Source organism: Pseudomonas sp. TE21394 (genome assembly GCF_054057835.1).
The window spans coordinates 4,161,769-4,273,668 of sequence record NZ_JBSRZR010000001.1 but is presented as its reverse complement, the minus strand read 5'-3'; the positions used below and the strand labels follow the sequence as shown (position 1 = coordinate 4,273,668).

General features: G+C 61.3%; 105 protein-coding genes, 1 tRNA gene and 1 pseudogene (2 of these 107 cut by a window edge). 52 read left to right on the top strand and 55 right to left on the bottom strand.

Annotated elements, in window-relative coordinates; all coding sequences use genetic code 11:
• On the bottom strand, positions 1–3,073 hold the 5' end (the start) of the coding sequence (locus tag ACVWZT_RS19585; RefSeq protein ID WP_457470870.1) for a peroxidase family protein. The gene continues 8,021 nt to the left of window position 1, outside the view; the window shows 3,073 of its 11,094 coding nt (coding positions 1–3,073); it begins with the start codon at positions 3,071–3,073; its stop codon lies beyond the left edge, outside the window.
• Positions 3,074–3,624: 551 nt separating this feature from the next.
• Between ACVWZT_RS19585 and ACVWZT_RS19580 the strand changes: the two genes are divergently transcribed.
• The 4 genes and pseudogenes from ACVWZT_RS19580 to ACVWZT_RS19565 all read left to right on the top strand — a co-directional run.
• A complete protein-coding gene (locus ACVWZT_RS19580; RefSeq protein WP_296233124.1) occupies positions 3,625–5,361 on the top strand; it encodes a type I secretion system permease/ATPase in 1,737 nt (578 codons plus the stop codon).
• 6 nt (positions 5,362–5,367) lie between these two features.
• On the top strand, positions 5,368–6,708 hold the full coding sequence (locus tag ACVWZT_RS19575; protein ID WP_457470868.1) for an HlyD family type I secretion periplasmic adaptor subunit: 1,341 nt from the start codon (positions 5,368–5,370) through the stop codon (positions 6,706–6,708).
• A 1-nt stretch (position 6,709) separates the two neighbouring features.
• Complete coding sequence (locus ACVWZT_RS19570) at positions 6,710–8,038, top strand: TolC family outer membrane protein (protein WP_296233127.1); 1,329 nt, start codon at positions 6,710–6,712, stop codon at positions 8,036–8,038.
• A gap of 62 nt (positions 8,039–8,100) precedes the next feature.
• Positions 8,101–8,273, top strand: a pseudogene (locus tag ACVWZT_RS19565) (class I SAM-dependent methyltransferase); the annotation flags it as partial.
• On the opposite strand, the gene quiC reads toward ACVWZT_RS19565, so the two are convergent.
• Entirely contained in the window at positions 8,273–10,180 is a 1,908-nt protein-coding gene (quiC, locus tag ACVWZT_RS19560) for a 3-dehydroshikimate dehydratase QuiC (protein WP_457470867.1), read from the bottom strand. The pseudogene ACVWZT_RS19565 and the gene quiC overlap by 1 nt on opposite strands.
• 288 nt (positions 10,181–10,468) lie before the next feature.
• Between quiC and ACVWZT_RS19555 the strand changes: the two genes are divergently transcribed.
• Positions 10,469–11,842, top strand: a complete 1,374-nt coding sequence (locus tag ACVWZT_RS19555; RefSeq protein WP_457470865.1) for an MFS transporter — start codon at positions 10,469–10,471, stop codon at positions 11,840–11,842.
• A gap of 37 nt (positions 11,843–11,879) precedes the next feature.
• Here ACVWZT_RS19555 and ACVWZT_RS19550 read toward each other — a convergent pair whose 3' ends face one another.
• The 5 genes from ACVWZT_RS19550 to ACVWZT_RS19530 all read right to left on the bottom strand — a co-directional run bounded on the left by ACVWZT_RS19550 (position 11,880) and on the right by ACVWZT_RS19530 (position 18,103).
• Positions 11,880–13,292, bottom strand: a complete 1,413-nt coding sequence (locus tag ACVWZT_RS19550) for a DOPA decarboxylase (RefSeq protein ID WP_457470863.1) — start codon at positions 13,290–13,292, stop codon at positions 11,880–11,882.
• 181 nt (positions 13,293–13,473) lie between these two features.
• Positions 13,474–14,418, bottom strand: a complete 945-nt coding sequence (locus ACVWZT_RS19545) for a LysR family transcriptional regulator (RefSeq protein ID WP_457472120.1) — start codon at positions 14,416–14,418, stop codon at positions 13,474–13,476.
• Positions 14,419–14,571: 153 nt separating this feature from the next.
• Positions 14,572–15,282, bottom strand: a complete 711-nt coding sequence (locus tag ACVWZT_RS19540) for a YebC/PmpR family DNA-binding transcriptional regulator (RefSeq protein WP_170029433.1) — start codon at positions 15,280–15,282, stop codon at positions 14,572–14,574.
• A 97-nt stretch (positions 15,283–15,379) separates the two neighbouring features.
• A complete protein-coding gene (locus tag ACVWZT_RS19535) occupies positions 15,380–16,771 on the bottom strand; it encodes an FAD-dependent oxidoreductase (protein ID WP_296233131.1) in 1,392 nt (463 codons plus the stop codon).
• A gap of 15 nt (positions 16,772–16,786) precedes the next feature.
• Positions 16,787–18,103 carry an MFS transporter gene (locus tag ACVWZT_RS19530; protein WP_296233133.1) on the bottom strand — a complete coding sequence of 439 codons (1,317 nt, stop codon included), beginning with the start codon at positions 18,101–18,103 and terminating at the stop codon, positions 16,787–16,789.
• Between the two features lie 243 nt (positions 18,104–18,346).
• Between ACVWZT_RS19530 and ACVWZT_RS19525 the strand changes: the two genes are divergently transcribed.
• Both ACVWZT_RS19525 and ACVWZT_RS19520 read left to right on the top strand, forming a co-directional pair.
• Entirely contained in the window at positions 18,347–19,216 is an 870-nt protein-coding gene (locus ACVWZT_RS19525; protein WP_296233135.1) for a LysR substrate-binding domain-containing protein, read from the top strand.
• A gap of 57 nt (positions 19,217–19,273) precedes the next feature.
• Entirely contained in the window at positions 19,274–19,645 is a 372-nt protein-coding gene (locus tag ACVWZT_RS19520) for a DUF2784 domain-containing protein (protein ID WP_296233137.1), read from the top strand.
• On the opposite strand, the gene tam is transcribed toward ACVWZT_RS19520, so the two are convergent.
• Complete coding sequence (gene tam / locus ACVWZT_RS19515; RefSeq protein WP_296233138.1) at positions 19,635–20,411, bottom strand: trans-aconitate 2-methyltransferase; 777 nt, start codon at positions 20,409–20,411, stop codon at positions 19,635–19,637. The genes ACVWZT_RS19520 and tam overlap by 11 nt on opposite strands.
• A gap of 90 nt (positions 20,412–20,501) precedes the next feature.
• Here tam and ACVWZT_RS19510 point away from each other — a divergent pair, with 90 nt between their 5' ends.
• The gene (locus ACVWZT_RS19510; protein ID WP_296233140.1) at positions 20,502–20,675 is read left to right on the top strand and encodes a hypothetical protein; all 174 of its coding nucleotides are present in this window, start codon (positions 20,502–20,504) and stop codon (positions 20,673–20,675) included.
• 3 nt (positions 20,676–20,678) lie between these two features.
• On the opposite strand, the gene ACVWZT_RS19505 is transcribed toward ACVWZT_RS19510, so the two are convergent.
• Positions 20,679–22,088: an amino acid permease gene (locus ACVWZT_RS19505; protein WP_296233142.1), complete on the bottom strand. Its 1,410-nt coding sequence runs from the start codon at positions 22,086–22,088 to the stop codon at positions 20,679–20,681.
• Between the two features lie 326 nt (positions 22,089–22,414).
• On the opposite strand from ACVWZT_RS19505, the gene ACVWZT_RS19500 reads away from it, so the two are divergent.
• Together ACVWZT_RS19500 and ACVWZT_RS19495 are read left to right on the top strand one after the other, a co-directional pair.
• On the top strand, positions 22,415–23,839 hold the full coding sequence (locus ACVWZT_RS19500; RefSeq protein WP_296233143.1) for an aminotransferase-like domain-containing protein: 1,425 nt from the start codon (positions 22,415–22,417) through the stop codon (positions 23,837–23,839).
• A gap of 181 nt (positions 23,840–24,020) precedes the next feature.
• A complete protein-coding gene (locus ACVWZT_RS19495) occupies positions 24,021–24,563 on the top strand; it encodes a WYL domain-containing protein (protein ID WP_457470862.1) in 543 nt (180 codons plus the stop codon).
• A gap of 33 nt (positions 24,564–24,596) precedes the next feature.
• On the opposite strand, the gene ACVWZT_RS19490 is transcribed toward ACVWZT_RS19495, so the two are convergent.
• Complete coding sequence (locus ACVWZT_RS19490; protein WP_457470860.1) at positions 24,597–25,334, bottom strand: hypothetical protein; 738 nt, start codon at positions 25,332–25,334, stop codon at positions 24,597–24,599.
• Positions 25,335–25,492: 158 nt separating this feature from the next.
• On the opposite strand from ACVWZT_RS19490, the gene ACVWZT_RS19485 reads away from it, so the two are divergent.
• Complete coding sequence (locus tag ACVWZT_RS19485) at positions 25,493–26,116, top strand: glutathione S-transferase family protein (RefSeq protein WP_296233150.1); 624 nt, start codon at positions 25,493–25,495, stop codon at positions 26,114–26,116.
• Between the two features lie 108 nt (positions 26,117–26,224).
• On the opposite strand, the gene ACVWZT_RS19480 is transcribed toward ACVWZT_RS19485, so the two are convergent.
• On the bottom strand, positions 26,225–27,400 hold the full coding sequence (locus ACVWZT_RS19480; RefSeq protein ID WP_457470858.1) for an MFS transporter: 1,176 nt from the start codon (positions 27,398–27,400) through the stop codon (positions 26,225–26,227).
• Between the two features lie 94 nt (positions 27,401–27,494).
• On the opposite strand from ACVWZT_RS19480, the gene ACVWZT_RS19475 reads away from it, so the two are divergent.
• The 6 genes from ACVWZT_RS19475 (at position 27,495) to ACVWZT_RS19450 (ending at position 33,904) form a co-directional block, all read left to right on the top strand.
• The gene (locus ACVWZT_RS19475) at positions 27,495–28,418 is read left to right on the top strand and encodes a LysR family transcriptional regulator (protein WP_296233152.1); all 924 of its coding nucleotides are present in this window, start codon (positions 27,495–27,497) and stop codon (positions 28,416–28,418) included.
• Between the two features lie 95 nt (positions 28,419–28,513).
• Positions 28,514–29,476: a 5'-nucleotidase gene (locus tag ACVWZT_RS19470; protein WP_296233153.1), complete on the top strand. Its 963-nt coding sequence runs from the start codon at positions 28,514–28,516 to the stop codon at positions 29,474–29,476.
• On the top strand, positions 29,473–30,243 hold the full coding sequence (locus ACVWZT_RS19465) for an SDR family NAD(P)-dependent oxidoreductase (RefSeq protein ID WP_457470857.1): 771 nt from the start codon (positions 29,473–29,475) through the stop codon (positions 30,241–30,243). The genes ACVWZT_RS19470 and ACVWZT_RS19465 overlap by 4 nt, the downstream gene beginning before the upstream one ends.
• 102 nt (positions 30,244–30,345) lie before the next feature.
• A complete protein-coding gene (locus tag ACVWZT_RS19460; RefSeq protein ID WP_457470855.1) occupies positions 30,346–32,103 on the top strand; it encodes an OPT family oligopeptide transporter in 1,758 nt (585 codons plus the stop codon).
• Positions 32,104–32,204: 101 nt separating this feature from the next.
• The gene (locus ACVWZT_RS19455) at positions 32,205–32,585 is read left to right on the top strand and encodes an NUDIX domain-containing protein (RefSeq protein WP_457470854.1); all 381 of its coding nucleotides are present in this window, start codon (positions 32,205–32,207) and stop codon (positions 32,583–32,585) included.
• Positions 32,586–32,689: 104 nt separating this feature from the next.
• Entirely contained in the window at positions 32,690–33,904 is a 1,215-nt protein-coding gene (locus ACVWZT_RS19450; RefSeq protein WP_457470852.1) for an aldose 1-epimerase family protein, read from the top strand.
• A gap of 46 nt (positions 33,905–33,950) precedes the next feature.
• Here the strand turns inward: ACVWZT_RS19450 and ACVWZT_RS19445 are convergent, their stop codons facing one another.
• Together ACVWZT_RS19445 and ACVWZT_RS19440 are read right to left on the bottom strand one after the other, a co-directional pair.
• The gene (locus tag ACVWZT_RS19445) at positions 33,951–34,355 is read right to left on the bottom strand and encodes a helix-turn-helix domain-containing protein (protein ID WP_457470851.1); all 405 of its coding nucleotides are present in this window, start codon (positions 34,353–34,355) and stop codon (positions 33,951–33,953) included.
• A 146-nt stretch (positions 34,356–34,501) separates the two neighbouring features.
• Positions 34,502–35,188: a hydrolase gene (locus ACVWZT_RS19440; protein ID WP_296233160.1), complete on the bottom strand. Its 687-nt coding sequence runs from the start codon at positions 35,186–35,188 to the stop codon at positions 34,502–34,504.
• 229 nt (positions 35,189–35,417) lie between these two features.
• Here ACVWZT_RS19440 and ACVWZT_RS19435 point away from each other — a divergent pair, with 229 nt between their 5' ends.
• Positions 35,418–35,885 (top strand): Rid family hydrolase, encoded by a 468-nt coding sequence (locus tag ACVWZT_RS19435; RefSeq protein ID WP_296233161.1) that lies wholly within the window; start codon positions 35,418–35,420, stop codon positions 35,883–35,885.
• A 16-nt stretch (positions 35,886–35,901) separates the two neighbouring features.
• Here ACVWZT_RS19435 and ACVWZT_RS19430 read toward each other — a convergent pair whose 3' ends face one another.
• Positions 35,902–36,867 (bottom strand): LysR family transcriptional regulator, encoded by a 966-nt coding sequence (locus tag ACVWZT_RS19430; protein ID WP_296233162.1) that lies wholly within the window; start codon positions 36,865–36,867, stop codon positions 35,902–35,904.
• Between the two features lie 80 nt (positions 36,868–36,947).
• A complete protein-coding gene (locus ACVWZT_RS19425) occupies positions 36,948–37,949 on the bottom strand; it encodes a zinc-dependent alcohol dehydrogenase family protein (protein WP_457470849.1) in 1,002 nt (333 codons plus the stop codon).
• Between the two features lie 105 nt (positions 37,950–38,054).
• On the opposite strand from ACVWZT_RS19425, the gene ACVWZT_RS19420 reads away from it, so the two are divergent.
• The gene (locus tag ACVWZT_RS19420; protein WP_457470848.1) at positions 38,055–38,933 is read left to right on the top strand and encodes a LysR family transcriptional regulator; all 879 of its coding nucleotides are present in this window, start codon (positions 38,055–38,057) and stop codon (positions 38,931–38,933) included.
• A 13-nt stretch (positions 38,934–38,946) separates the two neighbouring features.
• On the opposite strand, the gene ACVWZT_RS19415 is transcribed toward ACVWZT_RS19420, so the two are convergent.
• Positions 38,947–39,771: an AraC family transcriptional regulator gene (locus ACVWZT_RS19415; protein WP_296233165.1), complete on the bottom strand. Its 825-nt coding sequence runs from the start codon at positions 39,769–39,771 to the stop codon at positions 38,947–38,949.
• A 129-nt stretch (positions 39,772–39,900) separates the two neighbouring features.
• Here ACVWZT_RS19415 and ACVWZT_RS19410 point away from each other — a divergent pair, with 129 nt between their 5' ends.
• From ACVWZT_RS19410 to ACVWZT_RS19400, 3 genes are all read left to right on the top strand, one after another.
• Positions 39,901–40,419, top strand: coding sequence for a carboxymuconolactone decarboxylase family protein (locus ACVWZT_RS19410; RefSeq protein WP_296233166.1), 519 nt, complete (start codon positions 39,901–39,903; stop codon positions 40,417–40,419).
• Between the two features lie 168 nt (positions 40,420–40,587).
• The gene (locus tag ACVWZT_RS19405) at positions 40,588–40,833 is read left to right on the top strand and encodes a DUF2790 domain-containing protein (protein WP_457470845.1); all 246 of its coding nucleotides are present in this window, start codon (positions 40,588–40,590) and stop codon (positions 40,831–40,833) included.
• Positions 40,834–40,865: 32 nt separating this feature from the next.
• Positions 40,866–41,882: an alpha/beta hydrolase gene (locus ACVWZT_RS19400; RefSeq protein WP_296233168.1), complete on the top strand. Its 1,017-nt coding sequence runs from the start codon at positions 40,866–40,868 to the stop codon at positions 41,880–41,882.
• Between the two features lie 251 nt (positions 41,883–42,133).
• Here ACVWZT_RS19400 and ACVWZT_RS19395 read toward each other — a convergent pair whose 3' ends face one another.
• Both ACVWZT_RS19395 and ACVWZT_RS19390 read right to left on the bottom strand, forming a co-directional pair.
• Positions 42,134–42,856, bottom strand: coding sequence for an SDR family oxidoreductase (locus ACVWZT_RS19395; RefSeq protein WP_457472118.1), 723 nt, complete (start codon positions 42,854–42,856; stop codon positions 42,134–42,136).
• A 139-nt stretch (positions 42,857–42,995) separates the two neighbouring features.
• A complete protein-coding gene (locus tag ACVWZT_RS19390; protein ID WP_296233169.1) occupies positions 42,996–43,784 on the bottom strand; it encodes an SDR family NAD(P)-dependent oxidoreductase in 789 nt (262 codons plus the stop codon).
• 130 nt (positions 43,785–43,914) lie between these two features.
• Between ACVWZT_RS19390 and ACVWZT_RS19385 the strand changes: the two genes are divergently transcribed.
• Positions 43,915–44,823, top strand: coding sequence for a LysR family transcriptional regulator (locus tag ACVWZT_RS19385; RefSeq protein ID WP_296233170.1), 909 nt, complete (start codon positions 43,915–43,917; stop codon positions 44,821–44,823).
• A gap of 88 nt (positions 44,824–44,911) precedes the next feature.
• Here the strand turns inward: ACVWZT_RS19385 and ACVWZT_RS19380 are convergent, their stop codons facing one another.
• Entirely contained in the window at positions 44,912–45,205 is a 294-nt protein-coding gene (locus ACVWZT_RS19380; RefSeq protein WP_457470842.1) for a putative quinol monooxygenase, read from the bottom strand.
• A 21-nt stretch (positions 45,206–45,226) separates the two neighbouring features.
• Positions 45,227–45,745 carry a cupin domain-containing protein gene (locus tag ACVWZT_RS19375; RefSeq protein ID WP_457470840.1) on the bottom strand — a complete coding sequence of 173 codons (519 nt, stop codon included), beginning with the start codon at positions 45,743–45,745 and terminating at the stop codon, positions 45,227–45,229.
• 28 nt (positions 45,746–45,773) lie between these two features.
• On the opposite strand from ACVWZT_RS19375, the gene ACVWZT_RS19370 reads away from it, so the two are divergent.
• The 3 genes from ACVWZT_RS19370 (at position 45,774) to ACVWZT_RS19360 (ending at position 47,010) form a co-directional block, all read left to right on the top strand.
• Positions 45,774–45,914, top strand: a complete 141-nt coding sequence (locus ACVWZT_RS19370; protein WP_457470839.1) for a hypothetical protein — start codon at positions 45,774–45,776, stop codon at positions 45,912–45,914.
• A 217-nt stretch (positions 45,915–46,131) separates the two neighbouring features.
• Complete coding sequence (locus ACVWZT_RS19365) at positions 46,132–46,752, top strand: LysE family translocator (RefSeq protein WP_457470838.1); 621 nt, start codon at positions 46,132–46,134, stop codon at positions 46,750–46,752.
• A 45-nt stretch (positions 46,753–46,797) separates the two neighbouring features.
• Positions 46,798–47,010 (top strand): hypothetical protein, encoded by a 213-nt coding sequence (locus tag ACVWZT_RS19360; RefSeq protein ID WP_457470837.1) that lies wholly within the window; start codon positions 46,798–46,800, stop codon positions 47,008–47,010.
• Between the two features lie 321 nt (positions 47,011–47,331).
• On the opposite strand, the gene ACVWZT_RS19355 is transcribed toward ACVWZT_RS19360, so the two are convergent.
• Positions 47,332–48,186, bottom strand: coding sequence for a LysR family transcriptional regulator (locus ACVWZT_RS19355; RefSeq protein ID WP_457470835.1), 855 nt, complete (start codon positions 48,184–48,186; stop codon positions 47,332–47,334).
• Between the two features lie 74 nt (positions 48,187–48,260).
• On the opposite strand from ACVWZT_RS19355, the gene ACVWZT_RS19350 reads away from it, so the two are divergent.
• Entirely contained in the window at positions 48,261–49,226 is a 966-nt protein-coding gene (locus tag ACVWZT_RS19350; RefSeq protein ID WP_457470834.1) for a DMT family transporter, read from the top strand.
• A gap of 22 nt (positions 49,227–49,248) precedes the next feature.
• On the opposite strand, the gene ACVWZT_RS19345 is transcribed toward ACVWZT_RS19350, so the two are convergent.
• Positions 49,249–50,163 carry an AraC family transcriptional regulator N-terminal domain-containing protein gene (locus ACVWZT_RS19345; protein WP_457470832.1) on the bottom strand — a complete coding sequence of 305 codons (915 nt, stop codon included), beginning with the start codon at positions 50,161–50,163 and terminating at the stop codon, positions 49,249–49,251.
• Positions 50,164–50,306: 143 nt separating this feature from the next.
• Between ACVWZT_RS19345 and ACVWZT_RS19340 the strand changes: the two genes are divergently transcribed.
• Positions 50,307–50,813, top strand: coding sequence for a hypothetical protein (locus ACVWZT_RS19340; RefSeq protein WP_457470830.1), 507 nt, complete (start codon positions 50,307–50,309; stop codon positions 50,811–50,813).
• Positions 50,814–51,000: 187 nt separating this feature from the next.
• Here ACVWZT_RS19340 and ACVWZT_RS19335 read toward each other — a convergent pair whose 3' ends face one another.
• Positions 51,001–51,924, bottom strand: coding sequence for an NADP-dependent oxidoreductase (locus ACVWZT_RS19335; protein ID WP_457470828.1), 924 nt, complete (start codon positions 51,922–51,924; stop codon positions 51,001–51,003).
• 310 nt (positions 51,925–52,234) lie between these two features.
• Here ACVWZT_RS19335 and ACVWZT_RS19330 point away from each other — a divergent pair, with 310 nt between their 5' ends.
• Entirely contained in the window at positions 52,235–52,972 is a 738-nt protein-coding gene (locus tag ACVWZT_RS19330; RefSeq protein WP_457470827.1) for an SDR family oxidoreductase, read from the top strand.
• 125 nt (positions 52,973–53,097) lie between these two features.
• Positions 53,098–53,997, top strand: a complete 900-nt coding sequence (locus tag ACVWZT_RS19325) for a helix-turn-helix domain-containing protein (protein WP_296233182.1) — start codon at positions 53,098–53,100, stop codon at positions 53,995–53,997.
• A 37-nt stretch (positions 53,998–54,034) separates the two neighbouring features.
• On the opposite strand, the gene ACVWZT_RS19320 is transcribed toward ACVWZT_RS19325, so the two are convergent.
• Together ACVWZT_RS19320 and ACVWZT_RS19315 are read right to left on the bottom strand one after the other, a co-directional pair.
• A complete protein-coding gene (locus ACVWZT_RS19320) occupies positions 54,035–54,796 on the bottom strand; it encodes an SDR family NAD(P)-dependent oxidoreductase (protein ID WP_296233183.1) in 762 nt (253 codons plus the stop codon).
• A gap of 148 nt (positions 54,797–54,944) precedes the next feature.
• Positions 54,945–55,850 (bottom strand): LysR family transcriptional regulator, encoded by a 906-nt coding sequence (locus tag ACVWZT_RS19315; RefSeq protein ID WP_457472116.1) that lies wholly within the window; start codon positions 55,848–55,850, stop codon positions 54,945–54,947.
• A gap of 249 nt (positions 55,851–56,099) precedes the next feature.
• On the opposite strand from ACVWZT_RS19315, the gene ACVWZT_RS19310 reads away from it, so the two are divergent.
• The 8 genes from ACVWZT_RS19310 to ACVWZT_RS19275 all read left to right on the top strand — a co-directional run bounded on the left by ACVWZT_RS19310 (position 56,100) and on the right by ACVWZT_RS19275 (position 65,190).
• Positions 56,100–57,377, top strand: a complete 1,278-nt coding sequence (locus ACVWZT_RS19310) for a bifunctional O-acetylhomoserine aminocarboxypropyltransferase/cysteine synthase (RefSeq protein ID WP_170030383.1) — start codon at positions 56,100–56,102, stop codon at positions 57,375–57,377.
• Between the two features lie 64 nt (positions 57,378–57,441).
• Entirely contained in the window at positions 57,442–58,206 is a 765-nt protein-coding gene (locus ACVWZT_RS19305) for a hypothetical protein (protein WP_457470825.1), read from the top strand.
• A gap of 143 nt (positions 58,207–58,349) precedes the next feature.
• Positions 58,350–61,568: a T6SS effector BTH_I2691 family protein gene (locus ACVWZT_RS19300; protein ID WP_457470823.1), complete on the top strand. Its 3,219-nt coding sequence runs from the start codon at positions 58,350–58,352 to the stop codon at positions 61,566–61,568.
• On the top strand, positions 61,565–62,377 hold the full coding sequence (locus ACVWZT_RS19295) for a DUF6708 domain-containing protein (RefSeq protein ID WP_440806018.1): 813 nt from the start codon (positions 61,565–61,567) through the stop codon (positions 62,375–62,377). The genes ACVWZT_RS19300 and ACVWZT_RS19295 overlap by 4 nt, the downstream gene beginning before the upstream one ends.
• Complete coding sequence (locus ACVWZT_RS19290) at positions 62,374–62,622, top strand: PAAR domain-containing protein (RefSeq protein ID WP_457470821.1); 249 nt, start codon at positions 62,374–62,376, stop codon at positions 62,620–62,622. Before ACVWZT_RS19295 ends, ACVWZT_RS19290 begins: the two co-directional genes overlap by 4 nt.
• A gap of 135 nt (positions 62,623–62,757) precedes the next feature.
• A complete protein-coding gene (locus tag ACVWZT_RS19285) occupies positions 62,758–63,573 on the top strand; it encodes a DUF6708 domain-containing protein (RefSeq protein ID WP_457470820.1) in 816 nt (271 codons plus the stop codon).
• Between the two features lie 65 nt (positions 63,574–63,638).
• Entirely contained in the window at positions 63,639–64,214 is a 576-nt protein-coding gene (locus ACVWZT_RS19280) for a hypothetical protein (protein ID WP_457470818.1), read from the top strand.
• A 160-nt stretch (positions 64,215–64,374) separates the two neighbouring features.
• Complete coding sequence (locus tag ACVWZT_RS19275; protein WP_457470817.1) at positions 64,375–65,190, top strand: DUF6708 domain-containing protein; 816 nt, start codon at positions 64,375–64,377, stop codon at positions 65,188–65,190.
• A 44-nt stretch (positions 65,191–65,234) separates the two neighbouring features.
• Here ACVWZT_RS19275 and ACVWZT_RS19270 read toward each other — a convergent pair whose 3' ends face one another.
• The 7 genes from ACVWZT_RS19270 to ACVWZT_RS19240 all read right to left on the bottom strand — a co-directional run bounded on the left by ACVWZT_RS19270 (position 65,235) and on the right by ACVWZT_RS19240 (position 72,642).
• Positions 65,235–65,414 carry a hypothetical protein gene (locus ACVWZT_RS19270; RefSeq protein ID WP_406819147.1) on the bottom strand — a complete coding sequence of 60 codons (180 nt, stop codon included), beginning with the start codon at positions 65,412–65,414 and terminating at the stop codon, positions 65,235–65,237.
• Positions 65,415–65,503: 89 nt separating this feature from the next.
• Positions 65,504–65,806 (bottom strand): hypothetical protein, encoded by a 303-nt coding sequence (locus tag ACVWZT_RS19265; protein WP_457470815.1) that lies wholly within the window; start codon positions 65,804–65,806, stop codon positions 65,504–65,506.
• Between the two features lie 335 nt (positions 65,807–66,141).
• On the bottom strand, positions 66,142–67,098 hold the full coding sequence (locus ACVWZT_RS19260) for a 2-hydroxyacid dehydrogenase (protein ID WP_457470814.1): 957 nt from the start codon (positions 67,096–67,098) through the stop codon (positions 66,142–66,144).
• Between the two features lie 9 nt (positions 67,099–67,107).
• Positions 67,108–68,439, bottom strand: a complete 1,332-nt coding sequence (locus tag ACVWZT_RS19255) for an MFS transporter (RefSeq protein WP_457470812.1) — start codon at positions 68,437–68,439, stop codon at positions 67,108–67,110.
• A 98-nt stretch (positions 68,440–68,537) separates the two neighbouring features.
• Positions 68,538–70,112, bottom strand: a complete 1,575-nt coding sequence (locus ACVWZT_RS19250; protein ID WP_457470810.1) for an aldehyde dehydrogenase (NADP(+)) — start codon at positions 70,110–70,112, stop codon at positions 68,538–68,540.
• A 204-nt stretch (positions 70,113–70,316) separates the two neighbouring features.
• Positions 70,317–71,306: an AraD1 family protein gene (gene araD1 / locus ACVWZT_RS19245; protein WP_457470808.1), complete on the bottom strand. Its 990-nt coding sequence runs from the start codon at positions 71,304–71,306 to the stop codon at positions 70,317–70,319.
• A gap of 28 nt (positions 71,307–71,334) precedes the next feature.
• Entirely contained in the window at positions 71,335–72,642 is a 1,308-nt protein-coding gene (locus ACVWZT_RS19240; RefSeq protein WP_296229820.1) for an MFS transporter, read from the bottom strand.
• Positions 72,643–72,824: 182 nt separating this feature from the next.
• On the opposite strand from ACVWZT_RS19240, the gene ACVWZT_RS19235 reads away from it, so the two are divergent.
• The 3 genes from ACVWZT_RS19235 (at position 72,825) to ACVWZT_RS19225 (ending at position 77,951) form a co-directional block, all read left to right on the top strand.
• Positions 72,825–74,558 carry an IlvD/Edd family dehydratase gene (locus ACVWZT_RS19235; protein WP_457470806.1) on the top strand — a complete coding sequence of 578 codons (1,734 nt, stop codon included), beginning with the start codon at positions 72,825–72,827 and terminating at the stop codon, positions 74,556–74,558.
• Positions 74,559–75,988: 1,430 nt separating this feature from the next.
• Positions 75,989–76,711, top strand: coding sequence for a FadR/GntR family transcriptional regulator (locus ACVWZT_RS19230; protein WP_289132925.1), 723 nt, complete (start codon positions 75,989–75,991; stop codon positions 76,709–76,711).
• A 76-nt stretch (positions 76,712–76,787) separates the two neighbouring features.
• Positions 76,788–77,951, top strand: coding sequence for an AAA family ATPase (locus tag ACVWZT_RS19225; protein WP_457470804.1), 1,164 nt, complete (start codon positions 76,788–76,790; stop codon positions 77,949–77,951).
• 40 nt (positions 77,952–77,991) lie between these two features.
• Here the strand turns inward: ACVWZT_RS19225 and ACVWZT_RS19220 are convergent, their stop codons facing one another.
• Positions 77,992–78,654 (bottom strand): HD domain-containing protein, encoded by a 663-nt coding sequence (locus ACVWZT_RS19220; RefSeq protein ID WP_457470802.1) that lies wholly within the window; start codon positions 78,652–78,654, stop codon positions 77,992–77,994.
• Between the two features lie 368 nt (positions 78,655–79,022).
• Between ACVWZT_RS19220 and ACVWZT_RS19215 the strand changes: the two genes are divergently transcribed.
• Both ACVWZT_RS19215 and ACVWZT_RS19210 read left to right on the top strand, forming a co-directional pair.
• The gene (locus tag ACVWZT_RS19215; protein ID WP_457470801.1) at positions 79,023–79,265 is read left to right on the top strand and encodes a hypothetical protein; all 243 of its coding nucleotides are present in this window, start codon (positions 79,023–79,025) and stop codon (positions 79,263–79,265) included.
• An 82-nt stretch (positions 79,266–79,347) separates the two neighbouring features.
• Positions 79,348–79,611 carry a DUF3077 domain-containing protein gene (locus ACVWZT_RS19210; RefSeq protein WP_457470799.1) on the top strand — a complete coding sequence of 88 codons (264 nt, stop codon included), beginning with the start codon at positions 79,348–79,350 and terminating at the stop codon, positions 79,609–79,611.
• Positions 79,612–79,708: 97 nt separating this feature from the next.
• Here ACVWZT_RS19210 and glsB read toward each other — a convergent pair whose 3' ends face one another.
• From glsB to ACVWZT_RS19195, 3 genes are all read right to left on the bottom strand, one after another.
• Positions 79,709–80,617: a glutaminase B gene (glsB, locus tag ACVWZT_RS19205; RefSeq protein WP_457470797.1), complete on the bottom strand. Its 909-nt coding sequence runs from the start codon at positions 80,615–80,617 to the stop codon at positions 79,709–79,711.
• 214 nt (positions 80,618–80,831) lie between these two features.
• Positions 80,832–81,626 carry an NYN domain-containing protein gene (locus tag ACVWZT_RS19200; RefSeq protein WP_457470796.1) on the bottom strand — a complete coding sequence of 265 codons (795 nt, stop codon included), beginning with the start codon at positions 81,624–81,626 and terminating at the stop codon, positions 80,832–80,834.
• 166 nt (positions 81,627–81,792) lie between these two features.
• Positions 81,793–82,998: an ISL3 family transposase gene (locus tag ACVWZT_RS19195; RefSeq protein ID WP_457470794.1), complete on the bottom strand. Its 1,206-nt coding sequence runs from the start codon at positions 82,996–82,998 to the stop codon at positions 81,793–81,795.
• A gap of 404 nt (positions 82,999–83,402) precedes the next feature.
• Here ACVWZT_RS19195 and ACVWZT_RS19190 point away from each other — a divergent pair, with 404 nt between their 5' ends.
• The gene (locus tag ACVWZT_RS19190) at positions 83,403–84,476 is read left to right on the top strand and encodes a hypothetical protein (protein ID WP_457470793.1); all 1,074 of its coding nucleotides are present in this window, start codon (positions 83,403–83,405) and stop codon (positions 84,474–84,476) included.
• 2 nt (positions 84,477–84,478) lie between these two features.
• Here the strand turns inward: ACVWZT_RS19190 and ACVWZT_RS19185 are convergent, their stop codons facing one another.
• A complete protein-coding gene (locus ACVWZT_RS19185; RefSeq protein WP_457470791.1) occupies positions 84,479–84,910 on the bottom strand; it encodes a very short patch repair endonuclease in 432 nt (143 codons plus the stop codon).
• A gap of 29 nt (positions 84,911–84,939) precedes the next feature.
• On the opposite strand from ACVWZT_RS19185, the gene ACVWZT_RS19180 reads away from it, so the two are divergent.
• The 5 genes from ACVWZT_RS19180 to ACVWZT_RS19160 are packed head-to-tail and all read left to right on the top strand — an operon-like array spanning position 84,940 to position 93,743.
• The gene (locus tag ACVWZT_RS19180; RefSeq protein WP_457470789.1) at positions 84,940–86,592 is read left to right on the top strand and encodes a DNA cytosine methyltransferase; all 1,653 of its coding nucleotides are present in this window, start codon (positions 84,940–84,942) and stop codon (positions 86,590–86,592) included.
• Between the two features lie 52 nt (positions 86,593–86,644).
• A complete protein-coding gene (locus tag ACVWZT_RS19175) occupies positions 86,645–88,090 on the top strand; it encodes an ATP-binding protein (protein WP_457472115.1) in 1,446 nt (481 codons plus the stop codon).
• A 16-nt stretch (positions 88,091–88,106) separates the two neighbouring features.
• The gene (locus ACVWZT_RS19170) at positions 88,107–90,938 is read left to right on the top strand and encodes a Z1 domain-containing protein (RefSeq protein ID WP_457470787.1); all 2,832 of its coding nucleotides are present in this window, start codon (positions 88,107–88,109) and stop codon (positions 90,936–90,938) included.
• Positions 90,925–91,935, top strand: a complete 1,011-nt coding sequence (locus tag ACVWZT_RS19165; RefSeq protein WP_457470786.1) for a PD-(D/E)XK motif protein — start codon at positions 90,925–90,927, stop codon at positions 91,933–91,935. The genes ACVWZT_RS19170 and ACVWZT_RS19165 overlap by 14 nt, the downstream gene beginning before the upstream one ends.
• Complete coding sequence (locus tag ACVWZT_RS19160) at positions 91,935–93,743, top strand: AIPR family protein (RefSeq protein ID WP_457470785.1); 1,809 nt, start codon at positions 91,935–91,937, stop codon at positions 93,741–93,743. Before ACVWZT_RS19165 ends, ACVWZT_RS19160 begins: the two co-directional genes overlap by 1 nt.
• Before the next feature lie 150 nt (positions 93,744–93,893).
• On the opposite strand, the gene ACVWZT_RS19155 is transcribed toward ACVWZT_RS19160, so the two are convergent.
• From ACVWZT_RS19155 to thrS, 10 genes are all read right to left on the bottom strand, one after another.
• Positions 93,894–95,687, bottom strand: coding sequence for a hypothetical protein (locus tag ACVWZT_RS19155; protein ID WP_457470783.1), 1,794 nt, complete (start codon positions 95,685–95,687; stop codon positions 93,894–93,896).
• Between the two features lie 255 nt (positions 95,688–95,942).
• Positions 95,943–96,019 (bottom strand) — tRNA-Pro (locus ACVWZT_RS19150).
• A 112-nt stretch (positions 96,020–96,131) separates the two neighbouring features.
• Complete coding sequence (locus ACVWZT_RS19145) at positions 96,132–96,488, bottom strand: MerR family transcriptional regulator (RefSeq protein ID WP_170030400.1); 357 nt, start codon at positions 96,486–96,488, stop codon at positions 96,132–96,134.
• Complete coding sequence (gene ihfA / locus ACVWZT_RS19140; RefSeq protein WP_003250679.1) at positions 96,469–96,771, bottom strand: integration host factor subunit alpha; 303 nt, start codon at positions 96,769–96,771, stop codon at positions 96,469–96,471. The genes ACVWZT_RS19145 and ihfA overlap by 20 nt, the downstream gene beginning before the upstream one ends.
• Before the next feature lie 4 nt (positions 96,772–96,775).
• Complete coding sequence (pheT, locus tag ACVWZT_RS19135; protein ID WP_457470782.1) at positions 96,776–99,157, bottom strand: phenylalanine--tRNA ligase subunit beta; 2,382 nt, start codon at positions 99,155–99,157, stop codon at positions 96,776–96,778.
• 33 nt (positions 99,158–99,190) lie between these two features.
• Positions 99,191–100,207 carry a phenylalanine--tRNA ligase subunit alpha gene (gene pheS, locus ACVWZT_RS19130; protein ID WP_170030402.1) on the bottom strand — a complete coding sequence of 339 codons (1,017 nt, stop codon included), beginning with the start codon at positions 100,205–100,207 and terminating at the stop codon, positions 99,191–99,193.
• Between the two features lie 109 nt (positions 100,208–100,316).
• Positions 100,317–100,673, bottom strand: coding sequence for a 50S ribosomal protein L20 (rplT, locus tag ACVWZT_RS19125; RefSeq protein ID WP_003250671.1), 357 nt, complete (start codon positions 100,671–100,673; stop codon positions 100,317–100,319).
• Between the two features lie 27 nt (positions 100,674–100,700).
• Complete coding sequence (gene rpmI / locus ACVWZT_RS19120; protein WP_003250667.1) at positions 100,701–100,895, bottom strand: 50S ribosomal protein L35; 195 nt, start codon at positions 100,893–100,895, stop codon at positions 100,701–100,703.
• Positions 100,896–100,956: 61 nt separating this feature from the next.
• The gene (infC, locus tag ACVWZT_RS19115; RefSeq protein WP_013972005.1) at positions 100,957–101,508 is read right to left on the bottom strand and encodes a translation initiation factor IF-3; all 552 of its coding nucleotides are present in this window, start codon (positions 101,506–101,508) and stop codon (positions 100,957–100,959) included.
• A complete protein-coding gene (gene thrS / locus ACVWZT_RS19110) occupies positions 101,508–103,430 on the bottom strand; it encodes a threonine--tRNA ligase (protein ID WP_296230776.1) in 1,923 nt (640 codons plus the stop codon). The genes infC and thrS overlap by 1 nt, the downstream gene beginning before the upstream one ends.
• Before the next feature lie 336 nt (positions 103,431–103,766).
• Here thrS and ACVWZT_RS19105 point away from each other — a divergent pair, with 336 nt between their 5' ends.
• Positions 103,767–104,072, top strand: a complete 306-nt coding sequence (locus ACVWZT_RS19105; RefSeq protein ID WP_296230773.1) for a hypothetical protein — start codon at positions 103,767–103,769, stop codon at positions 104,070–104,072.
• A 162-nt stretch (positions 104,073–104,234) separates the two neighbouring features.
• Positions 104,235–104,447, top strand: coding sequence for a cold-shock protein (locus tag ACVWZT_RS19100; protein WP_003250656.1), 213 nt, complete (start codon positions 104,235–104,237; stop codon positions 104,445–104,447).
• 202 nt (positions 104,448–104,649) lie between these two features.
• Here ACVWZT_RS19100 and ACVWZT_RS19095 read toward each other — a convergent pair whose 3' ends face one another.
• A complete protein-coding gene (locus tag ACVWZT_RS19095) occupies positions 104,650–104,970 on the bottom strand; it encodes an I78 family peptidase inhibitor (protein ID WP_457470780.1) in 321 nt (106 codons plus the stop codon).
• A 271-nt stretch (positions 104,971–105,241) separates the two neighbouring features.
• Between ACVWZT_RS19095 and ACVWZT_RS19090 the strand changes: the two genes are divergently transcribed.
• Entirely contained in the window at positions 105,242–105,454 is a 213-nt protein-coding gene (locus ACVWZT_RS19090) for a hypothetical protein (RefSeq protein ID WP_457470779.1), read from the top strand.
• Here the strand turns inward: ACVWZT_RS19090 and ACVWZT_RS19085 are convergent.
• The 7 genes from ACVWZT_RS19085 to ACVWZT_RS19055 form a co-directional block, all read right to left on the bottom strand.
• Positions 105,426–106,427, bottom strand: a complete 1,002-nt coding sequence (locus ACVWZT_RS19085) for a nucleoside hydrolase (RefSeq protein ID WP_457470778.1) — start codon at positions 106,425–106,427, stop codon at positions 105,426–105,428. The genes ACVWZT_RS19090 and ACVWZT_RS19085 overlap by 29 nt on opposite strands.
• Before the next feature lie 167 nt (positions 106,428–106,594).
• Entirely contained in the window at positions 106,595–106,993 is a 399-nt protein-coding gene (gene rbsD / locus ACVWZT_RS19080; RefSeq protein WP_296230767.1) for a D-ribose pyranase, read from the bottom strand.
• Positions 106,990–107,898 (bottom strand): ribokinase, encoded by a 909-nt coding sequence (gene rbsK / locus ACVWZT_RS19075; RefSeq protein WP_457470777.1) that lies wholly within the window; start codon positions 107,896–107,898, stop codon positions 106,990–106,992. The genes rbsD and rbsK overlap by 4 nt, the downstream gene beginning before the upstream one ends.
• 15 nt (positions 107,899–107,913) lie before the next feature.
• Positions 107,914–108,936: a LacI family DNA-binding transcriptional regulator gene (locus tag ACVWZT_RS19070; RefSeq protein WP_457470776.1), complete on the bottom strand. Its 1,023-nt coding sequence runs from the start codon at positions 108,934–108,936 to the stop codon at positions 107,914–107,916.
• Positions 108,937–108,940: 4 nt separating this feature from the next.
• Positions 108,941–109,936: an ABC transporter permease gene (locus tag ACVWZT_RS19065; protein WP_170030412.1), complete on the bottom strand. Its 996-nt coding sequence runs from the start codon at positions 109,934–109,936 to the stop codon at positions 108,941–108,943.
• Positions 109,933–111,486: a sugar ABC transporter ATP-binding protein gene (locus ACVWZT_RS19060; protein WP_296230760.1), complete on the bottom strand. Its 1,554-nt coding sequence runs from the start codon at positions 111,484–111,486 to the stop codon at positions 109,933–109,935. Before ACVWZT_RS19060 ends, ACVWZT_RS19065 begins: the two co-directional genes overlap by 4 nt.
• Before the next feature lie 22 nt (positions 111,487–111,508).
• Positions 111,509–111,900, bottom strand: partial view of a substrate-binding domain-containing protein gene (locus tag ACVWZT_RS19055; protein ID WP_457470773.1) — the final stretch only. It continues 565 nt past the right edge of the window; the window shows 392 of its 957 coding nt (coding positions 566–957); its start codon lies off the right edge, out of view; it ends in the stop codon at positions 111,509–111,511.

The window sequence follows — 111,900 nt, the reverse complement described above, 5'->3', positions numbered from 1 at the left end:
CGCCTTCGTTGCCGGTAGGTGGCAGGTTGGTCTTGGCGCCAAGAATGAAGTCATCGCCCTGGCCACCGAAGGTGGTGGAGATGTCTTCGGTAGTGATGATGAAGTCCTGGCCGTTGCCGCCGAGGATCAGGTTACCGGCCACCAGCATGCTGCCGGCGACGATCACGTCGTTGCCATCGTTACCTTCCAGGCGGTTGTCGCCGAACGAGTCGGTGATGATGTCGTCACCGGCGCCACCCAGCACCGCGTCATTGCCTGCGCCGCCTTCAAGGGTGTCGTTGCCGGCATCACCGTAGACGGTATCGTCGCCTTCACCGGAGATGATGATGTCGTTGCCGGCGGTACCACCCAGCACCACATGATCTTCACCGGTGTAGTGCAGGTAGTTGCTGTCGGGGCCCACGGTATCCGGGTTGTCGCGAATCACCAGCGGTACGATCTCTACCCCGTTGATCTGGATCCCGCCAGTCGGGTCGGCCCGGCCATCGGCGCCCAGGCCGGTGAACTGGTTGGCCTGGTTCACCTCGAGGGTGAACGTTGGCGTGAGGAACACGGTGTTGGACAGGTGGGTCACGTCGGAGTTGAGCATGATCAGCTTGGCGAAGGAGTTGTTCTCCAGCTCCGTGCCGAAGTTGAGGCCCGCCGTGCGCGCCAGGTAGTAGAAGCGGTCGCCGTTCTGCAGGGCTTCCAGTTGCGTTTCAAAGACGAAGTTGAAACTGGAGCCAAGCATGCCGCCAAACGGCATCTTCTGCTCGGCCAGGCCGCCGACCCAGAAGTCGATGGCATCGACACCGGTCACGGTCACGCCGCTGATGTCATCGGCGGTGCCGGCGATGCCGTCAGCGCCGGGCAGCGTCACGTTGGCATACGCACCCGTGCCGTTGAGGAAGTCCAGGCGGTCGGCTGGCGCACCGTCACCACCGAGCACCAGCGCCACCGCAGCGGCGCGCTTGTCGGCTTCGGTGGTGGCCCCGGTGATGGTGCCGTGGGTGCCGTAGGCCGCGATGAAGTTGATCAGCGACGCCGGGTGCTTGAGGTGGTCGGCAAAGTCGACCCAGCTGATGTACGGCTTGAGCTGGCTGTCGCCGGACATTGCATGGAATTCACGGCGCGCCTCGTTCAGGGTGGGAATACCGGTGTCGCGGCCACGGGCGATGTTCAGTGCCGGCAGGTCCAGCGGCAGGCCAAGCAGGTTGTTGCGCAGCGCCTCGGTGACGAATTCATCGATCTCGTTACCCAGTTGACGGGTAACGCCACGGATGATCGCGCCAGCCGCCTCATCGGCGGTGGCCCCACTGCCGGCGAAGGCCAGTGGGTTGAGGAAGGCGGCGATCAGGCCAAGCTGCTGGTCGGGGTTGTTGGGGTCGGCGGATAGCGGGTTGAACGCCGGGTCGAAGCGGTCGACGGTTTCAGTCAGCATCGAGTGGCCGAAGCGGTACACCACGTGGGCAAACTCGGCGAGGATGGCCGGGTTGATCGAAGTGTCGTAGCCGTTGGGCGCGAGAAACTCGTCGATCTGCGGCTGAATGGTGCGGGCGAACTCTTCGAACACCAGGTGCTGGTACTGCATCTCGGTGCCGAACTTGGCAGCCTGGAACAGCCGCTCGCCATCCCATACCAGCGCAGCGATCTCGGCGGGCGTGGTGGGGATGGCGGTGACATCGTCGATCAACCACTGGTTGAGGAACGCCAGGTCGCCAGCCGCCAGCAAGGTGTCCTTGGTCTGCTGCACCAGGCGGTTGTGCTCGGAGTGGAACACATGGTGCACGGCGGTCAGGCCGATGTTCTCGTTCACCCGGCCGTCACCGGCGATGTAGTGGGCGTCGAGCAGTTCGTTGTCATAGGTCAGGTTGGCGCCACCCGGCCCTACCGGCTGCGCATTGCCGACGGCGGTGTCGGCATCGGCCTGCAGCACACCGCCCACCACCACGGGCGCAGCATTGTGGGCAATATCGTCGAGGAATGCATGCCCGGTGCTCACCGCATTGGCCAGACTGATCGGTGCGGCGCGGTTGCCTTCGACCAGCGTAGTGACGTCGTCGGCAGTGCCGGCGATGCCGTCGGCGCCATTGCTCACGCGCATCACCACCTGCGGCATGCCGTTAGGCCCGCGCAGGAAGTTGCCGTAGGCGTCGGTGGCCAGCAGCGGCACGCGGTGTACGTCGGCGTCGGTCAGGTTGATGCCGAGCAGGTCGCGGGCCTGGGCCTTGACCACTGCCCAGGTGGCCATGCCGCCGCTTTCGCCGCTGCCATCGTCGCTGGTTCCGAACAGGCCATCGGCACCGAGGTCGCGGTTGGTGATCAGCCGCCCGGTCGCTACCGGGTCGCCGGCCGCGTTCAGCGTGTATTCGCGCAGGAACACCTGATGCGAGGGATGCGAGCTGTAGGTCTGGCTCTGGTCAACGAACGGTGACGTGGTGTTGGTCTGGCCGTCATCGGCGGTGCCCACCACGCCGTCGGCACCGGCGGTGCGGACGGCGCGCGACAGCACCATGAAGTTGGTCGGGCTGTTTGGATCGAACAGCGGGTCGTCCGGCTGCAGCGGGATGAACACGATGTCGGTGCCGCTCTTGGTAACCAGGTCCAGGCCATGGTCGAAGAACTGGCCAAAGAAGGTCATCCAGGCGTTGAAGCCGGCGGTCAGGCCGACATCGGGCGACACGTTGGGGATGAAGAATACCTCGGTGTCGTCAGCGGTGCCGAACACCCCATCGATGCCGGGGCTGATCACCGGCGCAGCGTCACCATTGGCCTCGACTGCGGCCGGGTTGTTGCCTGTCTGGTCGACGATGAGGTTGCTGATGGTGCGCGGCTGCGAATCGACGACCGTACCGGTGCCGGCATAGTCACCGCTGAAGGAAGGGCTGAGCAGGCGCAGGAACGAGTTGTCAGCGGCACCGAACTCGCTTTGCCCGGTCACCAGGTTGTTGTAGCTGCCGTCCACGGTACGCAGGCCGAACGGTACCTGGCTGTTGGGCAGCAGGTCGCTCAGGCTGGCGCCATCGGCGTGGGCTTCGGCGATGAAGATCTGTTGCAGGATGAATTCCAGGTCCGACTTGCTGAAATTGGCCATTTCGAATTGCCCTCGATCTGTCGGGAGATGACACACAGGGCAACAGGGTCCTTCCCGCGCCCAGTCAGTGTTGACGTGCGCAGTTTCTGGTTCGGGGTTCTGGGGGCAGTTGGGCACTACGGTTGTGCAATCGCCACTGGCCTCATCGCCGGCAAGCGGGCTCCCTCAGGAAAGCGGGAACCGTGTAAACGGTGCGGTACAGCTGTAACGCACACGCATCGACCCCAGCTCGCATGGGGGTCCGAATACACCAGACTAAAGTCGCAGAACAAAAGGTTGTCAATATTTCGTCAACAAATTCGCATGTCGATGATAACGCGCTGCAAATAGCTGTTTTTTTGGCACTTATAAAAAGTTCAATGTATTCATAGAGCAAAATGATATTACTGCGCGTTTCGTCGCAACCTACGCTCCAGCATGTGGGAGCAACGCAGCGTCTTGGACCATTTCGCCCCCAGAGCGAACCGCCTGCGAGCCGACCAGAAGCCACGACTACCGCTGTACGGGGCGCCGCAACGGCCTTCCCGTTTTGTGATGAAGGGAGGCCGCTGATGCACAAGTCGCCACGCATCCGATCCGAACTCGCAGAGGTGTTGTTTCGCCTGCGGCGCAGCTTTTTCGTTCTGGCCGCGTTCAGCGGCGTGATAAACGTCATGATGTTGACGCCATCTATTTATATGTTGCAGGTGTATGACCGCGCCCTGGTCAGCCGCAACGTCACCACCCTGACCATGCTTACCTTGCTGGTGATCGGCCTGTTCCTGCTGATGTCGGCGCTGGAGATGATCCGCACTCGCGTATTGATCCGGGTGGGCAACGGCCTGGACATGGACCTCAACCGGCGCATCTTCAGCGCCGCCTTCGAGCGTAACCTGAGCCGTGCAGGCGGCAACCCGGCCCAGGCCCTGCAGGACCTGGCCCAGGTGCGGCAGTTTCTCACCGGCAACGGCCTGTTCGCCTTCTTCGATGCGCCCTGGACGCCGATCTATCTGCTGGTCAGCTACCTGATCCACCCACTGCTGGGGCTGGTCACGCTGGTCGGCTCGCTGATCCTGGTGGCCTTGGCCTACCTCACCGAGAAAGCCACGCAAAAACCCTTGGCCGAAGCCAACCAGGCAGCCCTGTCATCGGCCAGCTACGCCAACAACAACCTGCGCAATGCCGAAGTGATCGAGGCCATGGGCATGCTGCCGGCGATCGGCAAGCGCTGGTACCAAGGCCACCTGCGCATCCTGCAGATGCAGACGCTGGCCTCCGACCGTGCGGCGCTGATCAGCAGCACCGGGCGTTTCGTGCGCATCACCTTGCAATCGGTCATCCTCGGTACCGGCGCGCTGCTGGCGATCGAAGGCAAGATCACCCCGGGCATGATGATTGCCTGCTCGATCCTCACCGGCCGTGCCCTGGGGCCGGTGGAACAGGTGATCGCCTCGTGGAAACAGTTGCTCGGCTGCCGGTCCGCCTGGGGGCGGCTGAACGAGCTGCTGCACGACTACCCGCAGCGGCCACCGAGCATGTCGCTACAGCGCCCGCTGGGCATGCTCGCCGTGGAAAACGTGATCGCCGGTGCCCCTGGGACCAACAACCCCATCGTACGCGGGGTGAGCTTCAGCCTGACCCCGGGTGAAAGCCTCGGCGTCATTGGCCCGTCGGCCTCCGGCAAGTCTACCCTCGCCCGCCTGCTGGTCGGCGTGTGGCCGGCCCAGGCCGGCAAGGTGCGCCTGGACGGCGCCGACATCTTCACCTGGAACAAGGCCGAGCTGGGCCCCTGGCTTGGCTACCTGCCGCAGGACGTGGAGCTGTTCGAGGGCACCATCGCCGAGAACATCGCCCGCTTTGCCGAAGTGGACAGCGACGCAGTCATTCGCGCGGCCCGCAGCAGCGGCGTGCACGACATGATCCTGCGCTTCCCGCAGGGCTACGACACACGCCTGGCGGCCGATGGCACGCCGTTGTCGGGCGGCCAGAAGCAGCGCATTGCTCTGGCCCGTGCGCTGTACGGTGAACCTAACCTGGTGGTGCTGGACGAGCCCAACGCCAACCTCGACGACGTCGGCGAAAAAGCCCTGGTCGATGCATTGGCCGAACTCAAGGCACGCGGGGCTACCGTGATCCTGATATCCCACCGGCCCAATGTGCTGTGCGCGGTCGACAAGGTACTGATGCTGCGTGACGGTGCCGTGCACATGCTCGGCAGCCGCGATGAAGTGTTCGCGGCGTTGCGCAAGGCCAGTGTGATCCCGGCGGGCAGCGCGGCACCGCTGGCTTCGGTAAAAGTACGGGAGTAACCGATCATGCAGATGACCCACCACGCCGAATTGATTCCTGCAGAGGCCCGCAACCTGATCGACCTGGATGCCAGCCGCCCGGCACGCTGGGGCATATGGCTGGTCATCGCCGGCTTTGGCGGTTTCCTGCTATGGTCGTGCCTGGCGCCACTGGATGCCGGGGTGGTGGCCACAGGCACGGTGAAGGTCACCAGCAATCGCAAGGCGGTACAGCACCTTACCGGCGGCACGGTCGAGGCGATCCTGGTACGCGAAGGCGATGTGGTGAAGAAGGGCCAGGAGGTGGTTCGCCTCGATGCGCTGCGCGCGGTGGCCGAACAGGGTGCGGTCAGTGCCCAGTACATCGTCAGCAAAACCGTGGAAAACCGCCTGGAAGCCGAGCGCGACGGCCGTGACACGATCACCTTCGACCCCGCCCTGCTCAAGCACTATCAAAACGACCCGCGCCTGCTGGCGGCCATGGACCTGCAGCAACGGCTGCTGGACACCCGCCGCGCCGGACTGGCCGGTGAGCTGAGCATCCTCGAGGAAAACCTGGCCGCCACGGCGGTGCAGCTCAAGGGCCTGCAGCAGGTGTATGGCGCGCGCGCCTCGCAGATCGGTTTCCTCAACCAGGAACTGCAAGGCACCCGGGTGCTGGCCGCCGAAGGTTATGTGCCGCGCAACCGCCTGCTGGAGCTGGAACGCAACAATGCCGACCTGTCCGCCGGCCAGGCCGAAAACCTCAACAATATTGCCCGGGCACGCAGCCAGGCCACCGAGATCAAGCTGCGCATCCTGCAGCGCCAGCACGACTACCTGAAGGAAGTGGAGTCGCAACTGACCGACACCGCCAAGGAAAACACCACCTTGGCCGACCGCCTGCGGGCGCTGGACTATGAAGTGACCCACACCGTGATCCGCTCGCCGATCGATGGCATGGTCCAGGCCCTGAGCATCGCCACGGTCGGCGGCATCATCCAGGCTGGGGCCAGGATCATGGAAGTCGTGCCGCTCGACCAGCCGCTGCAGGTGGACGCGATGATCCCGGTACAGGCGATCGACAAGATGGTCCCCGGCCTGGATGTGGATATCGCCTTCCCTGCCTTCAACCATGCCCAGACGCCAAATATTCCAGGGCGGGTCAAGACCATTTCCGCCGACCGCCTGATGGATGAAGAAAGCAAGCAGCCGTTCTACCTGGCTCAGGTGGAGGTGACGCAGGCCGGCATGGGCCTGCTGGGCAGCAACCACATCCGCCCCGGCATGCCGGCCACTGTCACCATCAAGACCGGTGAGCGTAACCTGCTCAGCTACCTGCTCAAGCCGATGCTCGAACGCGTGGACGCCTCGTTCAAGGAGCAATGACATGAATCGCCCGTGCCTGATGTTGTGCCTGTTGGGGTTGTCCGTACAGGCCAGTGCCATGGACCTCAAGCAAGCCTGGGACCTGCTGCAGTACCAGGGTCCGATCTACCGCGCTGCGGTTCACGAGAAAGAGGCCGGCAGCGAAAACCGCGCCATCGGCCAGGCCGGCCTGCTCCCGCAGATCAATGCTGCGGGCTACTTCAACAAGGTCAATGGCAGCCAGCGGCAGAATGGCCGGGACAGCGACCTGGACTACGACTCCAAGGGCGCCAACGTGCGCCTGCGCCAACCGTTGTTCAACAAGCAGAAGATGGCCGAATACCGCCAGGGCCAGCAACGTGCCGAATACAGCGTTGCGGTGTTCGATGCCAAGAGCCAGGACGCCGCGGTACGCCTGGCCGATGCCTACTTCGACGTGCTGCTGGCCAGCGAAACCATCACCTTGGCCAAGGCCAAGCTGAACGCCTTCGAGGAGCAATTGGCGTCGGCGAAGCGGCGCATGGAGCTGGGTGCCGGCACCATCACTGACATCGACGAGTCGGTCGCCCGTCGCGACCTGGCCGAAGCCGACCTGATCGAAGCCCAGGACAACCTGGTCAATGCCCGGCGCAAGCTGGAGGAATACATTGGTGAAACGCCGCAGTCGCTGACCACCTTGCAGCCAGGCTTCAGCACCCCGCCGCTGATGCCGGGCAACTTGCAGGACTGGCTGGTCAAGGCCCAGGCCGACAGCCCGCTGATTCATGCCCGTCGACACAACCATGCGCTGGCCGAGGAAGAAGTGAAACGCGCCCGCGCCGGGCACTGGCCGACCCTGGATTTCGTCGCGGGCTATACCGCCGGCAGCAGCCAGTCGATTTCCGAGCTTAACCAGCGCAACCATTACAGCTCGATCGGCCTGGAACTGAACATCCCGCTGTACAGCGGAGGTGGTACCAGCGCCCTGACCCGCCAGGCCAGCGCCAACAGCGCCAAGGCCCTGGATGAGCTGGACGCCACCCGCCAGGAGGTGATTTCCGGCACCACCCGGGAGTTCCGCGGCGTGCAGAGTGGCGCCTTGCGTATCCAGGCACTGGAAAAAGCCGTAGCCTCCAACGAACGCTCACTGACCTCGACCCGCAAGGGCTTCAAGGAAGGCGGCACCAGCACCAACTCGGATGTACTCAACGCCGAAGAGTTGCTGTATGACGCCCGCCATGACCTGTTCGAGGCAAAGCTGAACTACCTGATGTCACGGCTGCGCCTGGCGTCGTCGGTGGGCAGCCTGGGCGATGACGACATCCAGCAGATCAACGACTACCTCGGGCCGGAGCTGGTGGTGAGCAACTGAGTACCACCCGGTATTGCCGCCGCTTGCTGGATTTCGAGGCCTGCGAACTGGTCGGCACGGCGGTCACCGACCAAGCCATCCTGTTGGCCATCCTGGGCCGTCAACCCCAGCGCGCGCCAGCCGCGGCTGCGGTGAGGGCTGGTTGCTGCGCGCCCCGAGCGAGCGTGGCATCGAGGCGGTGGGTGTCGACGCCGAGTCGGCACTGCTGGACGCCGCGCGGGCTGCCGGCAGCGCTCAGAGCACCGGCTTGCGCGCTACGCCACTGCGTGCCTTGGCCATGGCCGCCAGGCGCACCGCCACGTTGGCCGCACCATAGCCGGCATAGCCGCTCTTGCGCTGGATGATCTCGAAGAAAAAACGCTCCTCGAACGGTTCGGTGTACACGTGGAACAGCTCGCCACCCTGCGCATCACGGTCGTACAGCACGTTGTAGTACGCCAATTCGCTAAGGAACTCGTCGTCGAAATCGAAGCGCGCGGCCAGGTCGTCGTAGTAGTTCAGCGGTATCTCCAGCAGTGGCACCCCGGCCAGCTTGGCGCGCGCCACTTCACGGAAGATGTCGTCGCAATCGAACGCGATGTGGTGTACGCCTGAACCACGGTAGCTGGACAGCGCATGGGCGATCGCGGTGTTGCGGTTTTCCGAGATGTTCAGCGGCAGGCGCAAGGTGCCGCACTGGCTGCGCAGGGCGCGGCTTTTGACCAGGCCGTAGGGGTCGGGCAGCACCACTTCATCGTCGGCGGCGAAGTCGAACAGGGCCTTGTAGAACAGCACCCAGCTGTCCAGCGATTCAGCCGGCAGGGCCAGCGCCATGTGGTCGATGCGGCGCAGGCCACCGGTGGCGGTGGCGTTCTTGTCCAGGCTGAAGTCGGTGTCATACAGGGTCTGGCCGGCCGTACCCTGCTCCACCAGGTACAGCAGGCTGCCATCCGGCGCACGTACCGCCGGGACTTCGCATTCATTGGGGCCGACCAGGCCACGGAACGGCTGGCCACGCAAGGCAGTGGCCCGCTTCAGCGCCGCTTGCTGGTCCTTGACCCGCAGCGCAGTGGCGCACAGCGATGGGCCATGGGCCTCGAAGAAGTTGTGGCCGAAGGAATAGGGTTCGGCATTCAGGACGATATTGATATCGCCCTGGCGCAGCAGTTGCACCTCTTTGCTGCGGTGCTTGCCGGCTTCGGCAAAGCCCAGGCGCTTCAGCCAGCTGCCCAGGCGCGCGCCAACGGCTTCGTCAACCGCGAATTCGAGAAACTCGACGCCGTCATAGCTGCTCGCCGCCGGTGGGGTGAACAGCACACCGGGTTCGATCGGCGTACCCTCCTGCTCCAGGCGCAGCCGGGTCTGTTCTTCAAGGTACAGCAGCGAGCGCAGGCCGTCGGCGGCATTCTGCCGCGGCGGTGCGGCGCGGAAACCGTCATTGAATATTTCCAGCGACAGCGGGCCACGGTAGCCGGTGGCAAGGATCGGTGCCAGGAAGCCGGCCATGTCCATCTCGCCCTGCCCCGGGAAACAGCGGAAGTGGCGGCTCCACTCCAGCACGTCCATGGCCAGGATCGGCGCATCGGCCATTTGCACGAAGAAGATCTTGTCGCCGGGAATGTCGCGGATCGCCTGCGGGTCGCCCTTCAGTGACAGCGTGTGGAAGCTGTCGAGGATCACCCCGAGCGATGGGTGGTCGGCCTGGCGCACCAGGTTCCAGACTTGCTGGTAGGTATTGACATGGCGGCCCCAGGCCAGGGCTTCGTAACCAATGCGCAGGCCGCGTTTGCCGGCGTGCTCGGCCAGCAGGCGCAGGTCATCGACCAGCAATTGTTCTTCACCCAGGGCATCGGCCTGGACGTTGCTGCACACCAGCACCAGGTCGGTGCCCAACTCCTGCATCAGATCGAACTTGCGCTCGGCACGGTCGAGGTTTTTCTGCAGGCGTTCGCGGCGGCAGCCTTCAAAGTCGCGGAATGGCTGGAATAGGGTGATGGCAAGACCCGCATCGGCACACATCTGCCGCACCTGGCGCGGGCTGCCGGCGTAATAGAGCAAGTCGTTCTCGAAGATCTCGACGCCGTCAAAACCGGCGGCGGCGATGGCTTCGAGCTTTTCCGGCAGGGTGCCGCTCAAGGACACGGTGGCGATCGAACGCTGCATGGCGGGAGTTCCTTGTTGTTGGAGGCTGACGGTGCCAGGCGGAGGAAAACCAGCGGTCACCGTTTCTGGCACGATCGATTATTCGCAGGTACAGTCGGCGCTTCAATCTCTTTGTACGGAATGGTTAGTTTTGCGTTCGATTACCGCACAAAACCCGTTTTGACGAATTGCTACACCGCTGGCCCGTGGTCAACATGAACCACAACGCAGGCCCACCGACCGCTGCCCCCTGCCCTTGCGAAAGCGATGGCCGAACCTGCGCAAACAACAATAACAACGGAGACAACGATGGCTCACTCCAGCTCGCAAGCGAAAAAAGCGACCGCCAGTGGATGGATAGGCTCGGCACTCGAGTACTACGACTTCTTCATCTACGCCCAGGCCGCCGCGCTGATTTTCCCGCAGATATTCTTCCCCAACACTGACCCGAAAATGGCCATCATTGCCTCGCTGGCCACCTACGGTGTCGGCTACCTGGCGCGCCCGGTCGGTGCCTTCGTACTCGGCCACTGGGGTGACACCCGCGGGCGCAAGAACGTACTGCTGCTGTGCATGTTCCTGATGGGCCTGTCGACCATGGCCGTGGGCCTGCTACCTACCTACCACGACATCGGTTACCTCGCCCCCGCCTTGCTGGTGGTATTGCGCCTGATCCAGGGCTTTGCCGTGGCCGGCGAAATCTCCGGCGCCAGTTCCATGATCATGGAGCATGCGCCGTTCGGGCGAAGAGGCTATTACGCCAGTTTCACCCTGCAGGGTGTCCAGGCCGGCCAGGTCCTGGCAGCAGCAGTGTTCCTGCCACTGGCCTACTTCATGCCGAGTGAAGCCTTCAGTGAATGGGGCTGGCGCATTCCGTTCCTGATGAGCGCCTTGGTGCTGGTGGCCGGCTTCATCATCCGCAAGGAAGTGCACGAAACCCCGGCGTTCGTGAAGGAAGAGAAACAGGACAAGGTCGCCAAGTCGCCAATCCGCGAAGCCTTCCGCCACAGCTGGAAACACATGGTGCTGGTGATGTTCATGGCCCTGATGAACGTCATCCCGGTGGTGGCCACCATCTTCGGTGCCGCCTACGCGGTGCAGCCGGCCTATGGCATCGGCTTCGACAAGAGCGTGTACCTGTGGATCCCGGTGGTCGGCAACATCGTCGCGGTGCTGGTGATTCCGTTCGTTGGCAACCTCTCCGACAAGATCGGCCGCCGCCCGACCATGATCGCAGGCTGCCTGGGCTCGGGCCTGCTGGCCTTCGTCTACCTGTATGCGATCAGCATCCACAACGTACCGCTGGCGTTCGCTACCTCGATCGTCATGTGGGGCATGGTCTACCAGGGTTACAACGCGGTGTTCCCCAGCTTCTACCCGGAGCTGTTCCAGACCCGCTACCGCGTGTCGGCCATGGCCATCGCCCAGAATATCGGCACCATGCTGACCGCCATGCTGCCGGCGCTGTTCGCCCTGGTCGCCCCGCCCGGCTCGGACAACATCCCGCTGGTGATCGGTGGCCTGGCGTTCTTCATCACCTGCGTGTGCGCCCTGGCGGCTTACATTGCCCCGGAAACCCATCGCTTGGCGATGGAAGACCTGGGTAACCCGCAGGCCAAGCCGATGGAAAAAGAAGCGTATGAAGCCAGCCGCAAAGGCAGCTTGCAGGCAGTGAGCCACTGATGCATTGCCGGGGGGCGCTTTGCGCCCCCCGGCGATTTCAACCTTCGACCACCGCCTGCAACCGCTGCCACAACCGCTCGACATCCGCCCGCTCGGTCGGCAGCGCCCCGATCGACACCCGCACCATCCAGGGCCCGTCCAGCGTCGCCGGCGTCACATAGGCATCCCCGGAAGCATTCAGCCGCTCGGCCCAACCCTTGGTATGCGCATCCAGCGCCTCGCCTTCCAGCCCCGCCGGCCGATGGCGAATGCACAAGGTCTGCAACGGCACGGGCGCCAGCACTTCCCAATTCGCCGCCGCATTGACCTGCGCAGCCAGCCACTGGGCATTGTCCAGGTCACGGCGCAACCGCGTCTGCAACGCTTCAACGCCCTCGCTACGCAACATGAACCACAGCTTCAGCGCGCGGAACCGCCGCCCCAGCGGGATGCCCCAGTCACGCAGGTTCTTCACCTCGCCATCCACCGCCGACTGCAGGTAGCTGGGGTTGGTGCTCATCACCCGTATCAGGTGCTGCGGGTCGCGCACGTAGTAGATCGAGCAATCGAAGGCGACGCCCAGCCACTTGTGCGCATTGACCACCACCGAGTCGGCCAGCTCGATGCCATCCCACATCCAGCGGCATTCCGGCAGGATCATCGCCGAGCCGGCCATTGCCGAATCCACATGCAGCCACAGGCCATGGGCCTGGGCGATTTCGCCGATCAGGCGCAGCGGGTCGAGGGCCGTGGTGGCGGTGGTGCCGGTAGTGGCGACCACGGCGCAGGGCTGGTTACCGGCGGCCAGGTCGTGTTCGATGGCCGCCTGCAGTGCTTGCGGGCGCAAGGCGTAGTGTTCGTCGGTCGGAATCAGGCGGATGTTGTCGCGGCCAAAACCGGCCAGCAGCGCCGCCTTGTCCACCGAGCTGTGGGCATGGGCACTGACGTAGACGACCAGCGGCCTGGTCTGGGCTTGCAGGCCACCACGCACCAGGGCGTAGTCGCTGGCGCGTTCACGGGCACAGATCAGCGCCACCAGGGTGCTGGTCGACGCGGTATCCTGAATTACCCCGCTCCACTGGTCGGACAGGCCGAGCAGCTGGCGCAGCCAGTCGAGGGTGGTTTCCTCCAGCTCGCTCAGGGCCGGGCTGGACTGCCAGGACAGGCCAAGCACGCCCAGGCCGGTGCTGAGAAAGTCGCCGAGCACCGATGACAGGGTACCGTTGGAAGGAAAGTAGCCGTAGAAATCCGGGTGCTGCCAGTGGGACAGGCCGGGCACCACCAACTGGTTGACGTCGTCGATGATCGCTTCGAAGGGTTCGCCTTGCTGCGGGGCGCTGCCGGGCAAGGCGGCCTTCAGGTAACCGGGCTCGACCTGGGCCATGACCGGGCGTTCGCCGACGGTCTGGCGGTAGTCGGCGATCAGGTCGATCAGTTGGTGGCCGTACTGGCGGAATTGTTCGGGGGTCACGTGGGGGCTCCTGTGGGTGGGTCGGTGCCTGTACTGGCCTCTTCGCGGGTAAACCCGCTCCCACAGGTACTGCATCGTTTGTAGGAGTGGGTCTACCCGCGAAGAGGCCGCTACAGGCAGCACAATGGCCCTAGTCTAGGCACCTGTCCCGCAGTGAATAACCCCGCCTTGCGCATACCTGCTATGGCAAACCCGCATGCCCGCCCTGCACACCGAACTGCGACTGGCGCCACAACTCGAACACCCGGTTGCGCAGCCAGCGATGCTCTGCCGAAGCCTGCAGGCGCTGGTGCCACACCACCCAGTAGCGCTGGCTGTGGTCGATGAAGCCCAGCGGCCGCCAGGCCAGCGGATACAGGCGGCATAGCTGCCGGGCGATGTGTTCCGGCACGGTGGCCAGCGCCTGGCTGTTGGCGATCACCTGCACGGTGGCGGAAAAGAACGGCACTTCCAGGCTGACCCGCCGCTGCAGCCCCTGGGCGCGCAGGTGGCGGTCGATGAAACTGTCCTTGTCGCCACCGCCGGAAATTCGCACATGCTTGTGCGCCAGGTAGTCGGCCTGGCTGAGCGCGCCGCAGGCGGCCAGCGGGTGGTCGTGGCGCATCAGGCACACCGCGCGGTCCTCGCCAAGCAGGCGACCGTGCAGGTTGGGCGGCGACTCGTCGAACAAGGTGGTGGCCAGGTCGATCTCGCCACTGGCCAGCAAGGCGTACTGGCCGGCTTGCCAGGTCCGGTATTCCAGCGATACGCCCGGGGCTTCGCGCTCCAGCGCCGCCACCAGCAGCGGCAGCATGTGCTCGGCCACGTAGTCCGAAGCGGCCAGGCAGAAGCGCCGCTCGCAACGCGCCGGGTCGAACACTGCGGGCTGGCGCAGGGCGTGCAGCTCTTCGAGTATCTGGCGCAAAGGTTCGACCAGCGCTTCGGCGTGCTCGCTGAGCACGTAGCCACGGCCCTGGCGAACCAGCAAAGGGTCGTCGAAGGCTTCGCGCAGGTGGGCCAGCTGGCGGCTCAGGGCGGACTGGCTGACGCCCAGGCGCTCGGCGGCGTGGCTGAGGTTCTTCAGCTGCAACAGGTGGTCGAGGGTACGCAGGTGGGCGAGGCTGAGGGAGGCGAAGGTGGGGTTCATCGGGTTCGGCTCCAGACTGCGGGCAAGGGCCTTGCTCTCGTTTCGCGACACAAGGCCGCTCCTGCAGGGGCCAGCCGAGCCTATGTCGGAAACCGCCCCTGCAGGAGCGGCCTTGCGTCGCGATGGGCCGCGAAGCGGCCCCGATTACACGGATCAGTCAGTCAGGCCGACGTACACGTTCTGTACATCATCGTTCTCGTCGATGGCCTCGAGGAACGCTTCCACCTCGGCCAGCGCTTCGGCACTCAGGCTGGCTGCGCTGACCGGGTTCTTCGGGGTGTAGCCGATCTTCGCCGAGGTCACGGTGAAGCCATGTTCCGGCAGGGCCTTCTGCACCGCATCCAGGTCGGTGGTGTCGGTGATGAACAGGGTCGAACCTTCTTCGTCGCCTTCCTCGAAGTCCTGGGCACCGGCCTCGATGGCCGCCATTTCCGGGTCGGCGTCACCGTTGGCGGTGGCTTCGATCAGGCCGACGTGGTTGAAGTCCCAGGCCACCGAGCCGCTGGCACCCAGCTGGCCCTTGCGGAACAGCACGCGGATCTGTGCGACGGTGCGGTTGACGTTGTCGGTCAGGCACTCGACGATCAGCGGCACCTGGTGCGGGGCGAAGCCTTCGTAGCTGACCGCCGAGTACTGCACGGCATCGCCGTCCAGGCCCGCGCCCTTGCGGATGGCGCGTTCCAGGGTTTCGCGGGTCATCGAGGCCTTCTTGGCCTGCTCGATGGCCAGGCGCAGGCGCGGGTTCATGTCAGGGTCGGCGCCGGACTTGGCGGCGATCTGGATCTCTTTGGACAGCTTGCCCATGATCTTGCCTTTGGCGTTGGCCGCGGCTTCTTTATGTTTGGCTTTCCACTGTGCGCCCATGTCGATTCTCTTGTTTCAGCGGCCGGTTCAGGAAGCGACCGGCCAAAAGTGGGTGCAGTTTATACGCCCTCCGGCCTGTGTTCGACAAGAAATCTCATCAGCCTTTATCGGCTTTACCCGCCGCTGCCGCAAACCGCGCCAGCCGCACATCCAGCCTCCGCGGCCGCAGCCCACGGTCCTCGGCGCGTTCCTTGCGGCGGATGGCATTGCGCACCAGCAGCGAGCCGAGGTAGCGGATCGGCTCGGGCGGGAACCAGCCCAGCGGCCCGTTGACCAGCGGCGAGCGGGTCCATGGGTTGTCCAGCCCCAGTGCCAGCGAGGACAGGATCTGACCGCCCATGTGGCACGGGCCGACACCGCTGCCGGAGTAACCAAAGCCGTAGAACACGTTGCCCTGCCCGTCCAGCCGGCCAAAGAATGGCAAACCGGTTACCGAACGGTCCGATGGCCCGTTCCAGCTGGCCGCCAGCGGCACTTCGGCCAACGCCGGGAAAAACCCGCCCAGGCTTTCGCGCAACAGGGGCTGGTACGGCGAGGGCTGGTCGAATACCGGCAACATGCGCCCGCCATAGGCAAAGGTATTGCCGCCCTTGCCGAGCATCAGCCGCCCATCACAGGTGTTGTGGTAGTAATGCACGAAGATGCGCGAGTCGAGCACGCTGATACCGCTGTCCAGGCCGATCTGGCGCAGCAGGTCGGGGCACGGTTCGGTGATGACCATGTCGCTGGAAACGATCGCCACGCTGCGTTCGAACTGCGGGAAAGCCCGCGCCATCCAGGCATTCAAGCCGAGCACCACGCGCTCGGCGCGCAGCGTGCCATGGGTGGTGCGCACCTGCACCGGGGCACCATGCTCCAGGCCGGTCATGGCCGTGCCTTCATGAATGCGCACACCCCGCTGCAAGGCCACCCGGCGCAGGCCGCGCACCAGCTTGCCCGGCTGCACCGTGGCGGCGGCCGGCGAGAACCAGCCCTCCAGGTGCCGTGCCGAGCCCGCCAGGCGCTGCACCTGGTCGAGCGGCAGGCGGCGGAACGAATTGATACCCTGGCGCTGTAGCGCAGCGATCACCGCATCGGTGGCACCGACCTGGGCCGAATTGGTGGCAGTGTACAGCGTGCCATCCAGGCGGTAGTCGCAGTCGATGCCATTGGCTGCGCAGAATGCACCAATCTCGCCAATGCTGCGCTCCGACTCGCGCACCAGGCGCACCGCCTCGGCCACGCCGAACAGACGCTCGAGGGTGAAGTACTTGGCCGACCAGGACAACGCGCAACCACCGTTGCGCCCACTGGCACCGGCACCGCAGATATCGGCCTCGATCAGCACGATGTCCAGGGCCGGCTGCGCCTCCTTGAGCATCAGCGCCGTCCAAAGGCCGGTGTAGCCGCCACCGACGATGCACACATCGCAACGGGCATCGCCCGACAATGGCGGGCACACCGCTTCCTGTGCCGAATCCAGGGCCTGTTGCAGCCAGAAGGGTCTCATTCGCTCGCTTTCCTTTCAGGTACGCATTGGCTTGATTGCCAGGCTGGTGTTCGGTGCCAGCTCGGCGCTCTGCGCGGCGCTGGCCGGGCGGCTGTTCCAGTGCGGCAGCAGCACCAGGGCCGAGAACAGCGCACAGCCGGCGAACACGATGAACACCGTGACACCGTCGAAGTAGCCCGGTAGCAGCCCGCCCAGCACGGCCCCCACCGAACCGCAGCCGTTGACGAAGCCCGCCGCGGTGGCGCCGGCCTTGGCGGTGCCGAAGTCGATGGCTGCCGCGCCGCTGATCATCGAGTCCGGCCCGTACAGGGTCAGGCCCATGACGAACAGCAGGGCCACCACCAGCACCACGCTGCCGGTGTCCATGGCCGCCATGAACGCCGCCAGGGTCACGGTCAGCAGGACCAGGCTGATCACGCAGGCCGGCATGCGCCGGGCACTGAACAGTTTGTCCGATGCCAGGCCGATCAGGATCGGCCCAAGCAGCCCGGCCAGTTCGAACGCCGTTGGGATGATCGCTGCGCCTACCTTGCCGACCGACGGCATCTGCTCGAAGACGATCACCGGCCCCCACAGCAGGATGGCGTAGCGCGCCGGTTTCAGCAGGAAGTAGGCAAGCCCCAGGGTCAGCACCGTGCGGTTGCGCAAGATTTCCTTCAATGGCGCCCACAGGCTGCACAGGTTGCCGCCCGGGGCCATGCTCTGTGGTTCGGGCTCGACCGCCGGCAGGCCGACGTCCTCAGGCTTGTTGCGCTGCAGGAAGAAGAACAGCACCGCCACCAGCGCCACCACGGCAGCGCTGGAGAAAAACGCCGCGTGCCAGGTGCCGACCAGGGTGTAGGCCCACCAACCGGCGAATGGCGAGGCCACCAGGCCGCCGAAGGCATAGCAGGAACTCCACAACCCGAGCACCCGGCCGCGCTGCACGGCGGGGAAGAAACTGCCGATGTTCTTGCACAACCCCGCCCACCCGGTGGATTGCGCCAGGCCCTGCACCAGCATGCAGGTGGCGAAGATCGGGAAGGTAGCGTAGCTGCCCATCACCACGGCGGCGCCGGCGGAAATCAGCAGGCCACCGAGCACCACCACGCGCGGGCCGAAGCGGTCGGCGAGCATGCCCCAGGTGAACTGGCCCACGGCATAGGCGGCCAGGTAAATCGCGTCGAGGTTGGCCATGGCGGCCTTGTCGAGCATGAAATCCGGGTCTTCGGCGATGCCCAGCTTGGCCACCGAGAAGGCCTTGCGGGTGAAGTAGAAGGCGGCGTAGGCCAGCCAGGTGATGGCGAAGATCTGAATGCGCCAGCGTTTCAACGTGGCTAGTGATTGGTTCATTTAAGTCTGACCTCTTGCTCAAGTGTGCCGGCAGAATGTGAAGAAACGCCTGTCTTGTTCTTGTGTTACGCACAGCGATGACGAGGCTGTCATCGGGTCAGATGGCGCCGTGTGGGCGTCATGGCCCTGGCGGCACTTGTGGTACCTGCGTCGGGCTGAAAGGTATGGAAACAGCTGCTGACTGATAAATAAAATCGATTTATCGTATTACACACATAAGCCTGGCTTGTTACTGAGGTGGTCATGTCGGTTTCCCACGCACAACTCAAGGCCTTTCACGCCGTAGCCGTGCACGGCAGCTTTACCCGCGCGGCCGAAAAGCTGTTTCTTACCCAGCCGGCAGTATCCGACCAGGTGCGCAAGCTGGAGGAGCGTTTTGGCGTATTGCTGTTTCACCGCAACAAACGTTCGGTACAGCTCACCGACCTGGGTGAGCGCCTGCTGGGCATCAGCCAGCGCCTGTTCGCCTGCGAGGCCGAGGCGCATGAACTGTTGCAGGACTCGCGCGCCCTGCACACCGGCAGCCTGGTGCTGGCGGTGGATGCGCCGGTGCACGTGCTGCCGCAGATCGCCCGCTTCTGCCAACGCTACCCCGGTATTCAGGTGAAGGTCGAAACCGGCAACACCGATGAATCGCTGGCCCGGCTGTTCAGTTACCAGGCCGACCTGGCCCTGCTGGGGCGGGATGTCGACGACGAACGCCTGCATTGCCTGCCGCTGCGCCGCGACCCGATGGTGGCGTTCGTCTCGCACCAGCACCCGTGGGCCAGTCGTGGCTCGATCAGCCTGGCGGACCTGGACGATATGCCGCTGGTGCTGCGCGAACCCGGCTCGGTGACGCGGCAGACGCTGGAGCAGGAAATGCAACGGGCCGGGTTGCGGATTCGCCCGGCGATCCAGGTTGAAGGCCGGGAAGCAGCACGCGAAGCCGTGGTGGTGGGGATTGGCGTGGGGGTGGTGTCGGCGGCGGAGTTTGGTGCCGATGCGCGCGTGTGTGCGTTGCCCATCGTCGATTGCCAGCGGTACCTGACCGAGACCTTGGTGTGCCTGAGCGAACAGCGCACGCGGCGGGTGGTGGCGACCTTCCTGCAGACGGTTGAGGAAGCGCTGTGAGGCCAGTACAGGCAACCCGGCTATGCTGGATTAACCACCGCCTCCGGCACTCACACCATGCACTTGCGCCTCGCCGCCGACACCTTGCTGCTGCTGCACCTGGCGTTCATCCTGCTGGTGCTGTTCGGCGGCCTGCTGGTGCTGCGCTGGCGCGCCGCCCTGCTGCTGCATCTGCCAGCCCTGGCCTGGGGCCTGGCGGTGGAATACCTGCACCTGGGTTGCCCGCTGACTGCCTGGGAAAACCACATGCGCAACGCGGCCGGTGACGCGGGCTACCAGGGCGGCTTCATCGACCATTACATCTGGCCGCTGATCTACCCCGCCGGGCTGACACCCTCTGTCCAGCTGGTGCTGGGCAGTGTCGTGCTGCTGCTCAACCTCGGCATCTACAGCTACGTGGCCTGGCGCTGGCGCCGCCCTAGCGGGTAGCAACCACGAACAAGCGCGGGAACGGCAACAGCACCTTGCCATCGGTGGCTGGCGGGTAGTCGCGCTGCATGGCCTGCAGGTACATCTGCAGGAAGTCAGCCTGCTCCTGCGCGTCGAGCCTGGCCAGATAAGGCCGCAGTGCCGAACCCTTGAACCATTCCACCACCGCTTCGGCGCCACCCAGCAACGGGTGGTGATAGGTGGTGCGCCACACATCCACCCGCGCGCACAAAGGGCTGAGCAGGTCGTAGTAGAACGCCGCGTTGTGCCGCGGCGGCAGCTGGAAATCGGCGAACTTGGCTGCCCAGGGGCCTTGGCTGGCAATCTCGCGCAATTGCCGGTGGGCCGGCTCGTCAAGGTTGTCCGGGGTCTGTACCGCCAGGCTGGCGCCTTCGCTCAATTGGCGCACCAGGTGCGGGTACAGTGATGCATGGTCCGGGAGCCATTGCAGCGAGGCATTGGCCAGGATCAGGTCCTGGGGCTCGGCGGCGGACCAGTCGGCGATGTCGGCAACCAGCGTGCGCACCCGGGGGATGCACAGCCGCTTGCGTTCGCGGGCCTTGTCGATCATGTCCGGGTCGCTGTCCAGCGCGCTCACCTGGGCGTCCGGGTAACGTTGCAACAGCACCTCGGTGGAGTTGCCGGGGCCGCACCCCAGGTCGGTGGCGTGGCGTACCGGGCGTGGCGGCACGGCGCCGAGCAGGTCGCGCACGGCGCGGGTGCGCTCGTCTTCGAACAGGGAATACTGGTTGGCAGACCAGGCCATGGGCAACTCCTTCAGGCGGGTAATGGGGGCAGCATATTGCGATCTGCGGGCGAGCGGAACTGGCTGACGCGCTTGCAGGTCATTCCTTGCATGCGCATGAAGACTTATCTGGCCCTCGCCATCCTCGCCCTGATCGCCACCGCCGCCCTGCTTGGCTCGCCGTGGATGAACCAGCGCTTTCACCTGCCAGCGGAAAAAAACCATGCCCAACAACGCGAAACGGCCGGGTCCCCGCGGGAGCCGGCCGTTTCGCGAAGCGAATGACGCTTAGTGCTGCTTGCCAGAACGAATCTGGTGCACCACACCCATCGCCACCACGATCGCCGCAGCGATACCGGTGGAGACGACCAGGATCTGGTAGTCAGGCATGAAGGCCATGGTCACCAGGGCGGCGACGATGAAAGCGATCACCAGGTAGGTCAGCCATGGGAACAGCCACATCTTCAGGCGTACTTCCTTGCCTTCGGCGATCAGCTTGCGGCGCATGCGCAGCTGCGAGAAGGCGATCACCAGGTACACCAGCAGGGCGATCATGCCGGTGGTGTTCATCAGGGTTTCGAGCACGTCCTTCGGGCGCAGGGTCTCGCTGAAGTTGATCAGGGCGCAGACGATGGCCACCGCGCACGACCCCATGATCGCGTACACGGGTACACCGGTACCCGCGCGGGTGATCTTGAAGAACGATGGCGCGTCGCCACGCTGGGCCAGGGAGAACAGCATGCGCGAAGCGGTATAGTGGCCGGAGATCAGGCAGCTGCTTACCGAGGTCAGCACGACGAAGTTCATCAGCAGCTCGGCGTACGGCACGCCCAGCAGTTCCAGGGTACGGCGATAGGCGCCATAACCGGAAACGCCCAGCTGCGGGTCGTTCCACGGTACCAGGCAGACGATCAGGAAGATCGAGCCGACATAGAACAGGCACACCCGCCAGACCACCGAGTTGGTCGCCTTGACGATCTGCGTGGCCGGGTCCTTGGCTTCGGCAGCGGCGATGGTAACGATTTCCGCGCCGAGGAAGGCGAACATCACCCCGAGCAAGGCACCAATCACGGTGGTGATGCCATTGGGCATGAAGCCTTCGGCCGTGAGGTGGCTGATGCCCCGCACTTCACCGAACTGCCAGATATTCAGCACTGCCGCGGTACACACGATCAGGAAGCAGACGATCGCGATCACCTTGATCAGGGCGAACCAGAACTCGAACTCACCGTAGTGTTTGACGTTGAAGAAGTTGACGGTGATCAGCAACAGGGTCGTGGCCAGCACGAACACGTTGACGCTGACATCGGGGAAGAACCCATGCAGGATCTTGCCTGCCACATAGGCTTCCCAGGCCATGAGGATGACCCAGTACCACCAGTACAGCCAGCCGATGGTGAAACCGGCCCAACGGCCGATGGCGCGGTCGGCGTAGGTGGAGAACGAACCGGTGTCCGGCGAGGACGTCGCCATTTCACCCAGCATGCGCATGATCAGTACCACCAGGATGCCACCTGCCAGGTAGGCCAGGACAGCGGCTGGGCCGGCGCTATGGATCACGCTGCCGGAACCGACGAACAAGGCGCCGCCGATAACCCCGGCGATCGACATCATCGTCAGGTGGCGCGACTTGAGCGAGGCACTGAGTTTGCTCTCGTGCCCGCTTTTCGCGGTGGTGGTTGTAGATGTTGCGTCCATCAGTTGTGTACCCCGTGCTTCTTTTTATCCAAGGAAAACTGTGAAACCCCGATGGCTGGCGGTTTCACCTGTACATCAGTGCTAATGCGGGCAGGATGGTGTGCGACGAACACACGCAGGCCTTCCATGGCGGCCTGCTGACGCGCCCCAGGACTGACGCCTGGGGCGAACTGAACATGCTTTAGGTGGCGATATCTGACACCTAATGTAAAAATGTCCGGCGCAGAGAACCATGCACAGTGGCATGAAACTCGCACTGCACTGTATAGGTCGCCGATGCAATACACCGCCTCAGCGCCTGGCGTTACACACCCTGAAGGCCCCGAATGCTGCAATTACATCCAGACTCCTCCACGCCGCTGGTCAACCAGATCATCGATGGCCTGCGCGAGTTGATCGATAACCAGACCCTCAAGCCAGGCGCCAAGGTCCCGTCCATTCGCGCCTTTGCCGCGACCTATTCGGTCAGCACCTTCACCGTGGTCGAGGCCTACGACCGCCTGGTCGCCCAAGGCCTGCTGGTGAGCCGTGGCAATGCCGGGTTTTTCGTCAACCGCGCAGCAGGCGAGCTGCTGGACGCGCACAATGCCGAGGTCGACACAAGTCGACCAACGTTCAACTCCGAGTGGTACCTGCAGCAGATCTTCGAAATCCGCCAGTTGCCGTTCAAGCCGGGGTGCGGCTGGCTGCCCAACGACTGGATGTACGAAGACGGCCTGCGCCGCGGCCTGCGCCAGGTGGCCGGGAGCCCGCTGGAGCTGTCGGGCTATGGCGACCCCATGGGCCTGCCGGAATTGCGTGCGCTGACGGCGCAGAACCTGCAGCAGGAACTGTCGATCGTCGCCAACCCGGCGCAACTGATGCTCACCCACGGCGCCAGCCAGGCCCTGGACCTGGCAGCGCGCACGCTGGTGCGCCCGGGCGATGTGGTGCTGGTGGACGACCCAGGCTACCCCAACCTGATGAGCATCCTGCGCACCCAGGGCGCGACCCTGGTCGGCGTGCCGCGCACGCCGGCAGGCTATGACCTGAACCAGCTGGAGCTGCTGCTCACCCACCACCGCCCGACGGCGTTCTTCACCCAGCCGCACCTGCACAGCCCGACCTGCTCACGCACCCCGCTGCCGCAACTGCACCGCCTGCTGCAACTGGCCAGCCAGCATGGCTTCCGCCTGGTGGAAAACAACCTTTACGCCGACATGGTCGCCGAACCGCAGCCTTGCCTGGCCAGCCTCGATCACCTGCAGCAGGTGGTGTACGTGGGCAGCTATTCGAAGAGCATTTCGCCGAATGTGCGGGTCGGCTACCTGCTGGCCAACCCCGAGCTGATGCAGAAACTGCTGCACCTGAAGATGCGCTCGGGCCTGACCACCTCGCAGGTGATGGAGCGCGTGGTGTATGCCGCGATCATCGACGGGCGCTGGCGCAAGCACCTCAAGCGCCTGCGCCAGCGCCTGGCCGAGGCGCACCAGGAAGTAGGCCGGCACCTGCACCGGCTGGGCTTCGAGTTGTTCACCGAGTCGGACGAGGGCATGTACATCTGGACCCGCCACCCGGCGATTCCGGACAGTGCGGCGTTGCTGGATGACGCGTTGGAGAAAGGCATCATGCTCGGGCCCGGGCAGCTGTTCATGGTCGACGCCAAGGCGACCGGGTGGATGCGCTTCAACGTGGCGTTCAGTACCGAGCCGGCGATGTGGGAGTTGCTGGAGAAGGTGTTGGTGAAGCATGTGCGGCGGGGTGGGATGTAGGGCGCGTTTTTCTGGGGCTATTGGCGGCGCATGTTCAGCGCTCGATTTCACTGTTTGCAACAGGGCTGGCCGGCACTGAGGCGCGCGAAAACTTGGATCCCATCCTGTGAAAAGGTATGCTGCGATAGCTAAACGCTACCACTCAGGCCAAGTTGCCAGCCTGCTTTCAAGGACGAACCTTTTGCCCAGCCACCCTACCCGCCACACCATTGCCCGCCAATGGCAACTGCTCAAGCTGCTACCCGGCCGTCACCCCGGGATGAGTTCCACCCAGTTGCAATCTGCCTTGAAAACCGTGGGCTACACCACCAGCAAACGTACCGTTGAACGCGACCTGGTCGAACTCGCGGCGCTGTTCCCGCTGCAGTGCAACAGCAAAGGCATGCCTTACGGCTGGTACTGGCAGCCCGGCCTGAGCCTGGCGGAAGCACAGCAACTGCAACCTGACGTGCTGACGCCCCCGCAGCGGGTCGAACTGCATGCCTGGGTCGACGACGGGCTGGCCCGACGCCTGCAAGCGCAGCCACTGGCCGTGGACATGCAACTGACAGCGCACGCGGACGGCGGCGCCACGCTGGTGGCCACGGTCGACGACAACCGGGCGCTGATGGGCTGGCTGTTGTCTCAAGCTGGCTCGATCCGCGTGCGGGCACCGCAAGGCCTGCGCCTGGCCGTGATCGAGCAGTTGCGGCAAAGCCTGGCGCTGCACGCTGGCGACTTTTGAGCGCCGGGCACACCTCGTCAGCACCGCCGCCGTCTACAGAGGCCGCACCTGGCGCGGGCTCCGGCGCGCCAGGCAGGCATACCCCAGGCCCAGCACAGTGAAAGCCATTACCCCCAGCAGCACCATCAACTCGCGGCTGTAGCGCGCTACCCAGGCCGGGAAACCGATGACTTCGCGGTAGACCTGCACGTCAGCCTCGCCGTCGGCGTGGCTGATGCTGATCCCGCCCTGGCGGATCTGGGTGTAGTCCGCATCGAAATACACCCATACCTTGCACGCGCCACCAGGCTCTATGGCCGGGATATCCACCTGGGCAGTCGCGGCCTCGACGATGGTGTCGTTGCCAGCCGCGTCGCGCACCTGCACCAGGCCCTTGGCCGGCAGGCGGATTTTCACCTGGCGCACCGGCGCGTCCCCGCGATTGCGCAGTTCGACGAGCAAGCCGGTACGGTGGTCGACCAACCCGGCCTCGAACGGTTTGGCGAACAACTGGGTATAGGGTGCCTGGGCCATCTCGACCAACCGCTCGACCTGGTCGGGGCTCAGCCCGCCTTGGCTGATGGCGTTGATACGCCCCTGCAACTGCTCGTACTTGAGCTGCTCGCTGGCCTTGCTGATACGCTCGCTGAACTGGCTGGGATAGGTGAGGTAGGCGTAGGTCAGCGCTGCCTCCAGGCGCGGGCTGCCTCTGAGCAGCCCGTAAGCGGCCAACAGGACCACCAGGCCGACCAGTACGGCTACGAGGAGTTTCCCCACCTTGTCCCAGCTCAATGCGTACTTCCTTCTGTGTGATAGCGACGCTGCAAACCGGCCAAGGGTGCCAAGTTCGCGCGCCCCAGGCAAGCCTGAACCGGTCGCTTGCGCCTGCCGCTTGACCAGGCCACGGCAGTGGCGGACGATCAACCTCCCCCGACACAAGGACGAATAGCATGTTGCGGATACTGGGCAGAGCCTCTTCGATCAATGTACGAAAAGTGCTGTGGGCGTGCGCCGAGTTCGAGGTCGCCTACGAGCGCGAAGACTGGGGCGCCGGCTTCCAGCCCACGGACAGCGCCGAGTTCCTCGCGCTGAATCCCAACGCCATGGTCCCGGTGATCCAGGATGGCGACTTCACCCTATGGGAATCCAACAGCATCATCCGCTACCTGGCCGCACGCTACGGTGCGACTGCGTTCTACCCCAGCGAGGCGCAGGCCCGCGCCAGGATCGACCAGTGGATCGACTGGCAGGCTTCGGACCTCAACCGCGCCTGGAGCTACGCGTTCATGTCGCTGGTCAGGCACTCGCCGGCCCACCAGGACCCGCAGGCCCTTGCCGCCGGTTGCGCGGACTGGGCGCGCTACATGCGCATCCTCGACGGCCAACTGGCCACTACCGGCGCCTATGTGGCCGGCAGTCAGTTCACCCTGGCCGACATCCCCATCGGCCTGTCGGTGAACCGCTGGTTCGAAACGCCATTGGAGCACCCGCACTTGCCGGCCGTGCGCGATTACTACGAACGGCTGAGCGAGCGCCCGGCCTATCACCTGCATGGCCGCAACGGTACGCCGTGACAGCCAGCCGTTGACGCCCCTCCCGGCAGCCCTGCGCATCTGCTCAACCCCGCGCCATACCTGTGGGAGCGGGCGCGCCCACGCAGGGCCGCAAAGCAGCCCTACGCCCTACGCGGCTGCCCGCCCCGCCAGCGCCTGCCCCCGTCCACGCCAGGCAAACATCAGCACCATCAACAACCCAAGCGCTGCCGTCGCCGCCCCCGCCAGGGCAATCGCCGGATAGCCCAGCCCGGCATTGATGACCGCCCCGCCCAGCGCTGCGCCAATCGCATTGCCCAGGTTGAATGCCCCAATGTTCACCGCCGAGGCCAGGTTGGGCGCATCCTTGGCCGCTTCCATCACGCGCATCTGCAGCGGTGGCACCAGGGCGAAGCTGGCAGCCCCCCACACCAGGATCGCCAATGCCGTCGGCAGCGACCAGCCCAGCACCAGCGGAAACACCAGCAGTACGGCGATCAGGGTGGCCAGTGACACGATCAAGGTGCGATCGACCGAACGGTCCGCCGCCTTGCCGCCCCACACGTTGCCCAAGGTCAGGCCGACGCCGAACAGCACCAGCATGGCTGTCACGAACGTGGTGGACGCGGCCGCCTCGCGCTGCAGGATCGGCGCGATGTAGGTGAACACCGTGAACATCGCACTGGAACCCACCACGGTCAGCAGCAACGCCGCCAGCACCGGCCCGCGCCCGAGCACACGAAGCTCGGCCATGGCCCCGTCACCCTTGGGCGACGGCACATTGGGCAGCGCGTACCAGAGGCAGGCCATGGCAACCAGGCCCAGCCCGGCGATGCCCCAGAATGCTGTACGCCAACCGAGCAGTTCACCGAACCAGGTCGCCAGCGGCACGCCGCCGATGGTGGCCAGGGTCAGGCCCATGAACATCGCTGCCACCGCCCCGGCGCGCTTGTCGGGCGGCACCACGCTGGCTGCGACGATCGAACCGATGCCGAAGAAGGCACCGTGGTTGAGCGAGGTAACCACGCGCGCAACCAGCAGGCTGGCGTAGTCGTCGGCCAGGGCTGACAGCAGGTTGCCGAGGGTGAAGATGGCCATCAGCCCGATCAGCAGGTAACGCCGCGGGACTTTCACCGTGGCCAGGGTCATCAGCGGGGCGCCGATCAGCACACCGATGGCATAGGCACTGACCAGCAACCCCGCGGCCGGGATCGAGACGCCAAGGTCGGTGGCGATACTGGGCAACATGCCCATGGGGGCGAACTCGGTGACGCCAATGCCGAAGGCACCGATGGCGAGTGCGACAAGAGGTGGATTGATACGCATGGCAAACTCCTTATCTGTGCTGCAAATGCTACGATCCACCGTCAGGCTGCACTAGACTGCATTTTTGCGAACCACCTTTGCTGATGAGGCACAAATGGATTTCAGCGGACGATCCGGAGAGATGGAAATATTCGCCAAGGTGGCGCAAGCGGGCAGCCTGTCCGCCGCAGCACGGTCGCTGGGCCTGACGCCTTCGGCGGTCAGCCGTATCCTGGCCCGTACCGAACAGCGCCTGGGCACTCGCCTGCTGCTGCGCACCACCCGGGCGCTCACCCTGACCCCTGAAGGCGAGGCGTACCTGCGCGGCGCACGGCGGGTGCTGGCCGACCTGGACGAAGTGGAACAAGCCATTACCGACCAGGGCGTGCCACGCGGGCGTTTGCGGGTCAGCGCTGCGCTAGGGCATGGCCGGCTGACCGTGGTCCCGCTGCTGGCAGCGTTCAGCGCACGCTACCCACAGGTGCTGGTCGACCTGACCCTCAGCGACGAGATAGCCGACATCCCCGGCGGTCAGGCCGACGTGGCGCTACGCTTCGGCCCGCTGCCAGACAGCTCGTTGAGCGCCCGCGCCATTGGCGAGACCGGCCAGGTCATCGTCGCCTCCCCCGACTACCTGCAGCGCTGTGGCACGCCCCGGGTGCCGGAAGACCTGGCCCGGCACAACTGCCTGCGCTTCAACTTCCGTCGCGCCGCGCCGGACTGGCCGTTCCAGCGCGACGGGCAGGTCTTTGCACTGAAAGTCAGCGGCAATATCGAATGCAGCAGTGGCGAAGCCCTGGCGCAACTGGCCACGCTCGGCGCCGGGGTTGCCCGCATCGGTACCTTCACCGTCGCCGATGACCTCGCCAGCGGGCGCCTGGTACCGTTGCTGGAAGCCTACAACCCGGGTGATCGCGAGCCGATCCATGCCGTGTTCGTCGGTGGCCCGGCGATGCCAGCGCGGGTGCGGGTGTTCGTCGACTTTCTGGTCCAGCAGCTTCACAACGCTGGGCCTGCCGACCTGGCCCGGCTTGGCTAGCACGGCCCCGCACGCACCCTGCAAAAGGATCCTTGGCGGGTGAACCCGCGCCCACAGGGTACACTTGCCTTCAGCACAGGCCCAGGAGTTGCTACATGCCCTACCCCATCGAACAGAAGCTGGTCATCGGCGTAGCTTCGAGTGCGCTGTTCGACCTCACCGTCTCGGACGCCATCTACCAGGCCGAGGGCGTCGAGGCCTACCGCCAGCACCAGCAGCAGAACCTGGACGAGCCCTTTCCCAAGGGCGTGGCATTCCCGTTCATTCGTCGCTTCCTGAGCATCAACCAGGCGTTCCCCGAGCAGTTGCCGGTGGAAGTGGTGCTACTGTCGCGCAACTCGCCGGAAACCGGCCTGCGGGTGTTTCGCTCGATCGACCATTACCAGCTGGACATCACCCGCGCGGCGTTCATGTCCGGTCGCTCGCCTTACGAGTACATCCCGGCGTTCAATGCCTCGCTGTTTCTCAGCGCCAACGAGGAAGACGTGCAGAAGGCCATCGACGCCAATTACCCGGCCGGGCGGGTGCTGCCGACGCGCATCTACGATGACGAGATCGACACCGAGTTACGGGTGGCTTTCGACTTCGATGGAGTGATCGCCGACGACGAAGCGGAGAGCGTGTACAAGCGCGACAACAGCCTGGACGAGTTCCAGAAGCATGAGCGCATGCACATGGCCACCCCGCACACGCCGGGGCCACTGGCAGACCTGTACCGCAAGCTGTCGCTGATCCGCATGCTGGAAGACCAGAAGCTTGTCGAAGACCCGACGTACAAACGGATCCTGCGGATCGCGATCGTCACTGCACGCAACGCACCTGCGCATGAGCGGGTAGTGACCACACTGAAGAACTGGGGCGTCTCGCCGGACGAATGCTTCTTCCTCGGCGGGATGGAAAAACCCAGGGTATTGTCGATCCTCAAGCCGCATGTGTTCTTCGATGACCAGCGTAGCCATCTGCAGTCGCCGGCAGGCAACCTGCCGATGGTGCACGTGCCGTTCGGTGTGGCGAACAAGGTACTGGCGCCGCTCTCACCGCTGGAAGGTGTGGCATGAACCTCATTCCCGGGCTGCCGGGCCAGGCCAATGTCCTGGTCTGCGGTGCCAGCGAGGGCATTGGCCTGGCGCTGTGCACGACCTTGCTGGCGCGCGACGATGTGCGCCAGGTCTGGGCCGTGTCGCGCCAGGCCAGCAGCAATGCTGCGTTGCTGGCCCTGGCCAGGCAGCACGCTGGGCGCGTGTCGCTGGTGGATTGCGATGCCCGCGACGAGCAGGCGCTTGCGGCCCTGGCACAGCAGGTGGGCCACGGCTGCGAGCACCTGCACCTGGTGGTCAGTACGCTGGGCATTCTGCATCAGGAAGGCAGCAAGGCGGAAAAGTCACTGGCACAACTGGACCTGGCCGGCCTGCAGGCCAGCTTCGCCACCAATGCGTTCGCGCCGGTGCTGTTGCTCAAGCACCTGCTGCCGCTGCTGCGCCGGCAACCGGCCACCTTCGCGGCGCTTTCGGCCCGGGTCGGCTCGATCAGCGACAACCGCCTGGGCGGCTGGTACAGCTACCGTGCCAGCAAGGCGGCACTGAACCAGCTGCTGCATACGGCCAGCATCGAACTGAAACGGCTGAACCCCACCGCTACGGTACTGGCCGTGCACCCGGGCACCACCAATACCCGGCTGTCACGGCCGTTTCAAGGCAACGTGCCGGAGGGCAAACTGTTTGCCCCGGCGTTTGCCGCCCAGTGTGTGATCGAGCTGGTGGGGCAACTTGGGCCGACCGAGACTGGCAGTTTCTGGGGCTGGGATGGCCAGCGCATCGAGTGGTGAGCGAGGGGCAGCCGCTGGCGCAACCGCAAGCGCCAGTGAACCTTTGCGGCAAGCGGGGCTCAGTTGTGCAAAGCGCGCTTGCCGCACCGACAAAGGATTGCCATGGGACATGCCCCCTCCACCAACCTGCCGCGGGTTCGCGTCGAGCGTGAGCTGAGCCTGCGGGCGGTGCTCACCGGCATCGCGCTGGGCATCCTGCTCACGCCCTCGAACGTGTACGCGGGCCTCAGGATTGGCTGGTCGTTCAACATGTCGATCATCGCCTTGCTGGTCGGCTTCGCCGTGTGGCAGAGCCTGCCGGGGCGCAGCAGGGGCCGGCCGGCGTGGACGCTGCACGAAAGCAACATCAACCAGACCGTGGCCTCGGCCGCCGCGTCCATCGTTTCCGGCGGGCTGGTTGCGCCGATCCCCGCCTACACCCTGCTCACCGGTCACCAGCTGGCCCCCCTGGCGCTGATGGCCTGGGTGTTCGCCGTGAGTTTCCTGGGCATCTGGATCGCCTGGTACCTGCGCCCCGCCTTGCTCAATGACCATGGCCTGAAATTCCCCGAAGGCATGGCGACCCTGGAGACATTGCAACAGATCTACCAGCAAGGCCACGAAGCCATGACGCGCATCCAGGTGCTCTGCAGCGCCGCGTTGTTGTCGGGGCTGGTGAAGTGGATCGACGGCTTCGTCTGGAGCATTCCGCGCTGGGCCCCCACGCCCGTACTCGAACGCCTGACCTTCACGCTCGACCCGTCGCTGATGCTGGTCGGTTTCGGCGGCATCATCGGCATTCGCGTGGGCCTGACGCTACTGCTCGGTGCCGCCCTGGCCTGGGGCGGGCTGGCGCCGTGGCTGATGGACCAGGCGCTGGTGGTGCTGGCGCCGGATGCCAGCGGGCCTCAGTTCGCAGCCCTGGTGGAATGGCTGCTGTGGCCGGGGGTCAGCCTGATGGTCTGTGCGACCCTGACTTCACTGTCGGTTCGCCTGTTGCAAATGCCTAGGCAAAGGCCCACCGAAGCGCTGCAAAACAATGGTTCGCAGGCGCGGACGGGGTTTTCCCCGAAGCCTGCTGCCGGGTTGCTGTTGTCCATTGTCCTGGTGGTAGCGCTACAGGTGTTGCTGTTCGGCATCGACTGGTGGATGGCGCTGTTGAGCATTCCCCTGGCGGTGTGCCTTGCCGTGGTCGCCGCGCGCGTGGTGGGGGCCACCGGCATTGCGCCGATCGGCGCCATCGGCAAGCTGTCGCAGCTCGGCTTCGGCCTGGTCGCCCCGGGCCAGGTGGCGATCAACCTGATGAGCGCCAACACAGCCGGCGGCGCGGCCGGGCAATCCACCGACCTGATGAACGACTTCAAGGTTGGCCAGGCGATTGGCGCAACACCGCATCGGCAACTCATTGCACAGTGCCTCGGCATCTTCATCGGCAGCGTGGTGGCGGTGCTGGTGTATCGAATGCTGATTCCCGATCCACAGGCACAACTGCTGACCGAGCAATGGCCGGCACCCGCCGTGGCGACCTGGAAGGCCGTGGCCCAGACATTGACGCAAGGGCTTGGGACGCTGTCGCCGACGCTGCGTTGGGCAATCGTGGCCGGTAGCGCGGCAGGCGTGCTGCTGGGCGCCCTCGACAGCCTGCTGCCGCAGCGGGTGGCGCGCTGGCTGCCGAGCACCGCCGCACTGGGGCTGGCGTTCATTCTGCCAGCGTCGATCAGCATGATGATGGGGCTTGGCGCGGTGCTGACGTGGCTGGTCAGTTGCCGTTGGCCGAGCGTGACAGAGCGTTTTGCGATCACCGCCGCAGCGGGGCTGATTGCCGGGGAAAGCATTACCGGGGTGGGCGCATCGTTCTGGGAGATGGTGCGCGCGCTGTAACGGATGGCAGGCTGCGGCCACCCCGCGCCCCTGTGCCCTCCTGGCGTTGCGTTTGAACTTTGCCCACCGGTTTGCGGCCTCCTCTGCAGGAGGTACTGAACATGACCAGCAAGGAACGACACTCGACCCTCATTTGCCTGCAAGCCGGCAAGGTCCTGCTGGTGCGCAAAGCGACCGGCGCATGGTCATTGCCCGGTGGCAAGATCGATCCCGGGGAAACCCAGCTCGATGCGGCCCGGCGGGAATTGCACGAGGAGACAAGCCTGGAAATGCGCGACGCCCAGTTCCTCGGCCACCATGTATTCGATGCCGAGGAACACTGGCTCTATCGCATGACCGTGCCCCCCGGGATGACGCCCGCTCCCGCACACGAGATCGTGGAATGCCGCTGGTTCAGCGGCGCTGAGCTCAACCAGGCGACAGTGCAGCCGAAGGACCTCGAATTACTCAGGCGCGAGGGCTGCATCGGCAGCAGAGCGTGAAGGCATCGAGGCCAGGGCTTCGCCGAAATGCCGTTTAGTGCGCTTGCTGAAACGTTTCTGTCGGTCTATAAAATGGGCACAATTCCAAGAAAGGCATGCTGCCCATGTTTCTTCTCAAACGTTTCGTTGCGCTCAGCGCCCTGTGCGCGACCTCCCACGCCATGGCCTGGGATTACGTCCTGCTCGACACCGACAAGGCTGCCCAGAACTGGCAGATCACCAGCCAGCAACTGGGCGTGAAGGCCGACAAGCCCTTCAGCGTGACCGTGCGCACCTTGCACGGGGGGCGGCAGGAGGGTGTCAGCATCGTCGACATTGATAACGGCACGCTGAAACTGTCGGTCGTGCCGACGCGCGGCATGAACATCCTGCAGGCCTCGGTCGGTACGGTGCGCCTGGGCTGGGACTCGCCGGTCAAGGAAGTGGTCAACCCGTCCTTCATCGAACTCAACGGGCGTAATGGCCTGGGCTGGCTGGAAGGCTTCAACGAGCTGGTCACCCGCTGCGGTTACGAATGGGTCGGCCACCCCGGTATCGACAATGGCGAGCTGCTGACCCTGCACGGCCGCGCCGCCAACATTCCTGCGAGCAAGGTCACCCTGCACATCGATGAGAAACCACCGTACGCCATCAGCTTGCGTGGCGAACTGAAAGAACAGGCGTTCAAGAAGGTCGACTTCGCTGTCGCCACCGAAGTGGTTACCGAACCCGGTAGCGTGGCATTCACCGTCAACGACACGCTGACCAACAACGGCGACTATGCGAAGGAATACCAGGCGCTGTATCACAGCAATTTCAGCACGCCGTTCCTCGAGCAAGGTGCGCGTTTCGCCGCGCCGGTGAAACAGGTATCGCCGTTCAACGACAAGGCCAAGGGCGACCTGCCCGACTGGCAGACCTACCGCGCGCCGACCCGGGACTATGACGAAACGGTGTACAACGTGGTGCCGTATGCCGATGCCCAGGGCGATACCTTGACGGTGTTGCATAACAAGGCGGGCAACCTGGGCGTCTCGGTCGGTTTCAATACCGCGACACTGCCGGTGTTCTCGCTGTGGAAGAACACCGACACCCAAGGCCAGGGTTATGTCACTGGGCTGGAGCCCGGGACGAGTTTTTCCTACAACCGCCGTTACCAGCGGCCACTGAACCTGGTGCCTACCATCGGCCCCAAGGAACACCGGCAGTTCCATATCCGCTACAGCTTGTTGGCGGACAAGGCAGCGGTGGACGAGGCCTTGAAGCAGGTCAACGAGATCCAGGGTGGGCGCGAAACCGAGGTGCGGCAGCCGCCATTGGTTGATCTGAGCAAGGGCTGATGCCGTCGAGGCCGGCCAGCGGGCTCGCCCCGCCCACTTGGCACTGTCACTGGAGGCAGCTTGCCTGCCGGCGATGACTGCCGGATGCCTGCGCTTGCCAGGTCTGCGGGGTCATGCCTTCGGAACTGAAGAAGGCCCGGCAGAAATGGGATTGATCGTAAAAGCCGCAGGTCAGTGCGATGTCCACAAGCAGCATGCTGGATGTTCTCAACAATACCTTGCTCTTCATCACCCGCTGCTCACGCAGCCATTGCTGCGGGGGCATGCGGGTACTCTGCTTGAACCGGCGCGAGAAGTGGCTGCGTGACAGTGCGCACGCTGCGGCAACTTCGGCTACCGAGATGCCGGTGTCCAGGCGTTCCAGCATGAGTCGTTTGGCAGCTTCCATCTGCCCGGAGCCGAGCAGCGCCGTTGCGGCCGGCGCAGTGGCCGGTACGGTGAATTGTTCCATGTTCTCACACGTCCAGGTAACCGGGTGCGCGCTTCGTGCTGTCGCAATCCGGGCACTGCTCTTCCCGCAGGAAAACCATGCCCAGGCAGCCGCTGCGCACCCTTGCATACATTACCAGCCCCGGTGCAGGGGCTGGCGACGACAGCTCAGACAGGTGCCGCCACAGGGGCCAGGGTCGGGCCATGCTGAACGCGCTCAGGCGCCTTGTGCACCATGGTGTAGGCGTAGTCGACGCCCATGCCGTAGGCGCCGGAATGCTCTTTCACCAGCGCCATCACCGCATCGTAGGTGGCCCGGTTCTTCCAGTCGCGCTGCCATTCCAGCAGCACCTGTTGCCAGGTTACCGGTACCACGCCCGCCTGGATCATGCGCTGCATGGCGTAGTCGTGGGCTTCCTTGCTGGTGCCGCCGGAGGCATCCGCCACCATGTAGATTTCATAGCCGGCATCGTGCATTGCCGACAGGGCGAAGGTGGTGTTGCACACTTCAGTCCACAGGCCGGAAACGATCACCTTGTTGCGGCCGTTGTGCTTGAGCGCGTCACGCACCTTCTGGTCATCCCAGGAGTTCATCGAGGTGCGCTCCAGCAGCGGAGCCTCCGGGAACACCGCGAGCAGCTCCGGGTAGGTGTGCCCCGAAAAACTTTCGGTCTCGACCGTGGTGATAGTGGTGGGCACCTCGAAAATCTTCGCCGCCTTGGCCAGGGCAACGGTGTTGTTCTTCAACGTCTGGCGGTCGATGCTCTGCACGCCGAAAGCCATCTGCGGCTGCTGGTCGATGAAGATCAGCTGGCTGTTGAAGGGCGTCAGAACTTCGGTTTTAGGGTTGCGCATGGTTGTTTCCTCTACTCTGGATGATGGTCGGTCGCACCATTCGCGGTGCACGCCTCGGCGTCGTCGCCGCTTGAGGTCGAGCACAAGATAGCGAAACCCTGCAGGCATTGGTGGCGCACTTTTGCGCCACTGCAAGCGCATTAATGCGCCACCAGGCCGGGCGCTGCACTGCTAGCATTTGCCTCTCGATACGGGTCAACCCGGCCCGCTCATTTGCAGGGGAATACACATGCCAGCTTCACAACCACTCAATAAAGACACCGCTTACTGGGGCGTTTCCTGGGAGGATGCCTATGGCTATCCGCAGGCACGCCGGGTCGGTAACGAGATTTATGTGTCGGGCCAGTTCAACCATGACGAGGACGGCAACCTCATTGCCCCGGCTCCACTCGATGGCGACGGCAAGCCGAGTGATTTTTCGGCGATGGGCGAGCAGATGCGGGTCGCCTACGCCAACATCGCCAAGCTGCTCGCCCTGTATGGCGCCACCTTGCAGGATGTGGTCGAGGAGACGCTCTACGTGCTCGACATGGACGCGGCCTTCGCCGTCGTTGGCAAGGTGCGCAAGGCGGCGTATGGCACTGAGCGGCCTCAGTGCGCAAGCAACATCATTGGTGTTTCCAGGCTTGCCCAGCGCCCGCAGTTGATCGAAATCGCCTGCAAGGCCGTGATAGGTGCCGGCGCATCCGGGCGCTAGCTCGCCCGGCCTGGCCTCAACTGGCCGGAAGGCGCCCTTCGACCAAGGGCTTCTGCTCGGCCACGGCGGCGGCACAGAAGGTCATGAAGGCTTTGACTCGCCACGACTTGCGGATGTCCTGGTGGGTCAGCAGCCACAGTTCATCCTGCAGCTCGGGCACCACCGGGCCGGCACGGACCAACCCCGGGGTGATATCGCCCAGCATGCACGGGAGAAAACCGTACCCGAGCCCTGCCGCAATGGCCGCGCTCGCAGCGGCGACGGAATCGGTGCGGTACACGATGCGCTCGGGGGCGACCCGGTTCTCGACATAACTTGTCGCCCGCAAACCGCACAACGCGGCAGCATACGAGACCCATGACTGTTCGCCTTCGAAAAGGGCGGCGGTGTCTGCCTGGCCGGCACGGCAATACGGCGCCCAGGCGATGGTCGCCAGTTTGCGACCGACCAGGCTGTCGGCAGGTTTACGCGTCGCCCGGATGGCGATATCCGACTCGTCCCGGGCCAGGCTCAAGGTCTGGTTACCGACCAGGACTTCCAGGGTGATGCCCTCGTTCAGCGCCTTGAACTCGGCGATGATCGGGGTGAGGAAATGCAACAGCAGCGAGTCGCTGGTAGTGATCCGCAGCTTGCCGAGGGGGCCCTGGCCAGCACGGGAAACACGCCGTGCAACGCTGACGATGTCCAGCTCCACGCGCTCGGCCAGCGCCCGCAGCTCGGCACCTTCGGCCGTAAGCAGGTAGCCCGACTTGCGGTGATCGAACAGGGCGATACCCAGCGTGCGCTCGACCTGGGCAATGCGCCGCGAAACGGTGGACACGTTCACCCCGAGCTTCTTGGCCGTGGCGGCACGATTGCCACACTCACTGAGAGTCTTGATGATCCGCAGGTCATCCCATGCCAGTTGGCTGACGGCCTCGCCTGCGTCCCACTTCGCAGGGGTGGCCGAAGCGGGCTGAGGTTTTCCAGTGAGTGATTGCACAGATTCTGATCCACAGGCGAATGCGCCGATGATACGAGAAGCGACCGGGGTGAACCAAGTTGTCTGCATTGCAGCAGTGCCTAGTCGCTCGACAAGCGGATCACTGTCTTGCCTGTACCACGACCTTCCGCGACCTGGCAAAACGCCTCGTTGACGTCTGCCAGCGCGAACTGCCGCGGGTCCACCCGAATCTGCAACTGCCCGGCATCCGCCAGCGCAGCGGCCTCGCGCAGGATAGCCCCGTGGTGTTCGCGCCCCTGGCCTGTGAGCAACGGTGTCAAGGTGAACACGCCCGAGTAGGTGGCGCTTCTGAACGATAACGGCGCGAGGCTGTGCTGGCCCCAACCGAGGCAACTGAGCACGTGGCCGGTATAAAGCTTGACCGCCAGGAACGAAGCATCCAGGGTGCTGCCGCCTACGGTGTCATAGACGATGTCGAACCCCTCCCCGGCCGTGTACTGCTGCACGTAGGCCTCCACGCTCTGCGCCCGGTAATCGATTGCCGTGGCGCCGAGGGCGCGAATGAAGTCGAGGCTGGCCGCCGAACCGGTGGCGTAGACGTCGGCACCGCGTGCCTTGGCCAACTGAACCGCCACCTGGCCTACCCCACCTGCCCCACCGTGAATCAGCACGCGCTGGCCAGGACGGACATTGGCGCGGTCGACCAGGCCTTCCCATGCCGTGATGAATACCAGCGGCAACGCCGCCGCCTCATCCATGGCGAGGGCCTGCGGCTTTGCTGCGATCAGCCGGGCATCCACTGCGATGTATTCAGCCATGGTGCCCTGGGCACCGCCTATGCCACCGGCCATGCCGAACACTTCCTGACCGACGACAAACCCTTCGACCGCCTCGCCCAGTTCGACGACCGTGCCGGCCAGGTCCAGGCCGAGTACCGCCGGCAGCGGCTGGCGGGCATGTGCACCTGCGCCAGTGGCGATCTTGGTATCGAGCGGGTTGACCCCCGCGACGTGGACCCGCACCAGCACCTGCCCCTTGGCGGGCTTCGGGCGGTCGATGTGGCGCACAGCCAGCGGGGCCTGGGCGGATTCTGCGATAGCGGCGAGCATGGTCTGTTTCATGACGGGAACCTCATTGAGTGGACGCTTACAGGTTGCGCCGCCTGGCTCATTCCGATAAGACACTAGATCGGCATATGACTTATTCCTCCAAGAGGCCAGATAGCGATGGATCTGTTCGACAACATGCGCGTCTTCGTACGCGTGGTGGAGCGTGGGTCGTTTTCAGCGGTCGCTCGCGAACTTGGCATCGGGCAGCCTGCGGTCAGCAAACAGGTCCGCGCCCTGGAGCGCTACCTGGGCGGGCCGGTATTTGCACGCAGTACCCGTCGGCTGGTCCTCACCGACCAGGGGCAGCGGTTCTACCGCCACTGCCAGGAGATTCTCGGCCAGCTGGAATCCGCCACGCGCAGCTTTGCCAGTGGCCAGGAGCAGATTGCCGGCCCGCTACGGATCGCCGCGCCGGTGAGCTACGGGCGGTTGTGCATAGCGCCGCTGCTCGGCAGCTTTCTGCAACGCCACCCTGAAGTGCGGGTCGACCTGCGGCTGAACGATCACAACGAAGACTTGCTGACGGAAAACATCGACGTCGCCATCCGCATCGGGGTGCTGAAGCACGAGGGCCTGGTGGCCGTGCCGCTGGGCACCAGCGTGCGCCGGGTCTACGCTGCGCCGGCTTACCTGGAGCGCCACGGGCAGCCACGCCAGCCCGCCGAACTGGCACACCACAACTGCATCGGCTTCACCTTGCTGACGCACTACGACAACTGGCAGTTCAGCCAAGGCGAGCAAGCGCTCGAGGTTGCCATCAAAGGCAATGTCACCAGCAACAGCAGCGAGGCCATCCGCGAAATGGTGCTCGGTGGCCTGGGCATTTCCCTGTCGCCCGAATGGCTGTTCGCAGCCGATGTCGCGCACGGTAGCGTGCGTAGCGTGCTTGACGATTACCAGGCCATCGCACTGCCTGTCAGTGCAGTGTTCAGCCCCGAACGACGGCGCTCAGCCCGCACAAAAGCATTCATCGATTTTCTCCGAATGCACCTGTAGGCGCCCCCAGGCCCTATGCCGAACTCTGCTTCAGCCAGGCCATCGGACTGGCGCCAACCTTGCGCCGGAAAGTCCGAGCCAAGGCCGACGGGCTTTCGTAGCCCACCTCATCGGCGATCAGGGCGATCGGGCGCCCCTCGCGCAAGCGCTTCTGGGCCAGGCTTATGCGCCAGTTGGCCAGGTAGTCCGCGGGGGTCATGCCCACGGTGTGGCGAAAGTGCGCGGCAAAGCTGGCCCGCGACATGCCTGAACGATCAGCCATTTGCGCCACCGACCAGTTGTGCTGTGGTTCGCTGTGGATGGCCACCAGTGCGCGCGAGAGCTGGGCGTCGGCCAGCCCGGCCATCATTCCCGAAGCAATGCTGCGGTTGGCGACGAGGTGGCGAAGCAGCTGGATCACCATCAGCTCGAACAGCCGATTGAGAATGACATCGCGGCCACAATCGTCGCCGAAGGCCTCGGTAAACAGCCAGTCGAGGGTACCCGTCAACCCAGGCAATTCGCTTAGCGGCTTGATGATGAAATCCGGCAAGGCCAAGGTCAGCGGGTTGTTGGCACCACCCTCGAACTGCAAGGTGGCACAAACCAGCTCCGCCTCATCGGCTTCGGTCGCCACCAACCGGTGTGCCTGTGGGCGCACCGCCAGGATCAGGCTCGGTTCGTTCAGTTCCAAGACCTGCCCGCGCTTGTCCCTGAAGGCGAGGCGGCCGGAGCGCAGCAGGTGGGCGTACCCCACCCTCTGTTGCCCATCAAGGTCGGTCGTGCCACAGAACCCGCCCTGGTGAAACGTGGCGGCATGCAGGTTGAAATGTTTGAGTAAAGTCGACAATCGATCCATGGCGCGCTCGGGTTTAGACGATCTGTTGCATAATTTCGATGATCTGCAGCCGAAAGGAAAGCCTTGCTCCCTAACATTGACTCCAAGCTTGATCGACAAGCCCCGTAAATCAACCTTTGGAGAATGACCATGACTCGTATCGCTGCCCTCTCGCTGGACCAGGCACCTGCCGGCTCGCGCACCGCCCTGGAAGGTATCCAGAAAGGCCTCGGCTTCATCCCCAACGCCTTCAGGACCTTGGCCCACTCCCCTGCTGCATTGAACGGTTACCTGGGCCTTGCCCAAGCCCTGGGCAAAACCTCGCTGAGCGCCGCTGAACGCGAAGTGGTGGCCCTCGCCGCTTCGGACGTGAACGGTTGCGACTACTGCCTGGCCGCACACGCTTTCTTCGCAGGCAAAGCCGGCTTGAACGATGACGCAATCAGCCAGGCCCGCAGCGGCACGCTCAGCGCCGTTGCCGCGCTGGCGCGCCAGGTCACCGAAAGCCGCGGTCAGCTGACCGACCAGCAGGTTGCAGCAGCCCGCGAATCTGGTATCGACGACGGCAAGATCGTCGAGGTAGTAGCGCAGGTGACGCTGTTAACCCTGACCAACTACCTGAACAACATTGCCGTAACCGATATCGACTTTCCGCCGACGGCTAGCTAGCCAAACCGCCCGGCCATCGCCACTCAGCGGCGATGGCCGGGGCTGATGCAGCAATTCAATCAGCACCATTACGGAAATATATTTTGTGCGCTAACTATTAACGCGCAATATAACACTCAACCAGCAAGCACATGCTGATTCCACTGTCCCAGCTAACGGAGCATGACCATGAACTTCAGCAAAGCAATCGCCATCGCCACCTTGACCTTCGGCGCCAGCTTCGGTGCCTTCGCCCAGACTGCCACGCCGTACCAGTACGGCGATCACCTGGACATCGCCCAGGTCATCGCCGTGGACGCCCCGGTCAACGCCAGCGGGCACGCCAGCACTGCCACCCTGACCTACCGCGACAGCGACGGCAAGGTGCAGAAGGTCAGCTACCTGCTGCCGACCACCTCCGCCAACCAGAACTGATTGCCCTATTCAGTACCCCCAGGAGCTTGACCATGAAACTCTCCCGCCCCCTCGCCGCCGGCCTGCTTGCGCTCGCCGTCAACAGTGCCTTCGCCGCCGGTAGCCCCGGTGTGGAAACCACCACCCAGGCCTTCCTCCAAGCCCTTGAAGCCGGTGGCGGCAAACCGCTGGAAACCCTGGCGCCGAAAGACGCACGTGCCGTGCTCAGCGGCGCCCAGGCCAGCGTGAAGGTGGACGTTTCCGGCATCCAGGTCGAGCGCCGCAGTATTTCGGTCGACGGCCAGGCCCTGGAGATCCGCGTGGTACGGCCACAGGGGGCGAAAGGCGAGCTGCCGGTGTTCATGTTCTTCCATGGCGGTGGCTGGGTGCTGGGTGACTACCCCACCCATGAACGCCTGATCCACGACCTGGTGCTCGGCTCCGGTGCAGCGGCGGTCTACGTCGACTACACGCCATCGCCGGAAGCGAAGTTCCCCACCGCCATCAACCAGGCCTACGCCGCCACCCGCTGGGTTGCCGAAAACGGCAAACAGATTGGCGTCGATGGCAGCCGTCTGGCGGTGGCAGGCAACAGCGTCGGTGGCAACATGGCGGCGGTGGTCGCGCTCAAGGCCAAGGAGGCCGGCACGCCTAAGCTGCGCTTCCAGGCCTTGCTGTGGCCGGTGACCGACGCCAACTTCAACAACGGCTCGTACAACCAGTTCGCCGAGGGCCATTTCCTGACCCGCAACATGATGCAGTGGTTCTGGGACAGCTATACCACCGACCCCAGGCAGCGTGACGACATCCATGCCTCGCCGCTGCGCGCCAGCCTGGAGCAGTTGAAAGGCCTGCCACCCGCGCTGGTACAGACCGCCGAGATGGACGTGCTGCGCGACGAAGGCGAAGCCTACGCGCGCAAGCTGGGCGCTGCCGGTGTACCAGTGACCGCCGTGCGCTACAACGGCATGATCCACGACTTCGGCCTGCTCAACGTGCTCGGCCAGGTACCCGCTACCCGCAGTGCGATGGACCAGGCTGCCCAGGCGATCAGACTGCACCTGCAGTGATCGTGGTTGCAGCTTACTGGCATCTTTTCCGGGCCAATAGCGCGGCTGCCACAAGTACAACCCAGGTCTGCAGGCGGGTGGTATTCATGTGGGAGCCGCGCTTGGCGGCGATGGGCTGCGAAGCTGCGCTGGTTTGAAAGTGTCTGCCAGGGGTGGAAAGCGGTCATCCAAGAGCGGCAGCTATCGACCCAAAGCGGACCTTCGCGAATGGCTACATACGGCCAGAAGCGGCCCTTCGAGGAGCACTTTAACTAGAACGCGCTCCTACCGATTGATGCACCGCCATCAACGTAGAGTGTCTGCCCAGTGATGAATGAACTCTGCTCGCTAAGCAGGAATGTTGCTGCGGCAGCTACTTCATGAGGCTGCCCTAATCTCCCCATAGGTACTGCTGCAATGTAAGCGGCCTCGCCGGAGCTTCCTTCAGGATTTCCACCTCGGAACAGATCTGTCTCGATAGGGCCGGGGGCGATCGCATTGACTGTGGTCCCGGTTTGCGCCAGCTCCAGCGCCCAGCCTCGCGTGAAGCTAATCAAGGCGGCTTTTGCGGCGGCGTAGGATGTGCGTTGCCGGATTCCTAGAACCGTCAGGCTGGAGATATTCACTATTCTGCCCCAGCCCCTTTCGGACATACCCGGCAGAAGAGCCTGGGCTGCCAACAGTGCAGGATGCAAATTGACCTTCATGACCTCGTCGAAGCTCGTTAGGTCGACGTCAAGGACGCCTTGAGGCTTCACCAGCCCTACGTTGTTAACGAGCCCGTCGAAGGTATAGCGAGCCTTAAGTCCTTCAAGCGCCTGGATGGTGCTATCTGTATCGCTCAGGTCGGCAGCAACCAATTCTCCTGGGAAATGACTGTCTTCCACCCGTCGAGCGATGCCAACAACTCGGTGCCCACTGGCCGCAAGCTGCTCGGCGATAGCCCGACCGATGCCCTTACTGGCGCCCGTTATTAGGAAAGTACGTTCCAGCATGCCGCTCATACCGCTCTCCTTTCACCTAGGTGCTTCTACGCCGCTATGCCCTACGTCGGGCATAGCGTTCGAGCCCGCCAGCAAGAAGGTCATTTATTCCTTCGTTTGCGGGCAGACTTTTTTTCATCACGCAATGGATTTAGACGATGGTCTGCACAGTGCCGCCTTCTGCACGAATTGCCGCACCATTGATCACCGCAGCACGTTCACTGGACAGGAACGCCACTACGTTTGCGACTTCGGCTGGTTTGGCCAGACGGTAGATCAGCGAAGAGGGGCGATTCTCTGCCATGAATTTCTTCTCGGCCTCGGCATAAGGCAGTCCCGGATTCACAGACTCGATGAAACCCTTGAGGCTTTCTGTCTCGGTAGGTCCTGGCAGCACGGCGTTGACGGTCACGGAGGTGCCCTTGGTCAGCTCGGCAAGGCTGCGGGAGATGGACAGTTGCGTAGCCTTACTCGCGCTGTAATGGGCCATCGCGGCCATCGGAGTCAGTGCAACTTCGCTTGAGATGAAAATCACCCGGCCATGGCCGCGCTCCAGCATGCCCTTCATGTAGGTACGGGCCAACCGCACTCCACTCCAGACGTTGGTCTCAAACATGCGCTGCCAGTCTTCATCAGTGGTGCTGAAGAAGTCGCTCAGCTCATAGGTGCCCATGTTGTTGATCAGGATGTCGATCTGCGGATATGCGGCGGCTGCGACCGCCTCGCCACCAGCCAGACTGACATCTGCAACTAGCGGCAGAGCACGCCCTTCGCCAAAACGCTTGTTTAGCTCGTTGACGCGCTGCGCCACGCCGCCTTCACTACGCCCGTTGATGATGACGCGAGCACCATCTTCTAGGAGTTGAGTGGCAATCGCCAAGCCGATGCCTGCAGTGGAGGCGCTTACCAATGCAGTTTTGCCTTCTAAACCAAGATTCATACCATTCTCCAACGTTGAATTGAGGGGCGGATCAGTCCGCTGGGGAGAAGTATGGAGGTGTCCGAATGCGTTGATTAGCGCATGCAATGGAATATGATTGCAGAAGAAAATTCACATATAGGATGAGTTCATGGACAGCCGTAGCGGAGAGATGCTGGTTTTCAGCAAGGTCGTCGAAACCGGCAGTTTTTCTGCGGCAGGAAAGCTACTGAACCTGACGCCTTCAGCGGTAAGCAAGCTCATCTCCCGGCTGGAAGAGCGATTAGGTGTGCTCCTTTTTGAACGCTCTACACGTCAGCTGGCAATCACCGGTGAAGGTGCTCGTTTCTACGATAGTTGTGTCCGGATACTTAACGACATCGAGGAGGCGGAGCACGACGCCTTCGGCTCGTCTGCGGCCCCGAGCGGCCTCCTGCGAATCAATACGTCGGTGCCTTTTGGGACGCACCAGCTACTTCCGATTATCAGTAACTTTAACCTTAGGTATCCCGACATCACCCTCGACCTATCGCTTACAGACGCCTTGGTTGATTTGAAGCGCGAACGCATTGATGTAGCGATACGCATGGGTCCGCTGGACGACGCCAGCTTTCGTGCACGCATGTTGGGTACCAGCCGCCGCGCGGTCGTGGCTTCACCGGGCTATTTGGCTCGTCATGGTGTACCGAGAACACCGGATGAGCTGGAGAATCATCGTTGTTTCAATTTCAACTTCCGCCGATCCCGTGACGAGTGGCCGTTCAAGCTGAACCAGCAAACCCAGTACCTGGCGGTGCGCGGCGATATGCTGACCAACAATGGCGAAACCATGCGCCAAATGACAATCAATGGGCTGGGGATTAGTCGGCTAGGAATGTTCCATGTCGCAGAGGATCTGAAAGCGGGTCGGCTCGTCGAGCTGCTCGCTGATTTCAATCCAGGGGACACCGAGGAGATCCATGCGATCTTCAATAACCAACGCTACATGCCGCAACGGGTAAGGGTTTTCATCGACTTTCTGGTTGAGCGAGTCGGGCCGTTGCTGAGGTCGCTTGGCTAAAAGAAAAGGCCGCAGTCTGGGCTGCGGCCAATATATCCTGCTTGCGGTTTGAGCCTTGCCTCAGCCCGTCCGGCTTTACGAATTTGACTCAGGCCACCTGGTGCATTTCATCAAGCTCGAACTCACCTATGCAGTGTCCAGCCGTTTGGCGAAATGCGCGTATAGCATCGCCCTGCATATGTGCTCTCCAAGCTTTTGCAGACTCCCAACGTTCGAAGAACGTCACCAGACTAGGGTCTTGGACGGACACGAAAAGTTCATAGCTGAGGCACCCCGGCGCCTCGCGACTTAAGGTTACAAGCGTCTTCTGAGCAGTGATCATCTGCTCCTCAAAGCCTTGCCTGGCCCGCGCACGGGCGATAATCACCAATGATCCATGCATCTTCCTTTCTCCTCCCGACAGTTACTGGGGCGCTTTCGGCGGGTACTGATCGATGTCCTCAGCCGATGGGCCACCGTCCAGCCAATCTACTACCCAACCGCTTTCCAAAATGTTGAAAGTTTGCGATCCAGCCGGTAACCAGGCTTCATGCACGACCCCACCAGGAGCTCGGAAGAAGCCACCGTTCTCGATGTTGTAGTGGACCCCTTTAGATTTGAAGACGTGTGTTCCGCCCACCAACACCACATGAGTTTCTGCGCGTTGATGAGTGTGCGGTTTGATGTGTACCGCCACAGGCGTACGGAACATCAATGTGGTAAGGCCGGTTTCCTTGTCTTCATGAAGAATGGCGTACTCAGGAGATTTCTCTCCCAACTGCGGAATGGTCTTCTGCCATTCAAATTGGCTGGGATTGATGAGCTGCGGCACCGATGACGTCGGTGGTTGGTGCTCCGTAGACGCAGTTGCGTTCGGAGTCACGCCTTGCAGCGCGATTAGCATCACACCGAGGCTAAATAGTTTCTGGAATGCATGTTTCATGGTGGCTATCTCGTTGGGGCGTTGATGGATGGAAGTATCCATCGGCTCACTGGGGGGGATTAGCCACCAGGCCGGAACATGTTTCTTGAATCAAATTCAAATCGCCGAGCTAGGCAGCCAGGTGGCAATTGAAATGACGGCATTTTGGGCGATTGCTGCCCTTTGCTGAAGGCCGCTTTGGGTCGATAGCGGTCAGTCGTGAACGGCTGCAATCGACCCATTGCGGCCGATCGGGACGTCCACGAAACCAGGGGCGATTCAGTTCGCCGTGCTGATTCACAGCATCGTTGTCGTCAATCTGAGCCCACTTTTCCTAGAGATGCGACTTTCAACAGGCAGCTTTTGAGGTTAACTTCCCCTCTGAATCACGCCGAGGCCATCTCTCTATGTCGATTGCTGACAACCTTCTTGCGTTCACCTTCGCAGCAACACTGTTAACACTGACGCCCGGCCTCGACACTGCGTTGATATTGAGAACGGCCACCGTGGAAGGAAAGCAGCAGGCTTTTCGCGCCGCACTGGGCATCAACACAGGTTGCTTGCTGTGGGGCGCCGCTGTGGCATTTGGACTAGGCGCACTGATTGCCGTATCAACGTTGGCATTCAACGCCTTGAAATACTGCGGTGCCGCCTACCTAGCCTGGCTCGGGCTGAATATGCTCTTACGTCCGCGTACATCATTGTCGCCTGTCCAAGCGACAGCAAAGCCAAGCCATGACTGGTTCCTGAAGGGAGTGATGGGAAATATCCTGAATCCCAAGATTGGTATTTTCTACGTCTCTTTCTTGCCCCAATTCATTCCCCAAGGCCAGCCATTGGTTGCCTGGACGTTCGGCTTGGTCAGCATTCACGTGGCAATCGGGTTGCTATGGTCGATTATTCTGATCGCCGCAACCCAACCGCTGGCCGGTATATTGCGGCAGGAGAAGGTAGTTGCCTGGATGGACCGTGCAACAGGAATGATCTTCGTTCTTTTTGCTGCTCGTCTCGCCTTCAGTAAACGTTAAGCCCTTCTGTAAGGCGCCGGTGTATTGCTCGGAGACGCCGCCCGAATGGAGATGGTGAACAACCCACCCCATGAACCAAGACAAATGGAAGAAATGGAATCGATCGTCGCCCCAGGCGGCAGGTTCTCGGTCAGGGTCGCCGCCTGGGAAGCGCGCAACAGCCAGTGGGTGTATGTGCCCTCGCTCCTTGATACGCACACCCAAGCGGTCATTTTTGCATTTGCCAGCCCGCATTGGTCCATGGATCAGGCCACCTGACGCAATGATGCGACGGTTCATTTCGTGCTCCGAAAATTTCCGGGCGATCACCACCCGGCGACACTGGAGCTCTTGGTGAATTGCGCCAATAAGACTGCGGCCGTGGGGGCAGGCGCCGAATTCAGGCTTGCCGAGATCGAGCAGGCACTGGAGGCCGCATTAGAGAAGAAACCCAGTGTATCCTGACGATCGATCGGTCAATCCACAAGTAAGGCTCCCGCCCCAGCCTGGACAGGCGATGGTCTTCACTGGCTGCGAAACCAGGCGTGTGGCCTTCAAGTGACGTCCAATGCACGATCAGGATGAACACGCGGCCCTTGCCTATAACCGAAACGATTGCCGCATCGCCCGCGCCAGCAAAGTCACGGCGGCGTCCCCGCCCGATGCCGGGCTGCGCACGAACAGGATGTCGTGGTCGGGAATGGCCGGCAGGCCCTCTAGAATCTGCATGCGCTCGGTAACCTTGGCCCGGTCGATCACACTGATGGCCAAACCGGCCTCCACACAGGCTTTGACAGCCTGGTTGGAATGGCTTTCGAGGATGATCCGCGAGCGGCGTCCCGAAGCCTTGAGTGATTCGACCATGGCCTCACGATAGGGGCATTGCAAGGCATGGGCAGCCAACGGCAACGGGTCGTCAAGTACCGCTGTTGCGTTGATTGGCCCGACCCAAACCGGTGTGGTCGATAGCAGTCGCTCGGCATCAGGCCCGAGCGTGCCTTCGACCTGGGCAATGACCGCTGCCTGCAATTTGCCGCGCCGGACCAACGCCCTCAGGGCATGGCTCGGCCCGGTCCTGAGTTCGAGCACCACATTCGGCCAGGCAGCGCTGAACATCGGCAAGATGTCGCGGATCACATGGGACGCGTATTCATCAGGGACACCGAGCGTGATACGCCCGGCCAGATCCGGCCCGTGCAGCTCTGCCAGCACCTGATCGTGGGTGCGTAACAGTTCGGCGGTCGAGTTCAACAGCCGCCTGCCCAGGGCCGTCAACGATATGGACTGGTTGTCGCGATTGAGCAACCTGCCACCGGCGACGGCCTCCAGTCGTTGAATATGAACGCTGACCGCCGCCGGGCTCTTATGCAACTGCTCGGCCGCAGCGCTGAATTTGCCGATGCGCACCACGGCGTGAAAGGTACGCAGAAGGTCGATATCGAGCGTGGTAGCCATGATTCAATATCCGTAAAGAACTGCTGCAGCTATTTTTGATTTATCAGATTACGCCAATTGCGTAGTGTCGGGGTATGAACCAGCACCTGCTGCGCCCGCCCCCCACGCCCACCCGTCGCCACTGGCTGCGGGCCTTGCCGCTGCCCTTGCTTGAAGCCGGGCTGCTGCTGACCTGGAGTTCCGGGTTCATCGGTGCACGCTTTTCCATTGATCATGCCCCCGCCCTGCTGGTGGTGTTCTGGCGCTGCCTCGTGGTGACTCTGCTGTTGTTCCCGTTCGTCTGGCGGGCCCTGCGCCATACGCCATTCACCGTGTCGCTCAGCCACGCGGGCATCGGCTTGCTGGCCATGGCGGGCTACCTGACCGGTGTGACGCAGGGCATTGCCCTGGGTGTGCCCGCCGGCCTGGCCGCGTTATGCGCCGACCTGTTGCCGCTGGGCATGGCGCTGCTCGCAGCGCTGGCACTGGGCGAGCGCCTGCCGCTGCAGGTGTGGGCCGGCCTGATTGTCGGGCTGCTGGGGGTGCTGTGGGTGACCCACGATGCGCTGATGCTGGGCATGGCACCGATGTGGGCCTATGGCCTGCCCGTAGCCGGCATGTGCTCGCTGGCAGTCGCCACGTTGTGGCAAAAACGCAGCAAGGTGCCGGCCATGGGCCTGTTGCCCAACCTCTGGCTGCAGTGTTTCGTCTCCAGTTTCGCCTTCGCGGCCATCGAAGGCAGCCAACGCAGCCTGGCACCGCTAGCCAGCGCAGGCTTTGCACTGAGCGTGTCGTGGACCGCGGCCCTGTCGACGCTTGGCGGCTATGGGTTGTACTGGGCCTGCCTGCGCAGGTCCTCGGCCACCCGCGTTGCCAGCGTGCTGTACCTCAGCCCACCGATCACCCTGCTCTGGGCCTGGGCGATGTTCGATGAGCCGTTGTCCTGGCAGATGGCAGCGGGGATGGCGCTGTCGGCGGTCGGCATCTGCCTGATAGTACGCGCCGAGGCCCGGCAAGCCAGCCGCGATGAGTGCAAGCCCAACCACCCTACCCCTCGCTGATGTAACGGCGTCAAGCGGCGCCTCACCCCAGGGACCGGAACTTCGCGATATCCCGGCTGGGTGGTGCCCCGAACATCCGGCTGTATTCCCTGCTGAATTGTGACGGGCTTTCATAGCCGACCTTGAACCCGGCCGTAGACACATCAAGCCCCTCCGAGATCATCAACCTGCGCGCATGCTGCAGGCGCAGTTGTTTCTGGTACTGCAAGGGGCTCATGGCGGTGACTGCCTTGAACCGATGATGAAGCGTGGAGTTGCTCAGATTGACGTAACTGGCGAGCTCATCGATGCGCAACGGCTGCGCATAGTTACTGTTCAGCCATTCGATCGCCCGGGTGACGCGGTGGGTCTGGCTGTCGGCAATGGCTATCTCATGCAAACGCTGGCCTTGCTGGCCTTTGAGCAGCCGGTAGAAGATTTCCCTCAGCGCCAGCGGTGCCAATGCCTGGATGTCCGATGGCGCATCCAGCAGCCGCACCAGTCGCAACATGGCCTCCAGCAACGAGGCATCGATCCTGTCCAGGAACAGCCCGCGGTGGGGTGGTTGGTTCGGCACGCCGATCGGGCTGACGTCGGCGATCAGCTGAGCGATTTCCGCCGGGTCGATATCCAGGCGGATACAGAAATACGGCAAGTCTGCCGATGCCTCGATCACTTGCCCTGCCAAAGGCAGCGTCACAGAGACGACCAGGTAGTTCAATGGGTCGTAGGTATAGCTCTCATCCCGCAGTTGGACCTGTTTGCGGCCCTGCACGATTACGCATAACCCCGGTTTATGAACAGTGTGGATGACATCGGTTGGCGAGTCGCTGCGGATGAAGTGCAGCGGTTCGATCGCTGTCGGGTACACGCCATAGTTCGGCGCAAAACGTAGCATGGTCGATGCCAGCTCGGCCCTGAGGCGGGTCAGCTCTTCGTCCCGTTCATTCACCACCATTACCTCCCGTCAGGCTGTGCCGATTGCAGAGGATAGGTCGGTTTGCAGTACCTTGGGTAGATGCCTGGTGAGCACATTCAATGCAAAAGCCCGGCGTCGCCGGGCTTCCGGGGAATAGCTCATGGGCATCAGACATAGCGGGCATGAACCGTATCGTTTTCGGCCACACGACGATCAATGAGGCGATCGGCACCGCCCTCAGCCATGCGGCGATCATTGAGACGATCCGCTCCGCCTTCTGCCATGCGGCGATCATTGAGGCGATCCGCTCCGCCTTCTGCCATGCGGCGATCCGCTCCGCCTTCAGCCATGCGGCGATCTTTGAGACGATCCGCACCGCCTTCAGCCATGCGGCGATCATTGAGACGATCCGCTCCGCCTTCTGCCATGCGGCGATCATTGAGACGATCCGCACCGCCCTCAGCCATGCGGCGATAATTGAGCCGATCCGCACCATCCTCAGCCACCAATGGTGCAAGCATGCGTTTGCAAGGCTGATTCCAGATGTCGATCTCCTTGGCCGGCAGCGCCATCGAACTTGCGCTCAGTACAGACAAGGCGATTCCAATCATCACGTGGTTAACTTGTTTCATGACAGCGTCTCCGTAATTGGCGATGGATTCGTTGCCGGTTGTCAGTGCAAAGCGTGACGTTGATTCCTGAAACCTGCAGGCTCGGTCGCTCTGATGGCCGGCGGCAGAAGCGGGTTCGCTTGCTGCCTGGGCTCAGATTAAGGCGGCGGTAATACGGCCGTTATTTGTTTCCTGCGGGGAATTTGCCCATTCCTGCGCCGAGCCGTCGCGCTAGCACGTTGGCTCAAAGCAAGGGCATGGTGGTTCAATGATTCGCATCCAGAACCAGTTTGCCGCGGGTATGTCCCGTACGGCTCAGCGCCAGAGCTTGCGCCGCGCTGGAGAGCGGAACGATCTCGACCTCGACCTGGAGCTTGCCGTCATCGAACAATTGCGCAATCTGCGCTAACTGGCGCCCGTCCGAGCGGGTAGCGAAATGCTTGCCAGCGACGCCGTGTTCGGCAGCTATCCGGGGGTCGGGTGCGCTGACCGGTGATACAAGTACCCCGCCTCGTTTGATAACTGTCCAGGACCGGGCCTGGGTTTCTCCGCCAACCAGGTCGAGAACCACGTCGACATCTGTGGCCAGGTCTTCGAACTGCTGCGTGGTGTAGTCAATGAATTGCCGGGCACCGAGTGACGCCAGATACTCCCGGTTTCTGGCCGAGCCCGTTGCCAGTACGTATGCGCCAGCCAGGCGTGCCAGCTGGACGGCAAAGCTGCCGACGCCTCCCGCAGCACCATGGATCAGTACTTTCTGGCCGGGTTGAAGGTTGGCCTGTTCATGCAGTGCTTGCCACGCCGTGAGCGCTGCGGCAGGCACACCACCGGCATGGAGGCGCGGTAGCCGGGCGGGCGTATGTGCAAGCCTGTCGGCGGTTGTCAGCACCTGAGTCGCGTAGCCGCCAACTATCCCTATGAAGCCGAATACCTCATCTCCCACCCTGTATTCGTGCACGTTCTTTCCAACTGCTGCAACGGTGCCGGCAACCTCGACCCCGGGTATATAAGGCAACGGCAACGGGATGAACTGCTGCATGGCCCCCGAGAGGATCTTCCAGTCGATCGGATTGATTCCGCTGCCGGCTACGTTGACCAGCACCTGATCATCGCTGGGCAGCAGATCTGGTAATTCCCGCAGCGCCAGCCCTTCAACCTGGCCGTACTGTGCAACCTGGATAGCTTTCATGAGTAGTCCCGCCTGTAAGTAATGAGATGTCTGGGCGTGTAGCGCGGCGCTTCGGTTACTGGCGAGGCGCGGCGAAACTGATGGACGCAAGTGTGGGTCAGCACGCCTTGGCTGAATAGCCGTTTAATTTCTGCGTTTAGGTTCGAAAAAATAGAAAAGCTGTGCCCAACGAACGCCATCGATCCCTCATGCAGGATCGTGCATGCCCTCCGCAGGATCTGCATAACCCGTCCCGGCCCAGGCTTCTTACTCTTGCTTCACCACCTGCTTATCGGCGGGGGCTTCTTCAGCCAGCAACAGGAGTGAGAAAATGCAAGGCATTGAACAAAAAGTCATCGTGATTACCGGCGCCAGCAGTGGTATCGGCGAAGCCACCGCACGCTTGCTCGCCAGCAAAGGCGCGCGGGTGGTCCTGGGGGCCCGCCGCACCGATCGCCTCGAAGCACTGGCCAGTGAGATTCGTGCAGCAGGCGGTATTGCTGATGTCCTGGCGCTGGATGTCACCCGCCTGGATGACATGCAGTCGTTTATCGACTTCGCTGTCGAACTGCATGGCCGCGTCGATGTGCTGATCAACAACGCCGGGGTCATGCCGCTTTCCAAGCTGGAAGCGCTCAAGGTCGATGAGTGGAACCGAATGATCGACGTCAACATCCGCGGCGTATTGCACGGCATTGCCGCAACGCTGCCACTCATGCAACAACAACGTGTCGGGCAGATCATCAATATCGCCTCCATCGGTGCCTACGCCGTGAGCCCTACCGCTGCGGTGTACTGCGCCACCAAGTATGCCGTTCGGGCTATCTCCGAGGGCTTGCGCCAGGAGGTGGGCGGTGACATCCGGGTCACCGTGATTGCCCCAGGCGTCACCGAGTCCGAACTGGCCGACAGCATTTCCGATGAGGGCGGGCGCGCCGAGATGCGCGAGTTCCGCAAGATCGCGATTCCAGCCTCGGCGATTGCCAGGGCGATCGCCTACGCCGTGGAACAGCCTGCGGATGTCGATGTCAGCGAACTGATCGTGCGCCCCACCGCAAGCCCATTCTGAATGTACTGACGGCAGCCAGGCACGCACTGGGAGCAGTGCCGGAATGGAAACATTCCGGCATTTTTTTTTGGCCGGTGTCTCTAAACTGTTTTCCAGGCGGCGACCAACACGAGGCAAGGCTACCCATGAATGTCATCGAGCGGACTTCTGCCCATGGGCTGGAGGCTTATATCCGTGGGCAGCGGCTGGCCGCCTCGGATGTTCTGGCCGATCGCGACATGCTGGTGCAGATCTTCAACCGTGAGCGCGAACAAGGTAACTTCATCGTCCCCGCAGTTGCCGAGCCCCTGCTGGTATGGGTCATCTCCGGGGACGCTACGGTGCAGGAACGTGAGCTTGGCGGCGAGTGGCAAAGCAGCCGGGTGAGCAAGGGTGATTTCTTCCTGACGAACTCGGCCCAACCTTACGAGATGCGCTGGAAAGTGGACGGCGCAGCAGCCTTCGAAGTGATGCACATCTACCTCGGCATCCCGCTGCTGGAGAAAGCCATTCACGAGGTGTCGGGCGGCGTTGTGGAAGCACTTCGCCTGCGTGAAGTCTCGGGCGGGCGTGACGAAGGCTTGTCCGTTCTGCTGCAACAAGTGCAGCGGGAACTGACAGGGCAACGGCCCAGCCCGCTTTATCTGCAAGGGCTGGCCCAGTGCATTGCCATTCACCTTGCGCGCAACTACCTGGACAGCTCAGCGGACGATATCGTGCGCCGCAACGCCCTGCCCGCTTACAAGCTACGCCGCGTGTTGTCGGCGATGGAAGCCAACCTGGCCGGGGAATTCCAGCTCGCGCAGCTGGCCGGGATAGCCGGGATGAGCGAGTACCACTTCAGCCGGCTGTTCAAGAAGGCCGCGGGCTACTCGCCCTCACAGTTCTTTATCCGGCTGAGGATGGCAAGGGCGCGGCGACTCCTTGTGGAGACGGACCAGAGCGTCATTGATATAGGGCTTGAGGTTGGCTACAGCAGCGCCAGCCATTTTTCCCAGGTGTTCAAACGTGAAGTTGGCGTTACGCCCACTCAATACCGCAGGTAGCGAGTGGGCAACGCCATTCACCGGTACCAGGCGCGCATCACCCCACCGGGACGCTCATGCCGCCGTCAGCCATGACCACCGAACCGACAATGAAGCTGGCGCGCTCCGATGCCAGGAAGGCCACGATTTCGGCGATTTCCTGGGGTGCTGCCGCTCGGCCGATAGGCGCAGACTTGCCGTGCTCCTGCAGGAAGCCGCGACCGTCCTCCATGAAATGGTTCAAGAGGTTGGTCACCACGTCACCGACGCCAATGGCGTTGACCCGGATGCCATGTTCGATCGCCTCCAGCGCCTGGGTACGGGTCAATTGCGCCAGCGCACCCTTTGACGCGGTGTAGGCCGCGATACCGGGGAAGGCGAAATAGGATGCATAGGAGGCAATGTTCACGATCGCCCCGCTCTTGTGCTTCATCATTTCCTTCATGGCTTCCCGGGAATGCAGGAACGCCCCCGTCACGTTGGTTTGCATCTGCCATTCCCAGTCTTCGCGGGTCATCTCCACCAGCGGTTTGTACAGGATGCGCCCGGCGTTGTTGACCAGCACGTCCAGCTTGCCAAAGTGCTCGACCGCCAGCGCCACTGCCTGCTCGGCAGCACCGTCGACAGTGATGTCAGCGACAAACGGAACAAGACCAGGGCGCTCAAGTGCGTTGACCGCTGGGTCGATGTCCTCGGCGATCACCTTCGCACCGCGAGCGTGAAGGAGTTCGGCAATGGCCTTGCCGATGCCGCTGGCCGCACCGGTGACCAGCACTACTTTGCCTGCCACTTCGTTTGGGGTTGGGATGAAGTCGGTCATTTCGTGTCTCCAAGTCAGAAATTGGTTGTCGCTTTCGACGGTGCCAATGTCTCTCTTTTCGACATGGGCCGCCTTGGCGACCTTGCTCTGGCTATCGGAGTTTTGCTTCTTTCGACCTGGCAGGTCTGGTTCCACTCAGGTGCAAACTTCAGCGTTCGCCAGCTTGCTGGCTGAAGCGCTCGATGAGCCACCGCCCCGCCGGCCCTGGCGGTGAGTCAGTGCGGTAAATAGCATCAAATGCGTAAGCGCCGCCTTTGCAATCCGGCAGATCGAGTGCGACCAGGTGCCCTGCATCGAGGTCCGCTTGCACCATAGGGACAGGCATATTGCCCCAGCCGATGCCTTCCTTGAGCAACATGTGTTTTGCGCCCAGGTCCGCGAGCCGCCACGTGTGGGGGCTCACCACTGCGAAATCGCGGTCCCCGGTCAGCGTTGATCGGTCTGATAGCACCAGCTGAACGAAATGTCTCGCCGCACCAGGTTCATTGCAGCCGCCGCTGGCGAGTGGGTGCGCAGGGGCAGCCACAGGTATCAACTGCACGCTACCCACGCCGACACGCTCAAGGCCATCTCGCCCGATGTCCAGCGGGCCGCTGATGCCGATGACAGCTTGCTTTTCGATCACCCGCTGAGTGACCGCACCCAGTGCTTCCATGTGAAGGCGCAAGGTCACCGTTGGAAATACCTGGCTGAAGGTCTTGAGCGCATCTACCACCCGCTCTGCAGGTAACATCACGTCGAGGGCAAGGTGAACTTCTGCTTCAAGCCCATGCAATAGCCCGGACACCTTCGAGCGCAGTCCGTTGACGCCGTTGATGATCGTCCGTGCTTCGGCAAGCACGGTTCGTCCAGCCTCAGTCAGTTGTGGCTTGCGCGTCGTGTTGCGGTCAAAAAGCGATACGCCAAGCTGCATCTCCAGATTTGAAATGGCATAGCTCACTACCGAGGTAGCGCGGTGCAGTGTTCTTGCCGCGCCGGCGAAGCTTCCCACCTCTACCACCGTCAGGAACACTTTCAGCTGGTCCAGGGTCGGGGTGCCAGGGTTCGAAATCATTTTCACCCGCTCGAGCATGTTGGATTGCAGCATCCTATTTGGGGCACACCGCTATGTCGATAACGTGGTGATCGCCCATTATCAGCAAATCAGTGGTCAAGGGGTGTAAAAGGCTGAGTGGTCAGGCGCCCACGGGCTTTGTCGGGCACTATCGGGCCCAGCGTCGTGACATCTCCCCACCCACCCTTGACCCACACCCTCCCCGCGCCACATGCTCGGTCGCTCCACCCACGCTCAAGGAACGATTGCATGAAGCTGGAAACCCTCGCCATCCACGCAGGCTTCAGCCACGACCCGGCCACCCGGGCCGTGGCCGTGCCGATCTACCAGACCACCTCGTTCGCCTTCGACGACACCCAGCACGGCGCCGACCTGTTCGACCTGAAGGTGGCCGGCAACATCTACTCGCGCATCATGAACCCCACCAACGACGTGCTCGAGCAGCGCATGGCGGCGCTCGAGGGCGGGGTCGGTGCGCTGGCAGTGGCCTCGGGCATGGCGGCCATCACCTATGCCATCCAGACCGTCGCCGAGGCGGGCGACAATATCGTCTCGGTGGCCAAGCTGTACGGCGGCACCTACAACCTGCTGGCGCACACCCTGCCACGCATGGGCATCCACACCCGCTTTGCCGCGCACGACGACATCGCCGCCCTGGAAGCGCTGATCGATGAGCGCACCAAGGCAGTGTTCTGCGAGTCCATCGGCAACCCCGCCGGCAATATCGTCGACATCGCCGCGCTGGCCGAAGCTGCCCACCGCCATGGCGTGCCGCTGATCGTCGACAACACCGTGGCCACCCCGGTGCTGTGTCGGCCGTTCGAGCATGGGGCGGACATTGTCGTGCACTCGCTGACCAAATACATCGGCGGCCACGGCACCAGCATCGGCGGTATCGTCATCGACTCCGGCAAGTTCCCCTGGGCCGAGCACAAGGCGCGCTTCGCCCTGCTCAACACCCCCGACCCGTCCTACCACGGCGTCACCTACACCGAAGCCTTCGGCCCGGCCGCGTTTATTGGCCGCTGCCGCGTGGTGCCGCTGCGCAACACCGGCGCCGCGCTGTCGCCATTCAACGCCTTCCTGATTCTGCAAGGCCTGGAAACCCTGGCCCTGCGCATGGAACGCCACACCGAGAACGCGCTCAAGGTCGCCCGCTACCTGCAAGCCCACGAGCAGGTCGCCTGGGTGAAGTACGCCGGCCTGCCCGACCACCCAGAGCATGCCCTGGCCCAGCGCTACACCGGCGGCAAGCCGGCGTCGATCCTGTCGTTCGGCATCAAGGGCGGCCAGGCGGCCGGCGCGCGCTTCATCGATGCGCTGCAACTGGTGGTGCGCCTGGTGAATATCGGTGACGCCAAGTCACTGGCCTGCCACCCCGCCTCCACCACCCACCGCCAGCTCAACGACGAAGAGCTGGAAAAGGCCGGCGTGCCGCGCGACATGGTGCGCCTGTCGATCGGCATCGAGCACAGCGACGACATCATCGCCGACCTGGCCCAGGCCCTCGAGGCCAGCCGCGGTTGACCCTTCCGCGCCCCACCCAATGGCGACGGCGGGCGCACCTTGTACAACAGCGGACTCTCCTGCAATGACCCTGTTCTACCTGAAACTCATCGTGACCCCACTGCTGATGTGGGCCATTTCCCTCGCCTCGCGGCGCTGGGGTGGCCTGCTCGGCGGATTGCTATCCGGCCTGCCGGTTACCTCGGCGCTGGTGATGACCTTCCTGTGCCTGGAACAAGGCACCGACTTCGCCCTGGGCGCAGTGCCCGGCGCGCTGGGCGGCCTGGCCGCGGTGCAGGCCACCTACACGTTCTACCTGTTCGCCACGCACCGGCTCGGCCTTGCCCCGGCCGTGTTGCTGGCGATCCTGTTCTACGGCCTGGCTGCCTACGCGTTCACCCACTGGGGCAGCCTGTACGTGTCGATTGGCGTGGCGCTGCTGTTGATCGGCGTACTGATACGCGCCAGCGGCCGCGAGCCCAAACCGGACACCCTGGCCCGCCCCCGGCATCGCTACTGGGAGATCCCCCTGCGCATGCTGTCGGCAACCGCGCTGCTGATGCTCACCACCCACCTGGCCAGCTGGCTGGGGCCGGCGACCAGCGGGATGCTGGCGCCGATCCCGGTCATTGCCTGGCCATTGGTGGTGTTCGCCCATGTGCAGCATGGCCGCGCCGGGATGGCGGCGATGGTGCGCGGCAATGCGATTGGTGCGGTGGGGGTGATTGCGTTTTATCTGGTGATTGCGGGGCTGCTGGAGGCCTGGGGGGTTGCCATTGCCATCAGCCTGGCCATGGTTTGTGCCGTGGGGCTGACCGTCGGGTTGGCGGCTGCGTTGCGACGGCGCTGAGCCATCCGACGCGCCTGCCCGAGCGGCATCCATCACTCAGAGAAGTTTCCTACAAGCTTTTAGGAAGACCAAAGCCGCTCTGGAAAGCGATTCGCCGTTAGTGTTCAGAGGCCGACAAGCCCCGGCCAACACGAGGATCGCCCATGAGCATCAGTCAACGCATTGCCATCGCGGCGGCCGAAGCCGGCTTGCCGCACGACCAGTGCATGTCCTGCGAGCGGCAGGGCCTGCCGATCCTGCCGCTGCGCCGCGCGCTGGTGCCAGACACCCGCCCCGAGTGTGTCGTCACCGTGGCGGATAACCTGCATATCTCGACCAGGATCGGCTTGCGCACCTTGCGCATGGGCTACCTGTACGTGCTGCTCGACCAGCAGGTCTGGCACGCCTATGCCGTCAGCGCGCAGGGCCATCTGCGCCGCTTCAACCCGTACGAGCCACCGTATGGCCCGCCAGCCCCTTTGCCGGAAAGGTGCGTGCATGAAGACCACGACATTCCCTCGGCCTTTCTCAACCTCGACACCGACCGATACAGCAGTGCCTGGCTGGCCTTTTCCAGCGACGCCTGGCCGGTCAGTGTGCTGAACGCCTACAAGCGGGGCCAGGCACCGGCGCAACGCTTCGCAGGGCTGGACCTGACCCAGGCGCGCAACCATCCCGAGCTGCTGGGCATCGCCATGACGCCCGACAACTTGCAGGTCGACAGGCAGGTGTTCGAGTACGCACAGCAGGCGTGCTCACCGTTCGACAGCGCCCATGGCTTCCATAGCCGCTGGCTGCGCCGGTTCGCCTTGCGTGGCTACCTGATCAATGCGATGAACCGCCACCAACTGGAAAACGGCGTGCTGGCCGTGGTGCTCGACGACACCGTCGGGCTGATCCAGGAGTACAACCAGCAACGCCTGAACTGGGTCGTGAAGCGCCAGGCCTGGCGCGAAGAGCCGATGCGCGCCTATCAGCTGCAGACCTCGCAGATCCTGCAGATCATTCGTGCCACCAACAGGGAGCGGGCCGCGCAGGAAGTGCCGTCGCTGGAACCGCTGAGCGGTGATGGCCCGCCGGTGTTCACCGACCCGGCAGTCGCGCGACAACAGTTGGTCGAGCGCAAGCAGCAGGAGAGTGACGAGCGGCTTGAACAGCGCTATCACGAACCGCAACGGGCCGCGTTCCAGGCTGAATACGACCAGCAGGAACGTGAGTTTCAGCGTTACATCGACCAGGACGCGCAAGCGTACGTTGCCTTGTTCGATACGCCGATGTTCAAGATGGTCGAGGCGTACGACTACGACGGTAACGACCGTGAGTCCGGGGTGGCGTATGCCAAGACCCTGGCGCTGTGCCTGGGCGGAGGCGTTACCGACGCCATGCTACCGGCCACCGAGCCGCGTATTCCTGCAGCCGGAACCAGCGAGGCCCTCTGGCTGAAATGGTTGCAGGACCCTGACAGCCCTCCCTACCGGGCCTTGCTGATGCGCGACAGGGCGTTGCTGGCCGGGCTGTTGCCGAGCTTTGCCGCGGGTGACGGCATCAACTGGAATGACAGTGACAAGCTCTACAGCATGCTGAGCAAGATCGTCGCCAGTGACGACGCCGGCTTGCGCCTGCGCACGACCCTCAAGCAGGCCATCGCCGAAACGCAAAGCGCGCTCAATGCAGCCAGTCAGCGACTGGCGCCCTGCCTGTCGCCTGGCATCCAGAAAGCCGTGCGGCATCTGAACAGCGCCACGCAGTATCTCTACAACGGCGTGCAGCTGATCGAGCTGGAAGTGAAGATGAAGCTGGGCGAGTACTACGCCCTGCAGAGCCAGTACCTACGCGAATTGCAGCACAAGGCCAATGCCTCCATTGCCGCGGCGCGGGACCGGATGCAGCGCAACATCGACGATTTCGAGTTTGGCTCGATGAAGTCGATGCGCAAGGTGCGGCCGATCATCCAGCACGGGCTGATGAGCCTGGCCGTGCTCGACCCGCGCTTCAGCCACACGATGATCAGCGTGACGGTGTGGGTCGAGGGCAAGGCCGAAGAAGTGCATGGGCGGTTGTTCAAGGAAGCCAGCATGGGGGTGAACCAGGCGAGCAGCGCGGCGCAGCTTGCCCTGGTGGATATCTCGGTGGCGGCGGGGACGTTGGAAACCGATGCGCGCAGGTTGCTGCATGGGATGAAGATCACCTCACAGCAGGCGGCCCGATTGGTGAAAACCGGTTTTTCCGGGTTGCGCGGAGTGGCTGGGAGTTGGGAAGTGCTGCTGGCGATAGGCGGGTTGTATTTGCAACAGGACAGCCTGGGCAGGAATCAGGAAAAGGCGGAAGCGGAAATTGGGCCCAAGGCGCATGAGGCCAAGTTGGCGTTGCAGGGATCCCAGTTGGGCGTGTTGGGAGGGAGTATCGAACTGGTTGGGCTCATTTTGAGATCAAGCGCTGGCCCACTGAATTTGGCGCGGGCAAAGGGTGTTGCAGTCACAGGGGAGGCCTTGATAAGGCTTGGTGCTTTGGTGAGTTCGATTGCAGGGGTCTTCGATACGGCCCAAGCAATCAATGCCATGAGACGCACTGCCGCTGCGGGTGATGATGTCGCGTACTATCAATATTTATTTTCGGTCGTTTTGTATGCCGCTGGCACTGTTGCATTCGGAGTCGCAGTATTCATTCCCCTGGTTTTTGGCCCGCTGGGAATCGGGATAATCGTTACGCTTGCTGCTTATCAATTAAGCAAGTACGCCCAGAAAAATGAATCGACTGATCTGGAACGTTGGATAAGGCGATGCTACTTTGGAAAAGCAAACGAAAAAACGATTATTCATTGGAATGCTCCACAATATGCGGATATCGCTTTTGCCGAACTCAATGCCGCCACGCTAGGTGTTCAAGCGAAGTTGAATTTTGAGTCGCGCTTAGCAACTGAGCCGGGCCTTCCGAAAATTGGTGGTCTGGTTAGTGTTGAAAGCGTTAGCAATCTAAAGTTTTTCATCGCTTTGCCTAGGTATGATCAGCAGTATTCGGGATATCGCTGGAAATTGATTGTTCATCGTTACGGTGACGGCAATCATCCCGATTACGTTGGTGGAGAAACTATTGCTTCGGGAGATTTTTTTGCAAGCTCTGAAGAGTCTCTATCGCCGTCCTCCTCGTTTTCGAGTTTTGCATCGCCACGGATCCCTGATTACGACCGAAAACATTCAATTATCGAAACACCAAAACCTTATTCTTCTGGGCTTTGCCAGTTAGAAATTTCAGGCTCGATATCGCTCATGCCGGCCATAGGGCAACATACAATTCTGGCAGCTACGCTTTTGGTAATGTATTGGCCGGATCGGAGCCTGCCGAGTGGATACGTTGAGGTGTGTACCAGGGAGATTCACGAATGAAACGTGAGGGTAAAATTTTGTGGGAACGTGCCTTAGGATGGAGTCATGACCTCCCCGCGGTGGACTCAGTGCCTGAGTGGCGAAAAGTGTGGGCGAGCATCAAGCCAGCGCCCAACTATTTCGATAACGTGTACCTCGAACTGCCACGAAATACCATCATTCTTCGAGGTGTTGTATTTTTACTTGGTCTTCCGGGTTTGCTTTTTGTTCTAGGAATAACACTTTATTTTTATTGGAATCTTCTGAATGACGGTTGGCAGCGCGATTGGCTGATAAATATATCAGTGTTATTTCCTCCGGCATTTTTGTGGGCTTTGGCTCCCTATGTCAGGCTTGATTTGGTTATGCCTAGGGATGAACCTATTCGCTTCAATAGGCTTCGCCAGAAAATATATATTTATGAGTTCAAACATGACCGCATATTCATCTTCAGTCGCAAACGCTGGGGCGTAAAACCAGTCGCCTACAACTGGGACGACGTAACCGCCGAAGTCTACCGAGTCTACGCCCCCGGCCACGGTGGTCTGATCGAAAATGTCATGCTGTCGGTCCGCAACCCGGAAACCAACGAAGTCATCGACCGCGTGTTCTTCGCTCATGACCTCTACCGTGGCGAAGCTTACTGGGCCATCGCCCGGCTGTTCATGCAACAAGGCCCTGAAGCCTTGCCGAAGTTCGTCCACCCACCCCGTGACTGGAACGACGACGATGGCCTGAGCCACATGCACTGCCTGGCGCCAAAGGTTCTTTGGCCGGAAGACATCGACCGTGAATCCCGTACTGCACCGTCTGAAGGAGAGACGCGATGAAACCCGTAATCCTCGTAGGCCATCGGCATGTCTGCCCGCTGCATGGCACCAACCCGGTAGAAAGCGGCAGTTCCGCGTACACCTTCAATGGCAAGCCGGTTGCCAGAGTGGGAAACCGCACCACGTGTGGCGCTGTACTAGTATCGGGTTTTACGCCGCCGAGGTTTCCGGATTACAAACCTGATTTTAATCTAAGCAAGACCAAACAAGCCTATTTCGACACCGCTATAAGTGGATCGCATTGAGCATATCGGGTGCGGTAGAGCTTTTTCCTATTTGGGAAGACAGACGATAAGGTCGGCAAGTTTACTGATTGCATATTGGCAGGACAGAAGCATATCGGGCGCACGACTTGAAACGTTTGTGCGGGAGGTGAATGAGTGAAAGATCAGCATAGGGTATTATGCGAGAGAGCACTGGGTTGGAGCTACGATTTACCCCATGTTGAGGAAGCGCCACTTCCCCTGTTTGGCGCAGAAAGGGTTTCGCCGCCTCCAAATCATTATGACGAAATATATCTAGAGCTATCAAGAGCCACAATTAGCCTGCGAGGATTGGGCGTTTTGTTAGGTGGTGCCACGCTGATTTTAGGTGGTGTAATGAAACTGTTTCTATTTTGGCTGATGTTTTTTAATGATTGGCAAGGCGACTGGATAACGAAGGTTTTTCTTTTACTCTGCCTCCCAGCTGTAGTGTGGGCGCTATTACCGTACGTAAAGCTGGATCTGGTGCTCCCCAGAGATGAACCGATTCGTTTCAATCGGCTCCGTCGGAAGATCTATATTTATCAATACCGATTTCACCGTTTTTTCATCTTCAGCCGCAAACACTGGGGCGTCAAACCGGTCGCTTACAACTGGGACGACGTAACAGCTGAAGTCTATCGAGTATACGTTCCCGGCCACGGTGGCCTGATCGAAAACGTCATGCTGTCGATCCGCAACCCAGAGACCAAAGAAGTCATCGACCGCGTATTCTTCACTCACGACCCCTACCGAGGCGAAACCTACTGGGCCATCGCCCGGTTGTTCATGCAGCAAGGCCCTGAAGCGCTGCCGAAGTTCGTCCACCCACCCCGTGACTGGAACGACGACGATGGTCTGAGCCATATGCATTGCCTGGCACCAAAAGTTCACTGGCCGGAAGACATTGACCGTGAATCCCGTACTGCCCCGTCTGAGGCAGAGGATCAATGATCTTGCCGCGGTTGGGCAGCCTTACTGTTCACGCAAGGCCCCTACCCAGCCAATCATTCCCTGCGTTGGTCCGTTCCTACGGCAGGCTGCTCGACGCTCTGCCTGCCATCGTCAGCCAGGCCATCCGCCTGACCATCGTCGCCCTCCTCTTCGTTCATCAGCGGGTCGTCATCAGGGTCGGGGATGGTCGATCGATCAGGGTCAACTGCCGGGTCGGAAGTCCGGTCATCTCTTGGGATATACCTGATGATGCAGACATAGCGTTCGCAGAACTGAATGCCGCCACGATTGGCGTGCACGCAGCGGTTCATTTCGAATCCAAGCGCTTAAGCGACCCGACCGCTCCCAAGATTGGTGGACCGGTCAGCCTGGAGCTAGAGCACAAACTAAAATTTCACTTCATATTGCCCAAATACGATGATGAATGCTCGGCCTCTCGCTGGCCCCTGTCAGTACATCGTTATGGTGACGGAACCTTCCCCGATTTTATTGACGGAGAAACTCTCGCACTTGATGAATGCCGACCAATCCAAGGTAAAGCCCTTGCCGAGAGGGAGACATTTCACGGCTTTTCGCAGCCAAAGTGGCCTGACTATAAAGATAATATTTCAGTGAAAAAGAGCGACGGTCGTATGACCTAGATGAGTCGCACCTGTCTTGGCAAGAGTTCACTGGAACGGCGGAGCTAATTCCGAGTATTGGGTCGCACTCCATAAGAGCGGCGACACTGCTGATATGTTACTGATCAGATAAGAGACTCCCAGATGCCTATGTCTAGATCTGCGTTAAGGAAGCCAATGAATGAAAGCCAAACCAAAAATACTTTCGGAGCGGGCTTTATGCTGGAGTCATGATCTGCCCGATGTCAGTTCGAGTGCAGTTCCACGCATAAGCTTTGAAGACATAGATCCCTCGCCAAACTTTTTTGATGGGGTATGCCTGGAGCTTCCTCGTTCTACTGTCAGCTTGCGTGGCATTATCACATTAACAGGAGCGCCGATACTGGCTTTTACTATTGGTGCCCTTATCTACATGCCTGGCATTTTTTTTGATATTAATTGGTCGGGTGACTGGCATATTGACCTACTAGCCTCGCTAACGATTTTAATAGGCATATGGGCTACCGCGACATACATAAAGATAGATTTGGTGCTACCACGGGACGAACCTATCCGCTTCAATCGCCTACGACGCAAAATCTATCTCTATCAATTCAGATTTCACTACATCTATCTGTTCAGCCGTAAACACTGGGGCGTAAAACCGGTCGCCTACAACTGGGACGACATAACCGCCGAAGTCTACCGAGTCTACGCCCCCGGCCACGGTGGCCTGATCGAAAACGTCATGCTGTCAATCCGCAATCCGGAAACCAACGAAGTCATCGACCGCGTGTTCTTCACCCACGACCTCCGCCGCGGCGAAGCCTACTGGGCCATTGCGCGATTGTTCATGCAGCAAGGGCCCGAAGCCTTGCCGGCATTCGTCCACCCACCCCGTGACTGGAACGACGACGATGGCCTGAGCCACATGCATTGCCTGGCACCAAAAGTTCACTGGCCGGAAGACATAGACCGTGAATCTCGTACTGCCCCGTCTGAGACAGAGGTTCGATGATGGTGCCGCGGTTGGGCAGCCTTACTGTACGCCTGCCCAGCCAATCATTCCCTGCGTTGGTCCAGCCCTACGGCAGGCTGCTCGACGCTCTGCCTGCCATCATCAGCCAGGCCGTCATCGGCCTGGCCATCGCCGCCCTCTTCTTCGTTCATCAGCGGGTCGTCATCAGGGTCGGGGATGGTCGGCCGATCGGGGTCAACTGCCGGGTCGGGTGAAGTGGGCAAGTCAGGGTTCGTACCGCCTTGTGCACTCGGATCGGGGCTCATCGCTGCATACCTCTCACAAAATTGTTAAACGAATCTCGGGCCACCTATCAGCGCGGTTGCGGATGCTCGGCAGAAACCGAATTGTTGGCTTCCACATCCTGCATCTCTTCCTCGACAGGGCCCTCGTCATCCGCAGGTAACGGGACTTCCCCAGCACCGCTGCCGGCCTGCGCGTCGTTGGTCCTTGCGCTGCCATTGTCCCGATCCAGCTGCCCGTCCTGGTCCGAACCGGGGTTGCCAGGCGGTGGGTCCCAATCGACGGGACGCTTTTCGGACCACGCCTCGCCGACGCCTTGCCTTGGCTCGGACTCGGTTTTCTCGAGGCCGGGGTCTTTCTGATCGCTTGCCATGAAAGTTCTCCTCGGTTTGCGCGTTGATCGCGCATACAGATCGGACGGGAAACGGCCAGCAGCAGTGCCCTGGGTTCGACAGGTGGCGCAAAAGGCCGGGATACCGACCATGGCCCGCCGCTCTGTAAAGCGTTTCCCGTTAGGGTTCGGAGGCCGTCAAGGCCCTGTTCAACACGAGGATCGGCCAAGTCATCGACCGCCTGTTCCTGTATCAAACTTAAAGCAAGGCAAGCCAGGGTGTTCGAGGTTGACCGGTTGGGGCGCTCGACCACCTTGTAAGCCAGGTCAATACCGGCGCCTGCTGGACGATGCTTCTTTGCTGGCTGTGCATAGCCCTATGGAACAGGATGGTTCGGTGCCCTGCCCTCTAGCACCGCTGCCAACTCGGCCGCCGCAGTTCGCGCCATCAATGCACGCGCCTCGACGGTGGCCGAGCCGATGTGCGGCAGCGCTACCACCTGGGGCAACGCCAGCAACGGCGAGGCAGCCGGCAGCGGCTCTTGCTCGAACACGTCCAACCCGGCTGCGGCGAGCTGCCCCTCGCCCAGCGCCTGCACCAGCGCGGCCTCATCGACCACAGCACCACGGGCGATATTGACGAACACTGCATCGGCCCGCATGGCTGCGAACTGCTCGCGACCGAACAAGTGATGGGTGGCCGGACTCAACGGCACGCAGACGCAGACGAAGTGCGCCTCGCCCAACAATTGTTGCAGCGGCACCCGCCTCGCGCCGAACTGCGCTTCATACTCGGGCTTGTCACTATTGCCGCTGTACAGCACCTGCATGCCGAAACCGAAATGCCCGCGCCTGGCCAGCGCCGCACCGATGCGGCCAAGTCCGACGATACCCAAGGTCTTGCCGTGCACATCGCGGCCGAAGCGTGTGGCGTCGATAGCGTGCGTCCACTCGCCATCACGCACCATCCGCGCCAGCTCGCCAGCGCGTCGGGCAGCCATCATGAGCAACATGAACCCGGTATCGGCGGTGGCTTCGGTCACCGCATCCGGGGTGTTGGTCAAGCGGATACCGCGCTTGCGCAAGTATGCCAGGTCATAGTTGTCGAAACCCGCAGACACGCTGGCAATGGCCTTCAATGCCGGGGCCTGGTCAAGCAGCTCCGCACCCAGCGGCAAGGTACTGCCGATCAGCCCGTCGGCAGTGGCCAGCGCCGCAAGAAAGCGTTCGCGGTCGGCCAGCGGCTGGTCGAAACGCTGAAAGTGGTAACGTCGGCCCAGGTCGGCCAGCACCTCGGCGCTGGAAATGGGACCGAAGGAAACGACACGTTGCATGGAACCTCCTCAGTTGATGCGCGTTTCAGGTTGAGCCGCGTACAGCCGGCGCGGGACGCCCCAGATGATCAATACCACCGCCAGCAGGCTGACTGCCGTCAGCAACCACAGTGCCGGGGTCGGCGACCCGCTGACGTCGCGTACCCTGCCGACCAGGTACGGGCCGACAATGCCGCCGAGCTGGCCGATGGAGTTGATCAGCGCAATGCCGGCCGCCGCCGCCAGGCCGGCCAGGTACTTCGGTGGCAGGGTCCAGAAGATCGGCATCCAGGCGATGATCCCGGTCATGACCAGGCTCATGCCGAGCATCAACAGCCACAGCTGGCCACTGAAACCCGCGCACAACGCATAGCCTGCGGTGGTGATGGCCGCACAGCTCGCCATGTGCCAGCGACGCTCGCCGCGCAGGTCGGAGCTGCGGCCGATCAGCAGGTTGCCCACCACCGCGACCAGGTACGGGACCATGGTCAGCAAGCCGATGTCCATGGCATCGACCACGCCAGCATTGCGAATCAACTGTGGCATCCAGAACAGCAGCCCGGTCAGTGCCATCACCAGGCACAGGTAGATCGCCGACAACACCACCGAGGCCGGCTCGCGCAGGATGGCGCGCACCGAGCTGCCCCCTTCGGGCCTGGGCTCGGCATCAAGACGCTCGCGCAGGTAGCGCTTTTCTTCAGCGTCGAGCCAGCGGGCATCCTCGATGCGGTCACTGACCAGCCACAGTACCAGCAGGCCCAGCAGTACCGACGGCAGCCCCTCGAGCAGGAACAGCCACTGCCAGCCGGCCAGCCCGTTGACCCCGTCGAAGTGGCTGAGAATGAACCCCGCCAACGGGCCGCCGACAATGCCGCACAGGCAGATCGAACTCTTGAAATAGGCGTTGATGCGCGCACGGCGGTCGCTGGGGTACCACTGGGTAAAGAAATACAGCACCCCGGGCACGAAACCGGCCTCCATCACGCCGATGAGGAAACGCAGCACGTAGAACCAGGTTTCGCTGGTGACGAACATCATCGCCGCCGAGGTCAGGCCCCAACTGATCATGATGCGGGCGATCCAGATGCGCGCGCCGATGCGGTGCAGCAACACGTTGCTCGGCACCTCGAACAGGAAGTAGCCGACGAAGAACAGGCTTGCGCCCAGCCCGTAGACCGCGTCGCTGAAGCCCAGCGCGCTCTGCATCTGCAGCTTGGCAAAACTGATGTTGACGCGGTCCAGGTAGGCGAACAGGAAACACACGATGAACAACGGCACGATGCGCCAGTTGATCTTGCGGAACAGGTGGTTATCCAGCGATTCCCGCGCGACCAGGTCGGCGGGTAAGGAGTGACTGGGCATGGCTGCAACCTCTTGTTGTTGTTCTCGGGGTATGGGTCGAATGCCCGCCCGGGCCTTGGCCGGGCGGGGGCAGCGAGATAACGGCGCAGCTCCAGGCGTCAGGCCAGCGCCTCGCGGCTGTGCTGGCCGTCGACCAGGCGTTGCAGGCCCAGCGGGTTGGCATTTTTCAGGGCGTCGGGCAGCAGCGCGTCCGGGTAGTCCTGGTAGCACACCGGGCGCAGGAAGCGGTCGATGGCCAAGGTGCCGACCGAGGTGCCACGTGCATCGGACGTGGCCGGGTACGGCCCGCCATGCACCATCGCATCGCACACTTCCACGCCGGTCGGGTAGCCGTTGAGCAACAGTCGCCCGGCCTTGCGCTGCAGCACCGGCACCAGCGCGGCGAAGCGCTGCAAGTCTTGCGGCTCGGCAATCAGGGTGGCGGTCAGTTGCCCATGCAGGGCTTGCACGGCGCGGCGCAGTTCGGCTTCATCGGCAACGGCGATGGCCACCGTGGCCGGCCCGAACACCTCTTCCTGGAGCAAGACGTCACCGTTCAGCAGCAGGCTCACGTCAGCCTGGAACAGCTGCGCCTGGGCTTGGTCGCCCGCTTGTTCGGCACCGGCCAGATGGCGCACGCCCGGGTGCTGGTGCAAGCGTTGCACACCTTGGGTATAGCTGCGCAAGGTGCCCGCATTGAGCATGGTCTGCCCAGGTTGGTCGGCCAGTTGCGTGCCAAGCGCGCTAAGGAAGCTGCTGAAGGCTTCGCCAGCGATACCCAGGACCAGCCCAGGGTTGGTGCAGAACTGCCCGCAGCCCAGCACCACCGAGCCGGCCAGTTCCCTGGCCACCTGCTCGCCCCGGGCCTGCAAGGCCGCCGGCAATATCAGCACCGGGTTGATGCTGCTCATTTCGGCGAACACCGGGATCGGCTGCGGGCGCGCCGCCGCCAGCTCGCACAGGGCCCGGCCGCCTTTGAGCGAGCCGGTAAAACCCACCGCCTGGATCGCCGGGTGGCGCACCAGCGCTTCGCCGACACCGGCACCGTAGATCATGTTGAACACGCCGGCGGGCATGCCGGTGGCGAGCACGGCGCGCTCGATTGCCTCGGCCACCTGCTCGGCGGTGGCCATGTGGCCGCTGTGCGCCTTGACCACCACCGGGCAGCCGGCGGCCAGCGCTGCGGCGGTGTCACCGCCGGCGGTAGAGAAGGCCAGCGGGAAGTTGCTGGCGCCGAACACCGCCACCGGGCCGAGACCGGTGCGGTACTGGCGCAGGTCCGGGCGTGGCAGCGGCTGGCGCTGTGGCTGGGCGCGGTCGATGCGCGCACCGAGGAAGTCGCCGCGGCGCAGCACTTGGGCGAACAGGCGCATCTGGTTGCTGGTACGCGCCCGTTCACCTTGGATGCGCCCAGCCGGCAGCGCGGTTTCGCGGCACACGGTGGCGATGAAGGTGTCGTCCAGCGCATCCAGCTGGTCGGCAATGGCATCGAGGAACTGCGCGCGGCGTTGCGGCGCCAGCGCGTTGTATTCGGCAAACGCCGCTTCGGCCGCCTGCGCGGCGGCGTCCACTTCTTCTGGGGTGGCCTGGGTAAAGGCCTGCGGCAAGGCTTCGCCGGTACGCGCATCGAGGCTGTGCAGGCGCACGCTGCCAGCAGCGCTGCGCTGGCCGCCAATGAAGTTGCTTGCGGTCATGGTTGACTCCTGTAAATGAGAAGGAAGGTTCAGATGCTCGTCTCAGGCAGTTAGTGGAAAGGGGCTGCTGCGCAGCCCATCGCAGGCAAGCCAGCTCCCACAGAAACCGCGCAGTTCTGGCAGCTTGCGCCGTATTTGTGGGAGCGGGCGAGCCCGCGAAGGGCCGCAAGGCGGCCCCGATCCATCAACCGGCTGGCAGCGCGATCAAAGGCTTTTCACCAGCCCGGGGCGGACCTGCGCGGGTGCGGCCGCAATGCCATTGCGCAGCGGCTGGCCAAAGGCGTCGAGGCTGACCTCGAAGGTATCGCCCGGGCGCGCCTGGATACCGTCGGCGAACGACAGCGTGGCGGTGCCGAAGTAATGCACGTGGATATCGCCAGGGCGCAAAAACTGCGGGTACTTGAAGTGGTGGAATTCCAGGTTCTCGAAGCTGTGGCACATGTTCTGCTCGCCCGACAGGAACGGCTTGCGCCACAGTTCGCGGCCATCGCGCAGGATGCGGCTGGTACCTTCCAGGTGCGCCGGCAGCGCGCCTAGGCGCAGCTCGGGGCCGAAGCTGCAGGCGCGCAGCTTGGAGTGGGCCAGGTACAGGTAGTTGCGCCGCTCCATCACATGGTCGGAAAACTCGTTGCCCAACGCATAACCGAGGCGATACGGGGTGCCGTCGGCAGCGATCAGGTACAGCCCGACCAGCTCCGGCTCCTCGCCGGCATCCTCGGCAAACGCCGGCAGCGGCAGGTCGGCGCCCGGGCGCACGACGATGCCGCCGTCGCCCTTGTAGAACCACTCCGGCTGCGCGCCCTCCTCGCCTGCCGGCGGTCGACCGCCGTCCAGGCCCCACTGGAACATGCGCATGCTGTCGGTCACGGTACCTTCGGCCTGCTGCTGGTGCATCTTGTCGCGGGTCGCGGCGCTGCCCAGGTGAGTCAGCCCGGTGCCGGTGACCAGGCAGTGCGCCGGGTCCGGATGGTCCAGCGGTGGCAACACCCGGCCTTCGGCCAGCAGGGCCAGGTAGTCGTGGCGCTCGCCCAGGCCAGCGGCCTGCACTTCGGCGGCCAGGTCACGGCCAGCGGCAATGGCTTGCAAGGCCAGCTCACGGGTGCTGCCGGTGCCACGTACTTCCAGGGCGTACTCGCCTTCCACCACGCCCACCCGGCGTGCGCCGGTGGCGGTTTCGAATTGAATCAATCGCATGCTTGTGCTCGCTTTTCGGTTGCCAAATTTAGCGGGAGGCCGGGGCTACCCGCGTGGAAGCCAGGCGCTGGCGGCGCTCGAGGCGGTTGTAGACCACCCCGGTGAGCAACAAGCCGAACAGCATCACCACAGCCAGGAAATACAGGCCCGACGACAGCTGCCCGGTGTGCTCCTTGAGTGCACCGATGCCGAACGGGCCCAGGTAGCCGCCGAGGTTGCCGATGGAGTTGATCAGCGCGATGCCGGCAGCGGCACTGGCACCGGAGAAGAACCGCCCCGGCAAGGTCCAGAAGATGGCCGTGCAGGAGAACAGCGCGAAGGCCACCAGGCACAGCGCCGCCAGCTGCAGGCCGGGCACGCTCAGCCAGGCACTGAGGAACAGGCCGAGCGCCCCCAAGGCGTAAAGCAGGCCGAGGTGGCCGTAGCGGTCATTCAGGCGGTCGGAACTGCGCGGCACGATCAGCAGGCCGATGATGCCGAACAGGTACGGCACCGCCGAAACGAAGCCAGTGACCAGGTCGCTGCCGCCAAACTGGTGGATCAGCGTCGGCAGCCACAGGCCCAGGCCGTAGATGCTCAGGGTGACCGGCAGGTAGAACAGCGCCAGCAACAGCACCCGCCCGTCCTTCAGGGCATGCAGGGGGTTGCCGTGGCGGGTCTGGCCGAACTCGCGCAGGTCGTTGGCCAGCTGTTCCTGCAACCAGCTGCGTTGCTCGTCGCTGAGCCAGCGTACCTTGGCCGGGCCGTCCGGCAGCAAGCGCAGGGTTGGCCAGGCCAGCAGCACCGCGGGGGTGCCGATGCAGATGAACAGCCATTGCCAGCCATGCAGGCCGAGGCTGCCATCGAGCCCCAGCAGCGCGCCGGAAAGCGGCCCGGTAATCAGCATCGCCAGCGGCTGGGAAAGGATGAAGAAGCCGAGGATCTTGCCGCGATGGCGCACCGGGTACCACTGGGTGATGTAGTACAGCACCCCCGGGAAGAAGCCCGCCTCGGCTGCCCCCAGCAGAAAGCGCATCAGGTAGAAGCCGTTGGGCCCGGTGACGAACGCCATGCCGACGGTGATCGCGCCCCAGGTAACCAGGATGCGGGCGAACCAGCGGCGCGCGCCGAAGCGGTCGAGCAACAGGTTGCTGGGCACCTCGAACAGGAAATAACCAATGAAGAACAGCCCGGCTCCCAGGCCATAGGCCGCGTCACCCAGGCCGATGTCGGCGCCCATGTGCAGCTTGGCAAAGCCCACCGCAGAACGGTCGACATAGGCCACCAGGTACAGCAGGACCAGAAAAGGGATGAGTTTCAGTGTGATCAGGCGGACCAGCCGCTGCTCCTGAATCATGGCGATGTCTCCGATTGTTCTTGTAATGGGCAGAGCACTCTGGTCGGGCTTTTTGGCAGGCCATCGACCGAGAAATCGATCTTATAGTATTACTATTTAAAACAACAAGCCTTCACATAGCGCTTTTTTGTCGATACAGTCGGCCTCACAACGACAAATAGTAATACTAATTAGGTGTCCCCATGTCTGATCACAAACGCCCGCTGCGCTCCGCCCAATGGTTTGGTACCGCTGACAAGAACGGTTTCATGTACCGCAGTTGGATGAAGAACCAGGGCATCCCGGACCACGAGTTCCAGGGCAAGCCGATCATCGGCATCTGCAACACCTGGTCGGAGCTGACCCCGTGCAACGCGCACTTCCGCAAGATTGCCGAACACGTCAAGAAAGGCGTGCTGGAAGCGGGCGGCTTCCCGGTGGAGTTCCCGGTGTTTTCCAGCGGCGAATCCAACCTGCGCCCCACCGCCATGCTCACCCGCAACCTGGCCAGCATGGATGTGGAAGAGGCGATCCGTGGCAACCCGGTGGATGCCGTGGTGCTGCTGACCGGCTGTGACAAGACCACCCCGGCGCTGCTGATGGGTGCGGCGAGTTGCGACGTGCCGGCGATCGTGGTTACCGGCGGGCCGATGCTCAACGGCAAGCACAAAGGCAAGGACATTGGCGCCGGCACCATCGTCTGGCAGATGCACGAGGCCTACAAGGCCGGCCAGATCGACCTCAACGAGTTCCTCTCGGCCGAGGCCGGCATGTCGCGCTCGGCGGGTACCTGCAACACCATGGGCACCGCCTCGACCATGGCCTGCATGGCCGAGGCACTGGGCACCTCGCTGCCGCACAACGCCGCCATCCCGGCGGTGGATGCACGCCGCTACGTGCTCGCCCACCTGTCGGGCATGCGCATTGTCGACATGGTGCGCGAAGACCTGCGCCTGTCGAAGCTGCTCACCCGCGAGGCGTTCGAGAACGCCATCCGCGTCAACGCCGCCATCGGTGGCTCGACCAACGCGGTGATCCACCTCAAGGCCATCGCCGGGCGCATCGGCGTAGACCTGCAACTGGAAGACTGGACCCGCATCGGCCGCGGCACGCCGACCCTGGTCGACCTGCAGCCCTCGGGCCGCTTCCTGATGGAAGAGTTCTACTACGCCGGCGGCCTGCCCGCGGTCATCCGCCGCCTGGGCGAACATGGCCTGCTGCCCAACCCCGGCGCGCTGACCGCCAACGGCAAGAGCCTGTGGGACAACTGCCAGGCTGCGCCGCTGTATGACGAAGAGGTGATCCGCCCGATCGACAAGCCGCTGGTGGCCGACGGCGGCATCTGCATCCTGCGCGGCAACCTGGCGCCCAAGGGTGCCGTGCTCAAGCCGTCGGCGGCCACCCCGGCGCTGATGCAGCACCGTGGTCGGGCGGTGGTGTTCGAGAACTTCGAGGACTACAAGGCACGCATCAACGACCCCGAACTGGAGGTGGACGCCAGCTCGGTGCTGGTGATGAAGCACTGCGGGCCGAAGGGCTACCCAGGCATGGCCGAGGTCGGCAACATGGGCCTGCCGGCCAAGCTGCTGGCCCAGGGCGTGACCGACATGGTGCGTATTTCCGACGCGCGCATGAGCGGCACGGCGTATGGCACCGTGGTGCTGCACGTGGCGCCGGAGGCTGCGGCGGGTGGGCCACTGGCTGCCGTGCGTGAAGGTGACTGGATCGAACTGGATTGCAAGGCAGGCCGCCTGCACCTGGACATTTCCGAGCAGGAACTGGCTGGCCGCCTGGCCGACCTGCAAGCCCCGCCGCAGTTGATCAGCGGTGGCTACGCCAGGCTGTACCTGGACCATGTAATGCAGGCCGACGAAGGTTGCGATTTCGACTTCCTGGTCGGTTGCCGCGGCGCGGCGGTGCCCAAGCACTCGCATTAAGGCGCGTCCTTGGGGCCGCTTTTTGCGGCCCCAAATCGCTTGACTGAGTTGCATCAGAGCATGCCCACAAACACCGGCAATGCCGCCCTCCGCGTCGCCTGCTTCGCGGGGTAAACCCGCTCCCACAGGTACTGCGCTGGCTTCGCGTTGACACTACACCTGCGGGAGCCACTGTCTTGCTCAAATGTTCAAAGCTGGCGTTAGTCCTGTGGGAGCGGGCTTGCCCCGCGAACACCGGCGCAGCCGGTGCCATCCACTGCGTCGCCTGCTTCGCGGCACAAGGCCGCTCCCACAGGTACTGCGCTGCTTCGAGTTGTCACTACACCTGCGGGAGCAACTGTCTTGCTCAAATGTTCAAAGCTGGCGTTATTCCTGTGGGAGCGGGCTTGTCCCGCGAACACCGGCGCAGCCGGTGCCATCCACTGCGTCGCCTGCTTCGCGGCACAAGGCCGCTCCCACAGGTACTGCGCTGCTTCACGTTAACACTACACCTGCGGGAGCAACTGTCTTGCTCAAATATTCAAAGCTGGCGTTATTCCTGTGGGAGCGGGCTTGCCCCGGGAACACCGGCGCAGCCGGTGCCATCCTCCGCGTCGCCTGCTTCGCGGCACAAGGCCGCTCCCACAGGTACTGCGCTGCTTCGAGTTGTCACTACACCTCTGGGAGCAACTGCCTTGCTCAAATGTTCAAGGCTGGCGTTATTCCTGTAGGAGCGGGCTTGCCCCGCGAACACCGGCGCAGCCGGTGCCATCCTCCGCGTCGCCTGCTTCGCGGCACAAGGCCGCTCCCACAGGTACTGCGCTGCTTCGAGTTGTCACTACACCTGCGGGAGCAACTGTCTTGCTCAAATGTTCAAAGCTGGCGTTATTCCTGTGGGAGCGGGCTTGCCCCGCGAACACCGGCAAAGCCGGTGCCATCCACTGCGTCGCCTGCTTCGCGGCACAAGGCCGCTCCCACAGGTACTGCGCTGCTTCGAGTTGTCACTACACCTGCGGGAGCAACTGTCTTGCTCCAATGTTCAAAGCTGGCGTTATTCCCGTAGGAGCGGGCTTGCCCCGCGAACACCGGCGCAGCCGGTGCCATCCACTGCGTCGCCTGCTTCGCGGCACAAGGCCGCTCCCACAGGTACTGCGCTGCTTCGAGTTGTCACTACACCTGCGGGAGCAACTGTCTTGCTCAAATGTTCAAAGCTGGCGTTAGTCCTGTGGGAGCGGGCTTGCCCCGCGAACACCGGCACAGCCGGTGCCATCCTCCGCGTCGCCTGCTTCGCGGGCACGCCCGCCCCCACAGGTACTGCGCTGGCTTCGAGTTGAGACTACACCTGTGGGAGCGGCTTCAGCCGCGAACACCGGCGCAGCCGGTGCCATGCACCGCGTTGCCGCGCTAATGCTATGATGCTGCCCCCGCCCGAAGGATCGCCCCCGCCGCACATGAACTACCGCCAGCCCACCACGCGCAAGAGCATGCACGCCACCCTGGTCCAGGACCTTGGCGTACAGATCGTCTCCGGCCAACTCGCACCCGGGCAGAAGCTGCCCTCCGAGGCCAGCCTGTGCGAAACCTACGCGATCAGCCGGCCGGTATTCCGCGAGGCCATGCGCGCCCTCACCGCCAAGGGCCTGATCGAAGCCCGCCCGCGTACCGGCACCTTGGTCCGGCCCCGGCATGACTGGCACATGCTCGACCCCGATGTACTGCACTGGCTGATGCAGGCCACGCCGCAGCAGGAATTCTTCAACATGCTGTCCAGCGTGCGCTGGGTCATCGAGCCCGCCGCCGCCGCGCTGGCCGCCACCAACGCCAGCGCCGAGGACGTCGCTTCGATCGCCGAGGCCTACCAGCGCATGGAAGCCGCACGCAACCATGAAGAGCGCCTGCAACCCGACCTGGACTTCCACGCCCGCATCGCCGACGCCACCCACAACGACCTGCTGGCCTACCTGTGCAACATGCTGTCGATGGCACTGCGCGAGTCGGTGCGCTATTCCAACCAGCGGGCGAATTTCGACCAACTCGCCCTGCCCCGGCACAAGGCAATCCTGACCGCCATCCAGAACGGCGACGCGCTGGGCGCGCGGCATGCTTCACTGGTGCAACTGGAGGATGCCCGGGTGGCCTTGGCCAAGGTGCTGGGCCAGGACCCGGCTAGCTGAGCCCGTGCTGAACGGTAGCCATGCCGCCGCCGTTCGGCCAGAATGACCCGCTCGGCGCCAAAGCCTGGACATACAGATGCTCACCACCCTCGCCATCGGCAACTACCGCTCGATCAACCACCTGGTGCTGCCGCTGAGCCAGCTCAACCTGGTGACCGGCGCCAACGGCAGCGGCAAATCCAACCTGTACAAGGCCCTGCGCCTGCTCGCCGAAACCGCCCAGGGCGGCGTGGTCGCAGCGCTGGCCCGTGAAGGCGGGCTGGATTCGACCTGGTGGGCCGGGCCCGAACCCAGCGCCCGCATGCAGCGCGGCGAAGTGCCGATCCAGGGCCAGCACCCGAGCCAGGCCAAACGCCTGCGCCTGGGCTTTGCGACGGCGGACCTCAGCTTTGCCATCTCCCTCGGCCTGCCGATTCCGTTGCCGTACCCGTCTGCCTTCATGCTCGACCCCGAGATCAAGTGCGAAGCCATCTGGGCCGCGGGCGCCTACCGGCCCGCGTCGTTGCTGGTGGAGCGCCGGAACGCCCTGGTGCGCGCCCGCGAAGGCAACAGCTGGGCGGTGCTCGACCAGCATGCCGACAGCGGCGAGAGCTTTTTCAACATTGTCGGCCGCCCGCGCCAGGCGCCAGAGATTGGCGAGCTACGCGCGTACATCAACAGCTGGCGCTTCTACGACCACTTCCGCATCGACCGCGACGCCCCCTGTCGCCAGCCACAGCTGGGCACCCGTTCACCGGTGCTGCACCACGACGGACGCAACCTCGCCCCGGCGCTGCAAACCATCCTCGAAATTGGCGATGTCGAAGACCTGATGGCCGCACTGGAGGACGCGTTCCCCGGCAGCCGGCTGGCGATCGATGCACCGCCTGGCGGGTTGTTCAGCGTGCGGCTGCACCAGCACGGGCTGCTGCGGCCGCTAGCGGGTGCGGAACTGTCGGACGGTACCTTGCGCTACCTGTTGCTGATGGCCGCGCTGCTGACACCCCGCCCGCCCTCGCTGATGGTGCTGAACGAACCGGAAACCAGCCTGCATGCCGACCTGCTGCCCGCCCTGGCGCGCCTGATCATTCGCGCTTCGCAACGTAGCCAGGTGTGGGTGGTGTCGCACAGCCGGCCTTTGATCGAGGCGTTGAGGGCGTGCGACGGGTGCAATGTGCTGGAGCTGGAGAAAAGCCAAGGGCAGACCGGGTTACGCGGGGTTGGCTTGCTGGATGGGCCGCTGTGGCGATGGCCTGATTGAATCTGCGCCCTTGCGGACCTTGAGCCATGTGCCACTTCCGTCAGCCAACGCCGTTAGCCCCAACCTCCTCCATGAAATCCGCAAGGTAGGTTTTCAGCCGCGCGTGGCGTTCGGCAGCCAAGCGCGCCCCTTCCGCCGTCTTGAAGCCCGATGCCAGCTTGAGCAGCTTGGTATGAAAGTGCTCGATGGCGTAGGCCGTATCCTGATACGCCCGCCCCTGCGCAGCGGGATTCTCGAAATCGTACAGCGCCGAGCCCATCCGCCCGGATACGTAGAAACATCGGGCAATACCCACCGCACCGATGGCGTCCAGGCGATCACTGTCCTGCAGAATTCGGGCTTCGAGGCTCGCCGGCTCGAAACCTGCGGAATAGCTGTGCGTTTTGATCGCATGGGCTACTTGCTCGACACGCGGCAACGCCCAGCCAAGCGCGGTGAGGATGGCGCTGGCCTTGTCGGCCGACAAGCTCGACGCCTGCTTGCGCAAAGGTGAGTTCTTTTCGACCGGCACACAGTCGTGCAGTAACGTCGCGGCCAGCAGTACTTCCAGGTCGCCGCCCTCTGCCCGCTGGATGCGCTGCGCGTTTACCCATACCCGGTGGATGTGGGCTAGGTCGTGGGAGCCGTCTTGGTGGTCTGGCGGGAGATGTTTCAGCAGTTGAGCGGCGAGGTGTTGGAAAGGGGCGAAAGCTTCGCTGGTCATCGCTGGTGCGTTCCATTTCGGGTGAATGCGCTGCAGCAAGCGCTACGAGCTGTGAAGGATAACGTGCGAAAAATCAGAAATAGGCACTTCCATGTAGGCCGTTTCCCAAAGATACTCCCTGCGCCTGTTTTTCGTTGCACATGGTCAACGTGGATTCTAGTCTCGGCTGGTCGCTGCCAATTCAGCGACCGGTTTTGACAGACTGCTGACGTTGTCCTCATGTGCACGCTTTAATGGCGGCTGTACGTGCGGGCACCCTGTGGTGCGCCGAGTGCCAACGTCTCGGTCTGTCAACCCGCGTACAGCTGCCACCCTCTTGTTTGACAGCAAGGACGAGGTAGCTCCATCTACTACGTTGGAGTTCCATCATGCTCAAGATCGTCCCCGATCCGCCCCACGCCCACCAATCCCTTGAAGACACTCTGATCCAGGCAACGGATTACGCATTGTGCGCGTCGACTGTTGTACATCAGGCGATGCTGCTGCATCCCAAGTCATCGGCCTCAATTCTCATGATGGCGTCGATGCATGAGCTGGAGACGCTGCGAGCCCTGCTTGAGCAAGCGCTGATCCAGGTGCAAATGCCCTCTGAGCCTCAGACCTTGCACTAAGGCTTCAACGATGTGTCGCCTGAGCTGGCTTGCCGGCGATAGGGCCAGCGCAGGCACTAGCGATTTTCGGGGAGATTGAACAATGCCTACTGAAGAAACCAGATGCACCGTCGGCAAGACCACCTTCTACCAAGGTGCAAACCAGACCCATCCCCTCTTCCGCATCGAAGCCGGCATCCCTTGCCAGAGCGCCCGCGAACAGGCCTCGGAACTGATGGGCTACGCACGGGACCTGACCCTGGACGGCTTGATGGAAGACAAGCCTCAGCTGATATGGGCTTCGCACTACCTGTGCGCGTTAGCCAAGGCGCTGATGGACGATGCCGAGCTGGGCATGATGCGCTGAACATCACTCACTGAATTGCCTTCAAGATCTGGAGCGAAGCACAGACTTGAAGGCAATTCGTACGCCCTGCCACATGGCTAATCAGCAATGCTGCTGATCAGAACACCGACCATCCAATACGGGAACTCAGCAACTCAAGCGCCGCCATCCCGGCCAGAGAGTTGCCCGCAGCGTTCAGCTCAGGTGACCACACGCACACAGTGAATTGCCCCGGCACGATCGCCACGATGCCACCGCCCACACCACTCTTGCCAGGCAGCCCCACGCGGTAGGCGAAATTGCCCGCCTCGTCATACAGCCCGCTGGTGGCCATGATCGAGTTCACCTGCTGGGTCTGGCGCGGGGTGAGAATCTGCGAGCCGCTGTGCTTGCAGAAGCCATCGTTGGCCAGGAAGCAGAACGCCTTGGCCAGGTCGAGGCAGTTCATTTGCAGCGCGCAATAGCTGAAATAGCTACGCAGCACCGTTTCGACCTCATTATAGAAGTTGCCAAACGACTGCATCAGGTACGCCATGGCCGCGTTACGCGCGCGGAATTGGTACTCCGAATCAGCAACGCGCGCATCGATCGAGATATGCGGGTTGCCCGACAGCCGCCGCACGAAATCGCGCATCGACAAGGTAGGTGCTGCAAAGCGCGACTGGTTGATATCACAGATCACCAACGCACCCGCGTTGATGAACGGATTGCGCGGGCGCCCGCGTTCGAACTCCAGCTGTACCAGCGAGTTGAACGGCTGACCGGAGGGCTCATGGCCAAGCCGATCCCAAATGGCCTCGCCCGAATGGCCAATCGCCTGGACCAGGCTGAACACCTTGGAAATACTCTGCACCGAAAACGGCACCAGGGCGTCGCCCGCGCAGTGATAACTGCCATCGTTGCCGTAGACGGCGATGCCCAACTGGTTCGCCGGCACGTCGGCCAGCGCAGGGATGTAGTCAGCCACTTTGCCCTTGCCGATCAAGGGACGTACTTCTTCGAGAATCTCGTTCAACAGCGTTTGCATGGAGGGCCCTGTATCAATCCCCAGACGACGGCTTAGGGGTAGTGTTCTTGACGAAGGTTAAGCGGGAGAAATCACACATTCGACAAGAAATGGCGGAGGCTACCATGCCGGGCTGTGGCCATGGGGCCAGCAGGATCAGCCAGGCTTGTGCCTCCACGTGGCAGTGGGCAAGTCATCAGGGGATACAACGTGAACGGCTCGATGCAGGTTGCACTTAGCGGGCGGTTTTGTGGCGAACGTAAAGCGCACTCGCGCCACCTGTAAGCTGCCGTGCCTGTAGCTCGAACGCATGTGGATGCCCCTTGATCAGATCGCTCAGCTTCTTGAAACCATGCGTACGCGGATCGAACTCCGGTCGGAGCTTTGTTATGTTTGCGCCCAGCATCCCCAAGCTCGCCCAGCCCTCCTCGTCAGCAAGGTCGTCCAGAATCTTGTTGATGAAGCCAACCGGGACTTTCGGCTTTTTGCGAGCAACTACGTCTTTGTTCGGCTTGCCGGCGCCGGAAGCGGCATCAGCGTCACCTGCCACTTGCTCGCAGACAGGCGGCAACACCTCCTCGCGCAACAGCTCGGTGTAGACAAACTTGTCGCAGGCGGCCACGAATGGCTTCGGTGTCTTCTCTTCACCAAACCCATAAACGGTCAGGCCTTCCTCACGCAGGCGTGAAGCTAGGCGGGTGAAGTCGCTGTCGCTCGAAACCAGGCAGAAGCCATCGAAACGTCGGGTGTAGAGCAGGTCCATCGCATCGATGATCAACGAGCTGTCGGTTGCGTTCTTGCCTTTTGTGTAGGCGAATTGCTGGATGGGCTGGATGGAGTAGTCGAGAAGGACCTTTTTCCAGCCACCCAGTTGTGGGCCGGTCCAGTCGCCATAGATGCGTTTGACGCTGGCTACGCCGTATTTGGCAATTTCTTCGAACAAACCCTCAACGATGGCGGCTAGGACGTTGTCGGCGTCAATCAGTACTGCTAGATGATTCTGGGAATGATTCGCGCTGTGACTTTCCATGAGTTGTCCTTAGAAACCAACCATATCTCCAAGAGTGCGGGAAATCTCACCTCCGATATCAAATCGCATCGCGCACTTACCATCCGTTGGCGAAAGCTCATGCTTGCCGCTTTCTAGCCGCGACCAAACTGGTTACGAGATACGCGAATGGAAAAATTTTGGTTCTTCACGGATTGCCGGGAAAGTCATTCTTGATCTTCATGAAGAAGAATTCGCTGTCCCGGTAGCCGTAAGCCATCCGCTTGATCACCTTGATCCGGTTGTTGATGCCCTCCAACTGCCCCGTGTGCATGGGCCAGCGCACCCTACTCAGGATGCCGTGCCAGTAGCTCTTCAGGCGTTTAGCGAACTGCTTCAGAGCCGGTATCGCGCTTTCATCAGCCATTCGTAGCCAGTGCTTCCAGGCTGATCGCCAGCCCCAGGCTGTGGTGGGTGACCACAGCGCTTTGAGTTCTGCCTTCATCAGATAAACCGTCATCAACGATTGATTAGCCGCAAGCAGATCCTGCAGGCGCACCTGCTGATCTTCACGCTTGAGATTCTCCGGATTACGCAGCAGCAGCCACCGCGCTTGCTTGATCACCTTGCGAGCAGGTTTGTCATGGCGCAGACGGTTAGCCTCATCGACTCGCACACGATCAATCACTTCTCGTCCATATTTGGCGACCACATGAAACAGGTCGTAGACCACTCTCGCCTGAGGGCAGTGCCGGCGCACCTCCAGGTCAAATGCGGTATTCATGTCCATTGCCACGGCCTCGATCCGCGCACAGCCCTCACGCCCCAGCTCTTCGAAGAAGGGCCTGACGGCAGCTCGGCTGCGTCCTTCGCCGATCCACAGCACCTGGCGAGTATCGGCATCCAGCACCACGCTGGCGTAGCGATGCCCTTTGAACAAAGCAAACTCGTCCATCACCAAGCGTCTGGGCTGGGCCTTCGGCAGCTTCTCCAATGCGGCTTGTAGCGCCCGACGCTCCAGCAAACGCACGCTGTCCCAATGCAAACCAAACAGCTCGGCGACGTGCAGGGTGGGCAGGCGTCGGCAAGCCTGGATCACGGCTGCAGCCAAACGCTTGGTCATGCGCGAATAGCGGTCAAGCCAGCTGACTGACTCCATTCGCTTGCCGCATGCATTGCACCCGACACGCCGCAGTTCCACATTCAGCCGAACTGCGCGGCCAAGAATGGGCAGGTCGCGGATCGAGCGCTGGCAGTATTCGTGGGTGGTGGTGCTGGGCCGATGGCAGCCGCTGCAGGTGGGGAATCTGGTGGGCTGAGGGATCAGGTCGATCAGCAGGTCATCGCCGTCAGGCCTGATGGCGATGACAGAAAAGCCCTCCCAAAAGGGCAGAAACGTATTAATATCGTGCACAAGAACGCCGGTTTGTAGATGTGTTTGCTCGCACGAACATCATCCATCAAACCGGCGTTCTTGTTTCTATATTTCCCGGGATTCCGTGAAGAACCAAAATTTTTGGGTCCAGAAGCCATTAAAGAAAGCAGCCAGCGTTGCACTCTGTGTCTTCAGGATAGATCTGCCCAACGCCGAGCACCTTTTTCTCCGTTCCGGCCCCCTGATACTTCATTGTCTTTGGTACGGATAGCTCGAGACTGGGCGTGTCAGGACAAAGCACTATGCCTGATCTGCCAAGCCCCTCGTCCCCCAATTGCCTTTGACCGTTCATAAGCGCGAACAGCTGTACTCGGAAGGCTATCGTTGGCATTATTGGCACAACGCCACCACAGCGCAAACTCTCTCGTTTCAGGCATTAAAATATGGAATTGACGGTGCGGGTCATGATGGCCGGTCGTGAGATTGACCGAATTATGCGGACGCATGAGAACGTCGACGGGAAGCTCTTCGTTTGGTACCGACGAAGACAATGGCCTGTTGACGAGGGTTGCATCCATGTCGATGCATTACCCGAAATACCCGCGACCTTCGAGAATGCAGCCCTTCTTGCTGACCTCAGACCGTTCCTCGACCTCATCGAAAAACCTCTGACCGTTGCTTTGACTGACTGTACAGCTCTGCTGCGATCCAGATTTCCAGAAGTGCCCGATGCTACCGTGATTTCCATAGCAACCCTCGTGCAGCTGGGGCTCAAGCTTGTTGCAAAGGAAGTTCTCATGGACTTCCTTGAGCTGCAGCATCAGTCCCGCTCAAATGCCGAGCCGACTCCTTCCGCCTCCGAGCACGCTCATGCTGTGGCAGAGGACGCCTCATTTTTCGACTCGGCTGACGTCAATTTCGGAGAGCTGCCAGAGGCAATAGAGGGGGATGAAGACTGGTTATTCGACTGGCAGCCTGAGCTTGGGTGGAATGCAACCGAGACAGACGACTCCGAGCTGCGTGACCTTGCTACAAAAACACAAAAGCTGATCGGCTCTCATGTAGCGCTAGAAACTGGGCTTCGCATCGCAAGCTTAGGCGAGCTACCAGCTGCCGACGACTGGAGGATTATCGCTCCTACTACAGCTAACAGGGACGTTCTCAGTGATGCTGAAACCGAGTCTTCTTTGCCCTTGGAAAATGATCTTGGACCTCGAGTGCCCGCGCTTGCCGCTGCTGTAGGAGGATCGGCGCTACCCTCGCCACAATTGGCATTCATTGTCCAGAAAACTGCTGGACTAGGCGAGGCAGCCCTTGAGGTATTGCGGTATTTTGCCGACAACCCTGATGACAAAAGCTCACATGCCGAGGAGTTCACCGGCATTCCGCGCGGAATGATCAACGCCCTCCTTACAGGAACCCTGAGCAACTATGTTGAAAAAACCAAGTCAGGTGGCTGGGCATGCCATACGTGGGTCCAGGACGTTCTGACCATCATGGACGGCAACCTCGAGTGACCTCAGAGATTATCAAGCTCCTCCCTTTGGACTTTGAGGAACTCCAACACATGCCCGAGAATTCTGGCCGGGCTTCTGAGCTCGCACTCCCAGATTGTGAGCACCTTCCATCCATCTGCTATGAGCGCACGTCTGGCACAACCGTCTCTTTTGACATTCTGGGTGAATTTCGCTTGCCAGAAGTCTGCGCGACTCTTGGGGGTACTGGCGTAACGACAGCCATCATGGCGGTGCCAGAAACATCCATGGACAAATATACAGGTTCTGAATCTGGGGAGTACAATGTCCGGGCTTCCCGGAAGGTCCCGGCGATGAAGCCGAAATCGGTAACCGTTGGCATGGAGGAAGCGCCGTACGATCATCTCAGGTCGTGTGTTTTGCCCCCTGATACCAGCCATCATGCGAGATCGGGTTGCCGTGTCAACGATATCCATTCATCTCCCTTTTACAGCAGCGTGAATTCATGAGTCGTACCTATCCCATCCAGGTAGTGGATCTGTTTGCAGGACCTGGAGGCCTTGGAGAAGGTTTTTCCTCTCACCTGAGCGATGGTGCTGAAACCTTTGAAATCAAGGTTTCAGCCGAAATGGAGACATCCGCAAGATCGACGCTGCGACTTCGGGCATTCTACAGACTCCTCAAGCGCGAATTCCCGGAAGCTCTTGAGGACTATTATCACTTCTGCGAGACCGCAGATGTGGAGAATCCTTACACCAGACGAAGCCATTCCGCTTGGAAACACGCTGACAATGAAGCACAGCAAATCGAACTGGGAACTCCAGAAGGCAACAGCAAGCTGGACGGTCTTTTGGAACATCGCCTCGATGAGTCCAAGCCGTGGGTCCTGATTGGCGGCCCGCCTTGCCAAGCATATTCGATCGTGGGGCGTGCCCGAAACCAGGCCAAATCCGATTACAGGGCAGAAAATGATCACAGGCACTTCCTGTACAGAGAGTATCTGAGGATCATTCAGCGCAAACGACCTGCCATTTTCGTGATGGAAAACGTCAAAGGCATCCTGTCATCGACGGTAGGTGGCAATCAGATGTTTCCGCAGATCTTGCGCGATCTGGCAGATCCGGACGCCGCCTTCGGTGAAAGCACTACTGGACCCAAATATCGCATTTGCTCGCTTGTCACTGATGACATCTATGAAAGCGGAGCGGATCCGGACAGCGTATCCCCTGCAAATTACATCATCCATGCAGAAAGATTCGGAATACCTCAAGCCCGACATCGAGTGATTCTGCTAGGTGTTTCCGAGGAATATCTAGGCGCAGTAGCTGATCACAAGCTGCTCGAGACCGCGCCTCCCAGCATCGACCAAGTCATCGGAAATCTGCCTCCCCTGCGTAGCACATTGACTCGCCAGGCAGATTCTCCTGAGCTCTGGGCTGACGTGGTCAAGCAACATCTCGCAGAGCTGGCCGAATCATGCGATAACAAGAACCATGACACTGCAAGCGACGTCATGCTGGCGCGCCGACTTGGCATAATGGCTGACAGCTTTAGCAGCAACGGCTGGACTAATGGTGGCCTGCGTATGCTGAAACGCCCGGAATGGAGTGGCGAAACCGGAACTCATCTCGATAAATGGCTTCATGATCCTCGACTTCGCTTCTGGCTCAATCACGAAGCCCGGGGGCACATGAGCTCCGACCTTCGTCGCTACGTCTATGCAGCGGTGTTTGCCGATGTCAAGAAGGGCTCCCCCAAGGGCCATCAGGACTTCGATTTGCCAGGTCTTGAACCTGACCACAAAAACTGGAAGACAGGGAAGTTCAGCGATCGCTTCAGAGTACAGCGGGCTGGAATTCCATCGACAACAATCACCAGCCACATCGCAAAGGACGGCCACTATTTCATCCATTACGATGCCAAGCAATGCCGCAGCCTGACTGTTCGCGAAGCCGCGCGACTGCAGACATTCCCAGACAACTATTTTTTCTTGGGTAACCGAACGCAGCAGTTCCACCAGGTCGGCAATGCAGTGCCACCACTTCTGGCACGGCAGATTGCCGATGTCGTCGCAAGAATTCTGAAAAATGGCAAGAGCTCGGAGAATCCGGTAAAGCTGCCAATCAAGCAGTTCCGCATGTTCGAAACGGAGAGTTGATGTGGAGCCATCCCCTTTCAAGACCCGCAGCGCCCCCCCCAAAGCCAGTGCGATGGTCGAAGCGCTTCGTGGGCTTGGTTATAACGTTCAAACGGCGCTAGCTGACATCATCGATAACAGCATTGCTGCTGGAGCTAACGAAGTTCGACTGAAGTTTGATTGGGCAGATGAGGCGAGCTTGATTTCTTGCTTGGACAACGGCAGGGGCATGACAGAGTCAGAGCTTGATCGAGCAATGAGACTCGGGGAGCGTAACCCACTGGAGGAGCGCACCTCGGCGGATCTCGGCCGCTTCGGAATGGGACTCAAGACGGCCTCATTCTCCCAATGCAGACGCCTGACCGTAGCGACTAAAGCCGTAGAAGGAGTGCACTGCCTGCGGTGGGATCTGGATTTTCTTGCGAGCAGTGCAGATGACGGATGGCATCTTCTTGAAGGCCCCCACCCGGGGTCCGAAGCGAACATTTCCATGCTATCGAAGCAGTCATCCGGCACGTTGGTCCTCTGGGAGCTGCTGGATAGAATTGTGACCAAAGGGAGTACCGTCAAAGACTTCCTCAACTTGGCCGACAAGGTAGAACAGCACTTGGGGATGGTGTTTCACCGCTATCTGGAAGGAAGCAAACCTCGGCTGAGGATTCTGCTCAATGATCGCCCTGTAAAACCATGGGACCCTTTCATGAGCGGCCACCCGGCCAAACCCTTCAACCCCCCGCCCTTTCGACATCATTCCGCATTTGGAATAGAGGCTGAATGTCACGTGTTACCCCACAAAGACAGGCTCACTCCGTTCGAATTCGATAATCTGTCAGGTCCGGAAGGATGGACTGCACAGCAAGGATTCTATGTCTACCGAAACGAAAGGCTTCTAGTGGCAGGCAGCTGGCTCGGATTAGGCTCCGGTCGATCATGGACTAAAGACGAGGCGCACAGGCTTGCACGAATTCGTCTTGATATTCCCAACTCCGCTGATGCGGATTGGAAGATTGATATTCGCAAATCTACTGCTCGACCACCCGTATATCTTCGATCTTGGCTTACCGGCCTCGCAGAGGAAACAAGAAGCCGTGCCAGAAGAGCATTTGCTCACCGTGGCAAACCTACGCTGATGGGCAACAGACAGTTGATCGAAGCTTGGAGGGTCGAGCACCTTTCCAGCGGTGTGCGCTATCGGGTCGACAGCGAACACCCTGCGGTTCGGGCAGTTTTGGATGACGCTGGCTTACTGCTGCCGCAGATCAAGGCGATGCTGCGTGTAATCGAGGAAACTGTGCCTGTTCAACGCATATGGATCGACACTGCAGAAAGCAAGGATACCCCTGCGACCGGATTCGATCAGACACCTCCCGAAGAGGTTTATGAAGTTCTGAAGATCATGTATCGAAGCTTCGTAAAGAAAAAAGGCTATTCTCCTGCCTCGGCAAAAGCCCAGTTACGTATTACCGAGCCTTTCCATGCCTTTCCTTCCTTGGTGGATTCCCTTCCCGACAACATCTAATGGAGCTAGACCCCTCATGTCCGAGGAAAACAAGTGGACTGTGATTCAAGTCGTCCAGACCATGCTGGGCGAATTGGATGAAAAGACCCTGATTACTCCGGAACTAATCTCCGAACATATCGACAAGGTCCTTAGCATCATGCCGAAGCGCGGCATCGGCCTGGACCGCGACGCTGTCACCGAAGAACTTATCAGCCGTTTCAGTATCTGGGTTGGCGATGATGCTTCCTTGGTCAACATGGAAGGCCATGTCCCATGGCTAACAGCCGAACGTAAACAAAATTGGCGGTACTGGCAGAGGTATCGCGAATGGCAGGAACGTAAACTTCCATGGAAAGCAATGGAGGGGCTGGACAAGACAACGGATCAGACGCTCTCCATGCTTGAGGACCCTAAACGCGACGGGACCTGGGACAGGCGCGGCATGGTGGTCGGCCATGTGCAGTCAGGTAAGACTGCAAATTATACTGGTCTGATCTGTAAAGCTGCAGACGCAGGTTACAAGATTATTATCGTGCTTGCCGGGCTCCACAACAATTTGCGCTCGCAAACCCAGATGCGCTTGGATGAAGGCTTCCTAGGCTACGAAACGGCGGCGACCAAGAATGGCAGCCATCGCCTCATCGGCGTGGGATTGATTGACGGATCGCACGAGCAGCGCCCTCAATATGTGACAAACCGGGCAGACAATGGTGACTTCAACCTTCGATTTGTGAACAACCTTGGTGTTTCGCCTGAACACAAGCCTTGGCTATTTGTAGTCAAAAAGAACAAATCCGTTCTTACAAGATTACTCAAGTGGCTTCACAGCCATGTCGCGCGCTCCGTTGATCCGGAAACCGGCAGACCTTTGGTAACCCATCTACCTCTGCTCATCATTGATGATGAAGCAGATCATGCCTCGGTGGATACTGGTGAGCACGTCATTGGCGACGATGGCAAACCTGATCTTGAACATGAGCCCACAGCGATCAACAAACTTATCCGGCAAATTCTACATTCATTTGCAAGGAAGGCTTATGTCGGGTACACCGCGACTCCCTTTGCCAATATTTACATTCACGAGCATGGGACTACAAAGCGCGAAGGGCCAGATCTGTTCCCATCGGCATTTATAACCAACCTTTCTGCTCCATCGAACTATATCGGACCGTCTCGCGTCTTTGGTCTAGCTGGCGAAAATGGTCGCGATGGTGCGCTCGACCTAATACGCACTGTGGAGGATCACTGCTCTGAGGATGGTCGAAGCGGCTGGATGCCAGTCGGGCACAAAAGTGCCTATGTTCCGGAAGAAGATATGCCTGCGTCGCTAGTCGAGGCCATTCAAGCATTCATTTTGACGTGCTGCATTCGCCAGCTGCGCGGGCAACAAAACGAACACTCGTCGATGTTGGTTCACGTTACACGATTCAATCTGGTCCAGCAGCACGTCCATCGACAGATCGAGGATTACGTGTCGCTTCAAAAGCAGCGCGTCATTCGCAAGATTGATCACGATACATTCATTTCTGACCTTCGCAAACTTTGGGATAATGATTTCCTTGCAACGAGCCAAAGAATTGCAGACCAGACCTCCGAGGACATGTACCGCACTATCCCGGATTGGGACGAGATCGAAAGACTGCTGCCCAGCGTGCTAGACGATATAAAGATAAGAATGATCAATGGTACAGCCAAGGATGCCTTGGACTATGTCGAAAGCACGGAGGGACTGAAGGTCATTGCTGTGGGCGGTGATAAGCTAGCACGTGGATTGACTCTTGAAGGGTTGTGTGTAAGTTATTTCCTGCGCGCCTCCAAGATGTACGATACTCTAATGCAGATGGGACGATGGTTCGGATATCGTCCGGGCTACCTAGACCTTTGCCGGCTCTATACCACACCGGATCTTGTCGAATGGTTCGAGCATATCGCCGATGCAGCGGAAGAACTGCGAGCAGAATTTGATTATATGATGGAGAGTGGGCTTACACCGCGGGATTATGGACTGAAAGTAAGATCACACCCAGTTTTGATGGTTACCTCCCCACTCAAAATGCGGACAGCCAAGACGCTATACCTTTCGTTCAGCGGCCAGCTACTTGAAACAGTAAGCTTTTTCAAGGAAAAAGATAAGCTAATATCAAACTTGAATGCACTTATCTCTCTTTCAAAGGCGCTTGGCAAACCTAGAGATATTCCGCCACAAGAGCGTAACGGCCGCCAAGATAGATGGAAAGGTGTGAGCTGGAATAATGTATCTGCTCAACATGTCGTCGACTTCCTTCGATCCTACCAGACCCATCCTGACTCCCGAAAAGTACGCAGTGATATTCTCGCCGATTTTATTGAAAAAATGAGCTTGTCAGGTGAGTTGAACGCTTGGACTGTTGCAATCATTGGTGGGGGCGAAAAAGCAGCTGAAGACATTCTTGGTCACCCCATTAACCGAATGAAGCGGACAAACAAAGCGCCAGCAACAGAGGACAAATACTCCATAGGCCGACTCTTGTCTCCTCAGGATGAAGCTATCGATCTCGATGAAAGTTCATGGAATGCTGCCCTGCGACTGACGCAGGAGGCTTGGAAACCTGATCCAGCACGGGCTCGTGGGCAAGAGCGCCCGGAAATCCCAAGTGGCCCATACATTCGTCAGGTGCGAGGGCTCGGCAAAGGCGGAGTGACTGCCCACCCAGAACGCGGCGTGCTCATGATTTACATTCTGGACCCGAAAGCCAGCAAAGTTGAAGATGTCGATACACCAGTCGTTGCATTTGCGATCAGTTTTCCCTCAAGCACAAAAAACCAATCAGTACCATACGTAGTTGCAAATCTTCTTTGGGAGCAGGAATACGGTGGTAGTGAATAGCAGCAGGGTTTTGACGATATGGAGAGCCTTGCTAGGTGAGCTTACGAGTCCAGGCTGGCGATCTATCGATCTTTTTCAGACCGGTACCTGCCTTATCAAGTTGGCACGACACTCACCGAGCGGCCATGAAGCGATATTGATAGGTTTCGCTAATGCTCAATTGGCCCGGACCTCGCTACTTCCAAAAGGACAAGGCTTCCGGATGGAGCGTGCCAATTTGGGCGAGTCATCCGGTGGCCGTCAGTGGCTTGCAGTAGTGAAGCAGCCTTCGGGATGCGTTGACCTGTTTGCTGCGGTAGTCGCTGACATCACTGCGCTCTTGGCTGCATCTAGAGATAACAGTGAGGACCTGCTTTACCAACGCCTCATGGGACGAGTCAGAGGCTGGCAGGAGTTCATGCGAAAAGGGCAGGAGGGCTTGACCAACGAAGCCGAGCAAGGACTTATCGGAGAACTATGTTTTATCAACCAGCTCATCGAATCAGGCACGCCTACCTATTCGGTGATAGACGGTTGGAAAGGACCCGCAGACGGCCTCCACGATTTTGTTCTCGGTATTGGCTCCATAGAAGTAAAATCAACAATTGGTAAAGAGGGGTTTCCAGTGAGAATTACCTCACTGGATCAGCTTGACGATTCTCGCAGCTCTCCCCTTTATCTTGCAGGAATTCGTCTGGGCATCAGTGATCAAGGGAAAACGCTGACGGAGTACGTAGCGAATATTCGAACCACACTGCAACTCGATCTGGCAGCTCTGACTCTATTTGAAAAAGCGCTGCATGATGCAGGGTACCTGGATATGCATTCTGAATATTATTCCAGAAAATTCCTGCCGATCGAGCTGAGAATGCTGCTTGTGGACTCGAACTTCCCCAGATTGATCCCATTTAACACGCCCGCAGCTATTTGCTGGGCGCAATACGAAATCGACCTCTCCTTGATAGCGATCGAAAAGCTGTCGTTGCCAGAAGTCCTTGAAAAGCTTGGAGTAATTTGATGGAGCTGGTAGAGTTCCTGCAAGACACACAGACAGCTATCAGAGATGAGCTGAGCAAGGATTTTGTACCTGGTAAAATTCCTGTCTCTGCAGAAGAGCTGTTTACCGAGCAGGTAATGAACCATTTGAGTGACCAAGGCATTACGTTTGATACCAATGTTTGTCATTACGAGGCCAAAGTCGGCAGACACAAAGTCAAGCTCAGCGGCTATTCTGTATCGGATACAACAGATGAAGCAGGCAATCCAGACCGACTGGACCTTTTTGTAAGTTTATACAAGGGATCGGACCAAGTTGAGCTGCTCGCCGACCAAGAAGTCGCTCGAGCAGCGTCTCAAGGTATTCAATTCCTGAGGTTTTGCGCAAACAATCAGCTTTCCAAGCAACTGGACGAAACCAATAATGTTTACGCATTAGTTTCTGAAGTTGAGCGTATTTTCGCGAACCTCGATAGCATCAGAGTTTTCATAATCACGGATGCTCGAGTCAAGACTCGAGATTATGCACCTCACGAGGTAGAAAACAAACAAGTTCGAGTAGAGGTAATGGATATTCAACGCCTCTTCAACCACCTGCAACAAGGTCACTCCAGAGATGAACTTGTTGTCAATTTCCCAGACCTGTGCGGAGGTCCATTGCCAAGCGTCTGGGTACCCGGATCTGCCAATGATGAATATGATTACGCCCTGACGGCTGTCCCAGGCAATGCACTCAGAGCGCTTTACGAAAAATACGGGCCGCGTATTCTTGAAGCTAACGTCCGCTCTTTCTTAGGAGTCGGCGCAAAAGGGGTCAACAAGGGTATTCGAGATACACTGCGAGATACCCCCGAACGCTTCATGGCTTACAATAACGGGATCGTAATTGTGGCCACTGCCAGCGAGCTGGGGCGAGCAAATGATGGTTCAGTTGGTATCTCATCGCTTAAAGGTATGCAAATTGTCAATGGCGGCCAGACCACTGCTTCCATATACTTTGCCAAGCGAAAACAGCCCGACCTAGATCTCGATCATGTCAGGGTGCCAGCAAAGATTATTGTACTTCGCTCTGAAAATAACGATCCTGATGAATTAATTGCAAAAATTTCCCGCTTCGCAAACAGCCAAAACGTGGTAAAACAATCTGACCTCTCTGCCAACAAGCCCTTCCACCGTGAGCTGGAAAAAATGTCTATGCGAATCTTCTGCCCGGACGGCATAGGCAGATGGTTCTACGAACGATCGGCCGGCAGCTACAAAGTGATGCTGGAAAAGGACGCAATCACGCCAGCGCAAAAAAAGAAGTTACAATCGGAAATCCCAACATCAAGAAAAGTGACGAAGCCCGAACTTGCAAAATATCTATTTGCATGGAGCCAAAAGCCCAACATCGTAAGCTTGGGATCGCAAAAGAATTTTCAGGCTTTTATGGACGAACTTTCAGAAGAAGAGGAAAGAGGACACGATATTTTACCATCACCTGAAAAGTATAAAGCAATGATAGCCAAAGCAATCATTTTCAAATCGGCACAGCGTATCATTCGCCCTATGTTCCCAGCATTTCAGGCCAATATTGTTGCTTATACAGTGGCACTGCTTGGATTTAAGTTTGAAACAAATTTCAAATTTGACATCGTATGGCAAAAGCAACGAATTTCTCTTGCTTTAGAAGAACAAATTGCGCGCTGGGCAACGGAGGTGGACTATGCATTACACCAAGGCGCTGGCGGGAAAATGATATCCGAATGGGCGAAAAAACAAGAGTGCTGGGAGAAAGTCAAGAACCACAAATATACGATTCCGCGCACAGACATACCGGAAGTTAGCTAGACATTCTTTGAAGGCCACATACTTTTTTGATTTTTGTAGCCTGCCAACGACCAAAGTAGGTCAGCACATGCGCAGGTTGACAAACGCCCAATGCACTGCATCGGGCGTTACACTTTCAAAGAAACGCTAGGTTTATATAAAAAGCACCTTTTATCTAGAAAGAACATGGAAGTTGTTTTCAAATAAAACCTTTTCACTTGCTAACGAAACCTCAAGCGACTCAGCTGCAATAGCCTCATCCAAACGGAAGTACTGAACGTTCAAGTATTCAAAGATATCACCAAACACATCCAAACTCTTCCCCACCTCAAACCTAGCCCGTCTAAACAATGGCCAATTGCAACTAGCAACAAACTCCATCTTCTTATGATATCCAAAAGCTTGAACTCTAAATGCAGACCATGAGATAGCAAAACAGTAGATAGGTCCAATTGCTTTCCCCTCGGGGAGTTTTAGCCGCAGCGATTTGACAATGTCCACTTGAGATTTACCTTTTAACCACTGGCTGACAGCCAAAGCCCAGGAGTCCACCTCAGATGCTAGGTTCTTTGCCTTGCTTCTCATTTTATTAATATCGTGAGTGAATGAGTCCTGCCACTTTAGCTGAAAGAAAGCGAGCCCACCGGACAAAGTGTCGTAGACAACACCATCTATATCAGTCAGCACTTGATTTTTTTCCCGCAGCTTTATGTTTCCAGGTATTCGTATATACCGATTACCCATAAACAGATAATACAAGTGCTTTCGAAACCAATCCTCACGCGGAGCACAAAGCATATTGATAAACTTATTATCACGTTTATGCTGTAGCTCTATTATTGAATAGAACGGATTTCGAAGAAGGCTAGACAATGGGCGTAAAATCATTCCGTTCCCCATATCAAACAATAATGGCCGAAGATGACCACCACTCTTATGCCATGTAAGATCTCTTTCTCCGTAACATATAGCATCCAACGCTGCTAAAACTAGATCTCTTTCGAAGCCTGTGTGCGCCTCCACTGTTTCGCACAAGTCTTCTTTTGTTGTCCAAATCGTCAAGCTTTGAGGAATCGAAATATTAGGAAAGGAGAAGCGAGCAATATTCGCGAACCCTATATGCTTACAGTGTAAAGCGAGAACCACTGCAACAATTACAATAAAATGTGGCGCGCTAACGCCGTTAATCTTCACGTCGGGATGAAGACCTGCAATATCTCGCGCAGAGATTACATAGTCTAAGGCATAGGAAAAATAGTGCGCATCTATTTCAGGAAGTGCATCATATCCCATCATCACTCCCCGACCATAGTCAAAAGGAAAGATAAGAGGCTTCATTAGTAATTCTAGATCTTCAACCTTTTTATCACTATGTACTCCACTATTATTTACGCCATAGAAAGCACCATACTCTGAGATCCCTTCAAAATCACTGCCGAACTCAAATTTTTCCCAGCCATTGACTATTGGAGAAGACGTTTTCTTGATGAATATATCGAGCTCATCCGTTAGCTCATATTCAAGTGCATCCATCACCTGATATTTTATTGACTCTTGAAGCCTAACAACTATCCTTCCATTCTCTCGATTGACCTCTGCTAAATTAGCCTTAACAAAGCTAGCCACGTTCCTTAAATAGGCAACTAAACCAAACCTGAACAATAGGCGCCTGGCATTCAATCTAGATCGAGGCGTACTTTCCGTCATCGGGAATCCTGGTTTATCAAGACCAGAAAAAAGATGTTCGATAGCTAGATCCCACCCCAAATTCATCACATAACATTCTGCCGCCGTGCCACTTTGTTCCGCACTCATTTCATGCTTATAAATCGCCCAATAATCAAAAACTCTCATTACCTCTAAAAATACACTGATCCGGCTGAACCGATTAGCCGGAAGCCCACTCAACAGTCTCTCTAACTCACAGTCTGCTAGTTCAAGCAGCAAAACATCGGCCTTTTCCATGACTACCTTCTCCTGAAATTAATCTAAGACTATACCACTCGAAAGCAGTACTTATGACTGAAGAACTACTCATACTAAAAGCCAACTAAAAATCTTGGCCTACGACAATTAAATGCACTTTGAATTCAAATACTAAATATAGACCAGTAGATACGAGGTGCGAAGGCCTAGGGGCTAAGTTGGAGAAAGTGCGCTTTATAATTTCGTGAAAAAAAAAGCCCAGTCGTTACCGACTGGGCTTTTTCGTTTCAATAATGGTCGGGACGGAGTGATTCGAACACTCGACCCCTTGCACCCCATGCAAGTGCGCTACCGGGCTGCGCTACGCCCCGACTGGGCTTTGAAGCATGTTCTCAATGCTACCGAGAACGTTGAAGAATGTACCCTAACCTCCTGATAAATGAAAGCTTTTTCTCAAAAAATTTTCATTCACCACCAACCAGGTCACTTCTTCAACACCACCAACACATCCTCCAACTCGACAATCATCTGCCGAATCAGCTGCTTGTACTGGCTCGACTCATCCTTGGCCTCCTCACTGGAGAGCCGCAACCGCGCCCCACCAATGGTGAAGCCCTGGTCATAAAGCAGCGCACGAATCTGGCGAATCATCAGCACGTCCTGGCGCTGATAATACCGCCGGTTCCCCCGCCGCTTCACGGGATTGAGCTGGTCGAACTCCTGCTCCCAATACCGCAGCACGTGCGGTTTTACCGCACAAAGCTCACTCACCTCACCGATGGTGAAGTACCTTTTGCCCGGTATGGGGGGCAGTTCGTCGTTATGGCTTGGTTCCAGCATAGGCCTCAACCCGGGCCTTCAACTTCTGCCCTGGACGAAAGGTGACGACGCGCCGTGCAGTGATCGGGATTTCTTCCCCAGTCTTGGGGTTGCGGCCCGGCCGCTGGCGTTTGTCGCGAAGGTCGAAGTTGCCGAAACCGGACAGCTTGACCTGCTCGTTCTCTTCAAGTGCGTGCCGAATTTCTTCGAAAAACAGCTCGACCAGCTCCTTGGCCTCACGCTTGTTAAGCCCTAGCTCCTCGTACAGCCTTTCGGCCATCTCAGCTTTCGTCAGAGCACCCATGCCGTTATTTCCTTAACGTGGTGTTCAACCTTTGTTCGAGCGAGGTGAGGATGTTTTGCAGTGCGGCGTTCACCTCATCGTCGTTAAGAGTGCGCGATGGATGCTGCCAGGTCAAGCCGACGGCCAGGCTTTTTCTATCAGGATCAATACCTTTACCCTGGTAGACATCAAACAGCCTGAGGTCTGTGAGCCATTCGCCTGCATTGTCACGAATTACTTCAAGCACCGCGCTAGAAGCTACATCACGTCCTGCGATCAAAGCCAGGTCACGACGGGTTTCCGGGAACCTGGACAGCTCGCTGAACTTTGGCAGGCGGCCTTCGACCACGTCGCCCAGCACCAGCTCGAAGAGGAACACCGGGCGGTCCAGGCCCAGGGCCTTGGCCAGCTCTGGGTGGATGGCGCCGAGGTAGCCGACCAGCTTGCCGTCACGCTCGATGGCGGCGGTCTGGCCTGGGTGCAGGGCGGGGTGCTTGCCGGCGCTGAAGGTGAAGTCGCTCAGCGCGCCGGAGTAGCCCAGCAGGGCTTCCACGTCGGCCTTCACGTCGAAGAAGTCGACACTGTCGCGGCCGTTGGCCCAACCTTCCGGCAGGCGGCTGCCGGTGACCACGCCGGCGATCATCGGTTGCTGCTGCAGGTCGCCGAGCTGGCCGACGAAGCGCAGGCCGCTTTCGAACAGGCGCACGCGGTCTTGCTGGCGGTTCAGGTTGTGCTGCAATGCCTTGACCAGGCCCGGCCACAGCGAGGCGCGCATGGCGGCCATGTCGCTGGAGATGGGGTTGGCCAGCAGCAGCGGCTCTACGCCCGGGCTGAACAGTTCGAACAGTTTCGGGTCGATGAAGCTGTAGGTGATGGCTTCCTGGTAGCCGCGGGCCACCAGCAGGCGGCGCAGGGTCGGCAGGTCACCGCGGGTTTCCGGCTTGCCTTGCGGCGCCAGGCGGGCTTGCGGGTAGCGCACCGGCAGGTTGTTGTAGCCGTACAGGCGGGCCAGCTCTTCGATCAGGTCCACTTCCAGGCTGATGTCGAAGCGGTGGCTTGGCACGTTGACGGTCCACTGCCCTTCCCCACTCTTGGTGGTGGTCAGCTCCAGGGCGTTGAGCAGTTGCTCGACCTGGGCAGGGTCCATTTCCATGCCGAGCATCTGGGTGATGCGTTCGGCGCGCAGGGTCACCGGGGCGACTTGCGGCAGGTGCTGTTCGCTGACGGCTTCGACCACCGGGCCGGCTTCGCCGCCGACGATGTCGAGCAGCAGCTGGGTGGCGCGCTCCATGGCTTCGCGGGCCAGCTGCGAATCGACGCCGCGCTCGTAGCGGTGCGAGGCATCGGTGTGCAGGCCGTAGGAACGGGCTTTACCGGCGACGGAAATCGGCTCGAAGAAGGCGCTTTCCAGGAACAGGTCGCGGGTTTTTTCGGTGTTCACACCGCTGTGCTCGCCACCCATGACGCCGGCGATGGCCAGGGCGCGGGTGTGGTCGGCGATGACCAGGGTATCGGCGCGCAGGGCCACTTCCTGGCCGTCGAGCAGGACCAGCTTCTCGCCTTCTTCGGCCATGCGTACGCGGATGCCGCCGTTGATTTCTGCCAGGTCGAAGGCGTGCATCGGTTGGCCGAGTTCGAGCATCACGTAGTTGGTGATGTCGACGGCGGCGTCGATGCTGCGCACGTCGCTGCGGCGCAGGCGTTCGACCATCCACAGCGGGGTCGGCTTGCTCAGGTCGACGTTGCGGATGACGCGGCCCAGGTAGCGTGGGCAGGCAGCCGGGGCGCTGACTTCGACCGGGCGCACTTCGTCGTGGGCAGCCGGTACCGCTGGCACTGCCGGGCGGGTGACCGGGGTGTCGTACAGGGCGCTGACGTCGCGGGCCAGGCCGGCGATGGACAGGCAGTCGCCGCGGTTCGGGGTCAGGCCGATCTCGATGCTGGCGTCGTCCAGGCTCAGGTACTGGCGAATGTCTTCGCCCACCGGGGCGTCGGCGGCCAGTTCCAGCAGGCCGTCGTTCTCTTCGCTGATCTGCAGCTCGGCAGCCGAGCACAGCATGCCGAAGGACTCGACGCCGCGCAGCTTGGCCTTCTTGATCTTGAAGTCGCCGGGCAGTTCGGCGCCGATCATGGCGAACGGGATCTTGATGCCTGGGCGGGCGTTAGGAGCGCCACATACCACCTGGAAGGTTTCCTGGCCGTTGCTGACCTGGCACACGCGCAGCTTGTCGGCGTCCGGGTGTTGTTCGGTGGCGAGGATCTCGCCCACGACGATGCCGCTGAACTGGCCGGCAGCAGGGGTGACGCTGTCGACTTCAAGGCCGGCCATGGACAGGCGGGCGACCAGTTCGTCACGGGAGACTTGCGGGTTTACCCAACCGCGCAGCCACTGTTCACTGAATTTCATGCTGTTCTCCTGAAAGTTGCGTCGGGCATTGACCTAGCGGAATTGCGCGAGGAAGCGCAGGTCGTTGTCGAAGAACAGACGCAAATCGTTGACGCCATAGCGCAGCATGGCCAGGCGCTCGGCGCCCATGCCGAAGGCGAAGCCCTGGAATTCTTCCGGGTCGATGCCGGACATGCGCAGCACGTTCGGGTGCACCATGCCGCAACCCATTACTTCCAGCCAGCCGGTCTGCTTGCACACGCGGCAGCCTTTGCCGGAACACATCACGCACTGGATGTCGACTTCGGCGGACGGCTCGGTGAACGGGAAGAACGATGGGCGGAAACGCACCGCCAGTTCTTTCTCGAAGAACACCCGCAGGAATTCTTCGATGGTGCCCTTGAGGTCGGCGAAGTTGATGTCGCGGTCGATCAGCAGGCCTTCGACCTGGTGGAACATCGGCGAGTGGGTGATATCCGAGTCACAGCGGTACACGCGGCCCGGGCAGACAATGCGGATCGGCGGCTGGCTGGACTCCATGGTCCGCACCTGCACCGGCGAGGTGTGGGTGCGCAGCAGCATGTTGGCATTGAAGTAGAAGGTGTCGTGCATCGCCCGCGCCGGGTGGTGGCCGGGGATGTTGAGCGCTTCGAAGTTGTGGTAGTCGTCTTCCACCTCGGGGCCTTCGGCGATGCCGTAGCCAATGTGGGTGAAGAACTGCTCGATGCGCTCGAGTGTACGGGTGATCGGGTGCAGGCCACCGGTGGCCTGGCCGCGGCCTGGCAGGGTGACGTCAATGCATTCGGCCGCCAGGCGAGCGCTGAGCTCGGCTTCTTCGAAGGCCGCCTTGCGGGCATTGAGCACCACGGTAACGCGCTCTTTGGCGTCGTTGATCAGCGCGCCGACCTTCGGCCGCTCTTCGGCTGGCAGGTTGCCCAGGGTCTTCATCACCTGGGTCAGTTCGCCCTTCTTGCCGAGATAATTAACCCGGATCTGTTCCAGGGCATTGATGTCTTCAGCGCGCTCCACAGCTTCCAGGGCTTGGGAGACCAGCGCATCCAGGTTTTCCATGTACAGACTCCAGATACGAAAATAGGGGAAGAGCTTTGAAGGCTCTTCCCCTATCGATGACGTTCAATGCCCGACGGCGCTGGCGCCGCCGGGTGATTGTCGCGGGTACTTAAGCCAGAACGGCTTTAGCTTTCTCGACAATCGCAGCAAACGCCGCTTTTTCGTTCACTGCCAGATCGGCCAGAACCTTACGGTCGATTTCGATCGAAGCCTTTTTCAGGCCAGCAATCAGACGGCTGTAGGACAGACCGTTGGTGCGGGCACCGGCGTTGATACGAGCGATCCACAGTGCGCGGAACTGACGCTTCTTCTGACGACGGTCACGGTAGGCATATTGACCAGCCTTGATGACCGCCTGCTTGGCAACGCGGAATACGCGCGAGCGTGCACCGTAGTAGCCTTTAGCCAGTTTCAGAATTTTCTTGTGACGCTTACGAGCGATGACGCCACGCTTAACACGAGCCATGAGTAACTTCCTCTATCTAAACCAGAATTAACGTACGCGCAGCATGCGCTCGACTTTTGCCACGTCAGACGGGTGCAGCAGGCTGGCACCGCGCAGTTGACGCTTACGCTTGGTCGACATTTTGGTCAGGATGTGGCTCTTGAAAGCGTGCTTGTGCTTGAAGCCGGAAGCGGTCTTCAGGAAGCGCTTCGCAGCACCGCTCTTGGTTTTCATTTTTGGCATGTTGGAACTCCGCATTCGATAAAATTACACAATAATCATCAGGCCTGCCGTGCCCGGGAGATTACTTCTTCTTTTTGGGGGCGATGACCATCATAAGCTGGCGTCCTTCCATCTTCGGATGCTGCTCAACGGAGCCGTATTCGGCGAGGTCGGCTTCGACCCGCTTCAACAGCTCCATGCCCAGCTCCTGGTGGGCCATCTCACGGCCGCGGAATCTCAGAGAGATCTTGGCCTTGTCCCCATCGGTAAGGAAACGTACCAGGTTGCGTAGTTTTACCTGGTAATCCCCTTCTTCCGTCCCTGGACGAAACTTGATTTCTTTGATCTGGATCTGCTTCTGGTTCTTCTTGGCTTCGTTGGCCTGCTTCTTCTTTTCGAAGAGGTGCTTGCCGTAGTCCATCACCTTGCAGACGGGCGGCTGCGCGTCGGCAGAAATTTCCACCAGATCCAGCTTCGCTTCATCAGCGATACGAAGCGCTTCATCAATCGAGACGATGCCAATCTGCTCGCCGTCAGCGCCAATTAACCGAACCTCGCGTGCCGAGATATTCTCGTTGATCGGGGCTTTCGGTGCAGTTCGTTTATCGTTTCTCATTTCACGCTTAATAGTCATTACTCCGATTCTAGGCGACCGCGCTGGGCAACAGCGCTGTTGAGCAGCTGCGTGAATTCAGCCACCGGCATGGAGCCGAGGTCTTTGCCTTCACGGGTGCGTACGGCGACGGTCTGCGTTTCGACTTCGCGATCCCCTATAACCAAAAGGTACGGGACCTTGAGCAAAGTATGCTCGCGGATTTTAAAGCCGATCTTCTCATTTCTCAAGTCCGACTTGGCACGGAAACCGCTACCGTTCAGGGTATTTTCCACCTCGAGGGCGAAATCGGCCTGTTTGTCGGTGATGTTCATGATCACCGCCTGGGTTGGCGCCAGCCAGGCCGGGAACACACCGGCGTAGTGCTCGATCAGCATGCCGATGAAGCGCTCGAACGAACCGAGGATGGCGCGGTGCAGCATGACCGGCCGCACCCGGCTGTTGTCTTCGGCGATGTAGCTGGCATCCAGGCGCTCGGGCAGGTTCGGGTCGTACTGCAGGGTACCGCACTGCCAGTTACGGCCCAGGCAGTCGCGCAGGGTGAACTCGATCTTCGGCCCGTAGAAGGCGCCCTCGCCCGGCTGGTATTCCCACTCCAGGCCCGATTCGTTCAGGGCGTCGGCCAGTGCACCTTCGGCACGGTCCCACAGCTCTTCGGAACCGACGCGCTTGGCAGGGCGGGTCGACAGCTTCATGGCGATGTCGGTGAAGCCGAAGTCCTTGTACACGTCCAGGGTCAGCTTGATGAAGTCGGCGGCTTCTTTCTTCACCTGTTCTTCGGTGCAGAAGATGTGCGCGTCGTCCTGCACGAAGCCACGCACGCGCATGATGCCGTGCAGGGCGCCGGACGGCTCGTTACGGTGGCAGGCACCGAACTCGGCCAGGCGCAGCGGCAGGTCGCGGTAGCTTTTCAGGCCCTGGTTGAACACCTGCACGTGGCACGGGCAGTTCATCGGTTTTACCGCGTAGTCACGGCTTTCCGACGAAGTGGTGAACATGTTCTCGGCGTAGTTGGACCAGTGCCCGGAACGCTCCCAGAGAATACGGTCGACCACCTGCGGGGTCTTGATTTCCTGGTAGCCGTTGGCGCGCTGCACCTGGCGCATGTATTGCTCGAGCACCTGGTACACGGTCCAGCCGTTGGCATGCCAGAACACCATGCCCGGGGCTTCTTCCTGCAGGTGGAACAGGTCGAGCTGCTTGCCGATCTTGCGGTGGTCGCGCTTTTCGGCTTCTTCGATACGCTGGATGTACGCAGCCAGCTGCTTCTTGTCGGCCCAGGCGGTGCCGTACACGCGTTGCAGCTGCTCATTCTTGGCATCGCCGCGCCAGTAGGCGCCGGACAGCTTGGTCAGCTTGAATGCCTTGAGGAAGCGGGTGTTCGGCACGTGCGGGCCGCGGCACATGTCGACGTATTCTTCGTGGTAGTACAGGCCCATGGCCTGCTCGTCCGGCATGTCTTCGACCAGGCGCAGCTTGTAGTCTTCGCCACGGGCCTTGAACACCTCGATGACCTCGGCACGCGGGGTCATCTTCTTGACCACGTCGTAGTCCTTGTCGATCAGCTCCATCATGCGCTTTTCGATGGCGGCCATGTCTTCAGGGGTGAAGGGGCGCTCGTAGGCGATGTCGTAGTAGAAGCCTTCGTCGATGACCGGGCCAATCACCATCTTGGCGCTCGGGTACAGCTGCTTCACCGCGTGGCCGACCAGGTGAGCGCACGAGTGGCGAATGATTTCCAGTCCCTCTTCATCTTTAGGGGTGATGATCTGCAGGGTGGCGTCGTTGTGGATCAGGTCGCAGGCATCGACCAGTTTGCCGTCGACCTTGCCGGCCACGGTGGCCTTGGCCAGGCCGGCGCCGATGGAAGCGGCGACTTCGGCGACAGATACGGCATGATCGAACGAACGCTGACTGCCATCGGGAAGAGTAATAACGGGCATGGCGCCTCCTCTCCTAGTGGTGACCCCTACCAAAGGTCACGTGGGTTGGGATGAGCCAGTACAAGATCCGGCCTGCCTTCCTGCACAGGAAGCCTGCCTCACAGTGGCAGAAGCCTTTCGGCTTGCGGGGGACGAACCAGAGTGACTGGAAAGAAAAAAGATAGCTGCGGCGCGCAACGGCGCGACCACAAGCCGGGCATGCTAGCACGCGGCTTGTACGCCACGCAGAAATATTTGGAAATTACGCCGTTTGGGTGAACTAACACGGAAAATTTCCTATCAGACCTTGGGAAGCAACCTACTCTTGATGAGACCTGACCCAAGGAGTAACTGGTTATGCGAGTTCCGTCTCTTCTGGCCCTGGCGGCCGCCGGCGCCCTGCTGCTGCCCGTGGCTGCGAACGCCGGCAACTTCCCAGCCGGGAAGGAGGCCGCCTACATGACCCAGTGCACCCAGGTGGCCAGCGGCCAGGGCGTTGACGCCGCCACCGCGAAAAAGCACTGCGCTTGCGGTGCCAAAGCCATCAAAGAGAATTTCACCGACGCGGAGATTGCCGACCTGGACAGCAACGATGGTGTTGACGCCAAGCTGATGCAGAAGGCACAAACCGTGGTGAAACAAACCTGCGCATCGAAGGGCTGAAACCTTACAGCCAGAGCAGGCCAGCCATTCTTTGCGCTGGATCAATATCCTGCGAAGGTAAAAGGCGCTAGATGCGCAGAATTAGACTATGATGTGTCTCGTGCTCCGTAGCCTCGGCCGCATTGCACCACCGAAAAAACTAAATGTTCTGGAGATTCACCCATGTCCAATCGCCAACAAGGCACCGTCAAATGGTTCAATGATGAGAAAGGCTACGGCTTCATCACCCCAGCAGGCGGCGGCGACGACCTGTTCGTTCACTTCAAGGCCATCGAATCCGACGGCTTCAAGAGCCTGAAAGAAGGCCAGACTGTTTCCTTCGTCGCCGAGCGCGGCCAGAAGGGCATGCAGGCTGCACAGGTTCGTCCGGAGTAATTCGGATAGCTGTAAAAAAACCCGCCTTTGTGGCGGGTTTTTTATGGGCGCGTTTTTTTTGTGGGGCGGTGCTGTGTCGCGCGAGGGGCGCGGAGCGGCCCTGGGGTTCAGCGCAGCAGCTTGTATTGCTGGGGCCGCTCTGCGGCCCTTTCGCGGCGCAAGGCCGCTCCTACAGGGAGCCGCGCCGGTTTTCGGGGCTGGGTCAGCCGCAGTTGACGCGGGTCACCTTGCCCTGCTCGTCCACATTCAGGTTCAGGCGCTCGGAACGGTACTCCAGGGTGACCACGTCGTGCGGCTTGAGAATGCGCGCCATCTGCGAGCCACTGGCCTTGCGCGCCTGCTCCAGCAATTCGGCGCTGGCCGGTTTGCCAATGGCGAAATCGGCGCCGCTGGCTTCGCAGCGGCCATCGTTGCCAGCCGGCGTGGTCGAAGTAGCGCTACCGCCAGCATTGCCACCAGTGCTGCAACCAGCCAGGACAACAGCCACCGCCAGGGTTGCCAGGTAAGCACGGGTACGGAACATGAAGCCTCCTAAATCGGTCCGGGAACTGCCTGATCGGACAGTTCCGCTGTTCTTTTGTTGCAAAACCGGTCAAGTTTGCCTCAACCAGGCGGCACAGGCGAAAACGCAATCGTGACCGGATTTTGCACAAGCCGCCGCATTTGCCATATGCTTAAGTCGCAAGGTCAATGACGCAAAGTCATGATTTAGTGCAAGAAGTGGAGCGCACCCCGCCTCCATCGAACACCAGGGTCAGTGTTCGTCCTTCGTCCGGGCCCCCAACGAGAGCGTAATGAGCAGCCACAGCATTGTTGCCGATATCAAGGTCAAATGGGCCGAAGGCCAGAGCGCGTACAGCCCCGGCACACCGGAAGAGTTGTTACTGATTGCCATCGACCTGCTGGTGCGCGACCGCGGCAGCGAGGCGGCGCGTAGCTTCATCGACCAGGTGTTCGAACGCTACGCGCCGCATGCGGCTATTCCAATCGTGCCAAACGGGCGCTGAGCAGGTCGAACAGGCCCTGGGCATCGCCCTGCTCCACCCATAGCACATTGGCAGGCTGCTTGAGCACGCCATACCAGTCGGCAATGCTCTGGCCGAAGGTAGGCCCTTCGCGGCTGTCGATGCTCATGTGGATGCGCCGGCCGCTGAACAGCTCTGGCTTGAGCAGGTAGGCGATGACGCTGGCGTCGTGCACCGGGCCGCCGGGCATGCCGTACAGGTCCATGTCGTGGGTGATGTAGGCGTTGAGGATATCCACCACGCGTTTGCTGGCCTGGTTGTTCACCGCGGCCAACTGCTTGAGGCGGGCGTCGCTGGTCAGCAGTTTGTGGGTGACGTCCAACGGCAGGTAGGTCAGTTGCACGCCACTGGCCAGCACCACTTCGGCAGCATGCGGGTCGGCGTACAGGTTGAATTCCGCCGCCGGGGTGATGTTGCCGCCGTTGAAGTGGGCGCCGCCCATGACCACCACCTGCTTGATGCCCTTGGCGATCTCCGGGCGCTGAACCAGCGCCAGGGCCAGGTTGGTCTGCGGGCCGAGCATGGCGATGGTGATGCTGTGCGGCTTGGCGGCGCTGAGGGTGTCGACCAGGTACTGCACGGCATTGCCCTGGGCCAGGGGCGCTTTTGGCTCCTTGACCTCGACACCGGTGAGGCCTTCCTCGCCATGCACCTCGGCAGCGTAGATCGGCTTGCGCAGCAGCGGGCGACCGGCACCAGCGTACACCGGGATATCCTCGCGGCCAGCCCATTCGCGGGCCAGGCGGGCATTGCGCGAGGTCTTTTCCAGGCGCACGTTGCCAGCCACGGTGGTGATGGCGCGGATATTCAGCTCATCGGGCGAGGCCATGGCCAGGAACAGGGCGACTACGTCGTCGGCGCCGGGGTCGGTGTCGATGATCAGGTCGATCGGGGCGGCCTGGACGCTGGTGGCGGTGACCATGAAGGCGATTCCTTGTAGCAAGGGTTTGAGCATGGGTGGCACTCCTGTTGCCAGAACGAAGGTCTGTAGGAGCGGCCTTGCGCCGCGATGGGGCGCGAAGCGGCCCCAGGTTTTCAGCTTCGCAGCAAACATTGCCGGGGCCGCTTTGCGGCCCATCGCGGCACAAGGCCGCTCCTACAAAAAACAGCGTGTCTTGACGGTTAGAACGTGACGCCGGAAATCAGCGCGATGTTGCTGTAGGGCTGGCACTCGCCGGTGCGCACCAGCGCACGGGCGCTGCGCGACAGCACCTTGAAATCCTCATGGCTCAGCCATTCACGCTTGCCCAGCTTGCCTTTCAAGCGCTCGATCTCGACCAGCGCCGGCGGCACCACTTTCTGCATCTCTGCGGCCAGCACGTGGCGCTCTACCTGCAGCTCGCTCAGCACCACGCGCAGCACACTGGCGAAATCCGGCAGGCCAGGGGTCACGGCCAGGTCGATCAGTTCGACACCCGGCGGTACCGGCAAGCCGGCATCGCCAATCACCAGGATGTCGCCATGCCCCATGCTGGCGATGGTGCGTGACAGGGCGACGTTCAGCAGCGGGGTTTTCTTCATGGCGCAAGCTCCGCCAGATAGGGAATCGACGGCTGGGCCCCGGCACGGGTGACCGACAACGCCGCGGCGCGCTGGCCAAAGGCGATGGCTTCGCCCTCCTCCAGGCCGCGCACCAGGCCGGCGGCGAAGCCACCGATGAAGGTGTCACCGGCAGCGGTGGTATCCAGCGGCTGCACCACCGGCGCGGGGAAGTGTCGGTGGCCCTGCGCCGTGACCAGCAACGCGCCTTGCGCGCCCAGGGTAATGATCACCTTGCCCGCGCCCAGCTGCAGCAGGCGCTCGCCGGCGCGCCGGGCACTGTCCTGGTCGGTCACCGCCACGCCACTCAGGGCTTCGGCTTCGCTTTCATTGGGCGTGAGGTAGTCGATGTGCGCGAACCAGTCCGCTGGCAGCGGGCCCGTGGCGGGCGCCGGGTTGAGGATCACCTGCTTGCCCAGCTCATGCCCCCTGGCCAGGGTCCAGGCCACGGTTTCGGCCGGCACTTCCAGCTGGCAAATGATGATCTCGGCCGCCTGCAACAGCGCATCGAAGCGCTGCACCGACTGCGGTTTCAGCAGGCCATTGCCGCCCGCAATGATGACGATGCAGTTCTGGCTGGCCGCATCCACGGTGATCAGCGCCACACCGCTGGACACGCCCGGGCAGGTTTCGATGGCGCCACAATCGACCCCCTCCACATACAAGGCCTGACGCAGTTGCTGGCCGTAGGCATCGTCCCCCACGTTGCCGATCATGGCCACGCTGCCGCCCAGGCGAGCCACGGCCACGGCCTGGTTGGCGCCCTTGCCGCCGGGCACGGTGAAGAAGCTGTCGCCGGGCAGCGTTTCGCCGGCCCGGGGCAGGCGCTGGGCGCGGGCCACCAGGTCCATGTTGAGGCTCCCGACCACCACGACCTTGGCACTCATGGCATTTCCTTAGCGTTAGCGGTAATCATTGAACAGGTCCGGGCGTGGCCCGGTGGACTCGCGCAGCACCAGGCGCGGGGTGACGATGCGTTGTTCCGCCGCCCCCTGCCGGGGCTTGCAGATGCGCGCCAGCAACAGCGAGGCAGCACTTTCGCCCAGCTCGCGGATCGACTGGCCGACCGTGGTCAATGGCGGGTATACATAACGGCTGAGCTCGATGTCGTCGAAGCCGATCACCGACAGCTCGGCGGGTACATTGATCTGGCGTTCGGCCGCGGCGCGCAGCACGCCGAAACCGATCATGTCGTTACCGGCGAAAATCGCCGTTGGCCGCGGGCCCTGCAGCACCTGCGCCGCCGCTGCGTATCCGCCCAGGCTGGTGAAGTCGCAGTGCAGCACGCGCCTGCCATCGGCCGCTGCGCCGGCCTCGGCCATGGCGCGCCGAAAGCCGCCCAGGCGCAGCTGGGTCACCCCGGTTTCGGCGGGGCCGCCGATGTAGGCGATGTCGCGATGGCCAAGCTCCAGCAGGTGCCGGGTGGCCAGATAGGCGCCCAGCTCGTGGTCGATGCGCACCAGGTCGGCGTCCACGCCCTCCAGTTCGCGGTCGACGATGACCATCGGCGTACGCACCCCGGCCAGGCTTTGCAGCAGGTCGCTGTCCTGGCCCACCGAGGCCACCACCAGGCCGTCGATGCGCTTTTCCAGCAGCACGCGCAGGTAGCTGCGCTGTTTCTGCGGGTTGTCATCCGAGTTGCACAGGATCACGCAGTAGCCGTTGCGTTCACAGGCATCCTCGATACCCCGCGCCAGCTCGGCGAAGTATGGGTTGACGCTGTTGGGCACCAGCAGGCCGATGGTGGCGGTGCTGCGCGCCTTCAACGAACGCGCCACGGCGCTGGGCACGTAGTCGAGTTCGGCAATGGCGGCTTCGACTTTCAACCGCACCTGTTCGCTGACCGGGCGGGTCTTGTTCAGCACATGGGACACAGTGGTGTAGGAGATACCCGCCAGTGCCGCGACGTCTTTGATGGTTGCCATGTTTTCAGTTCCGCCGGGCCGCGCGCCGGCTACGGTAAGTGTCGAGCACCACGGCGATGACGATCACCGCCCCGGTGATGATGCGTTTGGTCGGTTCACTGGCGCCGATCTGCGCCAAGCCGGCGGCCAGCACCGAAATGATCAGCACGCCGAAAAAGGTGCTGATCACTGAGCCACGCCCACCCATCAGGCTGGTGCCACCAATCACCACGGCGGCGATCACCTGCAGCTCCAGGCCGGCACCGGCATTGGGGTCGGCTGCCTCCAGGCGCGAGATCTGGAACAGTGCGGCCAGCCCGGCGAGAAGGCCCATCAGGGCGAACACCAGCACCTTGTACGGGCGCGGATCGATGCCGGCCAGGCGCACCGCCTCTTCGTTGGTGCCAATGCCGATCAGGTACCGGCCGAACACCGTACGCGTCAGCACCAGCTGGGCCAGCACGATCACCAGCAAGGCGATGATGAATGCCGGCGAGATGCCAAAGGCGATGGGGTTGGAGAACCAGGCATAGGCATCGCCGATATAGGCGGTGCGCGAGTCGGTGAACTGGTAGGCCAGGCCACGGGCCATTTCCAGCACGCCAAGCGAGACGATGAACGACGGGATGCGCCAGGCCACGGTAACGCCGCCGGTGATGCTGCCGGCCAACGCCGCCACGGCCATGCCCAGCAGCGCCGCAGGCAGCATGCCCCAGCCCCAGCCGAGGATCGCCACGCTCACGGTCGAGGCGGCCAGTGCCAGCACCGAGCCCACCGACAGGTCGATGCCGCCGATGATCAGCACGAAGGTCATGCCCACCGCCAGCACCATCAGGTCGGGGATCTGGTTGGCCAGGGTACTGAAGGTGTTGTACGACCAGAAGTGGCTGCTGAGGAACGAGAACAGCACGATCATGGCCAGCAACGCGCCGGCCAGGCCCAGGTAGGTACCCAGGCCAAAATAGGTGCCACTGCGGCGCAGCGGTGCAGCGCCCTGGCTGTCGAGCGGGGTGGTTTTCATGCGTCCATCCTGGGGGCTGCATCATGCAGCAGTGCGTCACGTTTCTGATAACCGGCAAAAGCGGCAGCCAGTAGCTGGTCCTGGCTCCAATGGTCACGCTCGAAAGTGTCGATCAGGCGCCCGGCCGAGAGCACGGCGATGCGGTCGCAGATCAGCATCAGCTCGCGCAGGTCGCTTGACACCACCACCAGGGCCTTGCCCTGGCGTGCCAGTTCGGCCAACAGGCCATAGATGTCGAACTTGGCACCCACATCGATGCCGCGGGTAGGCTCATCGAACAGCAGCACCTGGCAGTCACGCTCCAGCCAGCGGCCGATCACCACTTTCTGCTGGTTGCCACCCGACAGCTCGCCGACCACCTGCTGCGGGCCGGCACTGCGGATGCGCATGGCCTGGATCTGCCGGGCGGCCAAGGCCTGTTCGGCCTGGGCATCGAGCACACCGGCGCGAGACACCGCACCCAGGTTACCCAGGGCGATATTGGCGCTGATCGACTGGGTCAGCAGCAGGCCCTCGCCTTTACGGTCTTCGGTGATCAGGGCGATGCCGGCCTGCACTGCAGCCTTGGGCGAGTCGATGGTGACCGCCTGCGGTGGCTGGCCGAGCGCGATGCTGCCGCTGTCGGCCCGGTCGGCGCCGTAGATCAGGCGCAACAGCTCGGTACGGCCGGCGCCGATCAGGCCAGAGACGCCGAAGATCTCCCCTGCCCGGACCTCAAACGACACCTCACGCACCTTGTCAGCGCGGCTGAGCCTGTCGACCCTGAGCAGCGGTGCACCGATCTGTCGGCGGCCCAGGTCGATGTGCTCGCCCAGTTCGCGGCCGACCATCAGGTTGACCAGTTCGGCACTGCTATAGCGCTGGATCGGCTCGTCACACACCAGCCTGCCATCGCGCAGTACGACGATGCGCTGGGCCACGCGCTGCAGCTCTTCGAGGCGGTGGGAAATGTAGACGATGGCCACGCCACGCCGGCGCAAACGTTCGATCTGGGTGAACAGCAGCTCCACCTCACGCGCGGTGAGCATGGCGGTGGGCTCGTCGAAGATCAGCACATGGCAGTCGCCGATCAGGTTGCGGGCGATCTCGACCATCTGCTGGTGGCCGATGCCCAGCTCGCCGACCGGGGTGTCCGGGTCGATGGCGTCGAGGCCGACCTGGGCCATGGCGGCCGTGGCCAACTGGCGCAGGCGCTTGTGGCTGATCCAGCCGAAGCGGCTGGGCAGGTTATCGAGGAACAGGTTTTCTGCCACGGTCAGCGTGGGCAGCAGGTTCAGCTCCTGCATGACCATGCGCACGCCGAGGCGCTCGGCCTCGCTGCGGCTGCCAGGTGCATAGGCCTGGCCACGGTAGCTCATGTGCCCGGTGGTGGGGGCTTCCAGGCCACTGATGAGTTTGGACAGCGTGCTCTTGCCTGCGCCGTTTTCGCCGGTCAGGGCCAGCACTTCGCCGGCGCGCAGGCTCAGGCTGACCTCGGCCAGCACCGGCTGGGCGTAGGTCTTGCCCAGGCCGTTGGCGGCAAGCACCACTTCGTTGGCCGATGCAGGCATGGCCGTTTCTCCTGCCAGCAATTCAGGGTTGGGTGATGAGTTGGACCGGGGTCTGGATGACGTTGTCGGCATCCACCTCGGGCTTCTCGCCCTTGACCATCTTCAGCGCCGCCTGGATGCCGTACACCGCCTGCTGGCTGGCTGCCTGGTCGAGGGTGGCGAGCACCCGGCCATCCTTGAGCATGGGCTTGATGGCATTGATGTTATCGTAGCCCACCACTTGCACCTGGCCGGTCTTGCCAGCGGCACGCACGGCCGAAACGGCACCCAGGGCCATGCTGTCGTTACCGGCCAGCAGGGCCTTAAGGTCCGGGTATTCGTTGAGCATGGAGGCGGCGACGGCGTTGCCCTTGTCGATTTCCCAATTGCCGCTCTGCACCGAGACGATCCTGATCTGCGCGGCGTCCATGGCGT

What these genes read in the sequence shown, in the direction of transcription:
- ACVWZT_RS19580 (WP_296233124.1), top strand. Translation starts at nt 3,625, where the DNA reads ATGCACAAGTCGCCACGCATCCGATCCGAACTCGCAGAGGTGTTGTTT.
- ACVWZT_RS19575 (WP_457470868.1), top strand. Translation starts at nt 5,368, where the DNA reads ATGCAGATGACCCACCACGCCGAATTGATTCCTGCAGAGGCCCGCAAC.
- ACVWZT_RS19570 (WP_296233127.1), top strand. Translation starts at nt 6,710, where the DNA reads ATGAATCGCCCGTGCCTGATGTTGTGCCTGTTGGGGTTGTCCGTACAG.
- quiC (WP_457470867.1), bottom strand. Translation starts at nt 10,180, where the DNA reads ATGCAGCGTTCGATCGCCACCGTGTCCTTGAGCGGCACCCTGCCGGAA.
- ACVWZT_RS19555 (WP_457470865.1), top strand. Translation starts at nt 10,469, where the DNA reads ATGGCTCACTCCAGCTCGCAAGCGAAAAAAGCGACCGCCAGTGGATGG.
- ACVWZT_RS19545 (WP_457472120.1), bottom strand. Translation starts at nt 14,418, where the DNA reads ATGAACCCCACCTTCGCCTCCCTCAGCCTCGCCCACCTGCGTACCCTC.
- ACVWZT_RS19540 (WP_170029433.1), bottom strand. Translation starts at nt 15,282, where the DNA reads ATGGGCGCACAGTGGAAAGCCAAACATAAAGAAGCCGCGGCCAACGCC.
- ACVWZT_RS19535 (WP_296233131.1), bottom strand. Translation starts at nt 16,771, where the DNA reads ATGAGACCCTTCTGGCTGCAACAGGCCCTGGATTCGGCACAGGAAGCG.
- ACVWZT_RS19530 (WP_296233133.1), bottom strand. Translation starts at nt 18,103, where the DNA reads ATGAACCAATCACTAGCCACGTTGAAACGCTGGCGCATTCAGATCTTC.
- ACVWZT_RS19525 (WP_296233135.1), top strand. Translation starts at nt 18,347, where the DNA reads ATGTCGGTTTCCCACGCACAACTCAAGGCCTTTCACGCCGTAGCCGTG.
- ACVWZT_RS19520 (WP_296233137.1), top strand. Translation starts at nt 19,274, where the DNA reads ATGCACTTGCGCCTCGCCGCCGACACCTTGCTGCTGCTGCACCTGGCG.
- tam (WP_296233138.1), bottom strand. Translation starts at nt 20,411, where the DNA reads ATGGCCTGGTCTGCCAACCAGTATTCCCTGTTCGAAGACGAGCGCACC.
- ACVWZT_RS19510 (WP_296233140.1), top strand. Translation starts at nt 20,502, where the DNA reads ATGCGCATGAAGACTTATCTGGCCCTCGCCATCCTCGCCCTGATCGCC.
- ACVWZT_RS19505 (WP_296233142.1), bottom strand. Translation starts at nt 22,088, where the DNA reads ATGGACGCAACATCTACAACCACCACCGCGAAAAGCGGGCACGAGAGC.
- ACVWZT_RS19500 (WP_296233143.1), top strand. Translation starts at nt 22,415, where the DNA reads ATGCTGCAATTACATCCAGACTCCTCCACGCCGCTGGTCAACCAGATC.
- ACVWZT_RS19485 (WP_296233150.1), top strand. Translation starts at nt 25,493, where the DNA reads ATGTTGCGGATACTGGGCAGAGCCTCTTCGATCAATGTACGAAAAGTG.
- ACVWZT_RS19480 (WP_457470858.1), bottom strand. Translation starts at nt 27,400, where the DNA reads ATGCGTATCAATCCACCTCTTGTCGCACTCGCCATCGGTGCCTTCGGC.
- ACVWZT_RS19475 (WP_296233152.1), top strand. Translation starts at nt 27,495, where the DNA reads ATGGATTTCAGCGGACGATCCGGAGAGATGGAAATATTCGCCAAGGTG.
- ACVWZT_RS19470 (WP_296233153.1), top strand. Translation starts at nt 28,514, where the DNA reads ATGCCCTACCCCATCGAACAGAAGCTGGTCATCGGCGTAGCTTCGAGT.
- ACVWZT_RS19465 (WP_457470857.1), top strand. Translation starts at nt 29,473, where the DNA reads ATGAACCTCATTCCCGGGCTGCCGGGCCAGGCCAATGTCCTGGTCTGC.
- ACVWZT_RS19460 (WP_457470855.1), top strand. Translation starts at nt 30,346, where the DNA reads ATGGGACATGCCCCCTCCACCAACCTGCCGCGGGTTCGCGTCGAGCGT.
- ACVWZT_RS19455 (WP_457470854.1), top strand. Translation starts at nt 32,205, where the DNA reads ATGACCAGCAAGGAACGACACTCGACCCTCATTTGCCTGCAAGCCGGC.
- ACVWZT_RS19450 (WP_457470852.1), top strand. Translation starts at nt 32,690, where the DNA reads ATGTTTCTTCTCAAACGTTTCGTTGCGCTCAGCGCCCTGTGCGCGACC.
- ACVWZT_RS19445 (WP_457470851.1), bottom strand. Translation starts at nt 34,355, where the DNA reads ATGGAACAATTCACCGTACCGGCCACTGCGCCGGCCGCAACGGCGCTG.
- ACVWZT_RS19440 (WP_296233160.1), bottom strand. Translation starts at nt 35,188, where the DNA reads ATGCGCAACCCTAAAACCGAAGTTCTGACGCCCTTCAACAGCCAGCTG.
- ACVWZT_RS19435 (WP_296233161.1), top strand. Translation starts at nt 35,418, where the DNA reads ATGCCAGCTTCACAACCACTCAATAAAGACACCGCTTACTGGGGCGTT.
- ACVWZT_RS19425 (WP_457470849.1), bottom strand. Translation starts at nt 37,949, where the DNA reads ATGAAACAGACCATGCTCGCCGCTATCGCAGAATCCGCCCAGGCCCCG.
- ACVWZT_RS19420 (WP_457470848.1), top strand. Translation starts at nt 38,055, where the DNA reads ATGGATCTGTTCGACAACATGCGCGTCTTCGTACGCGTGGTGGAGCGT.
- ACVWZT_RS19415 (WP_296233165.1), bottom strand. Translation starts at nt 39,771, where the DNA reads ATGGATCGATTGTCGACTTTACTCAAACATTTCAACCTGCATGCCGCC.
- ACVWZT_RS19410 (WP_296233166.1), top strand. Translation starts at nt 39,901, where the DNA reads ATGACTCGTATCGCTGCCCTCTCGCTGGACCAGGCACCTGCCGGCTCG.
- ACVWZT_RS19405 (WP_457470845.1), top strand. Translation starts at nt 40,588, where the DNA reads ATGAACTTCAGCAAAGCAATCGCCATCGCCACCTTGACCTTCGGCGCC.
- ACVWZT_RS19400 (WP_296233168.1), top strand. Translation starts at nt 40,866, where the DNA reads ATGAAACTCTCCCGCCCCCTCGCCGCCGGCCTGCTTGCGCTCGCCGTC.
- ACVWZT_RS19395 (WP_457472118.1), bottom strand. Translation starts at nt 42,856, where the DNA reads ATGCTGGAACGTACTTTCCTAATAACGGGCGCCAGTAAGGGCATCGGT.
- ACVWZT_RS19390 (WP_296233169.1), bottom strand. Translation starts at nt 43,784, where the DNA reads ATGAATCTTGGTTTAGAAGGCAAAACTGCATTGGTAAGCGCCTCCACT.
- ACVWZT_RS19385 (WP_296233170.1), top strand. Translation starts at nt 43,915, where the DNA reads ATGGACAGCCGTAGCGGAGAGATGCTGGTTTTCAGCAAGGTCGTCGAA.
- ACVWZT_RS19380 (WP_457470842.1), bottom strand. Translation starts at nt 45,205, where the DNA reads ATGCATGGATCATTGGTGATTATCGCCCGTGCGCGGGCCAGGCAAGGC.
- ACVWZT_RS19375 (WP_457470840.1), bottom strand. Translation starts at nt 45,745, where the DNA reads ATGAAACATGCATTCCAGAAACTATTTAGCCTCGGTGTGATGCTAATC.
- ACVWZT_RS19370 (WP_457470839.1), top strand. Translation starts at nt 45,774, where the DNA reads ATGGAAGTATCCATCGGCTCACTGGGGGGGATTAGCCACCAGGCCGGA.
- ACVWZT_RS19365 (WP_457470838.1), top strand. Translation starts at nt 46,132, where the DNA reads ATGTCGATTGCTGACAACCTTCTTGCGTTCACCTTCGCAGCAACACTG.
- ACVWZT_RS19360 (WP_457470837.1), top strand. Translation starts at nt 46,798, where the DNA reads ATGGAGATGGTGAACAACCCACCCCATGAACCAAGACAAATGGAAGAA.
- ACVWZT_RS19355 (WP_457470835.1), bottom strand. Translation starts at nt 48,186, where the DNA reads ATGGCTACCACGCTCGATATCGACCTTCTGCGTACCTTTCACGCCGTG.
- ACVWZT_RS19350 (WP_457470834.1), top strand. Translation starts at nt 48,261, where the DNA reads ATGAACCAGCACCTGCTGCGCCCGCCCCCCACGCCCACCCGTCGCCAC.
- ACVWZT_RS19345 (WP_457470832.1), bottom strand. Translation starts at nt 50,163, where the DNA reads ATGGTGGTGAATGAACGGGACGAAGAGCTGACCCGCCTCAGGGCCGAG.
- ACVWZT_RS19340 (WP_457470830.1), top strand. Translation starts at nt 50,307, where the DNA reads ATGAACCGTATCGTTTTCGGCCACACGACGATCAATGAGGCGATCGGC.
- ACVWZT_RS19335 (WP_457470828.1), bottom strand. Translation starts at nt 51,924, where the DNA reads ATGAAAGCTATCCAGGTTGCACAGTACGGCCAGGTTGAAGGGCTGGCG.
- ACVWZT_RS19330 (WP_457470827.1), top strand. Translation starts at nt 52,235, where the DNA reads ATGCAAGGCATTGAACAAAAAGTCATCGTGATTACCGGCGCCAGCAGT.
- ACVWZT_RS19325 (WP_296233182.1), top strand. Translation starts at nt 53,098, where the DNA reads ATGAATGTCATCGAGCGGACTTCTGCCCATGGGCTGGAGGCTTATATC.
- ACVWZT_RS19320 (WP_296233183.1), bottom strand. Translation starts at nt 54,796, where the DNA reads ATGACCGACTTCATCCCAACCCCAAACGAAGTGGCAGGCAAAGTAGTG.
- ACVWZT_RS19315 (WP_457472116.1), bottom strand. Translation starts at nt 55,850, where the DNA reads ATGATTTCGAACCCTGGCACCCCGACCCTGGACCAGCTGAAAGTGTTC.
- ACVWZT_RS19310 (WP_170030383.1), top strand. Translation starts at nt 56,100, where the DNA reads ATGAAGCTGGAAACCCTCGCCATCCACGCAGGCTTCAGCCACGACCCG.
- ACVWZT_RS19305 (WP_457470825.1), top strand. Translation starts at nt 57,442, where the DNA reads ATGACCCTGTTCTACCTGAAACTCATCGTGACCCCACTGCTGATGTGG.
- ACVWZT_RS19300 (WP_457470823.1), top strand. Translation starts at nt 58,350, where the DNA reads ATGAGCATCAGTCAACGCATTGCCATCGCGGCGGCCGAAGCCGGCTTG.
- ACVWZT_RS19295 (WP_440806018.1), top strand. Translation starts at nt 61,565, where the DNA reads ATGAAACGTGAGGGTAAAATTTTGTGGGAACGTGCCTTAGGATGGAGT.
- ACVWZT_RS19290 (WP_457470821.1), top strand. Translation starts at nt 62,374, where the DNA reads ATGAAACCCGTAATCCTCGTAGGCCATCGGCATGTCTGCCCGCTGCAT.
- ACVWZT_RS19275 (WP_457470817.1), top strand. Translation starts at nt 64,375, where the DNA reads ATGAAAGCCAAACCAAAAATACTTTCGGAGCGGGCTTTATGCTGGAGT.
- ACVWZT_RS19265 (WP_457470815.1), bottom strand. Translation starts at nt 65,806, where the DNA reads ATGGCAAGCGATCAGAAAGACCCCGGCCTCGAGAAAACCGAGTCCGAG.
- ACVWZT_RS19260 (WP_457470814.1), bottom strand. Translation starts at nt 67,098, where the DNA reads ATGCAACGTGTCGTTTCCTTCGGTCCCATTTCCAGCGCCGAGGTGCTG.
- ACVWZT_RS19255 (WP_457470812.1), bottom strand. Translation starts at nt 68,439, where the DNA reads ATGCCCAGTCACTCCTTACCCGCCGACCTGGTCGCGCGGGAATCGCTG.
- ACVWZT_RS19250 (WP_457470810.1), bottom strand. Translation starts at nt 70,112, where the DNA reads ATGACCGCAAGCAACTTCATTGGCGGCCAGCGCAGCGCTGCTGGCAGC.
- araD1 (WP_457470808.1), bottom strand. Translation starts at nt 71,306, where the DNA reads ATGCGATTGATTCAATTCGAAACCGCCACCGGCGCACGCCGGGTGGGC.
- ACVWZT_RS19240 (WP_296229820.1), bottom strand. Translation starts at nt 72,642, where the DNA reads ATGATTCAGGAGCAGCGGCTGGTCCGCCTGATCACACTGAAACTCATC.
- ACVWZT_RS19235 (WP_457470806.1), top strand. Translation starts at nt 72,825, where the DNA reads ATGTCTGATCACAAACGCCCGCTGCGCTCCGCCCAATGGTTTGGTACC.
- ACVWZT_RS19230 (WP_289132925.1), top strand. Translation starts at nt 75,989, where the DNA reads ATGAACTACCGCCAGCCCACCACGCGCAAGAGCATGCACGCCACCCTG.
- ACVWZT_RS19225 (WP_457470804.1), top strand. Translation starts at nt 76,788, where the DNA reads ATGCTCACCACCCTCGCCATCGGCAACTACCGCTCGATCAACCACCTG.
- ACVWZT_RS19220 (WP_457470802.1), bottom strand. Translation starts at nt 78,654, where the DNA reads ATGACCAGCGAAGCTTTCGCCCCTTTCCAACACCTCGCCGCTCAACTG.
- ACVWZT_RS19215 (WP_457470801.1), top strand. Translation starts at nt 79,023, where the DNA reads ATGCTCAAGATCGTCCCCGATCCGCCCCACGCCCACCAATCCCTTGAA.
- ACVWZT_RS19210 (WP_457470799.1), top strand. Translation starts at nt 79,348, where the DNA reads ATGCCTACTGAAGAAACCAGATGCACCGTCGGCAAGACCACCTTCTAC.
- glsB (WP_457470797.1), bottom strand. Translation starts at nt 80,617, where the DNA reads ATGCAAACGCTGTTGAACGAGATTCTCGAAGAAGTACGTCCCTTGATC.
- ACVWZT_RS19200 (WP_457470796.1), bottom strand. Translation starts at nt 81,626, where the DNA reads ATGGAAAGTCACAGCGCGAATCATTCCCAGAATCATCTAGCAGTACTG.
- ACVWZT_RS19190 (WP_457470793.1), top strand. Translation starts at nt 83,403, where the DNA reads ATGGAATTGACGGTGCGGGTCATGATGGCCGGTCGTGAGATTGACCGA.
- ACVWZT_RS19185 (WP_457470791.1), bottom strand. Translation starts at nt 84,910, where the DNA reads ATGGATATCGTTGACACGGCAACCCGATCTCGCATGATGGCTGGTATC.
- ACVWZT_RS19180 (WP_457470789.1), top strand. Translation starts at nt 84,940, where the DNA reads ATGAGTCGTACCTATCCCATCCAGGTAGTGGATCTGTTTGCAGGACCT.
- ACVWZT_RS19175 (WP_457472115.1), top strand. Translation starts at nt 86,645, where the DNA reads ATGGTCGAAGCGCTTCGTGGGCTTGGTTATAACGTTCAAACGGCGCTA.
- ACVWZT_RS19170 (WP_457470787.1), top strand. Translation starts at nt 88,107, where the DNA reads ATGTCCGAGGAAAACAAGTGGACTGTGATTCAAGTCGTCCAGACCATG.
- ACVWZT_RS19160 (WP_457470785.1), top strand. Translation starts at nt 91,935, where the DNA reads ATGGAGCTGGTAGAGTTCCTGCAAGACACACAGACAGCTATCAGAGAT.
- ACVWZT_RS19155 (WP_457470783.1), bottom strand. Translation starts at nt 95,687, where the DNA reads ATGGAAAAGGCCGATGTTTTGCTGCTTGAACTAGCAGACTGTGAGTTA.
- ACVWZT_RS19145 (WP_170030400.1), bottom strand. Translation starts at nt 96,488, where the DNA reads ATGCTGGAACCAAGCCATAACGACGAACTGCCCCCCATACCGGGCAAA.
- ihfA (WP_003250679.1), bottom strand. Translation starts at nt 96,771, where the DNA reads ATGGGTGCTCTGACGAAAGCTGAGATGGCCGAAAGGCTGTACGAGGAG.
- pheT (WP_457470782.1), bottom strand. Translation starts at nt 99,157, where the DNA reads ATGAAATTCAGTGAACAGTGGCTGCGCGGTTGGGTAAACCCGCAAGTC.
- pheS (WP_170030402.1), bottom strand. Translation starts at nt 100,207, where the DNA reads ATGGAAAACCTGGATGCGCTGGTCTCCCAAGCCCTGGAAGCTGTGGAG.
- rplT (WP_003250671.1), bottom strand. Translation starts at nt 100,673, where the DNA reads ATGGCTCGTGTTAAGCGTGGCGTCATCGCTCGTAAGCGTCACAAGAAA.
- rpmI (WP_003250667.1), bottom strand. Translation starts at nt 100,895, where the DNA reads ATGCCAAAAATGAAAACCAAGAGCGGTGCTGCGAAGCGCTTCCTGAAG.
- infC (WP_013972005.1), bottom strand. Translation starts at nt 101,508, where the DNA reads ATGACTATTAAGCGTGAAATGAGAAACGATAAACGAACTGCACCGAAA.
- thrS (WP_296230776.1), bottom strand. Translation starts at nt 103,430, where the DNA reads ATGCCCGTTATTACTCTTCCCGATGGCAGTCAGCGTTCGTTCGATCAT.
- ACVWZT_RS19105 (WP_296230773.1), top strand. Translation starts at nt 103,767, where the DNA reads ATGCGAGTTCCGTCTCTTCTGGCCCTGGCGGCCGCCGGCGCCCTGCTG.
- ACVWZT_RS19100 (WP_003250656.1), top strand. Translation starts at nt 104,235, where the DNA reads ATGTCCAATCGCCAACAAGGCACCGTCAAATGGTTCAATGATGAGAAA.
- ACVWZT_RS19095 (WP_457470780.1), bottom strand. Translation starts at nt 104,970, where the DNA reads ATGTTCCGTACCCGTGCTTACCTGGCAACCCTGGCGGTGGCTGTTGTC.
- ACVWZT_RS19090 (WP_457470779.1), top strand. Translation starts at nt 105,242, where the DNA reads ATGAGCAGCCACAGCATTGTTGCCGATATCAAGGTCAAATGGGCCGAA.
- ACVWZT_RS19085 (WP_457470778.1), bottom strand. Translation starts at nt 106,427, where the DNA reads ATGCTCAAACCCTTGCTACAAGGAATCGCCTTCATGGTCACCGCCACC.
- rbsD (WP_296230767.1), bottom strand. Translation starts at nt 106,993, where the DNA reads ATGAAGAAAACCCCGCTGCTGAACGTCGCCCTGTCACGCACCATCGCC.
- rbsK (WP_457470777.1), bottom strand. Translation starts at nt 107,898, where the DNA reads ATGAGTGCCAAGGTCGTGGTGGTCGGGAGCCTCAACATGGACCTGGTG.
- ACVWZT_RS19070 (WP_457470776.1), bottom strand. Translation starts at nt 108,936, where the DNA reads ATGGCAACCATCAAAGACGTCGCGGCACTGGCGGGTATCTCCTACACC.
- ACVWZT_RS19065 (WP_170030412.1), bottom strand. Translation starts at nt 109,936, where the DNA reads ATGAAAACCACCCCGCTCGACAGCCAGGGCGCTGCACCGCTGCGCCGC.
- ACVWZT_RS19060 (WP_296230760.1), bottom strand. Translation starts at nt 111,486, where the DNA reads ATGCCTGCATCGGCCAACGAAGTGGTGCTTGCCGCCAACGGCCTGGGC.